At 70.3% G+C, this 113,516-nt stretch carries 105 protein-coding genes, 1 tRNA gene and 2 pseudogenes (2 of these 108 running past the window's edge); 62 read left to right on the top strand and 46 right to left on the bottom strand.

The features are described from left to right. Positions 1-414, top strand: partial view of an SRPBCC family protein gene (locus A6A25_RS08020; protein WP_073887281.1) — the 3' portion only. The gene continues 39 nt to the left of window position 1, outside the view; 414 of the gene's 453 nt are visible here — the last part of the coding sequence; its start codon lies beyond the left edge, outside the window; its stop codon occupies positions 412-414. A gap of 2 nt (positions 415-416) precedes the next feature. Here A6A25_RS08020 and A6A25_RS08015 read toward each other — a convergent pair whose 3' ends face one another. Continuing rightward, positions 417-1,403, bottom strand: a complete 987-nt coding sequence (locus A6A25_RS08015; RefSeq protein WP_073887280.1) for an aminotransferase class I/II-fold pyridoxal phosphate-dependent enzyme — start codon at positions 1,401-1,403, stop codon at positions 417-419. Between the two features lie 37 nt (positions 1,404-1,440). On the opposite strand from A6A25_RS08015, the gene A6A25_RS08010 reads away from it, so the two are divergent. Beyond that, the gene (locus A6A25_RS08010; protein WP_198932603.1) at positions 1,441-2,322 is read left to right on the top strand and encodes a DMT family transporter; all 882 of its coding nucleotides are present in this window, start codon (positions 1,441-1,443) and stop codon (positions 2,320-2,322) included. Between the two features lie 14 nt (positions 2,323-2,336). Here A6A25_RS08010 and A6A25_RS08005 read toward each other — a convergent pair whose 3' ends face one another. The 5 genes from A6A25_RS08005 to A6A25_RS46590 form a co-directional block, all read right to left on the bottom strand. Next, positions 2,337-3,578 (bottom strand): RNA polymerase sigma factor, encoded by a 1,242-nt coding sequence (locus A6A25_RS08005; RefSeq protein ID WP_073887278.1) that lies wholly within the window; start codon positions 3,576-3,578, stop codon positions 2,337-2,339. A gap of 60 nt (positions 3,579-3,638) precedes the next feature. Next, positions 3,639-4,070 (bottom strand): YciI family protein, encoded by a 432-nt coding sequence (locus A6A25_RS08000; RefSeq protein ID WP_073887277.1) that lies wholly within the window; start codon positions 4,068-4,070, stop codon positions 3,639-3,641. 134 nt (positions 4,071-4,204) lie between these two features. Next, entirely contained in the window at positions 4,205-5,044 is an 840-nt protein-coding gene (locus tag A6A25_RS07995; RefSeq protein WP_083668103.1) for an SDR family oxidoreductase, read from the bottom strand. A gap of 95 nt (positions 5,045-5,139) precedes the next feature. Then, positions 5,140-5,580 (bottom strand): DoxX family protein, encoded by a 441-nt coding sequence (locus A6A25_RS07990; protein ID WP_073887275.1) that lies wholly within the window; start codon positions 5,578-5,580, stop codon positions 5,140-5,142. A gap of 35 nt (positions 5,581-5,615) precedes the next feature. Continuing rightward, a complete protein-coding gene (locus A6A25_RS46590) occupies positions 5,616-6,386 on the bottom strand; it encodes an MSMEG_6728 family protein (protein WP_073887274.1) in 771 nt (256 codons plus the stop codon). Between the two features lie 66 nt (positions 6,387-6,452). On the opposite strand from A6A25_RS46590, the gene A6A25_RS07980 reads away from it, so the two are divergent. Together A6A25_RS07980 and A6A25_RS07975 are read left to right on the top strand one after the other, a co-directional pair. Beyond that, entirely contained in the window at positions 6,453-7,094 is a 642-nt protein-coding gene (locus A6A25_RS07980) for a TetR/AcrR family transcriptional regulator (RefSeq protein ID WP_073887273.1), read from the top strand. A 37-nt stretch (positions 7,095-7,131) separates the two neighbouring features. Continuing rightward, positions 7,132-7,764, top strand: coding sequence for a ThuA domain-containing protein (locus A6A25_RS07975; RefSeq protein WP_198932602.1), 633 nt, complete (start codon positions 7,132-7,134; stop codon positions 7,762-7,764). A gap of 75 nt (positions 7,765-7,839) precedes the next feature. Here A6A25_RS07975 and A6A25_RS07970 read toward each other — a convergent pair whose 3' ends face one another. Continuing rightward, positions 7,840-9,111, bottom strand: a complete 1,272-nt coding sequence (locus tag A6A25_RS07970) for an ROK family transcriptional regulator (RefSeq protein WP_073887271.1) — start codon at positions 9,109-9,111, stop codon at positions 7,840-7,842. Positions 9,112-9,267: 156 nt separating this feature from the next. On the opposite strand from A6A25_RS07970, the gene A6A25_RS07965 reads away from it, so the two are divergent. Genes A6A25_RS07965 through A6A25_RS07945 form a run of 5 tightly spaced genes read left to right on the top strand, consistent with a single transcriptional unit; the run spans position 9,268 to position 16,750 of the window. Next, positions 9,268-10,956 (top strand): ABC transporter substrate-binding protein, encoded by a 1,689-nt coding sequence (locus A6A25_RS07965; protein ID WP_083668101.1) that lies wholly within the window; start codon positions 9,268-9,270, stop codon positions 10,954-10,956. A 28-nt stretch (positions 10,957-10,984) separates the two neighbouring features. Next, entirely contained in the window at positions 10,985-11,974 is a 990-nt protein-coding gene (locus tag A6A25_RS07960) for an ABC transporter permease (protein ID WP_073887269.1), read from the top strand. A 17-nt stretch (positions 11,975-11,991) separates the two neighbouring features. Beyond that, positions 11,992-13,818 (top strand): dipeptide/oligopeptide/nickel ABC transporter permease/ATP-binding protein, encoded by a 1,827-nt coding sequence (locus A6A25_RS07955; protein ID WP_073887268.1) that lies wholly within the window; start codon positions 11,992-11,994, stop codon positions 13,816-13,818. Continuing rightward, a complete protein-coding gene (locus tag A6A25_RS07950; protein WP_073887267.1) occupies positions 13,815-14,687 on the top strand; it encodes an ABC transporter ATP-binding protein in 873 nt (290 codons plus the stop codon). Before A6A25_RS07955 ends, A6A25_RS07950 begins: the two co-directional genes overlap by 4 nt. Continuing rightward, the gene (locus A6A25_RS07945) at positions 14,684-16,750 is read left to right on the top strand and encodes a glycoside hydrolase family 36 protein (RefSeq protein WP_073887266.1); all 2,067 of its coding nucleotides are present in this window, start codon (positions 14,684-14,686) and stop codon (positions 16,748-16,750) included. Before A6A25_RS07950 ends, A6A25_RS07945 begins: the two co-directional genes overlap by 4 nt. Before the next feature lie 10 nt (positions 16,751-16,760). Here the strand turns inward: A6A25_RS07945 and A6A25_RS07940 are convergent, their stop codons facing one another. The 3 genes from A6A25_RS07940 to A6A25_RS07930 all read right to left on the bottom strand — a co-directional run bounded on the left by A6A25_RS07940 (position 16,761) and on the right by A6A25_RS07930 (position 18,029). Beyond that, complete coding sequence (locus A6A25_RS07940; RefSeq protein ID WP_073887265.1) at positions 16,761-17,291, bottom strand: DUF3558 domain-containing protein; 531 nt, start codon at positions 17,289-17,291, stop codon at positions 16,761-16,763. A gap of 66 nt (positions 17,292-17,357) precedes the next feature. Beyond that, on the bottom strand, positions 17,358-17,570 hold the full coding sequence (locus tag A6A25_RS07935) for a hypothetical protein (protein ID WP_073887264.1): 213 nt from the start codon (positions 17,568-17,570) through the stop codon (positions 17,358-17,360). Positions 17,571-17,591: 21 nt separating this feature from the next. Then, a complete protein-coding gene (locus A6A25_RS07930) occupies positions 17,592-18,029 on the bottom strand; it encodes a hypothetical protein (protein WP_143193016.1) in 438 nt (145 codons plus the stop codon). Positions 18,030-18,163: 134 nt separating this feature from the next. Between A6A25_RS07930 and A6A25_RS07925 the strand changes: the two genes are divergently transcribed. Together A6A25_RS07925 and A6A25_RS07920 are read left to right on the top strand one after the other, a co-directional pair. Further along, a complete protein-coding gene (locus A6A25_RS07925) occupies positions 18,164-19,003 on the top strand; it encodes a helix-turn-helix domain-containing protein (RefSeq protein ID WP_073887262.1) in 840 nt (279 codons plus the stop codon). Between the two features lie 11 nt (positions 19,004-19,014). Next, positions 19,015-19,215, top strand: coding sequence for a DUF397 domain-containing protein (locus A6A25_RS07920; protein WP_073887261.1), 201 nt, complete (start codon positions 19,015-19,017; stop codon positions 19,213-19,215). 55 nt (positions 19,216-19,270) lie between these two features. Here A6A25_RS07920 and A6A25_RS07915 read toward each other — a convergent pair whose 3' ends face one another. The 4 genes from A6A25_RS07915 to A6A25_RS07900 form a co-directional block, all read right to left on the bottom strand. After that, positions 19,271-20,773, bottom strand: coding sequence for a hypothetical protein (locus A6A25_RS07915; protein WP_143193015.1), 1,503 nt, complete (start codon positions 20,771-20,773; stop codon positions 19,271-19,273). Between the two features lie 23 nt (positions 20,774-20,796). Continuing rightward, positions 20,797-21,297, bottom strand: a complete 501-nt coding sequence (locus tag A6A25_RS07910) for a DUF3558 domain-containing protein (protein ID WP_073887259.1) — start codon at positions 21,295-21,297, stop codon at positions 20,797-20,799. A gap of 60 nt (positions 21,298-21,357) precedes the next feature. Continuing rightward, positions 21,358-21,771, bottom strand: a complete 414-nt coding sequence (locus A6A25_RS07905; protein WP_073887258.1) for a hypothetical protein — start codon at positions 21,769-21,771, stop codon at positions 21,358-21,360. Positions 21,772-21,883: 112 nt separating this feature from the next. Continuing rightward, positions 21,884-22,648: an ESX secretion-associated protein EspG gene (locus A6A25_RS07900; RefSeq protein WP_073887257.1), complete on the bottom strand. Its 765-nt coding sequence runs from the start codon at positions 22,646-22,648 to the stop codon at positions 21,884-21,886. Positions 22,649-22,741: 93 nt separating this feature from the next. Here A6A25_RS07900 and A6A25_RS07895 point away from each other — a divergent pair, with 93 nt between their 5' ends. Then, a complete protein-coding gene (locus tag A6A25_RS07895) occupies positions 22,742-22,999 on the top strand; it encodes a hypothetical protein (protein WP_143193014.1) in 258 nt (85 codons plus the stop codon). A 4-nt stretch (positions 23,000-23,003) separates the two neighbouring features. Here the strand turns inward: A6A25_RS07895 and A6A25_RS07890 are convergent, their stop codons facing one another. The 3 genes from A6A25_RS07890 to A6A25_RS07880 all read right to left on the bottom strand — a co-directional run bounded on the left by A6A25_RS07890 (position 23,004) and on the right by A6A25_RS07880 (position 26,741). Next, on the bottom strand, positions 23,004-23,417 hold the full coding sequence (locus A6A25_RS07890) for a hypothetical protein (RefSeq protein WP_073887255.1): 414 nt from the start codon (positions 23,415-23,417) through the stop codon (positions 23,004-23,006). 20 nt (positions 23,418-23,437) lie between these two features. Continuing rightward, positions 23,438-24,493 carry a WXG100 family type VII secretion target gene (locus A6A25_RS07885; protein WP_143193013.1) on the bottom strand — a complete coding sequence of 352 codons (1,056 nt, stop codon included), beginning with the start codon at positions 24,491-24,493 and terminating at the stop codon, positions 23,438-23,440. Between the two features lie 127 nt (positions 24,494-24,620). After that, on the bottom strand, positions 24,621-26,741 hold the full coding sequence (locus A6A25_RS07880) for an alpha-galactosidase (RefSeq protein WP_073887251.1): 2,121 nt from the start codon (positions 26,739-26,741) through the stop codon (positions 24,621-24,623). Between the two features lie 121 nt (positions 26,742-26,862). Here A6A25_RS07880 and A6A25_RS07875 point away from each other — a divergent pair, with 121 nt between their 5' ends. The 5 genes from A6A25_RS07875 (at position 26,863) to manA (ending at position 33,489) form a co-directional block, all read left to right on the top strand. After that, positions 26,863-29,307, top strand: coding sequence for a glycoside hydrolase family 2 protein (locus tag A6A25_RS07875; RefSeq protein ID WP_073887249.1), 2,445 nt, complete (start codon positions 26,863-26,865; stop codon positions 29,305-29,307). Then, positions 29,304-30,137 carry a LacI family DNA-binding transcriptional regulator gene (locus tag A6A25_RS07870; RefSeq protein ID WP_073887338.1) on the top strand — a complete coding sequence of 278 codons (834 nt, stop codon included), beginning with the start codon at positions 29,304-29,306 and terminating at the stop codon, positions 30,135-30,137. The genes A6A25_RS07875 and A6A25_RS07870 overlap by 4 nt, the downstream gene beginning before the upstream one ends. A gap of 10 nt (positions 30,138-30,147) precedes the next feature. Further along, positions 30,148-31,128 (top strand): L-glyceraldehyde 3-phosphate reductase, encoded by a 981-nt coding sequence (mgrA, locus tag A6A25_RS07865; protein WP_073887248.1) that lies wholly within the window; start codon positions 30,148-30,150, stop codon positions 31,126-31,128. Between the two features lie 302 nt (positions 31,129-31,430). Further along, entirely contained in the window at positions 31,431-32,378 is a 948-nt protein-coding gene (locus tag A6A25_RS07860; protein WP_073887246.1) for an ROK family protein, read from the top strand. 10 nt (positions 32,379-32,388) lie between these two features. After that, on the top strand, positions 32,389-33,489 hold the full coding sequence (gene manA / locus A6A25_RS07855; RefSeq protein WP_073887244.1) for a mannose-6-phosphate isomerase, class I: 1,101 nt from the start codon (positions 32,389-32,391) through the stop codon (positions 33,487-33,489). 46 nt (positions 33,490-33,535) lie between these two features. On the opposite strand, the gene A6A25_RS07850 is transcribed toward manA, so the two are convergent. The 3 genes from A6A25_RS07850 to A6A25_RS07840 all read right to left on the bottom strand — a co-directional run bounded on the left by A6A25_RS07850 (position 33,536) and on the right by A6A25_RS07840 (position 35,640). Beyond that, positions 33,536-34,207, bottom strand: coding sequence for a lytic polysaccharide monooxygenase auxiliary activity family 9 protein (locus A6A25_RS07850; protein WP_073887242.1), 672 nt, complete (start codon positions 34,205-34,207; stop codon positions 33,536-33,538). 168 nt (positions 34,208-34,375) lie between these two features. Further along, on the bottom strand, positions 34,376-34,810 hold the full coding sequence (locus A6A25_RS07845; protein ID WP_073887240.1) for a nucleoside deaminase: 435 nt from the start codon (positions 34,808-34,810) through the stop codon (positions 34,376-34,378). Continuing rightward, complete coding sequence (locus tag A6A25_RS07840) at positions 34,807-35,640, bottom strand: LLM class flavin-dependent oxidoreductase (protein ID WP_073887238.1); 834 nt, start codon at positions 35,638-35,640, stop codon at positions 34,807-34,809. Before A6A25_RS07840 ends, A6A25_RS07845 begins: the two co-directional genes overlap by 4 nt. A gap of 93 nt (positions 35,641-35,733) precedes the next feature. Here A6A25_RS07840 and A6A25_RS07835 point away from each other — a divergent pair, with 93 nt between their 5' ends. Beyond that, positions 35,734-36,180 (top strand): Lrp/AsnC family transcriptional regulator, encoded by a 447-nt coding sequence (locus A6A25_RS07835; protein WP_073887236.1) that lies wholly within the window; start codon positions 35,734-35,736, stop codon positions 36,178-36,180. A 27-nt stretch (positions 36,181-36,207) separates the two neighbouring features. Here the strand turns inward: A6A25_RS07835 and A6A25_RS07830 are convergent, their stop codons facing one another. The 3 genes from A6A25_RS07830 to bdeA all read right to left on the bottom strand — a co-directional run bounded on the left by A6A25_RS07830 (position 36,208) and on the right by bdeA (position 38,898). Beyond that, positions 36,208-37,095: a hypothetical protein gene (locus A6A25_RS07830; protein ID WP_073887234.1), complete on the bottom strand. Its 888-nt coding sequence runs from the start codon at positions 37,093-37,095 to the stop codon at positions 36,208-36,210. After that, positions 37,092-37,688: an RNA polymerase sigma factor gene (locus A6A25_RS07825; RefSeq protein WP_073887231.1), complete on the bottom strand. Its 597-nt coding sequence runs from the start codon at positions 37,686-37,688 to the stop codon at positions 37,092-37,094. The genes A6A25_RS07830 and A6A25_RS07825 overlap by 4 nt, the downstream gene beginning before the upstream one ends. 340 nt (positions 37,689-38,028) lie before the next feature. Next, positions 38,029-38,898, bottom strand: a complete 870-nt coding sequence (gene bdeA, locus A6A25_RS07820) for a bis(hydroxyethyl) terephthalate hydrolase (protein WP_073887229.1) — start codon at positions 38,896-38,898, stop codon at positions 38,029-38,031. A gap of 259 nt (positions 38,899-39,157) precedes the next feature. On the opposite strand from bdeA, the gene A6A25_RS07815 reads away from it, so the two are divergent. Further along, on the top strand, positions 39,158-41,767 hold the full coding sequence (locus A6A25_RS07815) for a glycoside hydrolase family 3 protein (protein WP_073887227.1): 2,610 nt from the start codon (positions 39,158-39,160) through the stop codon (positions 41,765-41,767). A gap of 50 nt (positions 41,768-41,817) precedes the next feature. Here A6A25_RS07815 and A6A25_RS07810 read toward each other — a convergent pair whose 3' ends face one another. Both A6A25_RS07810 and A6A25_RS07805 read right to left on the bottom strand, forming a co-directional pair. After that, a complete protein-coding gene (locus A6A25_RS07810; RefSeq protein WP_241828542.1) occupies positions 41,818-42,399 on the bottom strand; it encodes an NAD(P)-dependent oxidoreductase in 582 nt (193 codons plus the stop codon). Continuing rightward, positions 42,380-43,258 carry an EamA family transporter gene (locus tag A6A25_RS07805; protein WP_380733205.1) on the bottom strand — a complete coding sequence of 293 codons (879 nt, stop codon included), beginning with the start codon at positions 43,256-43,258 and terminating at the stop codon, positions 42,380-42,382. Before A6A25_RS07805 ends, A6A25_RS07810 begins: the two co-directional genes overlap by 20 nt. Before the next feature lie 91 nt (positions 43,259-43,349). Between A6A25_RS07805 and A6A25_RS07800 the strand changes: the two genes are divergently transcribed. Both A6A25_RS07800 and A6A25_RS07795 read left to right on the top strand, forming a co-directional pair. After that, positions 43,350-43,841 (top strand): MarR family winged helix-turn-helix transcriptional regulator, encoded by a 492-nt coding sequence (locus A6A25_RS07800; protein WP_073887221.1) that lies wholly within the window; start codon positions 43,350-43,352, stop codon positions 43,839-43,841. A gap of 142 nt (positions 43,842-43,983) precedes the next feature. Then, positions 43,984-46,032, top strand: coding sequence for a glycosyl hydrolase (locus tag A6A25_RS07795; protein WP_073887219.1), 2,049 nt, complete (start codon positions 43,984-43,986; stop codon positions 46,030-46,032). Positions 46,033-46,180: 148 nt separating this feature from the next. Here A6A25_RS07795 and A6A25_RS07790 read toward each other — a convergent pair whose 3' ends face one another. After that, complete coding sequence (locus tag A6A25_RS07790) at positions 46,181-47,191, bottom strand: alpha/beta hydrolase (protein ID WP_073887217.1); 1,011 nt, start codon at positions 47,189-47,191, stop codon at positions 46,181-46,183. A gap of 21 nt (positions 47,192-47,212) precedes the next feature. Next, positions 47,213-48,529 (bottom strand): cytochrome P450, encoded by a 1,317-nt coding sequence (locus A6A25_RS07785; protein WP_073887215.1) that lies wholly within the window; start codon positions 48,527-48,529, stop codon positions 47,213-47,215. Between the two features lie 166 nt (positions 48,530-48,695). Here A6A25_RS07785 and A6A25_RS07780 point away from each other — a divergent pair, with 166 nt between their 5' ends. The 3 genes from A6A25_RS07780 to A6A25_RS07770 all read left to right on the top strand — a co-directional run bounded on the left by A6A25_RS07780 (position 48,696) and on the right by A6A25_RS07770 (position 52,390). After that, positions 48,696-49,511, top strand: a complete 816-nt coding sequence (locus A6A25_RS07780; protein WP_073887213.1) for an SAM-dependent methyltransferase — start codon at positions 48,696-48,698, stop codon at positions 49,509-49,511. A gap of 118 nt (positions 49,512-49,629) precedes the next feature. Then, on the top strand, positions 49,630-51,759 hold the full coding sequence (locus A6A25_RS07775) for a putative bifunctional diguanylate cyclase/phosphodiesterase (protein WP_073887211.1): 2,130 nt from the start codon (positions 49,630-49,632) through the stop codon (positions 51,757-51,759). Between the two features lie 163 nt (positions 51,760-51,922). After that, positions 51,923-52,390 carry a DUF417 family protein gene (locus A6A25_RS07770; protein WP_158073693.1) on the top strand — a complete coding sequence of 156 codons (468 nt, stop codon included), beginning with the start codon at positions 51,923-51,925 and terminating at the stop codon, positions 52,388-52,390. Positions 52,391-52,431: 41 nt separating this feature from the next. Here the strand turns inward: A6A25_RS07770 and A6A25_RS07765 are convergent, their stop codons facing one another. Next, positions 52,432-53,178, bottom strand: a complete 747-nt coding sequence (locus A6A25_RS07765; protein ID WP_073887209.1) for a TetR/AcrR family transcriptional regulator — start codon at positions 53,176-53,178, stop codon at positions 52,432-52,434. Positions 53,179-53,279: 101 nt separating this feature from the next. On the opposite strand from A6A25_RS07765, the gene A6A25_RS07760 reads away from it, so the two are divergent. Both A6A25_RS07760 and A6A25_RS07755 read left to right on the top strand, forming a co-directional pair. After that, a complete protein-coding gene (locus tag A6A25_RS07760) occupies positions 53,280-54,203 on the top strand; it encodes an ATP-binding cassette domain-containing protein (RefSeq protein WP_073887207.1) in 924 nt (307 codons plus the stop codon). Then, a complete protein-coding gene (locus A6A25_RS07755) occupies positions 54,200-54,958 on the top strand; it encodes an ABC transporter permease (RefSeq protein WP_073887204.1) in 759 nt (252 codons plus the stop codon). Before A6A25_RS07760 ends, A6A25_RS07755 begins: the two co-directional genes overlap by 4 nt. Positions 54,959-55,042: 84 nt before the next feature. Here the strand turns inward: A6A25_RS07755 and A6A25_RS07750 are convergent, their stop codons facing one another. Beyond that, a complete protein-coding gene (locus A6A25_RS07750) occupies positions 55,043-55,405 on the bottom strand; it encodes a MerR family transcriptional regulator (protein ID WP_073887202.1) in 363 nt (120 codons plus the stop codon). A gap of 248 nt (positions 55,406-55,653) precedes the next feature. On the opposite strand from A6A25_RS07750, the gene A6A25_RS44630 reads away from it, so the two are divergent. The 3 genes from A6A25_RS44630 to A6A25_RS07735 all read left to right on the top strand — a co-directional run bounded on the left by A6A25_RS44630 (position 55,654) and on the right by A6A25_RS07735 (position 58,021). After that, on the top strand, positions 55,654-56,040 hold the full coding sequence (locus A6A25_RS44630; protein WP_198932600.1) for a hypothetical protein: 387 nt from the start codon (positions 55,654-55,656) through the stop codon (positions 56,038-56,040). 101 nt (positions 56,041-56,141) lie between these two features. Then, positions 56,142-57,194, top strand: a complete 1,053-nt coding sequence (locus A6A25_RS07740; protein ID WP_073887200.1) for an amidohydrolase family protein — start codon at positions 56,142-56,144, stop codon at positions 57,192-57,194. Between the two features lie 83 nt (positions 57,195-57,277). Beyond that, on the top strand, positions 57,278-58,021 hold the full coding sequence (locus tag A6A25_RS07735) for an SWIM zinc finger family protein (RefSeq protein ID WP_073887198.1): 744 nt from the start codon (positions 57,278-57,280) through the stop codon (positions 58,019-58,021). Positions 58,022-58,062: 41 nt separating this feature from the next. Here A6A25_RS07735 and A6A25_RS45280 read toward each other — a convergent pair whose 3' ends face one another. The 3 genes from A6A25_RS45280 to A6A25_RS42125 all read right to left on the bottom strand — a co-directional run bounded on the left by A6A25_RS45280 (position 58,063) and on the right by A6A25_RS42125 (position 60,711). Continuing rightward, positions 58,063-59,118, bottom strand: coding sequence for a polysaccharide lyase family 7 protein (locus tag A6A25_RS45280; RefSeq protein WP_241828541.1), 1,056 nt, complete (start codon positions 59,116-59,118; stop codon positions 58,063-58,065). A 175-nt stretch (positions 59,119-59,293) separates the two neighbouring features. Then, positions 59,294-60,238 carry an alpha/beta fold hydrolase gene (locus tag A6A25_RS07725; RefSeq protein WP_073887194.1) on the bottom strand — a complete coding sequence of 315 codons (945 nt, stop codon included), beginning with the start codon at positions 60,236-60,238 and terminating at the stop codon, positions 59,294-59,296. A gap of 275 nt (positions 60,239-60,513) precedes the next feature. Beyond that, entirely contained in the window at positions 60,514-60,711 is a 198-nt protein-coding gene (locus tag A6A25_RS42125; RefSeq protein WP_083668089.1) for a hypothetical protein, read from the bottom strand. Between the two features lie 51 nt (positions 60,712-60,762). Here A6A25_RS42125 and A6A25_RS07720 point away from each other — a divergent pair, with 51 nt between their 5' ends. The 3 genes from A6A25_RS07720 (at position 60,763) to A6A25_RS07710 (ending at position 66,692) form a co-directional block, all read left to right on the top strand. Beyond that, complete coding sequence (locus tag A6A25_RS07720; protein ID WP_083668087.1) at positions 60,763-62,220, top strand: DUF2397 domain-containing protein; 1,458 nt, start codon at positions 60,763-60,765, stop codon at positions 62,218-62,220. Beyond that, positions 62,217-63,362: a TIGR02678 family protein gene (locus A6A25_RS07715; protein WP_073887192.1), complete on the top strand. Its 1,146-nt coding sequence runs from the start codon at positions 62,217-62,219 to the stop codon at positions 63,360-63,362. The genes A6A25_RS07720 and A6A25_RS07715 overlap by 4 nt, the downstream gene beginning before the upstream one ends. 309 nt (positions 63,363-63,671) lie before the next feature. Beyond that, positions 63,672-66,692, top strand: coding sequence for a TIGR02680 family protein (locus A6A25_RS07710; RefSeq protein ID WP_158073692.1), 3,021 nt, complete (start codon positions 63,672-63,674; stop codon positions 66,690-66,692). A 307-nt stretch (positions 66,693-66,999) separates the two neighbouring features. Here A6A25_RS07710 and A6A25_RS45275 read toward each other — a convergent pair whose 3' ends face one another. The 4 genes from A6A25_RS45275 to A6A25_RS43860 all read right to left on the bottom strand — a co-directional run bounded on the left by A6A25_RS45275 (position 67,000) and on the right by A6A25_RS43860 (position 70,213). Next, a complete protein-coding gene (locus tag A6A25_RS45275) occupies positions 67,000-68,196 on the bottom strand; it encodes an ATP-binding protein (RefSeq protein ID WP_338013198.1) in 1,197 nt (398 codons plus the stop codon). Continuing rightward, positions 68,193-69,542 carry a hypothetical protein gene (locus A6A25_RS45270; protein WP_241828540.1) on the bottom strand — a complete coding sequence of 450 codons (1,350 nt, stop codon included), beginning with the start codon at positions 69,540-69,542 and terminating at the stop codon, positions 68,193-68,195. Before A6A25_RS45270 ends, A6A25_RS45275 begins: the two co-directional genes overlap by 4 nt. A 273-nt stretch (positions 69,543-69,815) precedes the next feature. Then, positions 69,816-70,073 (bottom strand): hypothetical protein, encoded by a 258-nt coding sequence (locus A6A25_RS45265; protein ID WP_083668083.1) that lies wholly within the window; start codon positions 70,071-70,073, stop codon positions 69,816-69,818. Further along, a complete protein-coding gene (locus tag A6A25_RS43860) occupies positions 70,070-70,213 on the bottom strand; it encodes a hypothetical protein (RefSeq protein ID WP_158073691.1) in 144 nt (47 codons plus the stop codon). The genes A6A25_RS45265 and A6A25_RS43860 overlap by 4 nt, the downstream gene beginning before the upstream one ends. Before the next feature lie 106 nt (positions 70,214-70,319). Between A6A25_RS43860 and A6A25_RS07700 the strand changes: the two genes are divergently transcribed. From A6A25_RS07700 to A6A25_RS45255, 3 genes and pseudogenes are all read left to right on the top strand, one after another. Next, positions 70,320-71,789, top strand: a complete 1,470-nt coding sequence (locus tag A6A25_RS07700; RefSeq protein ID WP_158073690.1) for a hypothetical protein — start codon at positions 70,320-70,322, stop codon at positions 71,787-71,789. Beyond that, positions 71,693-72,451, top strand: a pseudogene (locus A6A25_RS45260) (DUF6119 family protein); the annotation flags it as partial. The gene A6A25_RS07700 and the pseudogene A6A25_RS45260, both read left to right, overlap by 97 nt. Before the next feature lie 110 nt (positions 72,452-72,561). Further along, positions 72,562-72,711, top strand: a pseudogene (locus A6A25_RS45255) (IS5/IS1182 family transposase); the annotation flags it as partial. Between the two features lie 292 nt (positions 72,712-73,003). Here the strand turns inward: A6A25_RS45255 and A6A25_RS07685 are convergent. Then, positions 73,004-73,075 (bottom strand) — tRNA-Arg (locus A6A25_RS07685). Positions 73,076-73,205: 130 nt separating this feature from the next. Here A6A25_RS07685 and A6A25_RS07680 point away from each other — a divergent pair. Together A6A25_RS07680 and A6A25_RS07675 are read left to right on the top strand one after the other, a co-directional pair. Beyond that, positions 73,206-73,937, top strand: coding sequence for an alpha/beta fold hydrolase (locus tag A6A25_RS07680; protein ID WP_158073688.1), 732 nt, complete (start codon positions 73,206-73,208; stop codon positions 73,935-73,937). A gap of 70 nt (positions 73,938-74,007) precedes the next feature. Further along, the gene (locus A6A25_RS07675) at positions 74,008-74,916 is read left to right on the top strand and encodes a cation diffusion facilitator family transporter (RefSeq protein ID WP_073887184.1); all 909 of its coding nucleotides are present in this window, start codon (positions 74,008-74,010) and stop codon (positions 74,914-74,916) included. A 7-nt stretch (positions 74,917-74,923) separates the two neighbouring features. On the opposite strand, the gene A6A25_RS07670 is transcribed toward A6A25_RS07675, so the two are convergent. Beyond that, entirely contained in the window at positions 74,924-79,189 is a 4,266-nt protein-coding gene (locus tag A6A25_RS07670) for a GH92 family glycosyl hydrolase (RefSeq protein ID WP_073887182.1), read from the bottom strand. Positions 79,190-79,367: 178 nt separating this feature from the next. Here A6A25_RS07670 and A6A25_RS07665 point away from each other — a divergent pair, with 178 nt between their 5' ends. Beyond that, entirely contained in the window at positions 79,368-80,513 is a 1,146-nt protein-coding gene (locus A6A25_RS07665) for an ROK family transcriptional regulator (RefSeq protein ID WP_073887180.1), read from the top strand. A 240-nt stretch (positions 80,514-80,753) separates the two neighbouring features. Here the strand turns inward: A6A25_RS07665 and A6A25_RS07660 are convergent, their stop codons facing one another. The 3 genes from A6A25_RS07660 to A6A25_RS07650 all read right to left on the bottom strand — a co-directional run bounded on the left by A6A25_RS07660 (position 80,754) and on the right by A6A25_RS07650 (position 84,321). Beyond that, positions 80,754-82,643, bottom strand: a complete 1,890-nt coding sequence (locus tag A6A25_RS07660) for an acyl-CoA dehydrogenase family protein (RefSeq protein ID WP_073887179.1) — start codon at positions 82,641-82,643, stop codon at positions 80,754-80,756. A gap of 180 nt (positions 82,644-82,823) precedes the next feature. Then, positions 82,824-83,516, bottom strand: coding sequence for a DUF305 domain-containing protein (locus tag A6A25_RS07655; protein WP_073887178.1), 693 nt, complete (start codon positions 83,514-83,516; stop codon positions 82,824-82,826). Positions 83,517-83,520: 4 nt separating this feature from the next. After that, entirely contained in the window at positions 83,521-84,321 is an 801-nt protein-coding gene (locus A6A25_RS07650) for a DUF3105 domain-containing protein (protein ID WP_073887177.1), read from the bottom strand. A gap of 170 nt (positions 84,322-84,491) precedes the next feature. Between A6A25_RS07650 and argS the strand changes: the two genes are divergently transcribed. From argS to rho, 6 genes are all read left to right on the top strand, one after another. After that, positions 84,492-86,135 carry an arginine--tRNA ligase gene (argS, locus tag A6A25_RS07645; RefSeq protein WP_073887176.1) on the top strand — a complete coding sequence of 548 codons (1,644 nt, stop codon included), beginning with the start codon at positions 84,492-84,494 and terminating at the stop codon, positions 86,133-86,135. Next, entirely contained in the window at positions 86,135-87,559 is a 1,425-nt protein-coding gene (gene lysA, locus A6A25_RS07640) for a diaminopimelate decarboxylase (protein WP_073887331.1), read from the top strand. The genes argS and lysA overlap by 1 nt, the downstream gene beginning before the upstream one ends. 3 nt (positions 87,560-87,562) lie before the next feature. After that, on the top strand, positions 87,563-88,870 hold the full coding sequence (locus A6A25_RS07635; protein WP_073887175.1) for a homoserine dehydrogenase: 1,308 nt from the start codon (positions 87,563-87,565) through the stop codon (positions 88,868-88,870). Continuing rightward, a complete protein-coding gene (gene thrC, locus A6A25_RS07630) occupies positions 88,867-89,946 on the top strand; it encodes a threonine synthase (RefSeq protein ID WP_073887174.1) in 1,080 nt (359 codons plus the stop codon). Before A6A25_RS07635 ends, thrC begins: the two co-directional genes overlap by 4 nt. Next, complete coding sequence (gene thrB / locus A6A25_RS07625; protein WP_073887173.1) at positions 89,943-90,833, top strand: homoserine kinase; 891 nt, start codon at positions 89,943-89,945, stop codon at positions 90,831-90,833. The genes thrC and thrB overlap by 4 nt, the downstream gene beginning before the upstream one ends. A gap of 344 nt (positions 90,834-91,177) precedes the next feature. After that, the gene (rho, locus tag A6A25_RS07620) at positions 91,178-93,229 is read left to right on the top strand and encodes a transcription termination factor Rho (protein ID WP_073887172.1); all 2,052 of its coding nucleotides are present in this window, start codon (positions 91,178-91,180) and stop codon (positions 93,227-93,229) included. A gap of 78 nt (positions 93,230-93,307) precedes the next feature. Here rho and A6A25_RS07615 read toward each other — a convergent pair whose 3' ends face one another. Continuing rightward, the gene (locus A6A25_RS07615; RefSeq protein WP_143193009.1) at positions 93,308-93,718 is read right to left on the bottom strand and encodes a hypothetical protein; all 411 of its coding nucleotides are present in this window, start codon (positions 93,716-93,718) and stop codon (positions 93,308-93,310) included. 248 nt (positions 93,719-93,966) lie between these two features. On the opposite strand from A6A25_RS07615, the gene rpmE reads away from it, so the two are divergent. From rpmE to prmC, 5 genes are all read left to right on the top strand, one after another. Next, entirely contained in the window at positions 93,967-94,179 is a 213-nt protein-coding gene (rpmE, locus tag A6A25_RS07610) for a 50S ribosomal protein L31 (protein ID WP_073887170.1), read from the top strand. 99 nt (positions 94,180-94,278) lie between these two features. Further along, entirely contained in the window at positions 94,279-95,334 is a 1,056-nt protein-coding gene (prfA, locus tag A6A25_RS07605) for a peptide chain release factor 1 (protein WP_073887169.1), read from the top strand. Positions 95,335-95,357: 23 nt separating this feature from the next. Beyond that, positions 95,358-96,563, top strand: coding sequence for an acyl-CoA thioester hydrolase/BAAT C-terminal domain-containing protein (locus A6A25_RS07600; protein ID WP_073887168.1), 1,206 nt, complete (start codon positions 95,358-95,360; stop codon positions 96,561-96,563). 10 nt (positions 96,564-96,573) lie between these two features. Then, a complete protein-coding gene (lpdA, locus tag A6A25_RS07595) occupies positions 96,574-97,959 on the top strand; it encodes a dihydrolipoyl dehydrogenase (protein WP_073887329.1) in 1,386 nt (461 codons plus the stop codon). A gap of 18 nt (positions 97,960-97,977) precedes the next feature. Next, on the top strand, positions 97,978-98,844 hold the full coding sequence (gene prmC, locus A6A25_RS07590) for a peptide chain release factor N(5)-glutamine methyltransferase (protein WP_073887167.1): 867 nt from the start codon (positions 97,978-97,980) through the stop codon (positions 98,842-98,844). A gap of 3 nt (positions 98,845-98,847) precedes the next feature. Here prmC and A6A25_RS07585 read toward each other — a convergent pair whose 3' ends face one another. After that, positions 98,848-99,498, bottom strand: coding sequence for a hypothetical protein (locus A6A25_RS07585; protein WP_143193008.1), 651 nt, complete (start codon positions 99,496-99,498; stop codon positions 98,848-98,850). Between the two features lie 66 nt (positions 99,499-99,564). Between A6A25_RS07585 and A6A25_RS43855 the strand changes: the two genes are divergently transcribed. From A6A25_RS43855 to atpD, 11 genes are all read left to right on the top strand, one after another. Further along, entirely contained in the window at positions 99,565-100,191 is a 627-nt protein-coding gene (locus tag A6A25_RS43855; protein WP_073887165.1) for a hypothetical protein, read from the top strand. 449 nt (positions 100,192-100,640) lie between these two features. Beyond that, complete coding sequence (locus A6A25_RS07575) at positions 100,641-101,291, top strand: L-threonylcarbamoyladenylate synthase (protein ID WP_073887327.1); 651 nt, start codon at positions 100,641-100,643, stop codon at positions 101,289-101,291. 71 nt (positions 101,292-101,362) lie between these two features. Then, entirely contained in the window at positions 101,363-102,523 is a 1,161-nt protein-coding gene (locus A6A25_RS07570) for a glycosyltransferase family 4 protein (RefSeq protein ID WP_083668077.1), read from the top strand. 66 nt (positions 102,524-102,589) lie between these two features. After that, on the top strand, positions 102,590-103,039 hold the full coding sequence (locus A6A25_RS07565) for a hypothetical protein (RefSeq protein WP_073887164.1): 450 nt from the start codon (positions 102,590-102,592) through the stop codon (positions 103,037-103,039). Positions 103,040-103,191: 152 nt separating this feature from the next. Then, on the top strand, positions 103,192-103,971 hold the full coding sequence (gene atpB / locus A6A25_RS07560; RefSeq protein ID WP_143193006.1) for a F0F1 ATP synthase subunit A: 780 nt from the start codon (positions 103,192-103,194) through the stop codon (positions 103,969-103,971). Positions 103,972-104,032: 61 nt separating this feature from the next. Then, entirely contained in the window at positions 104,033-104,284 is a 252-nt protein-coding gene (locus A6A25_RS07555; RefSeq protein WP_073887163.1) for an ATP F0F1 synthase subunit C, read from the top strand. A 31-nt stretch (positions 104,285-104,315) separates the two neighbouring features. After that, positions 104,316-104,864, top strand: a complete 549-nt coding sequence (locus A6A25_RS07550; RefSeq protein WP_073887162.1) for a F0F1 ATP synthase subunit B — start codon at positions 104,316-104,318, stop codon at positions 104,862-104,864. Positions 104,865-104,874: 10 nt separating this feature from the next. Beyond that, entirely contained in the window at positions 104,875-105,711 is an 837-nt protein-coding gene (locus A6A25_RS07545) for a F0F1 ATP synthase subunit delta (protein WP_073887161.1), read from the top strand. 61 nt (positions 105,712-105,772) lie between these two features. Continuing rightward, positions 105,773-107,419, top strand: coding sequence for a F0F1 ATP synthase subunit alpha (gene atpA, locus A6A25_RS07540; RefSeq protein WP_073887160.1), 1,647 nt, complete (start codon positions 105,773-105,775; stop codon positions 107,417-107,419). 7 nt (positions 107,420-107,426) lie between these two features. Continuing rightward, entirely contained in the window at positions 107,427-108,362 is a 936-nt protein-coding gene (locus tag A6A25_RS07535; RefSeq protein WP_073887159.1) for a F0F1 ATP synthase subunit gamma, read from the top strand. After that, positions 108,355-109,791, top strand: a complete 1,437-nt coding sequence (gene atpD / locus A6A25_RS07530) for a F0F1 ATP synthase subunit beta (RefSeq protein ID WP_206745040.1) — start codon at positions 108,355-108,357, stop codon at positions 109,789-109,791. The genes A6A25_RS07535 and atpD overlap by 8 nt, the downstream gene beginning before the upstream one ends. A 55-nt stretch (positions 109,792-109,846) precedes the next feature. Here atpD and A6A25_RS07525 read toward each other — a convergent pair whose 3' ends face one another. After that, positions 109,847-110,593 (bottom strand): IclR family transcriptional regulator, encoded by a 747-nt coding sequence (locus tag A6A25_RS07525; RefSeq protein ID WP_073887157.1) that lies wholly within the window; start codon positions 110,591-110,593, stop codon positions 109,847-109,849. Positions 110,594-110,745: 152 nt separating this feature from the next. Between A6A25_RS07525 and A6A25_RS07520 the strand changes: the two genes are divergently transcribed. Further along, entirely contained in the window at positions 110,746-111,111 is a 366-nt protein-coding gene (locus tag A6A25_RS07520) for a F0F1 ATP synthase subunit epsilon (protein WP_073887318.1), read from the top strand. A gap of 22 nt (positions 111,112-111,133) precedes the next feature. Then, positions 111,134-111,565, top strand: a complete 432-nt coding sequence (locus tag A6A25_RS07515) for a DUF2550 domain-containing protein (protein WP_073887156.1) — start codon at positions 111,134-111,136, stop codon at positions 111,563-111,565. A 9-nt stretch (positions 111,566-111,574) separates the two neighbouring features. Here the strand turns inward: A6A25_RS07515 and A6A25_RS42815 are convergent, their stop codons facing one another. Together A6A25_RS42815 and A6A25_RS07505 are read right to left on the bottom strand one after the other, a co-directional pair. Then, entirely contained in the window at positions 111,575-113,059 is a 1,485-nt protein-coding gene (locus A6A25_RS42815; protein ID WP_198932599.1) for a PKD domain-containing protein, read from the bottom strand. 135 nt (positions 113,060-113,194) lie between these two features. Then, positions 113,195-113,516, bottom strand: partial view of an NAD(P)-dependent oxidoreductase gene (locus A6A25_RS07505; RefSeq protein WP_073887154.1) — the 3' portion only. Its footprint extends 545 nt past the window's final position; the window shows 322 of its 867 coding nt (coding positions 546-867); its start codon lies beyond the right edge, outside the window; it ends in the stop codon at positions 113,195-113,197.

Below are 113,516 nucleotides of genomic sequence, written 5' to 3'. Positions count from 1 at the left end.
CCGCGGCGGGTCTTCGACGTCTCGCTGGAGGTCGAGGTGCACACCGGCTCCATGGCGGGCTCGGGCGAACGGGCCGTCGGTGGCGTCACGTCCGGCCGGCTCGGTGCCGGGGACACGGTGACCTGGCAGGCCAGGCACTTCGGCGTGAGGTGGCGGATGACGTCCCTGATCAGCGCCTACGACCCGCCGCGGTACTTCGTGGACGAGCAGGTGCGCGGCCCGTTCCGGCGCTGGCGCCACGCGCACCACTTCGAGCCGGACGGGCACGGTGGGACGCTCATGCGCGACGTGGTCGAGTTCGCCGCCCCGTTCGGCCCGCTGGGCGCCGTCGTCGGGTTCGCCCTGCTCAACCGGTACATGCACCGGCTGATCGTGGTGCGCAACGAGCACGTGAAAGCCGTTGCCGAGGCCTGAGCTCACCGGTCCGACGCGCGGGCCAGCGCGCGGCCGATGATCCGGGCGGCGTCGGGGAAGCGGTCGGGGTCCGGGCCGGAGAAGTTCAGCCGGATGAACGAGCCGGACGGCTCGGCCGGGAACCACTCGGCACCGGGCGCGATCACGACGCCCTCGGCTTCGCAGTCGCGGGCGAGCCGGTCCCGGTCGGTCTCGTCGGGCAGCCGGGCCCACAGGTTCAGGCCACCGGGCGGCACGTGCTCCAGGTGCGCGTCCGGCACGTGCTCGGCGAGGCTGTCGACCAGCAGGTCGCGCCGGGCGCGCAGCTCGTGGCGCAGGGCGCGCAGGTGGGTGCGCCACCCGAATTGGGTGACGACGTCGAGCGCCGCGGCCTGCAGCACCCCGCTGACGTACATGGACTCCGCCAGCAGCGGCCGGCCGGCGCCGACCAGGGCCCGGAAGATCGAGCTGAGGCCGCTCTGGCTGCCGGGCAGGACCACGACGTCGCGCGCGGCGGGTGGGGCCACCCCGGTCGGCGTGGCCTGGCCGAGTTCGCCCGCGAACCACGCCCGCAGCTCCGGCAGGCCGGCGGTGTCCGACCTGGCCAGGGCCGTGTCGGCGCGGGCGGCACGGGCGAGCGCGGCGCGCACCAGCCGTTCGGGGAGCAGGGCGCGGTCGGGGTAGCCGGAGTGCAGCCCGATCGCGTCCGGCAGCTGCCCGCGCAGGGGCGTGGCCAGGACGGGGGCTCGCGGTGACCGGAGGGCGCCGGTCTGCCAGCCGTAGTCCGGCGGCCGCACGGTCCGCACGGCGCGGACGAACGTGCCCACGCCGGGGCGGGACTCCACGAGCCCCGCCGAGGCGAGCGCGTGCATCGCCTTCTGGACGGTCACGGGGCCCGCGCCGTACTGCGCCATCAGCGCCCGGTTGGACGGCATCCGCGCGCCCGGCGGAGCTTGCGCGATCCACGCGCGCAGACCGGCCACGATGCGCGCGGTGCTATCGTTGGACATGTTGGCAGACGATAGCGTTACTGTCCGTCCGGCGCCGGTGCTATCGCCTGTGCGCGCGGGCCTGGGGTGGGGCCTGCTCGGCGTGGTGGCGTTCTCGTTCACCGTTCCCCTCACCCGGATCGCGGTCGCGGGACTGTCCCCGCTGTTCATCGGCTCCGCCCGCGCGGTCGTCGCGGCGCTGCTCGCCGGTGCCGCGCTCGCCCTCACCCGGCAGACCCGGCCGACCGGTGCGCAGTGGGCGCGGCTGGCCGTGGTCGCGGGCGGTGTCGTCGCGGGCTTCCCGCTGCTGACCTCCTACGCGCTCACCACCGCGTCGGCCGGGCACAGCGCCGTGGTGATCGCGTTGCTGCCGGCCGCGACCGCGGTCATGGCCGTGGTGCGGGGCAAGGAACGGCCACCGTCGGCGTTCTGGGGCACGGCAGCGGCCGGTGTGGTCGCCGCGCTGGTGTTCGCGTCGCTGTCGGGTGACGGGTTCGGGCCGCCGCGCTGGTCGGACCTGCTGTTGTTCGGCGCGGTCGCCACGGCCGCGGTCGGTTACGCGGAAGGCGGGTTGCTGGCCCGCGAACTCGGCTCCTGGCAGACGGTGTCGTGGGCGCTGGTGCTGTCCTCGCCCGTGATGGTCACGTTGGCCGCGGTCTCGGCGGTCCAGCGGCCACCGACGGGGACGGCCGGGCAGTGGGCGGCGTTCGGCTACCTGGCCGTGGTGAGCATGTTCCTGGGCTTCTTCGCCTGGTACCGCGGCCTGGCCATCGGGCCGATGGCGCGGGTCAGCCAGGTGCAGCTGGTCCAGCCCGTGCTGACCATCGGGTGGGCGGCGCTGCTGCTGCGCGAGCGGCTGACCTGGCCGACCCTGCTGGGCGGTGTCGCCGTGGTCGGGTGCGCGGCCCTCGCGGTGCGCATCCGCCTCGACCGCCGTTGACCTCGGTGGAACCGTCAGCAGCCGGCGGCGCGGTCCAGTAGCAGCTTGCGCTCCCGCTCGTTGCGGGTGAGCCCGGCGGCCCGTTCGAACTCCTCGCGCGCCTCGGCGTGCCTGCCGAGCTTGACCAGCAGGTCGCCGCGCACGCTCGGCAGCAGGTGGTAGCCCTTCAACGCGGGCTCGTCCACCAGCTCGTCCACCAGTTCGAGCCCCACCTGCGGGCCGAACGCCATCCCGATCGCCACCGCGTGGTTCAGCTCGATGATCGGTGACGGCGCGACCAGCGACAACGCCTCGTAGAGCCCGGCGATGCGGGTCCAGTCGGTGTCCTCCGGCACGCGGGCCCGCGCGTGGCACACCGCGATCGCCGCCTGCAACGCGTACGGTCCGCCCGCGCCGCCCAGCGACTCGGCCTTCGCCAACGCCGTCAGGCCGCGGCGGATCAGCAGCTGGTCCCACCGGGCCCGGTTCTGGTCCAGCAGCAGCACGGGTTCGCCGTCCGGGCCGACCCGCGCCTTGGCCCGGGACGCCTGGATCTCCAGCAGCGCCACCAGGCCGTGCACCTCGGGTTCGCGCGGCATCAGGCCGGCCAGCACGCGGGCCAGCCGCAACGCGTCCTCGCACAGCGCCGGGCGCATCCAGTCGTCGCCCGCGGTGGCCGAGTAGCCCTCGTTGAAGATCAGGTAGATCACGCCGAGCACGGACGACAGCCGGGCGTCCCGCTCGTCCTCCGCCGGCACCTCGAACGGGACACCGGCCTTGGCCAGCGCCTTCTTGGCCCGCACGATCCGCTGCGCCACGGTCGCCTCGGGCACCAGGTACGCGCGGGCGATCTCCTCGGTGGTCAGGCCGCCGAGCATGCGGAGGGTCAGCGCCACCTGCGCCTCGGTGGACAGCACCGGGTGGCACGCGGTGAACACCAGCCGCAGCAGGTCGTCGTCGATGTCACCGACCTTGGCCGCGGCGTCGGGCGCGTGGTCGTGCTCGGTGTCGCGCCCGATCTGCTCCAGCTTGCGCTGGTAGTTCTGCCTGCGCCGGATCAGGTCGACGGCCCGGTTCTTCGCCGCCGTCATCAGCCACGCGCCCGGGTTGCGCGGCACGCCGTGCTCCGGCCACTGCTCCAGGGCGCTGACCAGCGCGTCCTGGGCCAGTTCCTCGGCCAAGCCGACGTCGCGCACCATCCGCGCCAGGCCGGCGATCAGCCGGGCGGACTCGATCCGCCACACCGCCTCGACCGCACGCCGCGCATCGGTAGCCATCACGACCTGGGATCAGATCAGCTACCGATGCGCGGCGGCAAGCGGAGGTGGGTCGGGAGATCAGCCCTGGGCGCGGGCCTCGTCCTGCTGGGCGCGCAGCTCGCGCTCGCGCTCCTTGAGCTCCTCGGAGGCGTTGACGAAGTCGTCCTCGGTGAAGACCTGCCGGATCTCGATCTGGGACTCCTCGCCCGTCGGGTTCGGCACCCGCTTCACCCACTCGACCGCCTCTTCCAGCGACTTGACCTCGATCAGCCAGAAGCCCGCGATCAGCTCCTTGGTCTCGGTGAACGGGCCGTCGACGACCGTGCGCTGATCGCCGGAGAAGTAGACCCGCGCGCCCTTGGCGCTGGGGTGCAGACCCTCGCCCGCCAGCAGCACGCCCGCCTTGACCAGCTCCTCGTTGAACGCGGCCATCTCGTTGAGCATCTCCGCGCTCGGCTGGGCCCCGGCCTCGGTCTCCTCGGTCGCCTTCACGATCACCATGAAACGCATTGTGGTTCTCCCTGTCGGTTCGTCCGGCCGGTCCATCCTGGCCTCTACTGACGCGACGAACGAAGGGGGTCCTGGTTCGACACGGTCGCCGATTTTTCTTCAAGATTTTTTAGCGGGCCGCTGACCAGCGGTTTTCATGTGATGGGTGAGCCTCCGGTCACGCCGATGACCTCGCCGGTGATGTAACTGGACTCGGCGGAGGCGAGGAAGACGTACAGCGGCGCGAGCTCGGCGGGCTGCCCGGCGCGGCCCATGGGCGCCTGCTCGCCGAAGCTCTCCACCTTCTCCGGCGGCATGGTGGCCGGGATGAGCGGCGTCCACACCGGACCGGGCGCGACCGAGTTGGCCCGGATCTTGCGGTCGACCAGGTTCTGCGCCAGGCCCTTGGTGAAGTTCACGATCGCCGCCTTGCTGGTGGCGTAGTCGAGGAGCTGGAACGACGGCTGGAAGCCCTGGATGGACGACGTGGTGATGATCGAGGAGCCCTCGGGCATGTGCGGCACGGCCGCCTTGCACAGCCAGAACATCGCGTACACGTTGGTCTTCATGACGCGGTCGAACTGCTCGCTGGTGATGTCGAGCAGCCCGCCCTCCTGCGACATCTGGTAGGCGGCGTTGCTGACCAGGACGTCGATCCGGCCGAACTCCTCGACCGCGCGGGCCACGACGGCCGCGCAGTGCGACTCCTCCCGCAGGTCACCGGGCACGGTCACCGCCTTGCGCCCGGCCTCCTCCACCAGCCGCGCGGTGTCGCGGGCGTCCTTCTCCTCGTCGGGCAGGTAGGTGATGAGCACGTCGGCGCCCTCGCGCGCGAACGCCAGCGCGACGGCACGGCCGATGCCGGAGTCGCCGCCGGTGATCATGGTCTTCTTGTCGGTGAGCCGTCCCGTGCCGCGGTAGGTCGCCTCGCCGTGGTCTGGGGTGGGACGGACGTCGTCGGTCAGCCCGGGGTATGCGATGGGGGTCTCGGCCATGTCCGCAGGGTGCCCACGGGCGTGCGGCCTGAACACGCGGCGAGGGCGCACCTCCGGGTGGAGGTGCGCCCTCGGGCGGGTGGTTCTCGCCGAGGTCAGCGGCGCAGCGCGCGCTGGACCGTGAAGGCGCCCGGGCCGAGGACCGCGAGCAGCAGGAACACCCAGCTGTAGACGGCGGCCAGCTCGCCCATGTTGTGCATCGGCAGCAGGGCCTCCGGCTGGTGCACGGTGAAGTAGGCGTAGGCCATCGCGCCGGACAGCACGAACGCCGCCGGGCGTGCGGCCAGGCCGACCAGCACCAGGGTCGCGCCGACGAGCTCGATCACGCTGCCGTACCAGCCCGGCCACGAGCCGAACGCGACCGCGGTGCCCTGGCCGTCGATACCGCCGAGGAAGCCGAGGCCCTGCAGGCCGTGCAGGCCGAACAGGAACGACACGACCACGCGGAAGGCGGCGAGCACCAGGTCGTTGCGCTTGGTGGCGGTGGAGGTGGTGGGCTGGGCGGCGGCGCGGCGGGTGTCGGTCGTGGTGGTCATCTCGGGCTCCCCTGCTCGATGGCTTCTCGCTGCTCTTACTGGGACGACGAACGGGGACCCCGCCGGATCGACACGTCCGCCGCACTTTCTGCCGGACTTTTTTCCGCGAACCTGAGCCGGAGGGTGAAACGGCTGGTCGGAGCTGGTAGGCGTTGGCCGCGGCGGAAGAAGCGGACCTGGCGCGGGTCGGCCGCCTCGGCGCGCACGGCCGCCAGGTCGGCCTCGGTGGGCGCGCGGGCGACCGACGGGCCGGGCCGGTGGTCGAGCGGCGGTGGTGGCCGGTCGTCGGCGGGCAGGGGAGGGCGGTCGACGTGGCACGCGATCAGGCCCTCGGTCTCGGGGACGTCCAGCGGGAGCACGGGCGCGGGCCAGACGTAGTCGAGGTCGTCCGGCACGTCGGGGAACAGCGGTCGGTAGTGGTCGGGGTCCTTGCGCAGGAGCGCGGACCGGTGGCTGCGGTGCAGGTCGTCGTCACCGAGCCAGGGCGGCAGGAGGCCTTCGGCCAGGCACCAGGACCACGTCGGCTCCCGGCCGCCGGTGTAGTCGAGGAGGGCGGCGCGCAGGCCGTCGCGGTGGCCCCAGCGGCGCCACTCGTCGCACACCGCCACGCCGTAGGCGACCAGCGCGGGCGTGAAGCCGCGCCACATCAGCACCGCCGGGTGCCGCTTCCAGCCGTAGGTCGGCCAGACCAGGGCGCGCAGGATCTGCAGCGTTTCGACGCGCTGCTTGCCGAGCCGCCGCGGGTCGAGCACGGCGGCGCTGCCGGCGAAGGTGGCACAGGGCAGGAACGTCTGCACACCGGCCACCTACCCACGGTGGCGGCGGTCAAGCGCGCGGCCGACAACAGACCGGTGGGCTGTTAGCCTGCGGGCGTGGAGTTCCAGCGCGCGAGGCGGCCCGAGCAGGTGGAGCAGCGGCGGCGCACGATCCTCGACACGGCGTGCGCGATGCTGCGGGAGCGGCCCGTCGCGGACATCTCGTTGCGCGAGCTGAGCGACCGGGTCGGCCTCGCGAAGTCGAACGTGCTGCGGTACTTCGACAGCCGGGAGGCGATCTTCCTGGAGGTGCTGGACCAGGAGTGGGGTGCCTGGCTGGACGAGGTGGAGGAGGCGCTGGCGTCGGTCGGCGAGGTCGAGGAGGTCGCGACGGTGGTGGCGACGTCGTTGCTGCGCCGTCGGCTGCTGTGCGAGTTGGTCAGCGGGATGGCGGGGGTGTTGGAGCGCAACATCACGGTGGAGTTCGCGCGCGTGTTCAAGCGGCGGGCGCACGCGCACACGGCCCGGCTGGCGGACCTGGTGCGGGCACGGGTGCCGGTGCTGGACGAGGCCGCGGCGCTGCACTTCGCCCGTGCCGTGCTGGTGATGACGGCAGGCCTGTGGCCTCACGCGAACCCCACGGAGGCGGTCGCGCAGGTGATGCGGGAGCTGGGCGGGCCGACGGCGGTTGAACTGGTGCGCGAGGGCCTGACCGGGGGCCTGGTGAACCAGTTGGTGGGTTTGGTCGCCCGAGCCTGACCCGGGGCTGCCGGTCGCGGCACTAGGGTTCGACACCGTGAAGGCACTCGTGGTTCGCGGTGGCTGGGCCGGGCACTCGCCGGTGGAGGCCACCGATTCGTTCCTGCCGTTCCTGCGGTCGTCGGGCTTCGCGGTCGACGTGTCGGACTCGCTGGACGTCTACGACGACCGCCTCGGTACCTACGACCTGGTCCTCCAGTGCTGGAGCGACGGGGTGCTGACCGACGAGCAGTTCGGCTGCCTGGAAGCGGCGGTGCGGGGTGGGACCGGGTTGGCCGGGTGGCACGGCGGCCTGGTGGACGCGTTCCGCCACTCCCGTGGCTACCTGCAGCTGGTCGGCGGTCAGTTCGTCGCACATCCCGGTGATTTCGTGGACCACCGGGTGGAGATCACGTCCACCCACCCGATCGTGGAGGGCATCGAGGGGTTCGAGCTGCGGACCGAGCAGTACTGGGTGCTGACCGACGGCCTCAACGACGTCCACGCGACCACGACCTTCGCCGCTGTGCCGCCCTGGCACAGTCAGCTGACCGTGCCGGCTGTGTGGACTCGTCGCTGGGGTGCCGGTCGGGTCTTCGCCTGCACGATCGGGCACCAGTTGGCCGACCTCGCCCTGCCGCCCGTCCGTTCGCTGATCGAACGCGGCCTCCTCTGGGCCACCCGCCACTGACTCCGAGAGTCCAACGCTCAGCCCGCGAGAGTCCAACGTTCGGGAGCGGTGAACTCAACGCTCACGGGCCGCCGGTCACTCACCCGAGGCGGGCAGGGCGGCGGGCTCGGAGTCGGCCAGGTTCTCCGGCAGCCTCAGCCCTTCGTGGAGCGGCACGAGTTCGGACTGCAGCACGAGGGCCGCCCCACCGATCGCGGACGCCGTGGCGGCCGAACGGGACAGCCGCACGTCCACGCCGTGCGCCGCCCGAGAGAAGAACGCCCGGTCCAGTTCGTCGCGCACCACGGGCAGGTAGACGGAGCCGGCGATGGCGAAGCTGGGCCCGGTCAGCACCAGCACCTCCAGGTCCATGATGTTGGCCAACGTCCGCGCCGCGACCGCGATGTACCGCGCCGACCGCTCCAGGATCGCCAACGCCGAAGGCTCGCCCCGCCGGGCCGCCCGGCTCACCGCCGCGAAGTCCGACGACACCGACCGCGCCCGCCCGGTCAACCCCGCCGAACCGGCCAGTGCCGCGTCCGCCCGTGCCGCCGCCACCACGGCCGCCGGTCCTGCCAGCACCTCCACGCACCCGCGTGCGCCGCACCAGCACTCCGGCCCGTCGGCGTCCACGCAGATGTGCCCGATCTCCCCGGCGTTGCCGCTGCTGCCCCGGTACGTGATGCCGTTGATGACCAGGCCCGCGCCGATGCCCGTGCCCATGTACAGCGCCGCCGAGATCGCCGTGCCGCCGATACCGCCCGACCAGTGCTCGCCCAACGCCGCCGCGGTGGCGTCGTTGTCCAGTACCACCGGCAGGTTCGTCGCCCGCTCCAGCTCCTGGTCGAGCGGGAAGTCCTCCCACTTGCGCATGGACGGCGGGGTGAGCCCCATGCCGGTGTCCGAGCTGAGCGGCCCGGGGGAGACCAGGCCAAGGCCCAGCACCCGCTTGTGGTCGACGCCGACGCCGTCGATCAGGCCCTTCACCTCGGCCGCCATCCGGGCCACCACGGTCCGCGGTTCCGCCGCGCCCGCGCCCGCCCTCGAAATGCGCGCGACGACCGATCCACCGAGATTGGTCAGCACGTAGGTGATGCCCGCGTGGTCCAGGTGCACGCCGACGGCGTACCGGGAGGAGTGGTTGAGCTGCAGCAGCACCCTGCGCTTGCCACCGGTCGACTCGGCCCGCCCGGTCTCCACGACCAGGCCCTCGTCGATGAGCTTGCGGACGACGGTCGAGATCGTGGCGCCGGTGAAGCCGGTGGCGTTGATCAGGCCGACGCGGCTGATGGTGCCCGCCGCACGGATCACGTCGAGCACGGCCGCCTTGCTGCTCGCGTGTTGCGTCGCCCGCGCCGGTCCGCTCACGTGGTCCCCCGCGTTCGTCTTAGTTCGTTCGACGGACGAAGAGTAGCAACTTGACCGGCAGATGACGCCGAGGTGTTGACTTCGTTTCTTCGATGACTTAACAATCTGCCTCAACGCGGGACCGCGGCCGGTCTCGGGCCACGAGAGGAATCGACGATGTTCCTGAAGGCAAGGCGCTTCTCACGGGCGCGCATGGCGGCGGCCGGGCTGGCCGCGGTCGCCATGCTCGCGACTGCGTGTGGCGGATCGAGCGCGGGCGGTGACGCGAACAAGGACACGCTGATCGTGTACACCGGCCAGTCCGGCGACTGGCAGCTGAACTTCAACCCGTTCTCGCCGACCATGCTCGAAGGCCCCGGCACGATCTTCGAGCCGCTGTTCTTCTTCAACAACATCCGCGACGTCGAGCCGCGCCCCCGCCTGGGCAAGAGCTTCAAGTGGAACGCCGACGGCACCCAGCTCGACATCGAGCTGCGCGACGACGCCAACTGGACCGACGGGCAGAAGTTCACCGCCAAGGACGTCGTCTTCACCCTCGACATGATCACCAAGAACCCGGCCATGAACGGCACGGGCTACAAGGGCGTCGCGACCGCCGTGGACGACACCCACGTGTCGGTCAAGTTCACCGAGCCGTCCTACATGGAGGGCCCGCAAGTCCTCGGCCGGATCTGGATGGTCCCCGAGCACAAGTGGAAGGACATCGCGACCCCGGCGACCGACGTCGTCAAGGAGCCCGTCGGCACCGGCCCGTTCATGCTGGAGGAGTTCAAGGCCCAGGCGTTCACGCTCAAGGCCAACCCCGACTACCACTCCGGCGAGCCCGCCCTGAAGAAGGTCCGCTACCTCGCGCTGTCGGGCAACCAGTCCGGTGAGGCCGCGCTGCGGGCCGGTCAGATCGACTGGCAGACCGGTCCCGTCCCGGACATCGCCAACGTCGAGAAGAACTACCCCGGCTACAAGGCGATCACCATCCCGATGAACCAGGTCGCCCTGTTCACCTGCTCGAACGCCGCCCTCGGCTGCCAGGGACCGCAGACCGACGTGGCCGTGCGCAAGGCGATCTACTACGCCATCAACCGCACCCAGATCAACTCGCTCGCGTTCGAGAACACCGCCAGCGAGGTCTCGCCCGGCGCGGCGCTCCTTGAACGGGACTCCGACCAGATCTCCTCGAAGCTCACCGAGAAGACCGCCCCGATGCAGCCCGACACGGCCAAGGCCACGCAGCTGCTGGAAGCCGCCGGCTACACCAAGGGCGCCGACGGCATCTACGCCAAGGACGGCAAGCCGCTGGCCATGACCCTGAAGGTCGTCGCCGGCTGGACCGACTACATCACCGCCGTCGACACGATGTCCCAGCAGCTGCAGCAGGCCGGCATCAAGGTCACCGCGCAGCAGGTGTCCTGGAACGAGTGGTCCGACGCGCGCGGCCGCGGCGAGTTCGAGCTGCTGATCGACTCCCTGCACCAGGGCCCGGCGCCCGACCCGTTCTACAACGCGTCCTACTTCTTCAGCACCGCGACCACGGCCAAGGTCGGCGAGGTGGCCAACCCGAACTTCTCCCGGTTCTCCAACCCGCAGGTGGACGCCGCGCTCGCCGCGCTGAAGGGCGTCGACCCCGAGGACGACGCCGCCCGCCAGCCGTACTTCGACACCATCCAGACCGAGATCGAGAAGTCGATCCCGTACATCCCGGTCCTGACCGGTGGCACCACCAGCGAGTTCAACGCCAAGAAGTTCACCGGCTGGCCCACCAAGGAAGACCTCTACTCGTTCCCGGCGGTCTGGGCGCGCCCGGAGCACTCCGAGATCTACCTGAAGCTCAAGCCGGCCGGCCAGTGAACGACTGAGTGAGGCGATAGGCGGACCGATGAGGTACTACGCCCGAAAGTTCGCGTTCTACCTGGTCGCCCTCTGGGCGGCGCTGACGCTGAACTTCTTCATCCCGAGGCTCATGCCGGGCAACCCGGTGGACATCCTCATGGCGAAGCTCGCGCAACGCGGCGGAACCGTGGACCCGTCGGCCCGCAGAGCGTACGAACTGCTGCTCGGCACGAACAGCGGCGAGTCGCTCATCCAGCAGTACTTCGCGTACCTGGGCAACATGTTCCGCGGTGACCTGGGCATCTCGGTGAGCTCGTTCCCCACACCGGTGTCCCAGATCATCGCGGAAGCCCTGCCCTGGACCCTGATGCTCGTCGGCATCGCGACGTTCCTGTCGTTCGCCCTCGGCATCGTCCTGGGTACGTTCGTCGGGTGGCGGCGCGGCACGTGGCTGGACAGCCTCGTGCCCGCCACCACCGTGCTGGCCGCCGTGCCGTACTTCTGGCTGGCGCTGATCCTGGTCGCGGTGCTGTCCTCGGCCCTGGGCTGGTTCCCGCTGCAAGGCGGCTACGACGTGGTGCTGTGGCCGGGCTGGAACGCCGAGTTCATCGGCTCGGCGATCTACTACGGCACGCTGCCCGCGCTGACCATCGTGATCTCGTCGGTCGGCGGCTGGCTGCTGGGCATGCGCAACATGATGGTGTCGGCCACCGCCGAGGACTACGTGCTGACCGCCAAGGCCAAGGGCCTGCGCGACTCCCGGATCATGATCAAGTACGCGGCCCGCAACGCGGTGCTGCCGTCCGTGGCCGGGTTCGCGATCTCGCTCGGGTTCGTGGTGGCCGGCTCCATCATCACCGAGCAGGTGTTCTCCTACCCCGGCATCGGCTCCAAGCTCCTGCAGGCCGTGCAGAACAACGACTACGCCCTCATGCAGGGCATCTTCCTGGTCATCACGGTCGCCGTGCTCGGCGCGAACCTCGTGGTCGACCTGCTCTACGCCGTCATCGACCCGCGCACCCGCGTCAGCGGCTGAGAAGGGGAACGGACACCGTGACGAATCTCAGTGCTGTCACCGTCGAGGCTCCGCGCGGGCGGGCCGGCTGGCGGTCGATGCTGCCGCGCTGGTCGCCCAAGCTCGGCGTCGGCCTCGGCCTGATCGGGGTGATCACGTTCATCGGCGTGATCGGCCCGCTGCTCGTCGGCGACCCCAACACGATCCGCGACCTGGGCCTGACCGCCCCCGGCGGCGAGTTCTGGCTCGGCACCACCCAGACCGGCCAGGACATCGTGGCCCAGCTCGCCCACGCCACCCGCGGCTCGCTCTACATCGGCCTGCTGGTCGGCGTGATGGCGACCGCCCTGTCGGCGCTGTTCGGCATCGTCGGCAGCTACATCGGCGGGTACGTCGACGAGGGCTTCTCCCTGTTCTCCAACGTGATGCTGGTGATCCCCGGCCTGCCGCTGGTGATCGTCATCTCCGCGTTCGTGCCCGCCGACCAGCGCGGCTCGTGGACCATCGCGGTGGTGCTGGCGATCACCGGCTGGGCCGCGTCGGCACGGGTGCTGCGCGCCCAGACGCTGTCGCTGCGCAACCGCGACTACGTCGCCGCCGCCAAGGTCTCCGGCGAGAAGCCGTGGCGCGTCATCACCGTCGAGATCCTGCCCAACCTGCTGCCGCTGCTGGCCTCGCAGTTCGTGTTCTCGGTGATCTACGCGATCCTCAGCGAAGCGGGCCTGTCGTTCCTCGGCCTGGGCGCGTCCAACTCGTCCACGCTCGGCACGATGCTCTACTACGCGCAGAACGGCTTCGCGCTGCAACGCGACGCCTGGTGGTGGTTCGTGCCGCCCGGCCTGGTCATCGCCCTGTTCGGCTGCGGCCTGGCGCTGGTCAACTTCAGCATCGACGAGATCATCAACCCCAAGCTCCGCGACATCCCCCGCCGCGACAAGGCGGAGGCGCAGCGCGCGCCCGAGCCCGTGAAGCGCACGGACGACGACGTGGTGCTGACCGTGAACAACCTCTCCGTCGTGTACCAGGTGGAGAAGCCGGTGCACGCGGTCAAGGACGTCTCGATCACGCTGCGGCGCGGCGAGATCCTCGGCCTGGCCGGCGAGTCCGGCTGCGGCAAGACCACCCTGGCCTACGCCGTCAACCGGCTGCACCGGCCACCCGCCGAGGTGACCACCGGCTCGGTCACGTTCCACGACCGCGAGGGCGGCGACATCGACGTGCTCGCGCTGACCCCGGGCGAACTGCGGGCGTTCCGCTGGTCGAAGCTGTCCATGGTGTTCCAGGGCGCGATGAACGCGCTCAACCCCGTCCTCACGGTCCGGGCGCAGCTGGACGACGTGCTCACCACCCACCGCCCGGAGATGACCAAGGCGCAGCGCAAGGCCAAGTGCGAGGAAGTCCTCAAGCTGGTCGGCGTGGACGTGAGGCGGCTCAGCTCCTTCCCGCACGAGCTGTCCGGCGGCATGCGGCAACGCGTCATGATCGCCATGGCCCTGCTGCTCGACCCCCAGGTCATGATCATGGACGAGCCGACGACCGCGCTGGACGTGGTCGTGCAACGCGGCATCCTGCGGGAGATCCTGCGGCTGCGCGACGAGATCGGCTTCGCCGTCCTGTTCATCACCCACGACCTGCCGCTGCTGCTCGAACTCGCCGACCGCATCGCCGTGATGAAGGAGGGCGAGGTGGTCGAGTACGCCACCGCCCAGGACATGTTCGAACAGCCCGCGCACCCCTACACCCGTCGGCTGCTCGACTCGTTCCCCAGCCTGACCGGCGAACGCGGCTCGTTCGTCCGCTCCGGCGAGGAGATGACGCCGGTCGAGAAGTCCGGCGAGCCCACTTCGCCCGGAGGTGTCCGATGACCACGCTGGAAGCTCGCGACCTGGTCAAGGACTTCCACGTCCGGGTCGGCCTGCGCCGGGTCCGGCTGCGCGCGGTGGACAACGTGTCGTTCACCCTCACCCCCGGCCGCACGGTCGCCCTCGTCGGCGAGTCGGGCTCCGGGAAGTCGACCATCGCCAGGATGATCGCCCGGCTGGAGAAGCCCAGCGCCGGCGCCATCACCCTGACCGACCCGGACGGGCGCCGCGTGCCGGACCGGCAGTACCGCGACAACGTCCAGATGGTGTTCCAGGACCCGTTCGCCTCGCTGAACCCGTTCCACACCATCGAGCACCACCTGGCCCGGCCGTTGAAGCTGCACGGCAAGCCGCACGGCTGGGAAGAGGTCGTCCAGCTGCTCGAACGCGTGTCCCTGCCCGGCCGCGACATCGCCGGACGACGGCCGCACGAGCTGTCCGGCGGCCAGCGGCAGCGCGTCGCGATCGCGCGGGCCCTGGCACCGGGCGCGAAGGTCGTGGTCGCCGACGAACCGGTGTCCATGCTGGACGTCTCGATCCGGCTCGGCGTGCTCAACCTCATGGCCCGGCTGCAGCGCGAGGAGAACCTCGCCGTCCTCTACATCACCCACGACCTGGCCACCGCGCGGCACTTCTCCGACGACATCCTCGTGCTCTACAAGGGGCGCGTGGTCGAACGGGGACCAGCCGACGAGGTGATCCTCAACCCGCAGCACCCGTACACCAAGATCCTGGCCTCCGCCGCGCCGAACCCCGAAGCACGCGGCCGTGCCGTCGAGATCGACCCGGCGGACGTGGAACGCGCCGGCGCCGCCGCCGCGTACGACCACGACACCGGGGCGTGGGAGGAAATCGGGGAAGTCGCCAAATGACCGTGACCTGGTCCACGGGCGCGATCCGGCTCGTGTTCGCCCACGCCGAGGACCGGCCGGTCAGCCTGGTCTCGTTGCGGCCCGGCGGCCCGACGGAGGGTGCCGGCGTGCCGCTGGTCGAGGTGCAGGCCCTCGGCCACGGCCGGTTCCCCGGCAGTCACCGCTACGCCGACACCACGATCGGCGCGCGGCTGCGGTACCGCTCGCACGTGGCATCCGTGGACGAGCTGCGGATCGTGCAGCACGACCCGGTGAGCGGGCTCGTGGTGACGTCGGCGTTCCAGGGCGTGGCCGGTGTGCCCGCGGTGCGCACGTGGACCCAGGTCGACGTCGAAGGCGAAGGCTCGGTGTGCCTGCAGGCGGTGACGTCGCTGTCCACCGGGGCGTTCCTGGTGGACGCGGGCCGTTCGGTGGACGAGCTGGACCTCGTGCACGGCGACTCGGACTGGGTCGCCGAGTCGCGCTGGCACCGCACGCCGTTGCGCGAAGCCGGCCTGGTGTCGATGGACCCGACCGTGCACCACCACGCCTCACGCAGCCGGTTCGCGCTGACGTCGCGCAGTTCGTGGTCGACCGGGGAGCACCTGCCGTGCGGCGTGCTGGTCGCGCGGGACGACAGCTGGGCGCTCGCCTGGCAGGTCGAGCACAACGGCGCGTGGCACTGGGAGGTCGGCGAGACGGTCGCGGGCGCGTACGTGGCCGTGCTGGGGCCCGCGGACGCCGAGCACCAGTGGTCGCGGGTGGTGTCGGCGGGGGACGGCTTCACCACCGTGCCCGTCTCGGTGGCCGTCGTCGAGGGTGGCGTGGACGAGGCGTTCGGTGCGTTGACGCGGCAGCGCCGGGCCACGTTGCGCAACCGGCGTGCCCTCGAGCTGCCGGTGATCTTCAACGACTACATGAACACCCTCATGGGCGACCCGACCACGGAGAAGCTGCTGCCGTTGATCGACGCCGCCGCCGAGGTGGGCGCGGACTACTTCTGCGTCGACGCCGGGTGGTACGACGAGGACGGCAAGTGGTGGGACAGCGTCGGCGAGTGGCGGCCGTCGCGGACCAGGTTCCCCGGCGGGTTCGGCGAGGTGACCGACCGGATCCGCGAACGCGGGATGGTGCCGGGCATCTGGCTGGAGCCCGAGGTCGTCGGCGTGCGGTCGGCACTGGCCCGGTCGTTGCCGGGAGAGGCGTTCTTCCAGCGGCAGGGCGCCCGGGTCGGCGAGCACGGCCGGTTCCACCTCGACTTCCGGCACCCCGCGGCGGTGCGCCACGTGGACGAGGTGGTCGACCGGCTGGTCGGGGAGTTCGGCGTCGGGTACATCAAGCTGGACTACAACATCATGCCCGGCGCGGGCACCGACGTCGGCGGCGTGGCGCCCGGTGAGGGCCTGCTCGGGCACAACCGCGCGCACCTGGCGTGGCTGGACGCGGTGCTGGCGCGGCATCCCGACCTGCTGCTGGAGAACTGCGCGTCCGGTGCGATGCGGATGGACTACGCGATGCTGTCGCGGCTGCACCTGCAGTCCACTTCGGACCAGCAGAACCCGTTGCTGTACCCGCCGATCGCCGCCGCCGCGCCCGCTTCGGTGCTGCCGGAGCAGGCCGGGAACTGGGCTTACGCGCAGCCCGGGATGACGCCCTCGGAGGCCGCGTTCACCCTGGCGACCGGCGTGCTGGGCCGCCTGTACCTGGCGGGTCGGGTCGACTTGATGGACGCGGCGCAGCGGGCCCTGGTGCGCGAGGCGGTGACCGTCCACAAGGGACTTCGGCCGGAGATCGCCGCCTCGGTCCCGTTCTGGCCGTTGGGCTTGACCAACCGCACGGGCCCCTGGGTGGCGCAGGGCTTGCGTGCGGCGGCGAACAGCTACCTGACCGTGTGGCGCCTGCCCGACGCGCCACCGTCCGTGGACCTGCCCGTGCCGCACCTGCGGGGGCAGGACGTCACGGTGGCCCCGGTGTTCCCGGCGGGGTCACCCGAGTGGGCGTTCGAGTGGCACGCGGCCGGCGGCGTGCTGCGCGCGACCTACCGCGGGGCACACCCGTCGGCGGTCGTGGTGCGCCTGGCTTGACCCCCGGCCGCTAGGGCAGCCTCGGCTCGACCAGTTCGGCGACCTTCATCGCCGCCGGGCACGGGTCCACGTCGGGGCTGCCCGAGTTCAGCACGACGTCGACCCGGGACGACGCGGCGACCCCGATGAAGATCCCACAGCTGCCGGTCGCACCCACGGCCTGCTTGACCTGGTGACGGCCGATCCGGAACTCCTCAACCAGGTTCCCGTTCGACTGGACCTCCGCCAGCCCCGCCGCGGTCCGGACGCCGACCCCGAGCCGTCCCGTCCCCGGCGAGAAGTTGCACACCCGCGCCGCGCCCACCTGCTCCACCACCGGCTCGGCGGTCTGCGCCCCGGTGACCCGCTCGGCCTCGGCCTTGGTGAGCAGGGTGCACGGGTCGACGCCGTCCAGCGGACCACCCCGGCTGGGGCCGACCGGCGCGACGGTGGTGCTCTGGGAGGTGGCGGCGGTCGGCGTGGTCTCCCCACCGGTTGGGCTGCCGCAGGCGGTGGCGGCCAGTGCGACAGCGGCGCCGATCAGGACGAGTCGAGTGTTCACGGGTTCTTCCTGATCGGTCCAGTGACGCTTCGTGGGTCGACGGTAACCACTCACCCACAACCGCCGCTAGACCGCTTGGCTGTCCAGTTCAGCGAGCGCTTGCGGGAACTTCTTGATGCACTCCTCCAGCGCCGCCCGTGACAGCGTGAGTTCGAACTCCGCCTCCCCGAAGGAGACCAGCACTTCCTGGTCCTTGACCCGTGCGCCGCACCGGATGTCAGCCTTGTCCCACACTCCGACCCACGTCCCCATCGACACGGTCGCTTCTGCCTGGCCCATGATTTTCCTCCGGTTGATCGGTTACTTGTCGGGTAGTGCGCGGAGCACCGCGTCGAAATCCGGAAGCGTCAACAGATCCGGCTCGACGATCCAGCGCACCAGGTGCCGTCCGAACCGGCTCGGCGGCAGGTCCACCGCACGGCCGGAACGGACATGGTCGATATCGGGGTGACGGGACCGCGTACCGATGGGTGACGCATCATGCGGCTTGACGAGCACGACCCATCGCACCGCGTCGTCGTGGGGTGACTCGAAGACCGGCGCGTCGATCCTGTCCAGAAGTCGGGCACCGATCCCTTCGGGCATGTCCAGCGCCTCGACCTGCCGCCCCGTGACCAGCCACACGCCGCTGCCGTAGACGCCGACCTGCCAGCCGTACATGTCCTGATAGGACTGCGCGGCCGCCTCGTACTCGGTCAGCGGCCCTTCGCGGCGGCCGAGGCCATCCATGTCCTCCACCCATCTCTCGATCGCAGCTTACCTGCGGTGACACGCTACAACCTGAAATGCAAATGATGACTCCGAGAAGCGCGGTTGCACTCCATCGAGCGAATTTCCAGCTAAGGCTTTGAAGTTGATGCACACTCGCCGACATGGTCGAACCCGATCCCGGCCCCATCGTGCAGCGAATCCTGCTCGGCGCGGACCTCCGAGATGCGCGGGAAGCTGCCGGGCTCTCCAACGCCGACGCAAGCAAGATGCTCGGCTGGTACACAGGCAAGCTGTCCAAGGTCGAGCAAGGCGACATGAAGGTCAGCGACGGAGACCTGGAGAAGGCTGCCCGTGCCTACAAGATACCGAGGGACCGGGCCACCTCGATGAGGCGACTCGCTGCGGAGTCACGGCGGAAGCTGCCTGCTACTCGCGTCCCCGAGCACGCGGTCAAGTACGTCAACCTTGAGCGTGCCGCACGAGAACTAAGGATCTTCAACGGTGACTGCTTTCCAGGCACCGTCCAGACCACTGACTACGCCCGCGCGATGTTGGGGCGATCGGTCATCGTCTCCCCGGCTGAGGTGGAGCGGATGGCGGGAGATCGGGGCAAGCGGCTGGAGCGGATGAAGGGACCGGGTGGGCCTCGCATGTGGCTGATCGTCGGCGAAGAGGCGTTGTACCGTGAGATCGGCGGTCCCGAGATACTCCGTGCACAGCTCGAACAGATCAAACTACTGGCCAAGTTGCCGCACATCTACGTCCAGATCATTCCGCTCGACGCTGGTGCGCACGCCTCCCACGGCGCCACCTTCACGATCGTCACCTTGATCGAGGGGCGTCCCGGCATCGTCTACGTCGAAGGTCTCACTGCCGCCGACTACCTCGGCCGTGAGCACGTCCGGGTCTACAACTTGGCGTTCGAAACGCTGCTCGGTAGCAGCTTGAGTCGGCATCAGACAATCGAGAGGATCAACCTGCGGATCAAAGAGTTGACCTAGGAGGACGCAGGATGGTCACATCAGATCTCAAGGTCGTACGGTGGCGGACGTCGTCGCGCAGCGGTGGCGGGCAGAATTGCGTGGAGGTGGGGCGGTCGCACAGGTGGGCGGCGGTGCGAGACACCAAGAGCCGTGCGACTGGCACGTTGGTCTTTGCCGATGAGTCGTTTGGTGAGTTCCTCGCGGCGGTCAAGGCCGACCGGCTGGGCTGATAGGCAGGTGGCCGCCCGCGCCGACTGGGGGTTCGTCGCGGGTGGCCACCAAGTCTCATCGACTCCAGTCTCCGATCACCGGAGGGGCGGTCGTCTCGTCGGTGCCGAAGACCTTGTCCGGGTCCGCTTCGAGCAGGTAGGACGGCGACTGGTGCTCGATGTCCTCGTCACCTTGGCCTCGGCCCGCACCCGCACCCGCACCCGGCGCCATCCCGCCCGGTCCGGCGGCGCCTCGTCCACCGGTCGCGCCTGGGGCACCCACACCACTTCGAGCGGCCGTGCCGTCACCGGGCAACATGCCGGTGCTGCCACCAATGCCCTTGGCTGCGGCGGCTCCACCAGGAAGGCCGACGCCACCTCCTGGCAACCCGACGCCAACACCGGGCAAGCGACCGACTCCGCCCGTGCCGCCTCGGCCGGTCCCACTGCTGTTGCCGGTTGGGCCGTTCGGCGGCGAGCCGCCGGGCCGACCGGTGTTCGGGCCTGTGGTGGTGTTGCGGCCAGTGGTCGCGTTCGGGTTCGGCCCCAGCGGGAAGCCGCCGCCGAGCACCGGTCCGCCTCCGGCAGGATTGGTGTTGCCGCCTGTCTGGCCGCCGCCCGGCAGGGGACCGACCACGCCGCTCGGATTGGTCGTGTTCCCACCGGTGGTGGCGGATGGGACCGACCATGAGGTGTCGGTGTTCCCACTGATCGGGGGTGGGGGAGTGTTGTCACGAGCCTTCGGGTCACCGGGGCCCGGCGGATGCACCGGCGTTTCGGGGTTCGGCTGTTGAGGCGGTGCTACCGGAGCAGGAGCGAACGCGGGTTGCGCCGCAGCCGTCTGCGCCACCGTGCGGTCGTAGGTCTCCACCGCTCGTGCGGCTTCCTGGTGGTCCTTCTGCTGCTGCTCGAACGCGGCCTTGTCGGCCGCCGCCTGCCGGATCATCGCGAGCGGGTCGATGATCGTCAGCAGGCGGTCGTTGGCGGCCTGCGTGTTGAAGGGCTCGGCCGGGGGTGGCGGCACGTTCGCCTTGGCGGTGCTCAACGCCCGTGACTGCTGTGCGAACAGCGTGCCGGCCAACTGCGCCGAGGTGCCGGTCTCACCAGCCCGGTTGCCCATGTCGGCCAGTGCCTGCCGGGCACCGTCGCCGGCCTTGCCGACCCAATCCGCCTCGCTGTTGCCGATGGCGGTGACGATGTCGTCGTTGAAGGTCGCGAGCTGGTTGCCGAGCGTGGTCCAGATTTCACCCATCTCGCCGACCGCGCCGGGGTCGACCCCGCTGTTCACGCTCTCGTGAAGCTGCTGGTGCGGGATGCCGAGGTAGTGGACGCCAGGTTCATCGGGAGCCGACCGCGTCTCCACCTGCCCTTTGAGCTTGGCGGCCTGAGCGTCGAGGAGGTCGTCAACCTGGCCGGGTGCCTGGAGCATGCCGACGATCACGCCGAACGGCCCGTACTGTTGCGTCAGCTCCTGGTTGACCCGCTCCCGAACTTGCTCACCGGTCTGCACTTCGGAGTGCCGGTTGAGGCCGTAGCGCGAGTAGACATCCGACGGCTGCCCCGCAGGTCCCTGATTCATCCCTACCCCTCCCTCTGACGCCGCTACGGCAGTCTCGGCTCGATGAACTCGGCGATCTGCCTCGCCAACGGACACGGATCCTTGTCACTGCTGCCCGAGTTCAGTACAACATCGACCCGTGATGAGTCGGTGACGCCTATGTAGATTCCGCAACTACCGGTTGCGCCTAGCAATTGCTTGGCCTGATGACGGCCGACCACGATCTCCTCGATCACCCCGCCGTTCGGCTGAACACCCGCCAATCCCACGTTGGTTCGAATACCGATCCCGAAACTTGCCGATTCTGGTGAGAAGCCACAGACCCTTGCCGAACCGAGCTTCTCCGGAGCCGGGTCCTTGCGCTGTGCACCGGTAAGCTGCTCGGCCTCGCTCTTGGTGAGGAAGCTGCATGGGTCGGTGTCTTCGAGAGAGCCCCCGCTGGTCGGGCTACTCGAAGAGGCGGCGGTGTCACTGGTGGAGCTGGTTTCAGGTGCAGAAGTGGGTTGACCGCTGACCGCAGGGCCACCGCATGCGGTGATGGCCATTATTGTGACCGCGATGATGGCCGGGACTATTCGAGAGTTCACGGGTGCTTCCCTGGTAGGTCAGGCGGTGAGAGTCGGGCCGCCTGCGCGGGTGACGCCTTGCCCGGCGCCCTGGTCGGTGACTTGGTAAGTGGTCATCGCCTGTTCCACCTTGGAGCGAAGTTGGTTGAGGTCATCTTGGAACCTTCGCATCGCTGGGATAAATCCCTGTATGGGATCGGTGGCGATGGTGGCCAAGAACGGCTTGTAGACTTGTGCTGCCGGAGTCGTGCCCAGTGGTGGTTCCTGGCTCAAGAACTCGGCCCTTCGAAGGGCGTCCGTTGCGCCTTCATGCATGTTGTCGATGGCCCTGATCAGGGCCTGGCCGCCCGTTTCGCTGATGGTGAAGCCGGCGGCGGTCGCGGCGCTGAAGGCCGCGACGGCGCCGCTCATGCCGCTGATCCCGGCCAGGAGGCCTCCCGCCATGGTGATCACCCTCCCCTGATGACGGCCATAACCAAGACTGACGCTCTGTGTCCCGACGGTAGCCAACTGTGGTCGCCGTGTCCGGTGAATCCGACGGATCGTGGCCGGCGAGCCGTTCCGCTCATCGTCGTGAATCCACCATTCGGGTCAGTTGGCGGTCGAGAAATGCCTGCTCAGCCGGGGTGTAGGTGGCGGTGAGGCGGCCGTCGTGGTCGGTGCCGGGGATGATCGCGTACCGCCCGGCGTCGGTGTCGAGGTAGTTGAGCGTGCCCAGCTCGGTCTCCCGGTCGTTGCGGCCCCGCGCGGTCACGGTGAAGTACCCCGCGCCGAGCCGGGGACGCCGCAGGATCTCCGCCGCCACCGCCACGGCGGACGGCGCGGCGGGCTTCATCCGGGACGTGAAGCGGAACTCGGAGAAGTCTTCGTCCACCGGATGGGCGGGTGTGGCGGTATCGGACACCGTGACCGAAGCACCCGGGCCGGGGCGCATCGCGGGCAGCAGGCCGACGAGCGCGCGGACGACGGTGTCCGGGTGCGACCGCCGGAACGCGATCGACCGCCCCCGCTGGATCGCGAGCACGCCCACCCGCCCGTCCGTCGAAGCCAGCGCCACCGGATGGGTGTCGCCCGCCGTGCCCACGAGCGCGATCGCGAGATTTCCCCGTGCGAACACGTGCAACGCCTCGACCAACTCCGGCACGAAGTCACGACCGCGGATCAGCCCGCGCGCGACCAGGTCACGATGGGCCGCCGCCACCAGGGCGATCCGCTCCTCGCGCGTCGCGCCGTGGTGTCCCACGGCGAACGGGAACCGTCGTACGTTGAGCCGCAGCGCCTCGCCGACCGCGTCGAGCTCGGCGAGCGAGAAGTCGATCTCCGGGTCCACTTCGCGCCTTTCTCACATCGAATTGGTCGAACTGGCAGTCGCCGGACGAGCACACTGCGTTACGGTACCGCCGTGTTTGAATTCTTATCGGAGGTGTACTCGTTCCTCCCCTCATCACGTCGCGGCTGGGGGTGGTTCCTGATCATCGTCGGCACCTGCCTCGCGGCGATGATGTGGCTGGGGGTCCCCCCGCCTGCTTCCGCCGGTGCGATCGGGGCGGTCGGCGGTTTGACGGGCAGCCTGTTCGGCATCGCCGCGGTGGCCGACCGGCGGCACGGTGTGTGGTGGGCGTGGTGCGGTGTACTGGTTTTCGCCGCCGGTATCGGGCTCTTCGCCTATCTGCGCCCGTGAGCTGTCACCACCGCTGGCCCGGTTGGCCGAGCGGATTGCCGAACGCCGCTTCGTCGTCCACGGGCACGTCACGGGGCGGCGCGCCGGACTCCACGGCCAGTCGGAGAGTTCCGTCAGTCCGGCGCGCGGCGCGCGTCATCGCCTCGTCGTCGACCTGGCCGGCGAACACCTCGTGCCAGGCGACTTCGCCCCGGTCGACCCTCGTCTGGACGTAGTGCATGTCGCGTCCGATCTCCCCGGATCGCGCCGCCTCCTCGAACCGCTCGTTCACCCGGTCATCACGCTCGGCCTGCCGTTGGCGCTCGGCGAGTTCGGCGATCTCCGCCTGGGTCCTCGCGATCGCTGTCTTGGTGTCCTGCAGAGACTTGCCGAGCCGTTGCCGCGCTTGGTCAAGCTGCTTGCCCGTTGCCTCGTCCACGTCGATGCTCCCGTCGCCGATCAGACCGCGTGCGGCACGGCGACGGCGCCGCTCGGTGCCGGAGCGTTGTCGTTGCCCTCATCGATCGCCTTGACCAGCGCATCGACGTAGGCGGTGAACGATTCGACCAAGTCGAAGAGCGCTTTGAGCACCTCGAAGATCTTTTCGGCGGCCGAGGCGGCTTCCTTGAGCTTGGTGATCGCCTTGAGCTGGTTGTAGCCAGGGACGGCCGAAATTTTTCTGGCGGTCAGGACGATGTCGACCACGAGGTTCAACGTGGTCGCGATCATGACGAAGGCCGCTTCGGCGTTCTCCGCGATGTCACGGACGAAAGCCGCCAGGTCGGCGGTCATGACGCGCTCGTTCGACAGGGCGTTCCGCCACTGGTTGAGGTAGCTGTCGAACCGGGCCGCTGCCGGGCCTTGCCAGGTCTGGCCGAGCCTTACCTTGAAGGCGGTCAGGTTGTCCTCGACGCCCTTGGCCGCCGTGCCGAGGTTGTCCCAGCCGTCGGCGATTGACCGCAACCGGCCCCAGTCGCCGCTGATCGGGGTGAACACCTGATCCAGCAGGCTCTCGCCGAAGCACCACCGCCAGATGTCGTCGATCGTGCCGAGCGTGCCGCCGATCTGCTCGATCTGACGGTTCATCCGGTCGTCGTGGCTCCTGGGTGCGATCAGCACACCGTCGACCGCCACCTGATCCTCGTACCCGCCGATCCATGCCGGCTGGGGCATCGTGCCCGGCGACGTCGAGTCATGCACGCCGCCCAGTTGCTGCTCGATGCGCGCCATCGCCACCGCCACATCGCGTTCGGCGGTCAAGTAGGTCTCGCGGGTCGCCTCCACCGCCTCGGCGGTGCGGAACAACTTGTGCCGCATCTCCCGCAGCACCCGGACCTGTGTGCGAGCGGCGGCGTCATAACCGGCGTGGAAGTGCTGCATGAGCGCGCCGAACGAACCGTGCTGCTCGGCCAGTCCTTCGCAGTAATCCGCCATCAGAGCGAGATGGCCGGCGTTGCGGTCGATGCCCGCCCGCGCTCCCGCTAACTCTCCCGTTGCTACCTCGAACCCGTCCACGAACGTCCCTCCATCGGCTTCCCCCAGCCGTCCAACGGGAACCGAAAGTACGCAGCCGGTCGCCGGTCGGCGCCGTGTTCGAGTGGATACGTGGAGTGAGCACTCTCACTGGTGTGGAAGATGCCCGTTAGATCGCCGTCGCCCGTACCAGCACCAATCGCTCCGGGTGCAGCACGGGAGCCTGCACGCCGGCCGTCGTCAGCGCCCGGCCCGGCAGCGTCACGCCCTCGGGCGTCCACCAAGGCAGGAACACGCCCCAGTTGTGCGCGTTGCCGTCCGGCACGTCACCGGGTGCGAGAGGTCGCACGTGGTACGAGAGGTCAGCCGACAGGCCGGGCAAGCGCACCGGCCCCGGCGGGTAGAGCTGGGACGTGGCCAGGGCGACGATGGCGAACACGGCGTCCGAACCGTCCTCCGCCACCACCCCGTGCACCTCGATCGCCGGGTCCGGGTGGTCGCCGTGCACCGACACACCGGTGTGCAGCAGGGGCCGCAGCTCCTTGTACAGCGCCACCCACGACGTCAGCCGCGCGAGGTCCTCCGCCGACGCCGCCGTCAGGTCCCACTCGATGCCGAAGTGCCCGAACAGCGCCGTCCCCGCCCGGAAGTCGATCGGGTGCTGCCGGTGCGTCGTGTGCGACGTCCCCGCGCCCACGTGCGTACCCATCAGCTCCAACGGGACCAGCGCGTTCGTCCACCGCTGCATCGACTGCCGCTCCAACGCGTCGATGCAGTCCGACACCCACACCCGGTCGGTGCGCTCCAAGATTTCCAAGTCCACCCGCCCACCACCGGACGAGCACGACTCGATCTCCACCCGGGGGTGACGCCGCCGCAGCTCGTCCAGCAGCCGGTAGACGGCCAACGTCTGGCCGTGCACGCCCGCCCGCCCCGTCGGCCGGTGCCCGGCGTCGACCAGGTCCCGGTTGTGGTCCCACTTCAGGTACGACACCGGGTACTCGGACAGCAACGCGTCCAGCCGCTCCAGGACGTACTCGAACGCCTCGGGCCGGGCCAGGTCGAGCACCTGCTGGTACCGCGCCGTCCCGGGCAGCCGGTCGCCCGCCGCCATGATCCAATCCGGGTGGGCCCGCGCCAGGTCCGAGTCCGGGTTGACCATCTCGGGCTCGACCCAGATGCCGAACTGCATCCCGAGCCCCGTCACGTGGTCGGTCAGCGGACCGAGGCCCTCCGGCCACACCTCGTCGGACACGTACCAGTCGCCCAGCCCCCGCCGGTCGTCGCGCCGCGACCCGAACCAGCCGTCGTCCAGCACGAACCGCTCGGCACCGACCGACGCGGCGGCGTCCGCCAGTGCCTTGAGCCGGTCCAGGTCGTGGTCGAAGTACACCGCCTCCCACGTGTTCACCACGACCGGGCGCGGCGAGGTGGGGTGCGACGGACGCGACCGCAGGTGCCGGTGGAACCGCCCGGACACCTCGTCCAGCCCCTGCCCGTACGACGCGTACTGCCACGGCGACGCGTACGACTCGCCTGGCTCCAGCACGACTTCGCCGGACAGCAGCAGCTCACCCGACCCCAGCAGCGACACCGAGTGGTAGGTCTTCTCGGCGAACGTCCGGTGGTTGCCCGACCAGGCCGTGTGCACGGCCCAGACCTCGCCGGAGCGGTTGCCGAACCCGGCCGTGCCGGCGGCGAACAGGTACGCCGAGTCGTAACCGGTCCGCCCGGTCCGGTTCTCGCGCACCCGCAGCCCGTGGGTGAACGCGGTCCGCTGCGGGCTGCGTTCGCGCGTCCACCGACCGGTGAAGTCCAGGATCTCGACCGCCTGCGGCGGCACGGGCAAGGTCAGGTTCACCGCGTCGACGCTGAAGTCCGACGTCCCGGTGTTGGTCAGCACGGCCCGCTGCCGCACCAGCCCGGACGGCGTGAGGTCGACGGTCAGCTCCAGCCCGAGCCCGGCGGCCTCGTCCACCGCCCGGATCACCGGACCGTCCACCGACGCCACCCGGAACGCGGTGGAGAAGTCACGCCCACCTCGGTTGCCGATGACGCCGGGCGTGCCCAACCAACCGGCCGACTGCTCGGGCAGCGCGGCCACGTCCACCGCGCCGTCCACCGAGAAACCGATGGGGTGCGGCGCCTGCGCGACCAGTACCGCGTCGAGTTCGTCGGTGGTGAGTTCGCCCAGGTCAGCACCCCAGTGGCGGACCCGGGGAAGGGTGCCTCCGGAGAAGTCGAGCACCAGGCTCACACCCGCTGCGCGCAGGTGGGTCACGTCGGCCACTTGTGGTCTTCCTCTCTGGCGGTGAACCTCGTTGACTTACTTTAGTTGCTGGCGTAAGAATCGCCATACCTTGAACGTCACACGGCAACAACCCACCGCCGCCGCCGGGAAAAGAGGAACGATGATTCGCACGACCTTGCACGACGGGTGGCGTCTGAGCGCGGTGGGTGGGCCGATCCCGGCGGCCGTCGCCGACCGCGAGGTGCCCGCCGTCGTCCCCGGCAGCACGCACCTCGACCTCCTCGCGGCGGGTCTGATCCCCGAGCCCTACCTGGACACGAACGAGACCGAACTGGCGTGGATGCACCGCGCCGACTGGCGCTACGCGCTGACGTTCGAGGCGGAGGCGGCGAAGCCGGGCGAGAAGGTCGAGCTGGCGTTCGACGGCCTCGACACCGTGGCCGCGGTCGAGCTGAACGGCGTCGTGCTCGGCAGCACGGCCAACATGTTCCGCTCCTACCGCTTCGACGTGCGCGAGCACCTCAAGGACGGCGCGAACGACCTCGTCGTCACGTTCTCCTCCGCGCTCGCGTACGCCGAGCGGCAGGAGGAGGCGCTGGGCTGGCGGGACCGCGCCTACCCGCACCCGATGAACGCGGTGCGCAAGATGGCCTGCTCGTTCGGCTGGGACTGGGGCCCCGACCTGCAGACCGCGGGCATCTGGAAGCCGGTGCGGCTGGAGCGCTGGACCGAGGCACGCCTGAAGCAGGTCCGCCCGCTCGTCACGGTGGACGAGGACGGCACGGGCCGGGTCGAGGTGCACGTCGAGGTCGACCGCGCCCGTGACACCGACCTGACCGTGGTGGCGTCCGTGGCCGGTGTCGAGCAGCGGGTCCGGGTCGAGGGCGATTCCGCCGTGGTGACCGTCGAGGTGCCGGACGTCGACCTGTGGTGGCCCGTCGGCTACGGCGACCACCCCCTCTACGACCTCGCTGTCGTGCTGCGGTCCGGTGAGGAGGACGTGGACCGCGCCGACCGTCGCATCGGCTTCCGGACCATCACCGTCGACACCACCCCCGATGAGATCGGCACGCCGTTCACGTTCGTCGTCAACGGCAAGCCGGTGTTCGCCAAGGGCGCCAACTGGATCCCCGACGACCACTTCCTCACCCGCATCACCCGCGACCGCCTGGCCCGCCGGGTCGACCAGGCCGTGGCCGCCAACATGAACATGCTCCGCATCTGGGGCGGCGGCATCTACGAGACCGAGGACTTCTACGACGTGTGCGACGAGCGCGGCGTCCTGGTCTGGCAGGACTTCCTGTTCGCCTGCGCCGCGTACGCGGAGGAGTCGCCGCTGTGGGAGGAAGTCGAGGCCGAGGCGCGCGAGAACGTCGCCCGGCTGACCTCGCACGCCTCCCTGGCGCTGTGGAACGGCAACAACGAGAACCTGTGGGGCTTCGCCGACTGGGGCTGGCAGGAGCAGCTCCAGGGGCGGTCCTGGGGCCTGCGCTACTACACCGAACTGCTGCCCGCGATCGTCGCCGAGCTGGACCCCACCAGGCACTACTCGCCGGGCAGCCCGTACAGCCCCGGCGACCTGCACCCGAACGAGGACACCCACGGCACGCGGCACGAGTGGGAGGTCTGGAACCGGATCGACTACACCCACTACCGCGACTTCACGCCCCGGTTCTGCTCGGAGTTCGGCTTCCAGGGTCCGCCGACCTGGGCGACGCTCACCAAGTGGGTGCACGACGAGCCGATGACGCCGACCTCGCCCGCGTTCCTGCTGCACCAGAAGGCCGAGGACGGCAACGGCAAGCTCGACCGCGGCCTCGCGGCGCACCTGCCCGCGCCCTCGGCGTTCGAGGACTGGCACTGGGCGACGCAGCTCAACCAGGCCCGCGCGGTCGCGTTCGGGATCGAGCACTTCCGCTCGCACTGGCCGCGCACGGCGGGCGCGCTGGTGTGGCAGCTCAACGACTGCTGGCCGGTCACGTCGTGGGCCGCGATCGACGGCGACGAGCGGCTCAAGCCGCTGTACTACGCGCTCGCGCACGCGTTCGCGCCGCGCCTGCTCACCGTCCAGCCGCGTGACGGCGTGGACGCGCTCATCGCGGTCAACGACACCGACGAGGCCTGGACCGGTGAGCTGGCGCTCGAACGCCAGACGTTCGCGGGTGACGTGCTCGCGGCGGCTAAACTCCCGCTCGACGTGCCGGCGAGGTCCGTGGCACGGCTCGACCTGGCGGCCGACTTGGTCACGCCGGGCGATCCGAAGGGGGAGGTGCTGGTGGTGAGCACGGCCGACGCGCGCACCGCGCACCTGTTCCGGGAGGACCTGGAGCTGGCCTACGACCCCGAGCCGCTCACCGCCGAGGTGCGCCGGGTGGACGGCGGTTACCTGGTCGACGTCACCGCGTCGTCCTTCGCCCGAGACATCGCGGTGCTGGCCGACCGGGTCGCCGAGGACGCCGTCGTGGACGACACCCTGGTCACGCTGCCCGCCGGCGGTACGCACTCGTTCCTGGTCCGGACCACGACGGAGCTCGCCGACCCGTCGGCGCTGACCGGCCCGCTGGTGCTGCGATCGGCCAACAGCCTGTGCGCGGTGCGGACGTGACCAGCGGCTCGCCCGGCTCCGTCGGCCTCGTCCTGGCCCGCCCCGCGCGGCTGCTGGGCGCGGAGCCGTTCTTCATGGAGTTCATCGCGGGCATCGAGGAGCGGCTCGCCGAGGGCGACCGGTCCGTGCTGCTGCACATCGTGGGCACCGAGGACGCCGAGATCGCCGCCTACCGCCGGTGGGCGGCGGGCGGTGTGGTCGACGCCGTGGTGGTGGTCAACCGCACCGTGGACGACCACCGCCCGGCGGTGCTGCGCGAGATGAGCCTGCCCGCGCTGTACGTGGGTGAGCCGGACGAGCTGGCCGTGCCCGCGGTGCGCACCGACGACGCGGGCCCGGTGCGCGAGGCGTTGGCGTACCTGCTGGAGCTGGGCCACCGGCGCATCGCCCGGGTCAGCGGGCCGAACACCCTGCTGCACACCAGGGCGCGCACGGCGGCATTGCTGGAAGGGTGCGCGGAGGCGGGCATCGAGCCCGTAGTGGTGGAGGGCGACTACTCGGAGGAGTCGGGCGCGAAGCTCACCACCGCGCTGCTCAACGCCCCCGAGCCGCCCACCGCGATCGTCTACGACAACGACGTGATGGCCGTGGCCGGTCTGAGCGTCGCCAAGGAACTCGGCGTCGCCGTGCCCGACCGGCTCAGCCTGGTCGCGTGGGACGACTCGTCGCTGTGCCGGCTCGCGTCACCCGCGCTGACCACCATGAGCGTGGACGTGCACCAGTTCGGCGTCACCGTCGCCGAGTCGGTGCTGGAGCTGATCGAAGGCGTCGAGGTCGCCGAGCGCTGGTCGCCCAAGCCCACGCTCATCGCGCGGGAGAGCACCCGATAAGAGGATCTTCATGACCTACCACGCCGCCGAGTCGCGGTACGACGCCATGCCCTACCGCCGCTCCGGTCGCAGCGGGCTGAAGCTGCCCGCGGTGTCGCTCGGCCTGTGGCACAACTTCGGCCACGACAAGCACCTGGACGGTCAGCGCGCCATCCTGCGCCGGGCGTTCGACCTGGGCGTGACGCACTTCGACCTGGCGAACAACTACGGTCCGCCGCCCGGGAGCGCCGAGGAGAACTTCGGCAGGGTGATCGCGGCGGACTTCCGGCCGTACCGGGACGAGATCCTGGTGTCGACCAAGGCCGGCTACCACATGTTCGACGGCCCGTACGGTGAGTGGGGCTCGCGGAAGTACCTGGTCAGCTCGTTGGACCGGTCGCTGGCGCGGCTCGGGTTGGACTACGTGGACATCTACTACCACCACCGGCCGGACCCGGACACCCCCATCGAGGAGACGATGGGCGCGCTGGACCACGTGGTGCGCTCGGGCAAGGCGCTGTACGTGGGCATCTCCAACTACTCGGCGGAGCAGACGGCCGAGGCGGCGCGGGTGCTGCGCGAGCTGGGCACGCCGTTGCTGATCCACCAGCCGTCGTACTCGATGTTCAACCGGTGGGTCGAGGACGGGTTGCTCGACGTGCTGGCGGAGGTGGGCGCGGGGAGCATCGCGTTCTCGCCGCTGGCGCAGGGGGTGTTGACCGACCGGTACCTCAACGGCGTGCCGGAGGGTTCGCGGGCGGCCGGCGCTTCGCCGTTCCTGTCGGCGTCCAATTTGGACGATGCGACGTTGGCGAAGGTGCGGGCGTTGAACGAGGTCGCGCAGGGGCGCGGGCAGACATTGGCCCAGTTGGCGATCGCTTGGGTGCTGCGGAACGTGACGTCCGCGTTGATCGGTGCGTCCAGCGTGAAGCAGTTGGAGGACAACGTGGCGGCGACGGGGAACCTGTCGTTCGAGGCGGATGAGTTGGCGGAGATCGAGCGGCACCTGTGATGTTGAGGTGAAGCGGTTCATCCTGTGTGGGGTGGGTAGTCCGTAAGGCTCGGTGGTTGGGGCAGGCTCGATTTGACATGGGGCCCCTTACGGGTACTCCAGGCAGGCCAAAGCCGGGCAGGCCTGGCGGGAAAAGCGTCCGCCAAGCCTGCCCGGCTTCGACCAGCCTAAAGCACCCGAACCCCATGTAAAATCGGGCCTTTTGCGGTTGGGCTGCGGGTCCGATGTGGGCACGACAGTTGAGGGCTCCTGGGGTTGGGTGGGTCTTGACGAAACTTTGATTAACCGCTTAACTAAGTGCCATGGGGCAAGGACTCGACCCGGTTGCGGTCGCCATTGATATCGGCGGCACGAAGCTCGCTGTGGCGTTGGTCGGGTCGGATGGCGCTGTTGTGGCTCGCCGTACTACGCCGACGCCGGCCGGTGATGCCGAAGTGGTCTGGGGTGGGCTCGCGGGGGTGCTCGAAGAGCTGCTTGCGGTGGTTGGGGATCGGGTGGTGGTCGGGGCGGGGATCGCGTCGGCGGCGCCGATGGATCTGCGCAGCGGGACGATCAGTCCGGTGAACATCCCGGGCTGGCGTGACTTTCCGATCACTGGGCGGGTCGGGGAGTTGTTGCCCGGGTTGCCGGTGAGGCTCGGTGGGGACGCGTTGTGCATGGCGTTGGCCGAGTACCACCACGGCAACGGTCGGGGTAGTGAGTGCCTGCTCGGGATGGTGGTGTCAACCGGTATCGGTGGGGGGTTCGTCTTCGGCGGGCGGCCGCACTTCGGGACTACCGGGAATGCGGGCCATGTCGGGCACTTCGTGGTCGATCCGGCGGGGCCGTTGTGCGGTTGTGGTGCGAACGGGTGTTCCGAGGCGATCGCCAGTGGGCCGTCGATGGTGCGCTGGGCGTTGGAGCAGGGTTGGCAGCCGTTGGGTGGCACGGCGGACGGTGTCGCGCTGGCCGCGTCGGCGCGGGCGGGGGATCCGACGGCGGTGGCGGCGTTCCGGCGTTCCGGGGCGGCGGTGGCGCAGGTCATCACGGTTGCCTCGGCGTTGTGCGAGATCGATCGCGTGGTCATCGGCGGTGGGGTGGCGCAGGCCTGGGACCTGCTGGAACCCGCCGTCAGCCGGCCGCTCGCGGACTACGCGGGGCTGGAGTTCATGCGTCGGGTCGAGGTGTGCCCGGCGACGTTGGGCGTCGACTCGGGCCTGATCGGTGCCGCGGCGCTGCTCGCGGGCGACCGGGTGCCCGTGGGAATTTGAGGGAATCACCGTGCGCAAGTTGGAGACCATCGTCCGGGAGTACCACTGGGGTTCGCGGACCGCGCTGGCCGAGATGCGCGGCGAGCCGTCGCCCAGCGCGGTGCCGCAGGCGGAGCTGTGGGTCGGCGCGCACCCGGACGACCCGTCCCGGCTGGCCGGGTGCGACGTGCCGCTGGACGCCTACCTCGCGGCCAACCCGGCGGGGCTGCTCGGTCCGGCGAGCCTGGCCGCGTTCGGGCCGCGCCTGCCGTTCCTGCTCAAGGTGCTGGCCGTGGACGCGCCGCTGTCGTTGCAGGTGCACCCGAACCGGGATCAGGCCGTGGTCGGGTTCGCGGAGCACGGTTACCGCGACGACCGGGCCAAGCCGGAGATCCTGGTCGCGCTGACCGAGTTCGAGACCCTGTCGGGCTTCCGCCGACCGGCTGGGACGGTGGCGTTGCTGGACGAGTTGGACTTGCCGTCGTTGGCGCCGATGCGGACCTCGCTGTCGGTCGGTGACACGTGGGGCGCGTTGCGTTGGGCGTTGCGGGCGGCCGATGCGGGGTTGGTCGCCGAGGTGGCCGAGGCGGCGGGGCGGGTGCCCGCGCTCGCGCACGTGGTCGAGCTGGCCAAGTTCTACCCGGCCGACGCGGGTGTGGTGGCGGCGTTGCTGCTCAACGCGGTGCGGTTGCGGCCGGGCCAGGCGGTCTACGTCGGTGCGGGCGTCCTGCACGCGCACCTGCGCGGCACGGGGGTCGAGCTGATGGTCAACTCGGACAACGTGCTGCGCGCGGGCCTGACCACCAAGCCGGTGGACGTGCACGCGGTGCTGTCGCTGGTCGACCCCAACCCCGGACCGGCGGCCGTGCTCGACGGCGAAGGTGACGGTCCACTGAGGACTTATCGGACGCCGGACCCGGAGTTCCGCCTGCACGCGGTGCGGCCGGGTGCGGTGCTGACCGGTGGTGGTCCCCAGCTCTTGTTGTGCACCAGAGGTTCTGTGGTCGTCGTGCGTGATGGTGGCGAGGTCGTGTTGCGCGGCGGGGAGTCGGTGTTCCTGTCGCACAGCGCGGACGCGGCCGAGGTCGCCGGTGAAGGCGAAGCGTTCTGGGCCACCACGAATCTCGGGTGAGCATCAGGGTGCGGGCGGAGATCCGCCCGCACCCTGATGTCGGCTCTTACTGGAAGTTCACGTCACTGCACAGGTAGTAGGCCTGGTCCATGTGGCTGGCCTGCCAGATCGTGAACACCACGTGGCGGCCGGTGCGGCTGCCCGCGTTCACCTGGGCCTGGTAGAGGCCGGTGGTGCCGTAGCGGCCGGTCGAGGTGACCAGCTCCAGGTCGCTCCAGCGCAGCGGCGTGGTCGCCGTGTTGACGCCCTGGCGGGTGATGTAGATGCGCAGGTAGTCCGCACCGTGCCTGGCCTGGTCCGTGATGGTCAGGGTGAACTGGCGCGGCTTGTTGGTGGTGTTCCACGCGCCGACGGTGTCGAGCGCGCGGTACCGGCCGCTCTCGGCCAGACCGCCGCTGCACAGCTGACCGTTGGGCAGGGCGCCCTGGTGGTTGCCGCCGACACCGTTGCGGTACAGGCCGTTCCAGTTCCACATCGCGTTCGGGTCGGCCTTCCAGGCCTGAGCGCACATGGGGTCGGTCTGACCCATGTTCGGGTTCAGGTGGTCGCTGCCCCAGCGCTGCCAACAGCCGTAGTTGCGCGACGGCGGATCGGTGACCGAACCGTGCGCGCTCGCGACGCCTGATGCGCCCACCAGGACCACGACACTGGCGGCGAGGACCGCCAGGACCGAGCTGAAGACGCCGACTACCGAGCGGATACCGCGTCTGAAGGTCATGTGTGTCCTCCACGTTGAGGATGCCGACTACAGGGCTGGGAGCGCTCCCAGACCTCAAGGTAGCGAACCGAGCACAATCTGTGAACCCCATCCCCGCACGAACCTTTTTCGGTTCAGAAGCCCACCGGACGGCCCAACCCCACCCACCGACCGGACCCAAGCGCACAGCTAGCGGTAGTAGCCGGCCACCGGCACGCTCGCCTCCTCGACCAACGCCGGCCCCTCCTGCGGCACGGGCGCGAATCCACCACCCGGCTTCAACGCGTTCACCTGCTCGGTCGACAACGCGAACACCACCCGCCCCAACCCCGACCGCTCGATCGCACCCACGCACATCCCACACGGCTGGCAACTCGTGAACATCGTCGTCCCCGCCGCCACCTCCGCCGAGAGCGACCGCGCCGCCCACCGCGCCAACTTCAGCTCCGGGTGCGCCGTGATGTCGTCGTCCGTCAAGCTGGTGTTGCGCTCCTCCGCCAACACCAGCCCATCCGGCCCCACCAGCAACGACCCGAACGGCGGATTCCCCGCCGCCCGCGCCTCCGCCGCCAACTCGATCGCCCTGCGCAGGTTCGCCAACCCCGCCGTGCCGCTCAAGCTCATCGGAACTCCTTCCGCACGGTGGCCAACGCCTGCCATGCGACCTCCGGGTGGACTGTCTCCTGTGGATCCCCGACGAACGGGTCCAGCACCACGGCCTCGGCCCCCGAGGCGCGCAACTCCGCCAGGTCACCCACGACCTGCGGGACCGTACCCTCACCCAACCGCCGCTCCGGCCCCGCCTCCTCCGCCGTGATGTGCAACAAGATCCGAGGAGTTAACGCGGGCAACGGTTTCCCTTCCTCCTCCGCGATGACCTCCAACCGCCCCAACGCCTCCCGATATGCCGCAGGCGTGAGGCGCAAGCTGTGCCAGGCATCCCCGAACCGAACGGTCCGCCGCAGCGCCGCGTCGGAGTGCCCGCCGACCCAGATCGGGATCCGCCCGGCCCGGTAGTCCGCCTCGTCCCGCCACGCCGCACGCACCGCCCGCAACCCCTCGTCGGTCAGCCGACCGCGTTCGGCGAATCGCACGCCCAGCGCCTCGTACTCCTGCCGCGCCCACCCGACACCGACGCCGAGCACGAACCGCCCGCCGGACAGTTCGTTGACGTTCGCCGCCATCCGCGCCACCAGCAACGGGTGCCGGTACGGCAGCACGAGCACGGTGGTGCCGAGCCGGATCCGCGACGTCACCCCGGCCAGCCACGCCAGCGCGGTGAACGGCTCGTAGAACGGCGCCGGGTACTGCTCGGCCACGTCCGGCGTCACGGCCACGTGGTCGGACACCATCAGCAGGTCGAAGCCGAGGCCCTCGACCGTCCGCGCCCAGTCCCGCAGCACGTCCGGCGAGGTGCCCGGCCCGAAGTTCGGTACATTCACGCCTATCTGCACCGCGCCAACGCTATGCGGAAAACCAGCCGTCTTGAAGAGCCTTTTCCCGGCAGTTGCCGACTCTCACCGCAAATTCCACGGTAGAATCCAGGAGTGACCGGGAACCTCGACCCGACCGACTGGGCCATCCTCGCCGAGCTGCAACGCGACGGCAGGATCGCGCTCAGCGAGCTGGGCCGCCGGGTCAACCTCAGCGCCTCCGCCACCACCGAACGCGTCCGCAGGCTGGAGTCCACCGGCGTGATCACCGGCTACCGGGCCGACGTCGACCTGGCCAAGACCGGCTACGCCGTGCTCGCCGTCGTCCGCCTGAAGTACCCCGGCAACCGGCACGAGCCGCTGCACGCGCTGCTCGCCGAACGCCCGGAGATCCTGGAGTGCCTGCGCACCACCGGTGACGACTGCTACACGCTCAAGGTCGCCGCCACCTCCATGCCGCACCTGGAACAGGTGGTCAACGAGCTGACCGGCTTCGGCAGCACGACCACGAGCATCGTCTACCGCCAGACCCTGCCGTACCGGGGTGTGTCGCCGACCTGAGTACGCCACACACCCCGGCGACACGGGTCAGTGCCGCCACGACACCGCGGGCAGGCAGGTCGTCGGGTCCGCCTCCTTGTTCCCGAACACGATCACGTACTCGGGGTTCATGTAGCACCGCTCCCGTGACATCGAGTCCAACGTGCCGAGCAGCCGGCCCTGCGCGTCGTACGCCCGGACGTCACCGGTCCCGTGCCCCTCGGGTACCCCCCAGTCCGCCGGGCGCGGGATGCGCGCCACGAACGTGCCGTTGGCGATCGTCGCCTCCGCGGTCTGCCCGCCCTGCGCGTACGTCACCCTGGCCACCTTCGACGACACCCGCCCGGCCACCATTTCGTACCCCAACCTGCCCTCGTACCCGGGCTTGCCGCCGTTGCCGCCGGACGCCGCGCTGATCCCGTCCGCGGCGAACTCGCCGGGCAGCCACTCGACCCGCAGGCCGGCCGTGAACCCCGCGTTGTAGGGCATGGTCGGGCTGTCGACCGTGCAGCTCAGCATGGCGTTCTCGGTGTAGAGCAGCGCGAACGTGCCGATCGAGTCGGTGAGGTACTGGTGCAGCACGGCCCTCCCGCCGATGCCGGTGCTGTCCACGCACCCCTGTTCGATCTCGGCGATCCGCTCCGGCGACAGGTTCGGGATGACGGGCCGTTCGGCGGTCGAGTAGGTCCTCGGCGGTGCGGTCGTCGGGTAGCCGGACCGCGAACTGGGTCCGGCCGCGGTGTCGGCGCCGCCGGGCCGCCACGGCGCGGCGACCGCGACCAGCGCGATGACGGCGGCCGTGGCGACGCCGGCCGCGATCAGGGGCGCGAACCGGACGGCACGGCGACCGCGGCCGACCTCCTGCTCCAGCCGGGCGCGGATCTGGGCCTGGCGGCGGGGCGGCACGTCCCGGGTCGGGGGGAGTGTGTGGTTCATCGGTCCTCCAGGGTGAGCGCGGGGACTGCGACGACCGGTGCCGCGCCCAGCCTGCGGGTCAGCCGGGCCTTCGCCTTGCTGACCCTCGCCCGGACGCTCACCTCGGCGATGCCGAGCACACTGGCGGCGTCGGCGTACGACACGCCGGACCACACGCACAGCGCGAGCGCTTCCCGCTCGTTGCGCGGCAGTTCCGCCACGGCGGCCAGCAGCACCGCCATCCGCCGCTGGTCGTCGACCCGTTCGGCCACCTGGTCGGCGTGGTCGGGCACCGCGGTCTCCACCGGCGCCCTGCGGAACAGCCGCAGCCGGCGCGCGACCGTGCGCCGGTCGCCGCGCACCACGTTCGTGGCCACGGCGAGCAGCCACGGCAGGGCCGAGTCGTGCTCCAGCCGCAGCCGGTCCCGCTTGCGCCAGGCGACCAGGAACGTGTTCTGCAGGTGGTCCTCTGCCGCCGCCCACGACGCGGTCAGCCGGAAGCAGTGGTTGTAGACCGCTTTGGCGTGCCGATCGAACAGCACGCCGAAGGCCGGTCCGCTCCCTGCCGCGGCCTGTGACCACAAGGTGCGGTCGTCAGGGTCATCGGTCGTCATGCCTACCAGTGCCCGCCGGTCGGGTAGGTGTTGCCTCGCGTTTCCGCCGCGAACCCCAGGACGGTCGCACCGAGAAGGGCCGCCGCCGGCAGGGCGATCTCATCGTCGAGACCACCGAGGGCAGGGGCGAGAGCGCTCTCGACCCCGGCCCGACACGCCGGCGACGGCCCCTCGGACCCGACAACGCCGCCGCCGTGCGTTGCGGGACGAACCTGTCTGGGAACGTTCCCAGGAAATCGACCGTAGCGCACCGCGCGCGACTGTGGCAAGCGCTTTCCCGCACGCCGAGGGGTGGGCCGTTCCCGCTGTTCAGAAGCGTGAACGGCCCACCGCGCCCGCATCAGGAGTGCGGGCAGGTGTCGCGGTACTCGGAGATCGCGGTGCCGCGCGGCGCCGGGCAGAGGAACTGCTCGTACCGGGTGTCGTTGTCGATGAACCGCTTGAGCCACGCGATGCTGTACTTGGCGATCGTGGTGTTGGAGCTGTTGGGCGCGTAGTGGCTGGCGCCGTTCAGCTCCAGGTAGGCCTTGTCCAGGGTCGACGGAAGGCTCGTGTAGAACGGCTCGGAGTGCGAGGTCACCGAGGCGACCGAGTCGTTCTCCGCGCCGACGATCAGGGTGGGCGTCTGCACCGAGGACCAGTTCTTGGTCGTGTGCCACGCGGTGAGCGGGACCGAGGCCTGCAGGGACGGCCGGTCCTTGGTGGCCTCCAGCGCGCCGCCACCGCCCATCGAGTGCCCCATCACGCCCAGGCGCGTGGCGTCGATGCGGCCGCGCACCGAGCTGCTGGTGGTGAGGTAGTCCAGCGCGGCCAGCAGCTGGTCGCCGCGCGAGGCCGGCTGGTCGTACCGGGAGTTGGTGTCGATGATGAAGATGACGAAGCCCTGCGAGGCCAGCCGCGGTCCGAGCCAGGACAGGCTGGACTGCGTGGCCGTGTAGCCGGGCGAGACGGCGACCGCGCCGAACGTGCCCTCGGCGGTGCTGGTCGGGTAGTAGATCGTGCCGCCGCCGAAGCCGCGCACGCTCCACGACGACACCGTCGTCTGGCTGGTCGCGAACGGCCCGCGGGTGGCCTCGATGCTCGACGTGGTCGGTGCCGGGCCCCGTTCGTAGGGGTTCTCCGCGGCCTGCGCGACCGCGCCGGAGGTGGTGAGGGCAACCGTCGCGGCGAGGATCACGGCGCGACGGGACAGGGGAGACCTCAAGGACATGGTGTTTTCCCAGCGTGGCAAGGACTTATTGGACAGTCCTGAGTGGACGGGACCTTCCGGCAGCAGTCTGGCCGTTACCTACTCTTGCGTCAAGTAGCTGTCTCGACACGCAGCGTTACATGAATCCGATTCACGCCGTGGTACGGCCGAAACCGGAACCGCTACCTGCGAGGAAGCGCTCCCACGAAGGTCTTGACCGCGGTTCGCCACATCACCAGGATCGGGCGCGACAGAGCCGTCGGACGAACGGAACCGCCGAATGCCCCGCAGACACCTGAGCGCCGCGCTGGCCGCGGTGCTCGCCGCCGGTCTCATCACCGGAGGCGCCGCCGCCTCCCCGGAACCGACCTCGCGCCAGCCGGTCATCGGCGAGCCGCGCACCGAGCACGGTTGTGCCCGGATCGAGCGGGACCTGCCCGAACTCGCCGAGTGGCCGAAGGTCGACAGCCGGGTCAAGTCCACCCCGGCCGACGAGCGGCGGATCGCGAAGATCCTCGCCGGGATGACCCTGGCCGAGAAGGTCGGCCAGATGACCCAGCCCGAGATCGGCGCGATCACCCCGGACGAGGTGCGCGAGTACGGCATCGGCTCGGTCCTCAACGGCGGCGGCTCGTGGCCGAACCGCGACAAGCACGCCGCGCCCGAGGCGTGGCTGGCCCTGGCCGACGCCTATTGGGACGCGTCCAAGGCCAGCCGCACGCAGGTGCCCGTGATCTGGGGCATCGACGCCGTGCACGGCAACAACAACGTCTACGGCGCGACGATCTTCCCGCACAACATCGGCCTCGGCGCGGCGCACGACCCGTGCCTGATCCGGGACATCGGCAAGGCGACCGCCGAGCAGATCCGCGCCACCGGCCAGGACTGGGCGTTCGCGCCGACGCTGGCCGTGCCGCTGGACGACCGGTGGGGCCGCACGTACGAGGGCTACTCCGAGGACCCGCGGATCACCCGCGCGTACGGCTACGAGGCCACCCTGGGCCTGCAGGGCAACAGCAAGCGCCGGGTCGGCGTGCTCGCCACCGCCAAGCACTTCATCGGTGACGGCGGCACGATCGGCGGCAAGGACCAGGGTGTCAACCCGGCGTCCGAAGCCGAGATGATCAACGTGCACGGCCAGGGCTACTACGGCGCGCTGGCGGCGGGCGCCCAGACCGTGATGGTGTCGTTCAACAGCTGGACCAACGAGGAGCTGGGCATCACCGAGGGCAAGCTGCACGGCAGCAAGCTCGCGGTGAACGACATCCTCAAGGGCAAGATGGGCTTCGACGGCCTCGTCGTCTCCGACTGGAACGGCATCGGCCAGGTCGCGGGCTGCACCAACTCGTCCTGCCCGCAGGCGATCAACGCCGGCATCGACGTGGTGATGGTGCCCAACGACTGGAAGGCGTTCATCGCCAACACGATCGCCCAGGTCGAGGGCGGTCAGATCCCGATGGCCCGCATCGACGACGCGGTGACCCGCATCCTGCGCGTCAAGCTCCGCTCGGGCGTGCTGGACGGCGAGAAGCCGTCGCAGCGCGACCACGCCGGTTCGGCGGACGCCCTCGACGCCCGCAAGCTGGCCCGCGAGGCGGTGCGCGAGTCGCAGGTGCTGCTCAAGAACGACAACCGGGTGCTGCCGCTCTCGCCGCGGTCGAAGGTGCTGGTCGTGGGCAAGAGCGCGGACAGCATGCCAGACCAGACCGGAGGCTGGACGCTGACCTGGCAGGGCACCGGCAACACCAACGCCGACTTCCCCCACGGCACCACCATCCTGGGCGGGCTGCGGGAAGCCCTCGGCGAAGAGAACGTGGTGTTCAGCGAGACCGGTGACGTGGACCCGGCCGGGTTCGACGCGGTGGTCGCGGTGATCGGCGAGACCCCGTACGCGGAGGGCGTCGGCGACCTCGGCAAGCGCTCGCTGGAGGCGGCCAAGCTCTACCCGAACGACCTGGCCGTGCTGGACAAGGTCAGCGGCAAGGGCGCGCCGGTCGTCACGGTGTACGTGTCCGGCCGTCCGCTGCACGTCAACAAGGAGCTGAACCGCTCGGACGCGTTCGTGGCGGCGTGGCTGCCCGGCACCGAGGGCGGTGGCGTGGCCGACCTGCTGGTGCGCGGCAAGCACACCTACCCCGGCTTCACCGGCAAGCTGTCGTTCTCGTGGCCGCGCAGCGCCTGCCAGACCCCGCTGAACGGCGACGGCGACCCGCTGTTCAAGCCGGGTTACGGCCTCAGGAGCTGGCAGACCGGCGACGTCGGCCGGCTGGACGAGACCTCGCCCGAGTTCGGCTGCTCCGGCAACGGCGGCGGCGGCACCGCGACCGAGGACCTGGAGCTGCACGTGCGCACCGACATCGCGCCGTACCGCAGCTACATCGGTTCGCCGGACAACTGGGGCGGCACGGAGCTCGGCCCGGACGGCGAGGCGGCGCACAGCTCGATCACCGTCGTGCCCGCGGACGTCAACGTGCAGGGTGACGCGATGAAGACGACGTGGACCGGCACCGGGCCGGGCCAGGTCTACCTGCAGGACCCGGCGGGCGGCAGCGACCTGCGCGGTTACCTCAACGCCAACGCGGCACTGGTGTTCGACGTGATCGTGCACCAGGCGCCCGCCGCGCGGACCGTGGTGAGCACGCACTGCCAGTACCCGTGCTTCGCCGAGGTCAACGCGACCGGCCTGTTCGGCGGCCTGCCGACCGGCGTGAAGTCGACGGTGAAGATCCCGATCTCGTGCTTCGGCAACAGCGGGCTGGACCTGGAGAACGTCAACACGCCGTTCCTGGTCTACACCGAGGGCGCGTTCCAGGCGTCGTTCGCGAACGTCCGCTGGGTGCCCAAGGCGGCGGCCGACCCGGACGCCAAGACGTGCGCCGAACTGTCGTGAGCTGAGTGGAACCGGGGGCGGGCCCAGCACGGGCCCGCCCCCTTCCTCGTTCAGTACCCGACGGTGAACCGGGTCCGCTGGTGCTTCGGCGTCTCGGCCTCGTCCAGCAGCGCCACCGCGAAGTCCTCGAGCGAGATCGTGGTGCCGACCTGGTCGTCCCCGCCGAGGCGGAACACGCCGGTCCGCGCACCCGGCTCCAGCACCGCCGGCGGGCTCAGGTAGGTCCAGTCTGCCACCCGGTCGGCCCGGCACACCGCCAACTGCTCGGCGCACGCCCGCGCGATCGGCTTCAACTCGTCCGGAAAGTCGGGTGCTTCCTCGACCGTGTGACCCCGGGGCGTCACGAGCGTGGCCGCACCGCCGACCACCAGCAGCCGCACGCCGGTCTGCGCCACCCCGGCGAGCAACGCCCGGGTGGCCTCGACCAGCTCACCCTCCCGCCCGTCGACCGGCCGGGTCGCGCTGATCACCAGGTCACGTCCCGCGCTGAGCCGCACGACGTCCGCGACGACCCGCGCGTCACCGACCTCGCCGCCCGCACCCGACCTCCGGCTGACGGCCGTGACCTCGTGGCCCCGCCGCCGAGCCTCGTCGACCACCTGGCGGCCGACGCTACCGAACGCTCCGAACACGGTGATCCACACCGCTGTCCCCCTTCTCCTCGACCTTCCGGACCGTCGTCCGCTGTGCCACCACGAGCGCGCCGAGCACGACCACCGCACCGAGCACCTGCCACGCCGTCAGCCCCTGGTCGAGCACCAGCCAGCCCACGAGCGTCGCGACGACCGGGCTGAGCAGGCCGAGGAACGTGACCTGCGTGGCGGGCAGCACCCGGATCCCGCGGAACCACAGCGCGTACGCCAGCGCACCGCCGATCACGCCCAGGTACAGGAAGCCGCCGACGTTCGCCGCGGTCAGCGCGGGCGGCGGGCCCTCGACCGCGAACGTCACCGGCAGCAGCACCACGCCACCCGCCACGAGCTGCCACCCGGTGACGGCCAGCAGCGGTGCGGGCGTGGTCCAGCGCTTGCTCAGCACGACCCCGGCCGCCATCGCGACCGCGCCGCCCAGCGCCGCCGCCACGCCGACCACGTCCAGCCGTGCGTCGGCCCGCAGCACCAGCAGCGCCACGCCGACGATGCCCGCGATCGCGGCGAGGGCCGTGCGCGTCGTCATCCGCTGCCCGAGCAGCACCACTGCCAGCCCGGCCACCACCAGCGGCTGCACGGCGCCGACCGTCGCCGCGACACCGCCCGGCAGCCGGTAGGCGGCCAGGAACAGCAGCGGCAGGAACACGCCGATGTTCAGCGTGCCCAGCACCAGCGAACGCCACCACCAGTCGCCGCGCGGCAGCTGTCGCGTGACCGCGACCAGCAACAACCCGGCCGGCAACGCCCGCAACAGCCCTGCCAGCAACGGCCGGTCCGGCGGCAGGTACTCCGTGGTCACGAAGTAGGTCGTGCCCCACACGGCGGGGGCGAACGCCGTCACCCATTTGCTTAGCACTAAGACAAAGTAGCTCACCGCTAAGGTATATCCGCCCGTACTCCGGAGTGACTTACCTCACCGCTAAGCTAGTTCGATGGCAGACCACGTCGACCTGGTGCTCGGTCAGTGGCACGCGCAGCGCCCCGACCTCGACGTCTCGCCGATGGCGGTGATCGGCAGGCTCAAGCGGCTGTCGCGGCTCGTGGACGCCGAGCTGGGCAAGACCTTCGCCGCGCACGACCTGGACCGGGCGTCGTTCGACGTCCTCGCCACCCTGCGCCGCAGCGCGCCGCCGCACCGGCTGACCCCGACCGAGCTGATGCGCGCCTCGATGGTCACCTCCGGCGCCGTCACGCAACGACTCGACCGCCTGGAGGCACGCGGTCTCGTCGTCCGCACGCCGAACGAGCGCGACGGCCGGGGCGTCGTCGTCGCCCTCACCGGCGCCGGTCACGAGCTGGTCGAGCGCGTCCTGCCCGATCACCTCGCCACGGAGAACCGCCTGCTCGGCGCGTTGTCCCAGCGGGAGCGGGAGGCGTTGGCGGGCACGTTGAAGCAACTGCTGGAGTCGCTCGGCGACCAGTGAGTCGCCGGGCTTCGCGTCTCGGCGCAAGACTTCATCGAACAAGTTTCTTCACTTACGAAACTTACCGCGCTATCGTGCGTCCCCAGCGGGCCACTCAACCGCTTAAGCGCATGAACCGCTCAACGCCGAGAGGTCGGTAGCCATGAGGAGACGTTCCCCTGCCCGACGCGTGATCACCGCACTCGCCGTCACTGCCCTGATCGGCACGATCACGACGGCCACCACCGCCGGCGCCGCTCCCGACGAGCGCCACCACCGCCCGGAGACGGTCCGGATCTCCGACCCCGACGCCACCCCGCAGACCCGCTCGCTCTTCTCCTACCTGCGCGAACAGCAGGGCAAGGGCGTGCTGTTCGGGCACCAGCAGACGACCGAGTTCGGCGTCACGTGGGACGAGTTCACCGAGACCGACGGGATCAGGTCCGACGTCGCGGCGGGCGTCGGCGACCACCCGGCCGTGTTCGGCTGGGACACCGGCCACCTCGGCTACGGCTCCTCGCCCGGCGACCCGAGCCCCGAGGAGAACTTCCAGGCCACGGTCAAGCTGATCGAGACCGCGCACAACGAGATCGGCGGCATCCACACGCTCGCGTCCCACATGGACAACTTCGTCACCGGCGGCAGCTTCTACGACACCAACGGCGACGTCGTCACCCGCATCCTGCCCGGCGGAGACCACCACGCGCGGTTCAACGCCTACCTCGACCGCGTCGCCCGCCTCGCGCACGAGGTGGACGACCGCGACGGCAACCCGATCCCGATGATCTACCGGCCGTTCCACGAGAACAGCGGCTCGTGGTTCTGGTGGGGCGCGGCGCACGCGTCACCGGCGAAGTACGTCGAGCTGTTCCGGTACACCGTCGAGTACCTGCGTGACGTCAAGGACGTGCACAACTTCCTGTACGCGTACTCGCCGGGTGGCGGCTACGGCGGCGTGGACGACGTGTACATGCGCACGTACCCGGGCGACAACTACATCGACGTGTTCGGCATCGACAGCTACGACGGCAGCAACGGCTCGCGGCAGTGGCTGGACGGGATCGTCGCCGACCTCGGCATGATCGCGCGGATCGCCGAGGAGAAGGGCAAGGTCTCGGCGTTCACCGAGTACGGCGTCAGCGGCGCGTTGAAGCCCAACGGGCAGAACGGGAACCTGAACTGGTTCACCACGATGTTCGACGCCATCAAGGCCGACCCGTGGGCCAACCGCAGCGCGTTCATGCTGACCTGGGTGAACTTCGGCACCGAGCAGTTCTTCCTGCCGTACCCGGCGACCGCGACCGAGCCCGAGCACGAGTTGCTGCCGGACCTGCGGCGACTGCACGCCGACCCGTTCGCGGTGTTCAGCTCGGAACTCGACCTGCGGAACGTGTACGGGCGCAAGGTTCGGGCGCAGGCGCAGGAGCCGTTCCTGCACGTCGTGTCGCCGCCCGACGGCGAGCGGATCACCACCCCGACCACGACCGTCCGCGTGCGGCTGCTCGACGCGCGGCACGCGGTCGTCCACTACACCGTGGGCGACGATCCGACCAGGTTCCCGTTGCGGCTGGACCGCGGCACCGGTTACTACACGGGCACGTGGGACATCGGCGCCGAGAACCTGACCAACAAGGTCACCCGGCTCAAGGTGACCGCCGTGACGGCGCGCGGGACGTTGTCCACCACCAACCGCGTGATCCTGGGCGCGAAGCCGCCGCTCGCCCCCGGCGTGGTGGACGACTTCGAGGGGCACGTGGACGACACCGCGTTGAACGCGGAGTACAGCCCGTACGGGACGAACCGGATCTCGCTGGCGGCGGAGAACGGCGGCCAGGCGCTGAAGCTCGACTACGACTTCGGCTTCCAGACCTACACCGGCGTCGGCAAGCGGATCTCGGGTGACTGGTCGGCCTACACCGGGCTGTCGTTGTGGCTGCGGCCCGACGGGTCGAACCACAAGCTGGTGCTGCAGCTCAACGCCGGCGGGGTGGCCTACGAGGCGTACCCGTCACTGGCGGGCACGTCGGCCGGCGTCGTGACCATCCCGTTCGCGGACTGGCGCCCGGCGCCGTGGGACACGGCCAACGCACACCGGCGGATCACGCCCGAGGACCTGAAGAACCTGTCCCAGTTCAACATCTTCATCAACCAGGTCGAGCACAACCCCGTCCTGACCGGCACCATCCACCTGGACGACATCCGCGCCACCTGACCCCGCGCGTGTCCTACGTCCAGAACGCGCGTGTCCTACGTTCGTGCACCCCATGTTGAACACTCAGCACAAGGCGAGCCTGTGCCGAGCGTTCAACATGGGTGTTCTGAACGTAGGACACGCGCGACGCGAACGTAGGACACGCGGGTTAGAGGGTGGTGGTCCAGGTGGTGACGGCGTGGTGGTAGGTCGGGGCGTTGGGGGCGTAGTTGATCGAGTGGCCGTAGTCCGGCAGGACGTAGGCCTGCAGCCGCGCCGCCGGCGAGAAGAACGGGGACTCCGAGGCGCGCAGGGCGTCCGCCGTGGTGCAGTCGCTGCCCAGCGGCCGGCCGCAGAAGTGGGTGTCGCCCGCGCCGGCCACCACCATCACCGGCACGTCGACCAACCGGGTGAACGGGATGACCACGTTGTGCAACGTCACCGTGTCCACCGACTCCGCCGCCGAGAACACGTCCTTCGTCGCCTCGTCCACCCCGACCGCTTCGGGCACCCGCGGGCCAGGCGCGTGGAACGCCTTGTAACGGGTGCCGGGCGCCGTGGTCAGGTAGCCGAGGTCCAGCCCGCCCCGCCGCAGCCCCGGGTCGAGCACCGCCGGGATCATGCCCGCCAGCACCGGGAGCACGGTCACCAGGTTCATCCGGTGCGTGAAACCGGTGACCAGCACGCCGTCCACGTCGCGGTACGTCCCGGCCTCGATCAACGCCATCGCGGCACCGATCGAGTGCCCGCCGACGACCACCTTCCCGAACCGCGGCCGCACCGCCCGCACGACCTGGTGCACGGCGTGCGCCTGGGTCGACGCCGTCACCAACGCGCTCAACGGCCGCGAGCTGCGCCCGGTGCCGAGCCGGTCCACGGCGAGCGTCGCGATGCCCGCCCGGTTCATCGCCTGCCGGTACGACAGGGTGCCCGGCGAGTACGAGATGTCCCAGTACGAGCTGTTGTACGTGCCGCCGGGGATCAACACCTGCACGGTGGACGCACCCGCCGGCGTGCACAGCCTGCCGTGCATGAAGTGCGGCGTGCCGAGCACCGTCACCGGCACGCGCAAGTCCTCACACGTGACCGGCGCCGCCAGAGCGGGAGCGGGGGCGGGCAGCAAGCCCGCCGCCGCGGTGAGCAGGGCGACCGCGGACGACCGCCAACGCGACCAACGCACGATTCGACAACCTCCGGTGAGTCAACGGGGCACCGCCGTCATCAGCAGACCGCTGGGGTAGGCGGCGGAGGTGAACTTGGTGCGCACGGGCTTGCCGGGCACCGGGACGAGCCGCCACCGCGACAGCACGGTGGCCAGGGTGATCACGATCTCGGTCTGCGCGAACACGTTGCCCAGGCACTGGCGGGAGCCCGCCGAGAACGGGACGTACGCGCCGCGCGGCACGGGGGAGGGAGGGGAGAGCCACCGGTCGGGGTCGAACCGGTGCGGGTCGGGGAAGGACGCCGGGTCGTGGTGCAGGGCGTGCGGACTCACGATGACCTCGGTGCCCTCGGGTAACTCCAGCCCGTCCAGGTCGACCGGCGCGACGGCGCGCCGCATCAGGATCCACACCGGGTACTTTCGCAGCACTTCGCTCACCACGGCCGCCGCGTACCTCAGTCGTGGCACGTCGGCGAACGTCACCGGGCGACCGCCCAGCACCTCGTCGACCTCCGCGACGAGCCGTTCCTCGACGTCCGGCCGCCGCGCGACCTCGTGGAACGCCCACGCCAGCGCCAGCGCCGTGGTCTCGAGGCCCGCGGTGAGCAGGGTCAGCACCTCGTCGTAGGTCTGCTGGTCGGTCATGCCGTCACCGGACTCGTCCTGCGCCAGCAGCAGCATCGACAGCAGGTCGCCGTGGTCGGGCGTGCCCTCGGCCCGCCGGTTCGCGATGACCTCCAGCACGATGGCGCGCATCCGCGCGATGGCCCGGTCGAACTCGCGGTTGCCCGGCAGCGGCAGCTTCTCCACGAACGACGGCGACAGCGCGCGCACCATGCCCTGCTTGATGACCACGAACACGGACCGCCGCACCTCGGCGATCACCCGCTGCCCCAGCTCGGTGGAGAACAGCGCCTCGCCCACGACGGTGACGGCCAGGCCCTGCATGTCGTCCTCGACCACGCGCACCTCGCCGGGCGTCCACGACGCGGCCAGCGCGGCGGCCGCGCGCGTCATCGTCCCGGCGTAGTGGGCGATCCGCTCGCGGTGGAACGCGGGCTGGACCATCCGCCGCTGCCGCAGGTGCCAGGCGCCGTCGGAAAGCACCAGGCCGTTACCCAGGTAAGGGCGGAATTTGTCGAACATCGCGCCTTTGCGGAACTTCGGGCCGTCCGTGACCAGCACTTGGTGCGCGAGTCGAGGACTGGTCACGAAATAGGTTGTCAACGGGCCGAGGTCGACCCTCACCACGTCGCCGTGATCGCGCAGTGATGACGTGAATTCGTGCCGCCTGCGCACCATCTCCACGGAGTGGCCGAGGAATGGCAGGCGGCCAGGCGCCACCGGGACACCCATGTCCGCTCCTGTCGCTGCCGAAAGGGACGGCCCACCATAGGTACCTCTTGGCGGACGCAGGTAGGCCCATTCGGGTGAGGTGACATCGCGCAGTCGGTGGAGTGAGTGGCGGTTTCCGCCCACCCGGTACCGTTGCCGGCCCCGACGTGAAGAGGAGTCCGCGATTATGACGCAGAGCGAATGGATTCCATCCGGTGTGGACATCTCCGTGCCGAGCGCGGCGCGGACCTACGACTACATGCTCGGCGGCGCGCACAACTTCGCCGTCGACCGCGCGCTCGGCGAGCGGATCGAGTCGATGATGCCGGGCCTGCGCAACGCCGCCCGCGTCAACCGGGCGTTCCTCGGCCGCGTCGTGCGGTTCATGGTGGACCAGGGCGTGCGGCAGTTCCTGGACATCGGCTCCGGCATCCCGACCGTCGGCAACGTGCACGAGGTCGCCCAGGCGGCGGCGCAGGGCTGCCGCGTGGTGTACGTCGACCGCGACCCGGTCGCCGTCGCGCACAGCGAGTTGATACTGGTCGGCAACGACGACGCGGCTGTTGTGCAAGCCGACATGCGCGAGCCCGAAGCCATCCTGGGCAGCGACGCCGCGCGGCGGTTGCTCGACTTCGATCAGCCGATCGGGCTGCTGATGCTGCTGATGTTGCACTGGGTGCCCGACGAAGCCGACCCGCACGCCCTCGTCGCCCGGTACCGCGACGTGCTCGCACCCGGCAGCTATCTGGCGATCACCCACGCGACCGGGGACAACCAGGGCGACAACCTGTCCGACGCGACCGATGCGATCAAGCAGAGCAACAGCCCCGATCAGGTGAATCTGCGTTCGCACGCCGAGATCACCCGGATGTTCGACGGATTCGAACTCGTGGCACCTGGCCTGGTCGGATGTGGCGAATGGCGACCCGCGGGTCCCGGTGACATCGCCGCCGAACCGGACATGAACATGCTGGTCTACGCCGGTGTGGGTCGAAAACCCTGAATTGCCCGACGAAAAGTCACCCTGGGTGTGTTCGGGGTTCACACGTCCGGTTGAGTGTTGGCCGGTGGGGGGTGGGTAAACTGCCGCCGATCCTCGCTATCACAACAGGGCAACGGGAATGTCGATCCCCAGTCAGAGAACAGGGGCCACCTCACCACCTGAACGTGGCCGGGAACTCCTCGCGCGGAAGTGGTCGTACCTGCTCAGCGGCGTCGTCGTGGTCGCGCTGGACCGGAACGAACTCGACCGCGAAATGCGCGACCGCCTGGACGAGCTGTGCGCGGCGGTGCATGCCGAGGAGTCTTCCGACCGACCACCGGCCCGGACCGCCGAGCGGATCGGCGGACAACTCGTCGCGCTCGGGTACGTCACCGAGGACGGCTTGCGCGTCACCCTGGACGTGCTCGGCAAAGGGCTGCTCGGGCTGGCGGAGTTCCAACCCGTGGAGCGTTATGCCCAACCGGTCGTGGCGGTGCTCGGCGCGTTGTCGTCCGGGTTCCTGGCGGCGAGCAGGCGCGCGGTCTTCGAGCAGCAGGAGTCCATGCAGCTCTCGCTGCTCAAGGCGGTCCGCGACGCCCAGTGGAACCTCAAGGGGAGCGAGGCGCGGTTCGAGGAGGTCGCCACGTCGTCGGCCAGCGGGATCCTGGTGGTCGACCTGGCCGGGCGGATCGTGCGGGCCAACGCGGCGATCGGCGACATCCTCGGCTACACCGCCGAGGAGCTGACCGGCTTCGCCCTGCTCGACCTCGCGCACCCGGCGTCGGTGCGGGCCCTCGGCGACGCGCTGCGGGCGTTGCTGCGCGGCGAGCAGGAGCGGGTCCGGCAGCCGCAACGCCTGCTGCGCCAGGACGGTGACGTCGCGCGGATCTCGCTGACGGTGTCGGTGGTGCGCGGCGCGGACGGCGAGCCGGGGCACTTCGTCGCGGTGGTCGAGGACGGCACCGAGCTGATGCTGCTGCAGGCGGAGCTGAACCGGCAGGCGCTGCACGACGTGTCGACCGGGCTGCCGAACCGGCAGTACTTCACCACCCACCTGGAGAGCGCGCTGCGGCGGGCGGACCCGGTGCGCGGGCTCAGCCTGTTCCACCTGGACATCGACGCGTTCGGCATGGTGTGCAACAGCCTCGGCCGACCCACCGGCGAACGGCTGCTGGTGCACGTCTCGCAGCGGCTGAAGGCCGTGCTGGCGCGGGAGAAGGCGATGATCGCCCGGTTCGACGGCGACGAGTTCGCCATCCTGGTCGAGAACGCCGCTGCCACGCCGGACGTCGCGACCACCGTGGCCGAGATCAACCGTGAGCTGGCCGAACCGGTGTACTTCGACGACCGCGGGCTGGCCGTGTCGGTCAGCGTCGGCGTGGTGCGCAGACCGCCGCCGGACTGGACGGCCGCGGAGGTGATGCGGGCGGCGGAGCAGGCGTTGTGGCGGGCGAAGGCGGGCGGGCGCGGTCAGTGGGCGTTGTTCCACGACCGGCAGGACGCGGACGAGCGGCGGGCCGACGCGCTCGCGGTCGCCATGCCCGGTGCCTGGGAGCACGGCGAGATAGGCGTGCGCTACGAGCCGGTGGTGCGGTTGGCCGGGCGTGCGCTGGTCGGCGTGGCGGCGAAGCTGCACTGGGACCGCGGTGACGATTCGCTGGACCACGCGGGGTGCGCCGCGTTGGCGGAGCGGACGGGCCTGATCCTGCCGCTGGGCGAGTGGCAGTTGGCCACCGCGTGCGGACAGTTGCGGTGGTGGGGTCAGCGCGCGACGTTCACCGCCGCGTTGCACGTCGGGCTGACCAGGAACCAGTCGCGGGACGGCGACCTGGTCCGGCGGGTGCGCCGGGTGCTGGGCGACACGGGGCTGCCCGCGGCGCGGTTGGTGATCGGGATGCCGGTGTCGGTGCTGGCCGAGTCCGACGCCGTGGAGAACCTGACCGTGCTGGCCGAACTGGGCGTCGGCACGTCGTTGGACGATTTCGGGCTCGGGCCGGACGACCTGGCGGTGGCCGCGGAGCTGCCGGTCAGGTCGGTGCGGGTGGCGCGCCGGCTGGTGGCGCGGCAGGCCGGGGGCGAGGCGGAGTTCCTGGCCGGGCTGGTGCCGTTGGCCCGGCGGACGGGCGTCGAGGTGCTGGTGGACGGGCTGGGGACGCGCGAGCAGGCCGAGTGGTGGCGTGCGGCGGGCGTGGTCGCGGGCACCGGCCCGTTCTTCGGGGAACCGCTGCCCGCGAGCGCGTTCCACGACCCGGTCGAGTGGTACGACTAGCCGCGATCCGAGACGGCTTGGAATCAACACTTCACAGCGCGTTTCCTTACCGTTACAGTTCTGGGAGCGCTCCCAGTCCGGTTCCGGTCAGTGTGGACCACGGAACGGGCCGACCTCCCGCAGGCGGGTCGACGTGGTCCCGCTCGCGAAGGAAGTGATGTGGATGACGGAGTACCAGTCCCGTCCGGATGCGCCCGTGAACGCCTTGCGGGCGTTGAGCATCCCGCTGTTGCGCGGTTCCCTCGGCGTGGTCTTCGTGTGGTTCGGCGCCCTCAAGGTCACCGGCACGACGCCGGTGGCCGACCTGGTCGCGCGGACGGTTCCGTGGCTCGACCCGGGGGTGTTCGTGTTCACCCTCGGCGCCATCGAGGTGGTGCTGGGGATCGCGCTGGTGGTGGGGTTCCGGCTGCGCTGGGTGTCGCTGCTGGTCGTGCTGCACCTGGCAGGCACGTTCTCCACGCTCGTGCTGCAGCCGGCCGTCGCGTTCCAAGCGGGCAACCCGCTGCTGTTGACCATGACCGGTGAGTTCGTGGTCAAGAACCTGGTCCTGATCACCGCGGGCCTTGCGGTCATGTCGGCCGACGCACCCGTGCGGCAGCGGGTGGCGCGGGCCGACGTCGCCCGGCGGTGATCGCGCGGTGCTGCGGGGTCCCGACCGACCCCGCAGCACCATCACCTCCGATCGGCCAGGTAGGCGGCCACGCCGTCGAGGTACAGGTCCAGGCCGAAGACGAACTCGGCGTCCACGTCGCTCTCGTCGTAGAGCTCGTCGTGGTCGAACACGCCCGCGTCGACGACCCTGGCCAGCGCCGGCAGCTTGCGCTGGTCGACGAGCACGCGCAACGCGTGCCCGTACGACCGCCCGAACGCCTCCGGGTTGCCCTGGAAGCCCTCCGCCAGTTCGACGCTGAACCGCAGCTGACCGTGCACGAACGTGATCAGCCCCATCACGATGGTGACCTTCTCGCCCTCCTCCAGCGGGGTGTCGGCGAGCGCGCTCAACGCGCAGTCGAACCACGCCAGGTTGCGCGGTCCGGCGGGCGGCCCGTGCAGCGGGATGCGGGAGTACCACGGGTGCTTGCGCAGGCAGTCGAGCACGCTGTGCGTCCAGAGCGTGAGCCCGGTCCGCCAGTCGCCGTCGGCGGGCAGGTCCGGCGGGTCGTCCAGTGCGGCGTCGGCCATCAGCTTGAGCAGCGAGTCCTTGCTGTCGACGTGCCGGTAGAGCGCCATGGTGGAGTTGCCGAGCTGCTGCGCCACCCTGGCCATGGACACCGCCGCGAGCCCTTCGGCGTCGGCGACCTCGATCGCCGCCTGGGTGATCTCGCCGACCGTGAGGGACGGTTTGCGGCCGCGTCGCGGTGTCTCGCGCAGGCCCCACAGCAGGGCGATTTCCGCTGGTAGGCCGTTCTCCTCGGTCATCTCCACCCTCTCGTAACCGCTGCCGGCCAGTCTAGGGCTACCGCGTTTAACTGCGTATGAGCTACGCTCTTTAGCGTACCTGATACACATAGGGGGCAGTGATGATCGTCGAGGTGACCGGCCTGCGCAAGGCGTACGGGTCGACCGCGGTGCTGGACGGGATAGACCTGGAGGTCGCCGAGGGGTCGGTCTTCGCGTTGCTCGGTCCCAACGGCGCCGGCAAGACGACCACGATCCGGATCCTGTCCACGCTGTCCCGCCCGGACGCCGGCCGGTTGCGGGTGGCCGGGTTCGACGTGGTGCGGGAACCGGCCAAGGTGCGCGGCGCGATCAGCGTCACCGGCCAGTACGCGGCCGTGGACGCCGAGCAGACCGGGCGGGAGAACCTGGTCATGATCGGCAAGCTCATGCACCTGGGCCGGCCGGGGGCCAAGGCCCGGGCCGCCGGGCTGCTGGAGCGGTTCGACCTGGTCGACGCCGCCGACCGCCGGGTCAAAACCTACTCGGGCGGCATGCGGCGGCGGCTCGACCTGGCCATGAGCCTGGTCGCCGCACCGAAGGTGATCTTCCTGGACGAGCCGACCACCGGCCTGGACCCGGCCAGCCGCACGACCATGTGGGACGCCATCCGCGACCTCGTCCGCACCGGCACCACGATCTTCCTCACCACCCAGTACCTGGAGGAGGCCGACCGCCTCGCCGACCGGATCATGGTGCTGGACAAGGGGAAGGTGGCGGCCCAGGGCACCGCGGACGACCTCAAGGCCCGCGTCGGCGGCGACCGGCTGGACCTCCGCTTCACCTCCGCCGCGGCGCTCGACGTCGCGGCCGGGCTGCTCGGCGGCTTCACCGACCACGAACGGCTCGTGCTCAGCGTCCCGTCCGACGGCACGGCCGCGCACCTGCACACCGTGCTGGACGACCTGCGCGCCGCCGCCGTCGTGCCCGCCCAGGTCTCCTCGCACCGCCCGACCCTCGACGACGTCTTCCTCGCCCTGACCGCACGTGAAGGAGTGCCGGCATGAGTCACGCCATCGCCGATTCGATGACCATGATCGGCCGCAGCATCCGGCTCGGCAGGCGCAACGTCGACACGCTGATCATGTCCATCGTCCTGCCGCTGCTGATGATGGCGCTGTTCGTGTACGTCTTCGGCGGCGCGATCAACACCGGCACCGGGTACATCAACTACGTGGTGCCAGGGATCATCCTGCTGTGCACCGGTTACGGCGCGGCGTCCACCGCGATGTCCGTGGCCGACGACATGAACAGCGGCATGGTCGACCGCCTGCGGTCCATGCCGATCCGCAGCTCCGCCGTGCTGACCGGGCACGTCACGGCCAGCATCGTGCGCAACGCCCTGTCCACCACGATCGTGGTCGGCGCGGCGGTCGCGATGGGCTTCCGCCCGTCCGCGTCACCGCTGGAGTGGCTGGCCGCGGCCGGGTTGCTGCTGCTGTACGTGCTGGCGCTGTCGTGGTTGGCAGCGGGGCTGGGCTCAGCGGCGAAGTCGGTCGAGTCGGCCAGCGCGCTGAGCTTCTTCATGCTGTTCCTGCCGTACCTGAGCAGCGCGTTCGTGCCCACCCACACCATGCCGTCGTTCCTGCGGGGCATCAGCGAGCACCAGCCGATCACGCCCGTCATCGAGACCGTGCGCGGCCTGCTCACCGGCACGCCGGTCGGCGACCAGGGCTGGATCGCACTGGCCTGGTCGGTCGGCCTGCTGATCGCGTCGTTCGTCCTGGCGGCCGCCCTCTACCGGCGGCGCGTCAACGACTGAACCCGGATACGACCGCCCCGCGCCGACGCCCGCCGGCGAACTCACCGCGAACGAGTTCGCCGGCCCACCCGGGCCGGGTAGCCGTCAGCGCCCGCCCGACGCCGCGTCGATCACCTCGTCCAGCACGTCCCGCGACCGCATCAGGTCCGTGATCAGCCGGTCGATGCGGGCGCGTTCGGCGGTGAGGTCGTCCACCAGCCGTGGCGTGGCGATCTCGGACGGGCCGCCGTCGGCGTCCCGCATGCACGGCAGCATCAGCGCGATCTTCTTGCTGCTCAGCCCGGCGGCGAAGAGTTCCTGGATGCGGATCACCCGGTCGACCGCGCTCTCGGGGTACTCGCGGTGGCCGCCGGTGGTGCGGTCGGCGGTCAACAGCCCCTGCTGCTCGTAGTACCGCAACGAACGCACGCTCACCCCGGTGCGCTCGGCCAGCTCACCGATCCGCATGTCACACCCCCGCGCCACTGAACCTGACACTGATGTCAACTTCTACCGTAGTCGCATGACGAACACAACGGTCGCCCCCAGCCTCTTCGACCCCGCCCGCCTCGGCCGGCTGCACCTGCCGAACGGCTGGTCATGGCCCCGATGACGCGCAACCGCGCCCAGTCCGACGGCGTGCCGCGACCGATCATGGCCACTTACTACGCCCAGCGCGCGTCCGCGTCCGCATCGACCGGCTGATCACCAACGGCATGCAGGAGGACGACCCCGAAGCCGTGTACCCGGCGCTGATCGCCGCCGTCGCCGACCTCGGCCTCGCCTACCTGCACGTCGTCTTCGCCGATCCCGACCAACCGCTGTTCCGCGCGCTGCGCGCCGCCTGGCCGGGCACGCTGATCGCCAACCCGGCCCTGCCCTGGCCCGGCCCGCTGCCCGCGGACGGCGGCAAGCGGCACGGCGAGCGGCTGCTGGCGGCGGGCGCGGACCTGATCTCCCTGGGCCGCGCGTTCCTGGCCAACCCCGACCTGGTCGAACGCCTGCCCGTCGACGCACCCCTCAACCCGGTGCGGGACAAGCACTTGATGTACGTGGGTGGCGAGGAGGGCTACACCGACTACCCGACACTGGCGCCGGCCTGACCAGGGGGGCGCGGGACCGGTCGGCTTGAAGTTCCTCGCCCTCAAGGCCGCGATGCGCAAAGCTGGACGGCTGAGTCGTCCGTGAACGCGGGGGTGCGCTGGTGGTTGTCCGGATCCGGGGTCGTGCCCTGCCGCACGGCGAGCACGTCGACCTCTACGCCGACGGCGACCGGTGGACCACCGATCCCGTCCCGAACGCCGAGCTGGTGGCCGAGGGCTGGCTGGTGCCCGGCCTGGTCGACGCGCACACCCACCCCGGCGCCGAGGCACCCGGCGATCCGCTCGACCACGGGCTGCTGCGCGACCACCTCCGGCAGCACGTGGACGCCGGGGTGGCGGTGATCCGCGCGCCGGGCCTGGCCGGTGAGCCGCCGCCGTGGTTCGGCACCGACCCTGACACGCCCAGGGCTCGGCACGCCGGGCCGTGGCTCGCGCAGCACGGCCAGTTCTTCGACGGCTGGGGACGTCGGGCCGACCACGCCGAGCTGCCCGCGATCGCCGCGGCGCAGGCGGCGCGCACCGGGTGGGCGAAGGTGATCGGCGACTGGCGCTCGGACGGCGAACCGGTGCCGCTGGAGGTGTTGACCGCCGTGGTGGAGGCGGTCCACGCGGTGGGCGGCCGGGTCGCCGTGCACACCCAGCAGGCCGCGGGCGGTGAGGTGGCGGTGCTGGCAGGTGCGGATTCGGTGGAGCACGGGATGCAGCTGGACGTCGATTTGCTGACGCGGATGGCCGCGCGGGGCACGGCGTTGACACCGACGTTGTCGATCACCGACCGGATGCTGCCCGAAGTGCGCCGCCGCCCGGACAGCCCCGCCAAGCGGTGGTACACCAGCGGCGCGGAGGCGCACGCGGGACTCGTCGCCGCCGCGGCCGAGGCGGGCGTCCGCGTGCTGGCGGGGACGGACTCGGTGCCGCACGGCCGGATCGTCGACGAGGTGCGCGCGCTGGCCGCCGCCGGGATGCGCCCGCACGACGCCCTCGCCGCCGCCTCCTGGGACGCCCGCGCGTACCTCGGGCTGCCGGGCCTGGAGCCGGGCGCGCCCGCCGACGCCGTCGTCTACGCCGAGGACCCGAGAGCGGACCTCGACCAGCTGGCCCACCCGGTCGCCGTGATCCTGCGTGGACGTCCCGTGCGCGTCGGCGGGAAGTGACCACCCGAACCCGCCGGCTCGAACCGCACGGCAGCCGGGTGCGCCCCTCGTCGCGCCGACCGGCACTGGCAGGATGATCGCCCGTGGTCGCGGTCGAAGTGGATGTCGGCACGGTGCGGGGGTTGGCCGACCCGAAGTCGTTCGAGCGGGGCGAGGAGTACCTGGCCGCGGGACGCGTGCGGCGGGTCGCGGTGGACGGCACGAGCGTGACGGCGACGGTCGAGGGCTCCTACGCCTACCGGGTGCGCCTGGACGTCACCCGCCGAGGGTTGAGCGGCCGTTGTTCGTGCCCGCACGGAGCCGACGGCGCATTCTGCAAGCACTGCGTCGCGACGGCGCTGGCGTGGTTGCGGCAGCACGGGTCGGTGGAGCGGGTCGACCGGCCGCGCGGCACACCGCTGTCGGACAAGCGGTTGCGCGCGTTCCTGCTGGGCCGCGACCCCGAGTGGCTGGTGGACCAGCTCCTGGCCGCCGCGAAGGTCGACCGCGTGGTGCGCGCCCGGCTCGACGTCGCCGCCGGTGCCGACCCGGCCGTCGCGTACGACGACCGTGAGCTGCGGGAGCGGCTGGAAGTGACCATCGACATCACCGACTACGTCGACTTCGACGCCGGTGACCGGTACTTCCACCACGTCGGGCGTGCGCTGGACGAGGTGGCCCGGCTGGCCGACAGCGGGTTCGCCGACGCGGCGACCTCGCTGGCGGAGTACGCGAAGGAACTGCTGGAGGACGCGACGGACCGCGTGGAGGACTCGGTGGGGTTGGAGGAGGAGATCGCCCGCGCCGAGGAGATCCACCGCGCCGCCGCACGGCTCTCGAGTCGCTGACGGGCCCGCCCGGAGCCGCGCGGCCCCGGGCGGGCGAGTGGTCAGGCCGGGTGGATCGAGGTCTCGGTGATGCTGGTCCAGTCGTTGCCGGTGTTGCCGTAGCCCACGACGCGCACGTAGCGGGTCGACGTGTCGGGGATGTCGTAGGTCTCCGGCTGGAGCGTGGTGCCGCTGCTGGAGCCGGAGAACCGGGTGGTCCAACTGCTGCCGTCGGACGACGTCTGGATGCGGAAGTCGTGCCGCCGGGTGTCACCCTTGTGCCACGCCAACCCCACCGCGCCCACCGTCCGGGCGGAACCGAGGTCGTACCGGATCCACACCCCGTCGCCCTCGTCCGACCAGCGGGTGGACAGGTCGCGGTCCAGCGTGTTGGCCGGGACGTTCCCGTCGTCACCGCTCGCCGTGACCGCCGTGACGGGCAACGGGGAACCGGGCGGCTGGGGCTGCGGCTGCGGCGCGCTGTCGCCCAACGTCACCGAGTGGATGATCGTCTCGCCGTAGTTGCTCGCGCTGCACGGGCTGGAGTTGCCGCAGTTGGCCTGCGTGTACGCGCCGGCCTTGAAGTACCCGGTGCTGAAGCTCTTGCTCAGCGTCGCCGCGAGGGTGCCGTTGTAGTACGCGTTGATCTTGCCGCCGGAGACGACGAACTTCACCTGGAACCGCGTGTTCAGCCGGAAGTCGTCGGTCACCAGCTTGTAGCGCGCGTCATCGCCGTTGGTGACGTAGAGGTTGCGCCCCTCCACCCGGAACACGGACACGTCGTCGTCCCCGCCGTGGATCTGCCCGACCACCAGGTGCGGCTTGTCGTTCGGCAACCGCGTCACGGTCTGGTCGATGGTCATCGTGTGCGTCCCGGAGTTGGACGACCAAGCCGCGTTGGCCGTCCCGTTCATCTCCCGCAACTCCGAACGGGGGTAGTTCGACCCACTGGTCGTGACCCCGTTCACCGCCGCCCGGAACCGCACCCCGTCACAGGCGTCGTTGGCCACGAACCACGGGTCCACCCGGTAAGTCGCCAACGACGGCTGCTTCACCTCATCCGGATCCTCCTCGCCACCGATCGGCAACTGGATCTTCCAACTCCGCAGGTCCAACACCTGAGCGGGGTAATCGCACGCCGCCGCGACCGCCGCGGTCGGACCCGCGACCACCACACCGGCCACCACTGACCCAGCGGCTAGAGCCGCAAGAACTCGTCCCATGCCGCCATCGTGCTGACCTCAGGCCCGCCCGAACGCGCGCTGTCGCCTTCCTGCCACCACGACACCCGCCCTAGGCGGCGCCCTGCTTCTCCAGCCACGTCAAGATCGCGCGGTTGGTCTCTTCCGGCTTTTCCTGCTGGATCCAGTGACCGCAGTCCAGGGTGACCACTTCGACCTCGGGCACGAACGCCGACAGGTTCTCCGATTTCCGGACCACGTCCCGCTCGCCGTAGATCATGAGGGCGGGCTGGTGGATGATCGGGTCCACGTCCGCCAACAAGTGCCAGTTGCGGTCGACGTTGCGGTACCAGTTGATACCGGCCGTGAACCCCGAGGTTTCGAAAGCGGAGACGAAAACGGCCAGTTCGTCGTCGCTCATCAGGGGTTCACCGCGCGGTGCTTCCGCTCTGGCGAGGTTGATCAACGCCATGCCCGGCTGGGGCTGCGCGGGGGGCTCGTTCTTCCGGTAGATGTTGCGCAGGAACCGGAAGGTGTTGTCCTCGAACACGGCGTCGGCGACGCCCGGCTGCCGGTTGAAGTGGACGAAGTAGTTGTCGCTGCCGAGCGCGTCCTCGATGAACTCGACCCACGGCTTGTCCCCGCGATCGAGGTAGGGCACGCTCAGGTTGATCACCTTGTTCACCCGGTCCGGGTGCAACAAGGTCAATCCCCAGACGACCATCGCACCCCAGTCGTGGCCGACGAAGGTGGCGTCTTCGTAGCCGTAGTGATCGAGCAGCGCGACGAGATCACCCGACAGGTGTTCGATGTCGTAGTCGGTCACCTCGGTCGGCCGGGACGAGTTCCCGTAACCCCGCTGGTTCGGCGCGATGACGTGGTACCCCGCGGCGACCAGTGCGGGCACCTGGTGACGCCAGGAAAAGGCGTGCTCCGGCCAGCCGTGGCAGAGCACGATCGGGTTCCCGACGTTGTGCCGGCCCGCTTCGAAGACTTCGAGCTGCACCCCGTTGACGGGAACGAGGGCGGGTTCGGGGAAGTCGGTCGGATCGACCATCACATTTTCTCCTTGCCTTTTCAAGTGTCGCCACCACCGTAGGAAGAACCGCGGACAAGATCGGTCCTCAATGGCGGTGAACCTGGAGAAAACGCGAAGAAATCCGGTCGAGCCCTGCCGCACCGGAACCCGGACAAACGAAGAGGGCGAGCCGCTCAGCGACTCGCCCACCTGTGGAGTGCCCCCGGCGGGAGCACCAAAGGATGGGAAAAGGGCTGACCAGCGGTTTCAGGGCGGGTGCTTGGTTGTGCAGGCCAGTTTCGTCTTGTAGGGGGTCAGGTGATGCTCGCGTCCGGTGGCGCGCTGTTGCGGTCTTGGTGGTGCCACAGCAGTACGTCGCGGATGACCGCCGCCTGTTGCCTGCCAAGGCGCTCAGCTTCGGCGCCGTCAACGAGGTTGATCTCGAAGTTGAGGTCCGTGGCCTTGTGTTGCTGGCGGCGGCTCCGCTGCGTGGAGTTGGGCGTTGTGGTCACGCTGCGACCTGGGCATCAGCGTGTCTCAAAGCTTGGCGGTCCACCCGGTCCATGCCGCCCCACACGCTGACCTCGCGGTTCGCGGCGCAGTACCGGGTGATCGTCGATGTCCTGTTGGCAGAGCAGGACACGAGCCTGACCGGGTTGTCCTTCGACGAGGTGGCTGCCGGGGTTCGCGCTCGCCTCGCCGCGCAGGTGCCGGCCGAGGTGGTCGACCGCTTGCTGGCTCCCGAGGTCCTGCACCTCGACGCGCGGTTGGAGCGGTTGGTGCAGTGGCGGGTTCTGACCCGCTGGCAGGAACCCGCACGCTCTGGGGAGGACTTCCTGCGTCGGCGTGACCGGTACCAGCTCACCCCGAGAGCAGCCGGTCTGCACGTCTTCTGGTCGTCGGTCGACGACACCGAGGAGGCTGCGGGTGATCTCACGTTGGCGCCGCGTGCCATCCACGAACGGCTGATCGCCTTCGCGGAGTCGATTCGCCAGGCGGTGTACACCGTCGCGGCGACGGAGTTCCAGCAGGTCGGCGCCATGCACCAGGCGATGGCCACTGCGGCTCGCGGGTGGCAGCGCACGTTGGCACACGCCATGTCGGGTGGCCCGGACCAAGCCAAGCAGGACTTGTTGTGGCAGACGCTGCGTTCCTACATCGGCATGTGGGGTGAGCAGGTCGATGTCCACACACCGCGGATCGCGGAGCTGGTGGTCGAGCTGGACCCGCTGTTGACCCCTGACGTGTGGCGGGCGTGCGTTCGCGCCGCGTTGGACACCGATGCGGACGACGAGGTGGTGGCCTCCCAGGCACGCCGCTGGGAGCACACCTGGGAGGCGCTTGGTTCCTGGTTCGGCGGTGCCGACAGCCAGGCCCGGAGGCTGCGGCGCCAGCTGCGTGACCTGGTCGCTCCGTGGGCGCGCAACATGAACCTCCTGTTGGACACCGGTGGCGCGGTCACTCGCCGCGCTGAACTCCTGGCCTTGGCCGTCGCGGTCGAACGCGCTCCCGACGACGAGAGCGCCTGGCGAATCTGGGACACCGCAGTCGGAGCGTTCTCCGCACGCCACCTGCTGCTGGCGCCGGACTCCGCCGACGACAGCGACTTGAGCTGGACCACCGCACCGCCCGCACCGGTCACAGCCCGCTTCCGCGAACAAGGCGCTCGCGCCGCGGTCGGCAGGCGGACGAAAATCCCGGACTACTCGACCGGCAAGAGTGCCGCCCGACGGGCCAGGCTCGCCGCCCAAGCCGCCCGCAGCGGCGCGGAGGCGACGCTGCGCCAACGTTCCGGAACGCACCTGGCCGGCTGGGGCGAGATCACCGACGCCGAACTGAACCTGCTGTTGGAGTTCGTCGGCGTCGTGCGGCGGACGCGGTCGGAGAGCGCGGTGACCGGAGACGGTCGGTGGCGGATCACGCTACGTCGGCCACCGCAGGCGCACGACACCACGAGCCTGCGTGCCGACAGTGGCAGCATGACGACCTTGAACTGGTACTTCGGGATGGAGCCCGCGTGAACCACCAGGCTGCTGGCCGGCAACGGGCGTTCACCGCCCTGCTCCGCTCGCCGGTGCTCGACCGGCGCACCCACCCCGAGATATGGCCGCTGGTGCGGGTACACCGCGCGACGTTGGGCGAGTGGTTCACCCAGCGGCTCGGGTATCGACTGGTGGTGACCGATTCCGCAGCCCGGTTGTTCCGGCTTCCTGTTGACGGTGCCGTCGTCGCGCCCCGACGGTTCAAGCCGCCGACCCGGCGGGTGCTCGTGCTGGCCATCCTGGCCGCGGCTGCGGCCGAGGACGCCGAGGACATCACCACCACCCAGGATCTGTCCGACCGGGTCCGGGTGCTCTCCACGCACGAGGACGTCGAGCTCGCACACTACGACCCCGACCGGTTCGCCGAGCGCACACTGTTCGTCAAAGCTGTCCACCTGCTGGTGTCCGTGGGGGCGCTGCGGCCGACCGCTAGTGACGACGAGGATCAGCGCGAGGGGTGGGCGCACCGCCGTGACGCGATCGGCGGTGCTTACGAAGTCCGCCGTGAGTTGCTGCTGCGACTGGTCGACCCTGCTTCGTTGCGCGCCGCGCTCACCGGAGGACACGATGCAGGAGCGCCCCACGAGGCAGCGGCGCGGATCGGCTTGATGCGCAAGCTGGTCGAACTGCCCGTGGTCCTGCACGAGGACCTTACCGACGCAGAGCGGTTTTACCTGACAGGTCAGCGGCACCGCGTCCTGACCTGGTGCGCTGAGATGACCGGCTGGGTGGTCGAGCAACGCGCGGAAGGGATTGCGCTCATTGCCGCCGATGAGGCGGACACGGATCTGCCGTTCCCGAGGCTGCGTGCCGCCGACTTCGCCGCCTTGATGGTTCTTGACGAGCTGGTGAGGACGTACGGTGCAGATTCGGTCGTCACAGCCGACGAGCTGGGTGCAGCGGCCACCGCGGTCCGGGAGCGGCACTCCAAGGCGATGACCAATGACTTGCGCGTGGGCAACGCCGTGGAATCCACGGCACGGGATCTGCTGGGTGCGCTGGACCTGTTACGTCCGACCGGAGCACCGGACAGATGGTGGTTGACGGCCGCAGCGGCACGCTACCGCGACCCGCGGGTTGTGGCCGTGAACGCGAGGCTTGACGAGGAGGGTGAAGGTTGACCCGACCGGGACCTGACCGCGAGCGGTGGCTGGCGGCAGCGATGACGGGTGGCCTCCCGGAGCCGGGTCTCCACCGCTGGCAGCCCTTGCGCGTGGGCATCATCAACCTGTGGGAGTACGACCAGGCGGAGTTCTGGTTCGCCGACGGCCGTCTGGTGCTGCGCGGCGGCAACGGAGCAGGCAAGACGAAAGTGCTCGAACTGACGACCTTGATGCTGCTGCGCGGGGAGATCGGCGCTTCTGTGCTCGATCCGTTCGGATCCCAGCACCGCACGATGCGCTTCAACTTGTTGCCCACGGGTGAGGATGATGACCCCCCGTCCGCCTTCGGACGCCGGTCTGGGTTATGCCTGGGCCGAGTTCGGCAGGCTCGACGACGACGGCACGGCGCGGTTCTTCGTCTGCGGGCTGGGTGTCAGTGCCCGTCGCGGTAGCGGCACCTCCGCGGTGACCACGTGGCACCTGATCACCCACCTGCGTCCAGGACGCGACCTCAAGCTGTCCACGGCCGACCGGCCGCTCGACCATAAAGAGCTCAAGAAGGTCCCCGGCGTCACGGTGCCCGACAGCGCCGCGCGATATCGCACCAGGGTAGCCTCCGAACTGTTCGGACTGGGCTCCGACGCCTACGACAACCTGACCGAGCTGCTCAAGCAACTGCGCAAGCCCAAGCTGGGAGAACGGCTCAACCCCACCAGTCTCGCAGAGACGCTGCGTGCCGCCCTTCCACCGCTCGCGACCGCGGAGATCACCCAGCTCGCCGACGGGTGGGACAACCTGGAGAAGCTGCGAACGGCCGTGGACCAAACCCGCAGTGCGGCCGTGCGGCTGGCGGCGTTCGTGCGCACGGGTTGGACCCCCTGGGCGCGCACCGTCGTGCGCCACCGCGCCGACGCGCTGACCGCGGCGACCACTGAGTTGGACCGCACCACCAAAGACCGCCGAGCTGCGGAAACCGCGTTGACCACTGCCCGAGGTGAAGCCGACAAGCTGGACAAGGACATCAGCCGGGCGCGAACGCACCGGGGCGACCTCGGCACGGAGTTGCGCGAGTTGCTGGACAGCCAGGCGTTCCAGGATGCCGTGAGCGCGGCGAGCCGCGTCGAAGGGCTTCGTGAACAGCTCGATGCCCTGACCGGGCAACTCGTGGGAGTCGAAGACCGCCACGCAGTGGCGGCTGAGGACATGGTGGAAGTCGCCGAGTCGGAGGCAAACGCCGCCTCCGCCGCCGAGCAGGCCGAAGCGGATGTGGTTCGAGCGTCCGAACGCGTCCAGGCCGCCGGGCGCCCCGCCGGACTGCACCAGTCGGCTGCTCGGCACCTGCCCGCTCGTGACGTGCCCGCGTTGCGCGCCGACCTCTTGGTCCGCCGGGAGCGCTTCACCCGGTTGCAGCGACTGCGTGCGGAGTTCGACCGGGCCGAGTCGAACGCGGCGCGTTCGGCCGACCTGCTGGCCGACCGGGAGTCGGACCTCAACGAGGCTACCGAACAGCGGGAACTGGCGCGTGACGGCGTCGAGACCGCAGTGGACACCCTGCGCAGGCAGCCCCAGGAGTGGAACGCGAGCGTCGTCCTCGCCCAGGCTGACGAACGAACCGTCGAGTCCTGGTGTGATCTGGTGGCGGAGCTGACCGCCGTTGACCCGGCGGGCGCTCCGGCCGAACAGCGCGGTATCTCCCCCGCCGCAGCGGTCGCACGGCACGTCGAGGGGGTTCGCGACACGCTGAGATCGCGGCGCGCGGCACTGGTCCACGAGCACGGTGCTCTCGTGGCGGAACACGAGCAGGTCACAGCGGAACTGGCCGGGGTGCTCGATCAGACGGAGCGCCCACCAACCCCTCCGGGCTCGTGGCGCCGTCGCGATCGGCCGGAGCCCGACAGCAGGCTGGGTGCGCCGTTCTGGCGGTGTGTGCAGCCCGTCGACGAGTTGTCGATGGACAAGGTCGACCTGCTGGAGGCGACTCTGGCCGCCGCGGGCGTGCTCGACGCCTGGCTGAGCGCTGACGGCGAGCTGATCACCCTGGAGGGCGGGGAACAAGCGGACACGGTGGTGCGCGCGGGGGGATCCCGAGTTGACGTGAGCCTGACGCAGATCTTGGAACCTACTCCGGTCGGCGGTGTCACGCAGACCGCCATCCACGCCGTGCTGACCTCGATCGGCTGGCACGACTCCCGCCCCGACGGCGATGCGGCTGGAACCTGGTTGGCGGCGGACGGCACGTGGCGGTGTGCCGCCCTGTCCGGACGCGCCGAGGTCGCCCGACCCGCCTCCTACCTGGGAGCCACTGCCCGCGAGTCCGCAAGGCAGCGGGAGGTCGACCGGCTGCGGACTCGACTGGCAGCGCTCGAGCAATCGACCAGCGCGATAGAAGCCAGGATCGGGGAACTCGACGACGACCTGCGCCGCCTCGCCGAGGAGTCAGGGAGGCTTCCTGGGGAGCGTGTGGTCACCGACGCGGTCACCACCATGCGGGAGAGGGAACGGCAGGCAGCCGACAGCGAACGCAAGGCGGTTTCGGCCAGGAACACCCACCGTGCGAGCGAATCCGCCAGGGACACCGCCTGGGCGGACTTCTCCGCGTATGCGGGCGAGCACGCCTTCCCGCTGGCCGATCTGGCACTCCACGACGTGGCTTTGCGGGACTACCACCAGGCCGTGGACGAAATGGCCCGCCGAAAGGAACTGCTCGATCTGCGCACTGCGACTCTCACACGCGCGCGAACCGACCTGGCCGGCGCTCAGCGCAGGCTCGCCGGCGTCGATGCCGAACTGCACGACCTGCGTGCGCGGAAGCGGAAAGCGGAGGTCCGCCTGCGCACCGCGGAAGAGGCACTCACCAGCGATGTCCACGCGCAGTTGAACCGCCGCGCCGAGCTTGACCGTCTGGTGGAGCAGGTCGACCGGGAACTCGAGGAACTCGGGAAACGGCTCGCGGGCGCGCTGGTCACGGTCACCCGAGCCGAAGAAACTCTCGACCGGCACGAGGAACGCCGCCAGAGTGCGGAACGCAGGCGGGATGCCGCGCTGTCGGTGTGGTGGGAGGTGTACGACGCGGGCCTCGCGCAGCCCCTCGGGCTGGAGGAACCGGAACGCCGAAGCGTGGAGTCCGCGCGCGAGTCGACCCGCGCCGCACGCCGGGAACTACCGGACCCAGGCGACGAGGACCGCGCCTGGCGGCTCTGCTACAGCAAGCTCGAAGCACTGCGACAGGACATGCTGCCCGATCGCGACGCCCGCGTGCAGGAGCCGGAACAGGACGGCGCGATCCAGCGTCCGGTGCGCTGTCGTGGCGTTTCAACGCGCGAACTTATGCTGAGGAGTGCGGCCTGAGCGGTCACCACGACGCCCCCGATGATCTTGCGGCTGCCGTCGCCGGATTACGGGTCGTCTACGACATCGCACGTTCCCCGGTGCACGAGGAGCGGGTGCTCGCCCTGCTGCTGTCAGACCTCGCGGCCGGAGCAAGCCGTGAGGGCCGGTAGGACAGCGACCTGGTCACTCGGTCGACACTGATAACGCAACAGTCCCACCTCGTAGTGGATCCCTCCTGTGGAAGGGAACCGACCCTGCCCAGACGGAGTTGGTGCGCTGTCACCCAAGATCAACCTTCAGAATAGCGCTCTAGGAACCACGCTCGTCATGGATTCCTTCTGGCGGCACGGGCACGCTCGATCACCTTCTCCGGACTGAGCGGCGCGGCGGGGTGGTGCGTCAGGCACAGCGGTGTAGTGATCTTGTGGAAGCCGGATGCCTCACCCGAGATGTAGAATTGCGCGCGTGCCAAGTGGGAGATGTCTTTGACCGGCGTCCCCTTCGCTCGGGCGAGGTCGTTGACCGCCTCGATCTGGACGTTGCTGTTCAGGCGGCCGTAGAACTGGGTCTTTGCGTTCCCCACCACCTGGTTGTGCAAGCCCTTCGGTGCCTGGGTGGCGAAAAGCAGGCCGAGGCCGTACTTGCGAGCCTGGGAGGCCAACACGATCGTGCTGTGGGTGCTGGCGGTTTTCGATCCCGACCCGGCGAAGGACTGGGCCTCGTCCATTACGTACAGGGCGCCGAGGGGGCGGTCGCCCGCCGGGTTGCGTTTGATCCAGGCGAACAGTTCCATCTGCAACTGGTTGACGAAGTTGCGCCGCTGCTCCTCCGCGCGGAGGCCGACGAAACTGATCACCGACACCCTCGCCCGCTTGCCCCGGGACGGAGTGATGAGAACTCCTGGGTCGACCGGTTCACCGGTGCCCGCCAGCAGCGGGTCGTTCACCATCGCCGCCTTGAGGGCCTCGGCTAGATCGGCGCCGATGCGGCGACTGTCGTTGAGGATGCTGGCGTCGTTCGGTAGATCGGACAGAAGCGCGATCAAGCCGGGCAAACCACTCGCACCGCTCGTCGCGTAATAGGTGATCGCCTGACGCAGCACAGCTCGGCGGATGTTCGCGCGCTCCGTGGTGCCCGCGATCCGCAGTTGCGCCGCCAACGTCCCCGCCGCCATCTCGACGGCGACCTCGAACTCGTCGGGGTCGCCGAGGACCTCGGTGAAGTCCGGCAGCGGCCGCAGCGTGAGCTGCCTCCCGGCACTCCAGCCGGGTGTCCAGATCACGACGTCGGTCTCGTCCAGATAGCGTCGTGCCAGGTCGGCGTCGCAGGCGGCCCACGCCGAGGGAGGATCCGGCCAAGCATCGCCGAGCCGCGCAAGGTCGTTGTTGGGGTCCAGCACGATCGCCGACACCCCGCGCAGGGCGCACTCCTCCACGATGCGGCGCAGCAGCACGGTCTTGCCGGAGCCCGAACCGGCGAACACCGCGGCGTGCTGACGCAGCTCGGCCAGCTCAACGGTCACCGCCCGGCCGCCCGCCGCGGTCCCGAGCGGCACCGTGTTCGATAGCGGTGCGCTTCGGTCACCGCCACCACTCTCGACGACGGTGGGCAACACGCTCGACAACAGCTTGGAGCTGCTCGCTGGCTTGCGATCGACCAGCCATGCGAGGAACTCCGTGCTTCCGTCCAGATCTGCGACAGCGCCCAGAACGTCCGCAGATCGTCGTCGGAAATCACGCACCGCGTGCCACCGGCCGCCTCGAACGCCTTAACCTCCGCGGACGTGGTCGGCCCCGGGGACCAGTCGCCGTTGCGGATGATGACCAGGTGGTTGCTGCCGCCCACCTCGAGCCCTGCTGCGGACTTGGCCTTGCGCAGGCGGCTGAGCACGGCGTTGTGATGCGGTGCTGAGATCATCCGGAACGCCCACTGTTCGGTGAGGTCGGACGCCTCGTCCACCGTGTGGATCAGCTGGACGTGCAGGTCACTCCCGTCGGGACCGCGTTCCCATTCCATGCGGTGCCCGCCCAGCTCGGTGACCCACGAACGCAGAGCGGCGGACAGAACCGCGCGGCCCTCGTGGTCCTCGGCGGCCGGGTCGAGCAGCGACTCGACGTCCGCGGCCGACCGAAGCGCCTCGAACTCCTCGTTCAGCTCGTCGAACCGGCCCGGCTCGACCGCCAGGTCCACCGCCGCGTGGTCCCGGTCCGCAGCGCGTGCGTCGTCATCGGCAAAGGTCTTCAGTTCGCTGATCTCGCCTGCCCGCAGGCTCGCGTCGATGTGAGCGCTGAGCCGTTTCCACAGCTCGCGCGGTGTCTGCGGTTCCCAGCCTGTCTCGAAGGCTTCGGCGGCGACCGGCCAAGTCGGGTGCTGCGGGTCGAAGCCCATCGCCTGGTAGGCGACGGACAGGCGCCGTTCAACCAGAGCACGCCCGACTTCGCCGTCGGCGATGCGGTTGAGGATGAGCGACTCGCGGAACCGGTCGCCCACCGTGTCGGATGCCGCGGCGCCGATACGCGACCAGGTGCTGGGCAGGCACATCAGTACGGTCACCGTGCGCCGGGTGATCTCGCGCAACCGCATTAGCCCGTCGGCGATCCTCGCGACCAGGAGGTCCTCGGCTGAACCGGAGTCGCTGCGGTGCCGTCGAGACTGGGCGATCAGGGTGTCGAGCTGGTCCACGCCGATCACCACCGGCCCGGTCAGCGCCAGCAGTCGGGTGATGTCCTGGACCCGGGTCATGGCGGGTTTGGGAGTCGCCCTGATGCCCCAGGGCGCCCGCTCATCGGACTTGACCTCGTCGACCTCGGTCAGGTGGCATTCACCGACGTAGCTTGTTCCGGGGTCGTGCCGCGCGTACAGCACCATCGCCCGCGCGGTGTCGGAACACTCGATCGCGACCTGCCGGTCGAGCGTGCGCAGGCCCGCGAGGAACGTGTCGAGATCCTCCCGCGTCACCGACGACCCGTCGACGATGCGGCCGGCCACATCCGGGTTGACGCGACCGCGCTCGCAGGCACGCCTGAGGAACCGGCTCAGCTGGGTGGTCCCGTCGTCGGAGTCGCGGGAGAGCCCGCGCCGTAGCGACTCGGCGGTGTTCTCCCAGAACGCGTCGCCCGCAGTGAGGTCGTCGAGGAAGAATCAGCCGCCCCGCTCGTGCGCCCGCTGCCGAACTAGGCCCAGCAGGTGCGTCTTCCTCACCCCTTTCTGCCCCTGCAGGACCAGGCCGATCGGGCTGGGACCGATGCTGCCGCGCGCGTCGGCGACGGCGTTGTCGATGGCCGCGACCGCCTCGGCGTGCAGGGCGTCGACGTGCCACGCGGAGTCCTGCCAGACGTCGTCGGGGGTGTTGGCCCAGTTGATCCGCAGCGAGGCCAGAGCCGCACGCCGGTCGGTCATGACGTCTCGATGGAGATCAGGTGGTTGTCCTCACCACCGACTCGGATCGCGGCGGCGTGGTCAGCCTCGGTGAGCGCTTTCCGATCTGATTTCCTCTCCACGCGCAACGTCCTGGTCGTGCTGGACAACGCGCGGTCCACCGACCAGATCGTTCCGCTGCTCCCCACAGGCTCGTCAAGCAGGCTGATCGTGACCAGCCGCCACCACCTCGCCGCGTTGGACGAAGCGATTCGTGTGCCGCTCAGGATGCTCGACGACTCCGACGGGGTCGCCCTGTTCCGCGCAATCTGCGGTGAGCGTCCCTCGGTCGACGACACCGCCGTGGTGCGACTGGTGCAGCAGTGTGGCGGGCTCCCGCTGGCGATCCGGATCGCGGCGTCCAGGTTCGCTACCGGATCGTGGACCGCGACCCGGTTCGCCGCGCTCGTCAACCGCCGCATCGGTCTCCTGACCGCGCTGGACGATGGCGAACGCAGCGTCACGGGCGTGCTCGACCTGTCCTACAGCACTCTCCCGCCCGCGGAGCGCAAGCTCTTGGGCCTGCTCACCATCCATCCCTACGGAACCATCGCGGAATGGTCCATCGAGGCCTGGCTCGACTTGGGTGGTGAACCCGTGGAGGAAGTCCTCGACCGGCTGCACGACGCCAATCTGATCACCCGCGACGAGCACGGTGACATCAGGCTGCACGACCTGGTTCGAGCGTTCACCGTGCGCCGCGCAGTCTCCGACGTGTGCGACCAGGACCGCCAGGCCGCGACGTCGCGGCTCATCGACCTCGCGTTGGGTGCAGCGGCGGCCGCCGATCGCCTGATCGAACCACACCGTTACCTCCCGCGCACACCGCCTCCTCCTGCGCGGCTCCCGTTCCAGGACGCGGACACGGCGAGGAGATGGTTGCGTGCATCGTGGCCCATGCTGACCGGCGTGGTCGAGCTGGCGTCCGGTGACGCACGGTCCTGGCAGCTCGTGCTCGTCCTGCGGGGGTTCTTCTTCGCCGACCGCCTCTTCGAGCCATGGGTGACCACCCACCGCACCGCCCTCGCCACCGCGGATGCCTTGGGCGATCAGGTCGCCCAAGCGATGATCCTGAACAGCCTCGGTATGGCGCACGTGGAAACGGGTGATCTGGCGGCGGCCGCCGAGGCGCACCGACGTGCCCAGATCATCCACGCGGAGACCGGAGACCGGCGCGGGCAGATCGACGCGCGATCCAGCCTCGCCTGGGTGCGGCTGTACGAGGGTCGCGCTGAGGATGCGATCGCCGACCTCGACGCCGCGCTCGACTACTACCGGTCTACCGGCCTGACGCGCAACACCTTGATCGCCCTGCGTGGACTGGCGTTCGCCTCTGCGGCGATGGGCAAGCACGACGTTGCCGCCGAGTACGCCCGCGAGGCGGTAGCCCGGGCACGGCAACCGCTGGAGGCCACCATGGGGACCAACTGCCTGGCCTGGGTCGACTTCCACGCAGGCCGTCTCGACGACGCCTGCCGCCACTACAGCGAAGCCGTCGCACTCGCAGTGCAGGCGGATAGCCGCTACGAGATGACCCGCGCCCTCCTCGGTCTGGGCAACGTCGAGTCCCGCCAGGGCCGCCCGTCCCGTGCCGCAGACCTGTGGCGGCACGCGGAAGCCCAGTCGGTCTGGGTCAACCCCGCCACGGTCGTCGAGGTCACCGCCTACCACGACCTCGACCGCGGAAGCCGGAGGTGACCGCGGTGGAAACCTACGCACCAACCCCGGAGTCGACTCGGACGGCGAACCTCTACCGCCTGCGCCCGGGCGTCGCGTTCGCCGACTGCTGGGCTCGCCCGAAGAACAGCGCCGACGACACCTACGTCGCGACACCTGTCGCTGCGCTCGGCGACGAGGCACTGCTCGTGGCGGGCAGCCCGGAGCCCACCAGGCTCGCATGGGTGGCACTGATCGAGGGTCTGACCGGCACATCGCTCGACTTCCGGGGCGGCCAATCCTCGGTGATCCTGTTCGTCCGCGTCGGTCAGCAGGCCTTCGCCCTCACGTTCGGCGGCGGCTGGCGCATGCTGCGCTCAGGTGCCGTCGACCACGACTTCGGGCTGAACCTGGCCCTGCGGGTGCTCGACTCGGGTGCTGTCCGGACCATCAGCCGGACTCACTTCGGCAGCAAAGCGCGCGTTGACCGGAACACCGTTCCCGGCGGCACTTCGCTCTGGTCGTTCGGCATCCGCGAGCACGCCGAACTGGTGGGTCAGATCGCAGGCAGGATCAGGTCGACGGAGTCCCTGCGGATCAGCCAGGTCCGCAAGTCGGAGCGTCGCATCACGATCGACTGCACCAAACGCGTTCGGCTGCCCATACCGTCGGACCGGGCGAACCTCATCGACGACCTCCGTGAGATCAGCCGCCTGGCACCGTGTGCCGCTACATCCGCGAGGCGGTCGAACTCTTGGCCGTACCGGCACTCGGACTGGCCGACGCGGCGCGATTCACCGCGGACTCCGTGCTGGCAGTCAACCGCTCCCACGCCCGCGCCCTCGGCGAACGAGCGGTATCGATCCTCAAGACCCGACGACTACCGCGCAGACTCCGCTGCTCCACCACCCGCATCACCAACCCGACCGGAGCCGTCCTTGCACTTCATCTCGCTGCAGGATGAGGCTGAAAGGTCTCCATCACTCCTGTGATGGAGATCGAAGTCGGACCAACAACACCTTCAGCCCCACCGGCCAGACGACCAGGGACGTGACTGGCATCTCAAGGGACGGGGTCATCCGCTGCGGATGACCCCGTCCCCCATCGTTGTAAAGCCCCATCAAACGGGCAGCGCGGGCGCCATACCCCATAGGAGACCATCGCGAAAAGGCGTGACCTGAGGGTTCAGCTTCCCCAGTCCACGCTGCCGCCCAGGAGGAACAGGACCGACCTGCAGAGAAGCTTGATCAATTAAGTGCCCCCGGCAGGATTCGAACCTGCGCTCCCGCCTCCGGAGGGCGGTGCTCTATCCCCTGAGCTACGGGGGCCGCAGCTACGGGTGGAAGCTTAGCGTACGGCCGGGGGGTGGTTTCACCCCCTACCCTCTTCGGGGTGGAAGGTGGGCGCAGCTGGGTGGTTCGGAGCGGTGACCTGGGGATTTCGGTGGTGGAGGGAGGCGTGGCGGGCGGGGTGCCGGTGGTGTTGGTGCACGGGTACCCGGACACGTCGGAAGTGTGGGCCGGGGTGGCGGAGAGGTTGGGGCGGCGGTTCCGGGTGGTTCGGTACGACGTGCGAGGGGCTGGGCGGTCGGGAGAGCCCGGTGGGGTGGAGGGGTATCGGGTCGAGCGGTTGGTCGAGGACTTGGTGGCGGTGGTGGGGGAGGTCGGGCAGCCGGTTCACCTCGTGGGGCACGACTGGGGGTCGGTGCAGGGGTGGGCGGCGGTGGTGGCTCGGCCCGAGTTGTTCCGGTCGTTCACCAGTGTTTCCGGGCCCGATTTGGGGCAGTTGGGCGATTGGGTGAGGCGCAATCGCTTGCGGCCGGTGAAGGTGGCCGGTGTGCTGGGGCGGTCGTGGTACATCGCCGGGTTCATGGTGCCCGGTGTGGCCGAAGTGCTGTGGCGGGTGCCGGTCGTCCGGAAGTGGTTGCGGGCGGGGCGGCGGGAGTTGGTCAACGGGTTGGGGCTGTACCGCGCCAACGTGGGGCGCGGGCGCGTTCCGGCGGTGGTGTCGGTGCCCGTTCACCAGATCGAGTTGACCGAGGACCCGTTCGTGGTGAGAGAGCACCTCGAAGCCGCGGAACCCTGGGTGGAGCGGCTGACGAGGAGCAGCGTCCACGCGGGGCACTGGGCGCCGCGGACGCATCCGGAGCAGGTGGCGCGGCACATCGAGGACGCGATCGCCGACCGGTGACACCTCGGCGCGGTGTGGCGCCCCCGACACTCGAGTTGCACTCATGCGCATGTGACTATACGTTCCGCTCATGGGTCACGGACACGGCCACGGCGTGTCGTCGGGGAGCGCCAGGCACCTCGGCCGGCTGTGGGTCGCCTTCGGCATCGGTGCGGCCTTCATGGCGCTGGAGTTCGTCGTCGGCCTCGCCACCGGCTCGCTGGCCCTGATCTCCGACGCCGCCCACATGCTCACCGACGTCCTGGGCATCGGCATGGCGCTGGCCGCGATCATGCTGGCCCGCCGCGCCAGAACGGGTGGCAGCCGCACGTTCGGCCTCTACCGCGCCGAAGTGCTGGCCGCGCTCGCCAACGCCGTGCTGCTGTTCGGCGTGGCCGGCTACGTCGTGTACGAGGCGGTCGGGCGGTTCGGCAACCCGCCGGAGGTGCCCGGTCTGCCGGTGGTGCTGGCCGCGAGCGCGGGCCTGGTGGCCAACGTCGTCGCGTTCTTCCTGCTCCGGGACGGCGCGAAGGACAGCATCAACGTTCGCGGCGCCTATTTGGAGGTCCTCGCGGACCTGATCGGGTCGGTCGGCGTGCTCATCAGCGGCGCCGTCACGCTGATCTTCGGCTGGCGCTACGCCGACCCCGTCATGGGTGTCGCGATCGGCCTGTTCGTCCTCCCGCGCACGTACAAGCTGGCCGCGAACGCCCTGCGCATCCTCTTCCAGCACGCCCCCGAACGCCTGGACGTCGCCGAGATGAAGGCCGACCTGGGCCGCCTGCCCGGCGTGGCCGAGACGCACGACCTGCACGTCTGGACGCTGACGTCGGGCATGGAGGTCGCCTCGGCGCACCTCACCACCCGCGACCGGGTCGACCCGGCCGAGGTGCTGCGCGCGGCACAGGTGCTGCTGGCCGAGCGGTACCACATCGAGCACGCCACGCTGCAGGTCGAACCAGGAGATTCCGCGCAGAGGTGCCGCGAAATCTCCTGGTGACCACCACCTACAGCGACGCGCACTGCCCCGTCTTCGGCCCGTCGGCCGAGTTCACCCAACCGTTGTTCACCGGTTCAGGCGAACTTCCGGTGCACGACAGCGGTCCGGCCACGGTGTTGCCCGCGACGAGCGTGCCGCCCTTGTTGTCGACCAGCCGCACGGGCCCGCCCGCGGTCACCCGTTCCAGCGACAACTCGCCGGACGTCCCGCTGATGTCCACCGGCCCGCCGACCGACGTCTCCACCAGCACGACCGCCGCGGCACCGGTCGCCCGCACGGGGCCGTCCACCGTCCCGCCGAACACGTACAGCGACGCGCCCGCCGCCACCGTCACCGGACCGGTCACCGAAGCGCCGTCCACGCACGTCACGCCCGACTCCACGCGCAGCGGACCGGCGTGCTCACCGGTCACCGTGGCCGAGCACGTCACGAACGGCTTGGCCAGCAGCTCGAACTCGGCCACCGTCGCCGAGCCCGGGAACTCCAGCCGGTAGTGCTGGTAGTGACCCGGTCGGGCGATCTTGAACGCCCGCGTCTGCTGCCGCCACGGGAACGCCTCACCGGACCGCTCGTCCACGACCGCCCAGGTCTTCCCGTCGTAGGAACCCTTCAGCACCCACGACGACGGGTCGCCCGAGTCCTTGCCCGAGGTGAGCGTGTAGAACGTGGCGCTCTCCTTCTTCGACGGCAGGTCCACCTGCAACCACGACAGCGCACCGGACGTCTGCGAGGTGTTGTCCACCACCGCCGCCGGCGCACCGCTCACCGTCCCGAGCAGCGTCACGTCCCGCAACGGCGTGGGAGCCGAGGTACCCGTGGTCAACGACGGCGGCGCGGCGTCCGGACCGGTGGCCCACCGGGACGGCGACGACCCCATGTCGAAGTCCAGCACACCGCCGTTCGCGATCTCCGCGTGCGGCAGGTACGCCTTGTCCCACTTCTTGCCGTTGACCGTCAACGACTGCACGTAGATGTTCTGCGCCGAGTTGGCCGGTGCGTTGATGACGAGCGTGCGCCCGTTGTCGAGGTGCACGGTCATCTTCTTGAACAGCGGCGACCCGATCGCGTAGGACGAGTTGCCCATCTGCAGCGGGTAGAAGCCCATGGCGCTGAACAGCCACCACGCCGACTGCTCGCCGTTGTCCTCGTCACCGGGGTAGCCCTGGCCGATCTCGCTGCCCAGGTAGAGCCGGGACAGGATCTCGCGCACCTTCTCCTGCGTCTTCCACGGCTGACCGGCGTAGTCGTACATGTACGTGATGTGGTGCGACACCTGGTTGGAGTGCCCGAGCTGTCCCATCCGCACGTCGCGCGCCTCGGTCATCTCGTGGATCACGCCGCCGTACGAGCCGGGGAACTTCGCGGTCTCCGGCGTGGCGAAGAACTCGTCCAGCTTCTTCGCCAGCCCGTCGCGCCCGCCGTAGAGGTTGGCCAGGCCCTGCCCGTCGTGCGGCACGGAGAACGCCATGTTCCAGCCGTCGGTCTCGGTGTAGTCGTGGCCCCACTCGCGCGGGTCGTACTCCTCGGTCGGCACGCGCCACGTGCCGTCCGGGTTGCGGCCCTGGAAGAAGCCCGTCGACGGGTCGAACATGTGGATGTAGTTCTGCGCGCGGTTGGCGAAGTACTCGTGCGCCGCCTGGTACTGCGCGTCACCGGTCCGCTCGTGCAGCGCCTTCGCCATGTTCGCGATGCCGTAGTCGTTGACGTAGCCCTCGATCGCCCACGACATGCCCTCGCCGGTGGCGGTGGAGGTGTAGCCGGTGAAGATCGAGGTGTCCAGGCCCTTGCGGCCGACGCCCGCGTTCGGCGGCGCGACCGTCGCGTTCTTCACCGCGGCCTCGTAGGCGGCCGGGGCGTCGGGCAGCGGCACGCCCTTCACGAACGCGTCCGCGAACGCCACGTCGGAGCTGGTGCCGGTCATCAGGTTCGCGTAACCGGGCGAGGACCAGCGCGAGATCCACCCGCCGTCCCGGTACTGCTGCACGAACCCGTCGGCCAGCTCGGCCGCCCGGCCCGGCGTCAGCAGGCTGTACGCGGGCCACGTGGTCCGGTAGGTGTCCCAGAACCCGTTGTTGACGTAGATCTTGCCGTCCACGACCTTCGCGCCGGTCCGCGTGGGCGTGGCCGGCCCGGCGGCCTGCACGGGCGACGCGTACTGGTACTTCGGCGCGTCGGCGGTGCCGGTGTTCTCGAAGCCGGAGTTCGGGTAGAGGTAGAGCCGGTAGAGGTTGGAGTACAGCGTGGTCAGCTGGTCCTCCGACGCGCCCTCGACCTCGACCATGCGCAGCACGCGGTCCCACGCGTCCCGCGCCCGGTCGCGCACCGAGTCGAACGTGTCCGAGCTGGACACCTCCAGCTCCAGGTTCCTTCGAGCCTGGTCCACGCCCAGCAACGAGGTGGCGATCTTCATCGTCACGGTCTTGTCGCCGGAGGTGTCGAACTGGAAGAACCCGGCCACGTCGTCCCGGCCCGCACCGGTCAGCCGACCGCTGGAGACGACCGGCTTGTCCACGACGCCGTACACGAACAGCCGCGTGGCACCGGTCGACAGGCCGCTCTTGACGTCCGAGAAGCCCGTCACCACACCGGACGCCGGGTCCAGCGTCAGCCCGCCGCTGTTGTTGACGTTGTCGAACACCAGGTTCGACGTGCCGTCCACGAACGTGAAACGGAACACCGCGGCGTGGTCGGTAGGCGCGATCTCCGTGCGCATCCCGTTCTCGAACTCCACGCCGTAGTAGTGCGCCTTGGCGGTCTCGTTCTCGTGCCTGAACGGCAGCGCGCGCGCCGCCCGGTCGGCGGTGGGCGTGCCGGTGGACGGCATCACCTGGAACGTCTGCCGGTCACCCATCCACGGGCTGGGCTCGTGGCTCGCGGTGAACGCCTGCAACGTCGGCAGGTTGTCCCGGTTGTTGGTCTTCGCGTACTCGTAGAGCCAGCTGGTCGAGCCCGCGTTGGTCATGGGCGACCAGAAGTTGAAGCCGTGCGGCACCGCGGTGGCCGGGATGTTGTTGCCCCGCGAGAACGAGCCGCTGGAGTTCGTGCCGCGGGTGGTCAGCACCCAGTCCGACGGGCGCGGCCGGTCGACCACGACCGGGGCGGACTTCACCGCGATGTCGTCGACCCAGCCGTTGAACCCGGCCGGTCCCTTCGGGTTGTCGTACGCCACCAGGATCCGCTTGACCGTCTTGCCGGCGGCGACCTGGCCGATCACCGACGCGACCCGGTTCCACTGGTTGGTGTAGAGCGACTTGGCCGCGCCCTGGCCGCGCGGTGACAGCTCGAACCCGTGCTGGTCGCGCGCGCCGAGGTCGCTGAGGTACGTGCCGTCGGCGAACGCGAGGTCCAGCGACACGTACGTGGCCGGGTAGTTGAGGTCGTCCGTGGTGAACGACGGGAAGATCAGGTACGACAGCTCGGTGGTCGCGGTGACCGGGATGTCGACCTCGTAGACCTTGTTGTACGAGTAGCCGCGCCCCTCGGCGACGTGCGTCCCCTGGTACCGCAACGCCTTCACGCCGGTGAACCCGGCGCCCGCCTTCGCGTTGTACCCGCCGTTGGCGCCCTTGCCCACGGTCGTGCGCATGTTCTTCGCCGGCGGGGTGGTGGAGCCGTCGGAGAACTGCACCTCGGCGAGCTGGATGAGGTTCACGCCGCCCGCGGTGGCCGAGATGTCGAGCTGGTAGTGCTTGAACGCCTCGGTGTTGGCGATGTCGTAGGTCTTGGTCTGGAACCGCTCGGTGAACGCCTCACCGGTGCGGGCGTCCAGCGGGGTCCACGTGGTGCCGTCGTTCGAGCCGCGCAGCGTCCAGTCCTTCGGATCGCGCTCGGGCGCGTCGTTGGCCGACGACATCGCGTAGCGCTTGACCGCGACCGGTTCGGCGAAGGTGAACCGCGCCCAGCCGGTCGGCGTGAAGGTGAGCCACTTGGACGACACGTTGCCGTCGACCAGGTTCTCCTTCACCTCGCCCGCGCTCGTGTGCTCGGAGTTGGCCGCCACGTCGACCACGCGGTCGGTGACGTTGCCCGGGATACCGGTGGAGTCCGAGCCGTTGACGCCCGATGTCTTGGGCGTGCCGTCCGGGCCGGTCTCCACGGTGCTGGCCCAGGTCGGCTGCGGCTGCCCGTCCTCGAACGACGTGGCGAAGAGCGTCTCGCTCACGGTTGGCTCCCCCGGTGCGGCGGTCGCGGAAGGCCAGCCTCCCACGCTCCCCACCGCCAGTGCGATGGTCGAGACGACCACCAGCGATCTTCTGCCGCGTTTGTGCCCCATTGCACGCCTTTCGCCCGAACCGACCGCGATCCTTAGCGAAGCAAAGGGCGTACCTGACATCGTTGTCAAGAGTGGTCGCGCAACTTGTCCGCAAGCCTGTCCGGATGCTGCTCCGCCCGATCTACACTCACTCACCGTGACGGCCCGGACCACGCCCCCGGTGGGCACCCCCGCGGGGATGCGCGTGCTCAACCAGCGCGCGGTGCTCGACCGGCTGCGGGTGGGCGGTCCGGCGACCAGGCCGCAGATCGCCAAGGACACCGGCCTGTCCAAGCCGACCGTGGGCCAGGCGCTGCTCGACCTGGAGCAGCACGGCCTGGTCCGCACCACCGGCCGCACGTCAGCCGGTCCGGGCCGGTCGGCGGTGGTCTACGAGCCGAACCCGGCGGCGGGGCACGTGCTGGGCGTGGACATCGGCAGGCAGCGGATCCGGGTCGCGGTGGCGGACCTGTCCGGGTCGGTGATCGCGCGGGTGGACGAGCGCAACCGGTGCCGCTCGGCGACGGCGCTGGTCCGCACGGTGGGCGAGCTGGCCGAGCGCACGGTGTCCGACGCCGGCCTGTCGCCCGCCGACCTGGTGGTGAAGGTGGTCGGCACGCCCGGCGTGCCCGACCCGCGCGACCGGACGTTGCACCACGCGCCGAACCTACCGGGCTGGGAACGGCCCGGCCTGCTGGACGACCTGGAAGCCGAGCTGGGCCCGGACCTGGTGGTGGAGAACGACGCCAACCTGGCGGCCGTCGGCGAGCACGCGCACGGGGCGGCCCGGGACGCCGACGTGTTCGTGTGCGTCACCGTCGGCACCGGGATCGGCATGGGGATCGTGGTGGACGGCCGGTTGTTCCGCGGCGCGCACGGTGCCGCGGGCGAGGTCGGCTACCTGCCCTTCCCCGGTCAGTCCGAAGAGGACGGACGGCAGCGCGGCCAGGTCGAGGCGGCCGCGGCGGCGGAGTCCGTGGTGGCGCTGGCGAAGCAGCGCGGGTTGTCGGCGCGCTCGGCGCGCGAGGTGTTCGCCGCGGCGAGGGCCGGTGACGAGCGGGCGCTGCTCGCGGTGCGCGACGAGGCCGAGCGGCTGGCGTTCGTGGTGGCGTCGGTGGTGGCGGTGGTCGACCCGGAGCTGGTGGTGCTCGGCGGCGGCATCGGCAGCAACACCGACCTGCTGCGGGAACCGCTGGAGGCCGCGTTGCGCCGGATGACGCCGCTCGTGCCGCGGATCGTGGCGGGCGGGCTGGGTGACGGCGCGGTGCTCAGCGGCGCGATCGAGATCGGGTTGCGGTCAGCACGGGAACTGGTGTTCGACCGCCGAGGTGCGGTCACTCCCTGAGAGTAGTCGAGTGGCTCTCACCTGGTGATTCACTCGAAAGTCGCAAGTCTCAACTCACCAGTAATGACGTAGCGTCACTCGTTACCTCCTCCTGGAGGGTGTTGTTCCTTCCGTTGTTAGAAGGGGAGTCGAAAGGGGAGTACGGGGGACGTGGTCCCCTTTCGACCGTGCCACGGGGCAGGTGCCGCGCCCGCAAACACCTGCCCCGTGTACAACGGCGCGCCCCGTGTACAACGGCGCCTACGGCGTCTTCCGGTGCACGTCCCGCGCGGTGGACGCCCGGTGGGTCGAGTCCGCGATCCACGGCCCCGGGCTGGACGGGTCGAGCACGCCCTCTTCGAGCCAGGTGAACCGACCGTCCAGGACCTGCCGCGCCAGCGCCGCGTCCGAGTCGTCCGAGTTGCGCCACAACCGGTCGAACAGCTCGTCGACCCGCACCCTGGCCTGCGCCGCGAACGCGTCCGCCAGCGCCACCGCCCGGTCGCCGTCCGCCACCGCCTTCACGCACGCCGCGCTGATCGCGAACAGCTCCGCGCCGATGTCCACGATCCGCGCCAGGAACCGCTGCTTGAGCTCCATCCGCCCCTGCCAGCGCGACATCGCGTAGAACGTCTGCCTGGCCAGCTTGCGGCTCGCCCGCTCGACGAACCGCAGGTGCCCGGCCAGCGGCCCGAACTCGGCGTAGGCGCGCGGGACCTGGCCCTTGCCGACCACCAGCGTCGGCAGCCACTTCGCGTAGAACCCGCCCGCCCTGGCCAGCGCCTGCGCCTTGCGCTTGGCGTCGGCCTCCGGGTCGATGATGTCCCCGGCGACGGCGAGGTGCGCGTCCACCGCCTCCCGCGCGATCAGCAGGTGCATGATCTCGGTCGAACCCTCGAAGATCCGGTTGATGCGCAGGTCGCGCAGCACCTGCTCGGCGGGCACGCCCCGTTCGCCGCGGGCCGCCAGGGACGCCGCCGTCTCGTAGCCGCGACCGCCGCGCAGCTGCACCAGCTCGTCGGCGACCAGCCAGGCCATCTCCGAGCCGTACAGCTTCGCCAGCGCGGCCTCGATGCGGATGTCGTGCCCGCCCGCGTCGGCCAGCTCGCTGGACAGGTCGAGCACGGCCTCCAGCGCGTAGGCCGTGGCCGCGATGTAGGCGACCTTGCCCGCGATGGCCTCGTGCTTGCCGATCGGCAGGCCCCACTGCACGCGTTCCGACGACCACTCGCGGGCGATCTTCAGGCACCACTTCGCCGCGCCCGCGCACAGGGCGGGCAGCGACAGCCGGCCGGTGTTGAGCGTGGTGAGCGCGATCTTGAGCCCCATGCCCTCCTTGCCGATCAGGTTGGCCCTGGGCACGTGGACCTGGTGGAACCGGGTGACGCCGTTCTCCAGGCCGCGCAGGCCCATGAACTCGTTGCGGTTCTCCACCGTGATGCCGGGCGAGTCGCCCTCGACCACGAACGCGCTGATGCCCTTGCCGGGCACCTGGGCCATCACCACGAGCAGGTCGGCCACCACGCCGTTCGTCGTCCACAGCTTCACGCCGTCGAGCACCCAGCCGTCGTCGGTGGGCGTGGCGGTGGTGCCCAGGCGGGCCGGGTCGCTGCCCACGTCCGGCTCGGTGAGCAGGAACGCGCTGATCGCGCCGGTCGCGCAGCGGGGCAGGTACTCGCGCTTCTGCTCGTCGGTGCCGAACATCGCCAGCGGCTGCGGCACGCCGATCGACTGGTGCGCGGAGAGCATCGCGCCCAGTGCCGGGCTGACCGAGCCGACCATCATCAGCGCCCGGTTGTAGTAGACCTGGGACAGGCCCAGGCCGCCGTACTCCTCCTTGATCTTCATGCCGAACGCGCCGAGCTGCTTGAGGCCGGTCAGCACGTGGTCGGGGATGCGGGCATCCCGCTCGATGACCGCGCCGTCCACGGAGTGCTCGCAGAACTCGCGCAGGGCGGCGAGGAACGTCTCGCCGCGCTCCCGGTCCTCGGCCGAGCCGCCGGGGTGCGGGTGGATCAGGTCGAGGCGGAAGTGGCCGAGGAAGAGCTCACGGCCGAAGCTGGGGTGGCGCCACCGGGTCTCGCGGGCCTGTTCGGCGACCTTGCGTGCGGTGCGCTCGTCGACGTGCCGGTCGGGATCCACTGCGGTCATCGCTGACCTCCGTGTTGGATTGCCGCTCCGCAGACGGCGGGCTCGGTCGCCTGGAAGACGATCGACGCGACCTCGCGGACGGGGTCTCCCACGTTACTACCGGCGGGTAGCGCCGACCGGGTGACAGGAAACCGCAGGAGGCGCGCGTATCCGGCCGGGACAGCGGGTGCCCCGAGTCGGTCACCGCGCGAGTGGCTGTGCTCCGCGTTCGGCGATGAGCCGCTGCATCAACTCGCTCTCGCTGCTCTGCGACTTGAGCATGCTTTCCGCGAGGGTGCGCACGGCGTGCTGGCCGGCGTGGTCGACCGCGTACTGCACCATGGCGGTGCCGCCCTGGTGGTGCCGGAGCATCAGCTGCAGGAAGTAGACGTCGAACTCGACGCCGGACAGCGAGCGCAGCCTGGCCAGCTCCTCGGAGGACGCCATGCCCGGCATCGGGTTGCCGGAGGGCGTCGCCGCCCCGGTCGCGTCGTGCCCGTGGGCCCCGTCCTCGGTCATCCACGCCATGTGCCGCCCGGCCATGGGCTGCTCGGGCTGCCCCCACAGCATGAGCCAGCCCTTCATGCGGCCCACCTGCTCCAGTTGCGTGCTGGAGACGTCGAACGCGAACGACCGGATCTTGTCGTCGGCCGATCGGTCACGGGCGATGTTGGCCATCTGCACCGCTTGGAGGTGGTGCATGGCCATGTCCTGGGAGAACCCGACGTCAACGGAGTCCGCGCCGGGTGCGGCGGGTGAGGAGTCCGAGCCGGGGATCTTGATCAACAAGCCGACCGCCGCGCCGAGCAGCAGGATCGCGAGCACGGCCGTGGTCGAGACCACCGCCCAGGCGAGGTTGCTCCGCCTGGGCGTGGTCCCGGATGGATCGGTCACGTGCTCAGCTGCCCGCCGACGGCGCGGTGGAGGAGGGCGCGGCGGAGTTGCGCGCGCTCTCGGCCTCGTCGCCCATCGGCTCGGCGTCCGCACCGGGCGCCTCGGCCACGAACGGCGCCGGGTTGTCCACGAAGGCGGCGTTGTCGCAGGGCGACCCCACCTCGGGGTAGGTGTACTGGTTGCGCCGCAGCGACTGGATGAACTGGTCGATGCGCTCGTCGTCGGCGCTCTCCAGCTTCAGCTGGTGGCCCCACGTCTGCAGCGCGATCGGCTTGTCCAGGCCGGGGTAGGGCGACATCATCGAGAACGGCTGGCCGTCGACCCTGCTCTTGAGCTTGTCCAAGGCCTCGCCGGTCACCTGGTCGGGGTTGTACGCCAGCCAGAACGCGCCGTGCTCCATCGCGTGGACCATGTTCTCGGTGCGCACGGCGGTGGGGTAGACCACGCCGTTGCAGTCCGCCCACTGGTTGTCGTGCGGCCCGCCGAACGGCGGCGAGAAGTCGTAGGCGACCCGCCTCGGCGCGTCCACGTGCTTGCCGGGCTTGTACTCGCGCTTGGTCACGCCCGGGATCTGGTCCGAGGGGTCCTTGTTCTCCTCGGACGGGTTCCACTTGGCGAGTGCGGCCTCTTTCGCGTTCTGGTCCGCGATCTGGGAGTACGCGTAACCGAACACGGTGCCGGCCAGTGCCAGCACGGCCACCACCGCGAGGATGGTGCCCCAGGGCTTCGGCTTCTTGGCCACCACCGAGGAGCGCGCCGCCGCAACGCTGGAGCGCGCGGCCTTCGTCTTCTTGCCGCTGGTCATGTCCGCCTCAGTCTCGTCATACGCCCATGCCGCGGGCCAGTGTAGGGATACGGTGTCTGATCACCGTCAACTGCCCGTCACGCGGGGTGGTCGTCAACAGTTGCCATTCCCACTTCGCGGGACGCCCATCCCGGTCGAGACCAGCGGGAACGCTTCCCTAGACTTGCCGGGTGACTCCCGCTGCGCTCGCTGAACTGGTCCGTGCGACGGCCGTGGACGTGCTGTCCACCCGCGGCCTCGATACCGCCGCCCTGCCCACAGCGGTCACGATCGAACGTCCCCGCAACCCCGAGCACGGCGACTACGCCACGAACCTGGCCCTGCAGACCGCCAAGAAGGTCGGCGTGACGTCCCGCGACCTGGCCGGCTGGCTCGCCGACGCGCTGACCGGCACCGATGCCATCTCCTCGGTCGAGGTCGCCGGTCCGGGCTTCTTGAACCTGCGGCTCGCCGCGGACGCCCAGGGCGCCATCGTGCGCGACGTGCTGAAGGCCGGCGAGGCCTACGGCCGCGGCGACCAGCTCGCCGGTACCCGGATCAACCTGGAGTTCGTCTCGGCGAACCCGACCGGCCCGATCCACTTGGGCGGCACCCGCTGGGCCGCGGTCGGCGACGCGCTCGGCCGGATCCTGACCGCCAACGGCGGTGAAGTCACCCGCGAGTACTACTTCAACGACGCGGGCGCGCAGATCGACCGGTTCGTCCGGTCCCTGATCGCCGCCGCGAAGGGCGAGCCCGCGCCGGAGGACGGCTACGCGGGCGGTTACATCAGCGACATCGCCGCCGAGGTGCTGCGGCAGGAGCCCAGCGCGTTGACCGCCGAGGACTCGCACGAGGTGTTCCGCCGCATCGGCGTCGGCCTCATGTTCGAGGAGATCAAGAAGGACCTGCACGACTTCGGCACGGACTTCGACGTCTTCTTCCACGAGGACTCGCTGCACAAGTCGGGCGCGGTCACCAAGGCCGTCGAGCAGCTCAAGGGCTCCGACGCGCTGTACTTCGAGAACGGCGCGTGGTGGCTGCGGTCCACCGAGTTCGGTGACGATAAGGACCGCGTGGTCATCAAGAGCGACGGTGACCCCGCGTACATCGCCGGTGACATCGCGTACCTGGTGGACAAGCGGTCGCGCGGCTTCGACCTGTGCATCTACATGCTCGGCGCGGACCACCACGGCTACATCGGCAGGCTCAAGGCCGCCGCGTCCGCGCTGGGCGACGACCCGGCGTCGGTCGAGGTGCTGATCGGCCAGATGGTGAACCTGGTCAGCGAGGGCAAGCCGGTGCGGATGAGCAAGCGCGCGGGCACCGTGATCACCATGCAGGACCTGGTGGACGCGGTCGGCGTGGACGCCGCCCGGTACGCCATGAGCCGGTCGTCGGTCGACTCCTCCCTGGACATCGACCTGGACCTGCTGCGCAAGCGCAGCAACGACAACCCGGTGTTCTACGTGCAGTACGCGCACGCCCGGCTGTCGTCGGTACTGCGCAACGCCGCCGACCTGGGCGTCACGCCCGGTGACGCGGTCGAGGAGCTCACGCACGACCGCGAGGGCGACCTGGTCCGCACCGTCGGCGAGTTCCCGCGCGTCGTCGCCACCGCCGGTGAGCTGCGCGAACCGCACCGCGTGGCGCGGTACCTGGAGGAGCTGGCCGGCACCTACCACCGGTTCTACGAGGCCTGTCGGGTGTTGCCGAGGGGCGACGAGGAGACCGCCGAGCTGCACCGGGCCCGGTTGAGCCTGTGCGCGGCGACGCGCCAGGTGTTCGCCAACGGCCTCGCGCTGCTGGGCGTGACCGCGCCGGAGCGTATGTGATGCGCGCGCACCCGGCCGGTCCCCGGCACGCCGACGTCCTCATCCCCTCCAACACGGCGGGCAACCGACCGTCCTCCGCGGAGCAGCTCGACGCGCTGCACCCGCAGGTCTGGCCGCGCACCGCCGAACGCGGCGACGACGGCACGGTGCGCCTGGCCGGTGTCGACGTGCGGCAGCTCGCCCAGGACCACGGCACCCCGCTGTTCGTGATGGACGAGGCCGACTTCCGCGCCCGCTGCCGCGAGCACGCCGAGGCGTTCGGCGACCCGACCCGCGTGCACTACGCGTCCAAGGCGTTCCTGTCCGTCGCGGTGGCCCGGTGGGTCGCCGAGGAGGGCCTGAGCATCGACGTGGCCAGCGGCGGCGAGCTGGCCGTGGCGCTGCGCGCGGAGTTCCCGCCGGAGCGGATCGCGCTGCACGGCAACAACAAGTCCGTCGCCGAGCTGACCGCCGCGGTCGAGGCGGGTGTCGGCGCGGTCGTGCTCGACTCGTTCTACGAGATCGCCCGGCTCGACCAGGTCGCCCGCGAACGCGGCCGGGTGCAGCCGGTGATGATCCGGGTCACGGTCGGCGTCGAGGCGCACACGCACGAGTTCATCGCCACCGCGCACGAGGACCAGAAGTTCGGCTTCTCGCTGTCCTCCGGTGACGCGGCCGAGGCCGCCCGCCGGGTGCTGAAGTCCGACGGGCTGCGGCTGATCGGCCTGCACAGCCACATCGGCTCGCAGATCTTCGACGCCAGCGGTTTCGAGGTCGCCGCGCGCCGGGTCATCGGGCTGCTCGCCGAGCTGCGCGACGAGCACGGCGCCGACATCCTCGACCACGTCACGACCGTCGACCTGGGCGGTGGCCTGGGCATCGCCTACACCCCGGACGACGACCCGCCGCCGCCCGCCGAGCTGGCCAGGCAGCTGCACAACATCGTGGCCAAGGAGTGCGAGCACGCCGAGCTGCCCGCGCCGAAGATCGCGGTCGAGCCGGGCCGCGCCATCGTCGGCCCCGGCACGGTGACGCTGTACGAGGTGGGCACCATCAAGGACGTCCAGCTCGACGCGGGCGTGGTCCGCCGGTACGTCAGCGTCGACGGCGGCATGAGTGACAACATCCGCACCGCCCTCTACGACGCCGTCTACGACTGCAAGCTGGTCTCGCGCGCCGCGGGCGAGGACGCCCAGCCCGTGCTGTGCCGCGTCGTGGGCAAGCACTGCGAGTCCGGTGACGTGGTCGTGCGCGACTGCTGGCTGCCCGACGACCTCGCGCCCGGTGACCTCATCGCGGTCGCCGCGACCGGCGCGTACTGCTACTCGATGGCCAGCGGCTACAACCGACTGCCCCGGCCCGCGCTCGCCGCGGTCGCGGACGGCCAGGCCCGGTTGCTGCTGCGCCGGGAGACCGAGGAAGACCTGTTCCGCCTGGAGGTATGAGAAGTGGCAAGCCACGAGGGCAAACCGATCCGGGTCGCGCTGCTGGGTTGCGGCACCGTCGGCACCGAGGTGGTCCGGCTGCTCACCGACCAGGCGGCCGACCTCACCGCGCGGGTCGGCGCACCGGTCGAGGTGGCCGGCATCGCCGTGCGCAGGCCGAACAAGCACCGAGAGGTGCCCGCCGAGCTGCTGACGACCGACGCCGAGAGCCTGGTCACCGCCGACGACGTGGACGTGGTCGTCGAGGTCATCGGCGGCATCGAGCCCGCCCGCACGCTGCTGCTGGCCGCGCTGCGCGCGGGCAAGTCCGTGGTGACCGCGAACAAGGCGCTGCTCGCGGAGTACTCGGGCGAGCTGTTCGAGGCCTCCGACGCCTCGGGTGCCGACCTGTACTTCGAGGCGGCCGTGGCGGGCGCGATCCCGCTGCTGCGCCCGCTGCGCGAGTCGCTGGCCGGTGACCGCATCACCCGGGTGATGGGCATCGTCAACGGCACCACGAACTTCATCCTCTCCGGCATGGACTCCACCGGGGCGAGCTACGCCGAGACCCTGGAGGAGGCGACCCGGCTCGGGTACGCCGAGGCGGACCCGACGGCCGACGTGGACGGGTTCGACGCCGCGTCCAAGGCCGCGATCCTGGCGTCGCTGGCCTTCCACAGCCGGGTCACGGCCGCCGACGTGCACCGCGAGGGCATCGCGTCGGTCAGCGCCGCCGACATCGCCGCCGCCAAGGCGCTGGGCCGCACGGTGAAGCTGCTCGCCATCTGCGAGCGTGTCACGCAAGAGGACGGCGAGGGCATCTCGGTGCGCGTGCACCCGGCGATGATCCCCACCTCGCACCCGCTGGCCAGCGTGCACGGCGCGTTCAACGCGGTGTTCGTGGAGGCCGACGCGGCGGGCGAGATGATGTTCTACGGCCAGGGCGCGGGTGGCGCCCCGACCGCCAGCGCGGTGCTCGGCGACCTCGTCGCGGTGGCCCGCAACCGGGTGCACCGCGGGCGCGGCCCGCGTGAGTCGGCCTACGCGGCGCTGCCCGTGCGGCCGATGGGCCAGACGCCCACGCGGTATCACATCAGCCTCGACGTCGCCGACCGGGCGGGCGTGTTGTCGCAGGTGGCGGCGGTGTTCGCGGAACACGACGTGAGCATCGCGGCGGTGCGGCAGGAGGGGCGGGTCGACGACGCCAGCCTGGTGATCGTCACCCACGCCGCGACCGACGCGGCACTGCGGTCGACCGTCGACAAAATCGGCGGGCTGCCCGTGGTTCGGGAAGTGGTCAGCGTGATGCGGGTGGAAGGCGAAGAGACATGACGATCCAAGCAGCAGGCGTGCGACCGGGGTGGCCCGGCATCATCCACGCCTACGCGGACCGGATCGGACTCCCCGAGGGCGCCAAGGTCGTCACCCTCCACGAAGGCGGCACGCCGTTGGTGGCCGCCGAGCACCTGTCGGAGCTGACCGGCTGCCAGGTCTACATCAAGGTCGAGGGCGCGAACCCCACCGGCTCGTTCAAGGACCGCGGCATGACCGTGGCCATGACGCACGCCCTGGCCAGCGGCATCCGCGCGGTGATCTGCGCGTCGACCGGCAACACCTCGGCCAGCGCGGCGGCGTACGCGGCCAAGGCCGGGCTCACCGCCGCGGTGCTCGTGCCGCGCGGCAAGATCGCGCTGGGCAAGCTCGCCCAGGCCGTGGCGCACGGCGCGAAGATCCTGCAGATCGACGGCAACTTCGACGACTGCCTCGAGCTGGCCTCCAAGACGTCGATCGAGTACCCGATCACGCTGGTCAACTCGGTCAACCCGGTGCGGCTGATCGGCCAGAAGACCGCCGCGTGGGAGATCTGCGACGTGCTCGGCCGCGCGCCCGACGTCCACTGCCTGCCGGTCGGCAACGCGGGCAACATCACCGCGTACTGGCGCGGTTACTCCGACTACCGCAAAGACGGCGTCACCTCTTCGACGCCCCGCATGTTCGGGTTCCAGGCCGCGGGTTCGGCACCGCTCGTGCTCGGGCAGCCGGTGGCGAACCCGGAGACCATCGCGACCGCCATCCGGGTGGGCAGCCCGGCGTCGTGGACCGGCGCGGTGGCGGCCAAGGAGGAGTCCGGCGGCCTGTTCGAGGCCGTGACGGACGAGAAGATCCTGGAGGCCTACCGGCTGCTCGCCTCGACCGAGGGCATCTTCGTCGAGCCCGCGTCCGCGACCAGCGTGGCGGGCCTGCTGGCCACGGCCGCCGACGGCAGGCTGCCCAAGGGCTCCACGGTCGTCTGCACGGTCACCGGTCACGGGCTGAAGGACCCGGACACCGCCCTGCTGGGCATGCCCGAGGTCGAGCCGGTGCCGGTGGACCCCGGTGCCGTGGCGACCGCGCTGGAGCTGGCGTGACGGCCCTGGCCGTCCGCGGTGTCCGCGTCACCGTGCCGGCGTCCACGGCGAACCTCGGCTCGGGGTTCGACGCGCTCGGGATGGCGCTGGGCGTGCACGACGAGCTGGAGTTCGCGGTGACCGGCGGCGGGCTGGAGGTGGAGGTGTCCGGCGAGGGCGCCTCCGCCGTGCCGACCGACGAGCGGCACCTGGTCGTGCGGGCGTTCCGGGCGGCGTGCGAGCTGGTCGGCGTCGAGGTGCCGGGGCTGCGGCTCACGTGCCGCAACGCCATCCCTCACGCGCGAGGCCTCGGCTCGTCGGCGGCGGCGATCGTGGCGGGCGTGGCGGCCGGTTTCGCCTTCGCCGGTCGCGAGTCGGACACGAGCGCGTTGCAACTCGCCGCGGAGTTCGAGGGCCACGCCGACAACGCGGCGGCGGCCATGTTCGGCGGCGTGGCGATCGCGTGGACGCAGGGTGACCGCTTCCGCGCGGTGCGTGTGGAACCGCACCCCGGCGTGACGCCGGTCGTGCTGGTGCCGGCGGAGGAATCGTCGACCCACACGACCCGCGGCCTGCTGCCGTCGAAGGTGCCGCACGAGGACGCGGCGTTCGCGGCGGGGCGGTCCGCGCTGGCCGTGCACGCGCTCTCCGCGGACCCCTCGCTGCTGCTCGACGCGTTGGACGACCGGCTGCACGAGCCGTACCGCGAACCCGCCTGGCCTGCGACGACCCGCCTGGTGCGGTCGCTGCGGGCGGCGGGGGTGGCGGCGGCGGTGTCGGGAGCGGGACCCACGGTCCTCGCCCTGCCACCCGATGGCGTTCTGCCGCCCCAGGTGGACGCCGAAGGGTTCCAGGTGAGGCGGGTACCCGTCGACCTGGGCGGAGTCCGGGTTGCGCCACTCGGCTGAGTGAAGCGACGCGCCGTGCCCCGGTTGTTGCACCCGGCCGGACCGGCGTCTACCCTCGGGGCCATCAGTCACCGCGCGCACGGGCGCCGGTGTGGTGCCCGGACGTTCGTTCCGGATCGCATTCCTCCAGTGACTTGGCTCTGTGCCGTACGGACGGGGTCGACGCTGGAAGGCACCCGCTCGCCGTGTGACCGAAGTCCCGTACCGGAGGACTCCGCTTTCGTGCGCGTTCCGCGCCGTCGCCAGGTCCGCCTGAACCGGGACGAAACTGCCGCGCCGCATTCCGTCGGACGGCAGGTCCGCTGGAACGCGTAGGAGGCGCGTTCCGGTCAGGAAGGACATGTGTGACCAACACCGAAGTACTGAGCAGCCAAGCTCCTGCTGCTCCCGCCGCTGCCAGTTCCGGAGCCGAGGAGAACGCTCTGACCACCCCTTCGAACGGCAGTGCCACGCCGCGCAAGCGCGCGGGCCTCTCTGGAATGGTGCTGGCCGAACTCCGTGAACTCGCAGGTCAGCTGGGTATCACCGGCGTGGCCGGCCTCCGCAAGGGCGACCTGATCGCCGCCATCAAGGAGCGGCAGGGCGGCACCTCCGGTCGGGGCAGTGCCGCGACGCCGCCCAAGGCCGAGAAGAAGGCCGAGGCGCCCAAGGCGGCCGTCGAGCCCGCGCCCGCGGTGGCGAAGGCCGTCGAGGCCCCCGCCGTGGACAAGCCGACCCAGCAGCAGCTCGACGTGGCCGAGCGGCCCGCCGCGGAGGAGGAGGGTGGCCGCCGCGGCAACCGCCGCCGCCGTTCCGCCAACCGCCCCGCGGGCAGCCCCGAGGCCCCGGCCGCGGAGGACCGGCAGGCGGCGCCGCAGGCCGACCGGCCCGCTCAGGCCGACCGCGTCCAGGCCGACCGCCAGCAGGGTGAGGGCCGCCAGGCCGAGCGCCCCGAGCGGCAGGAACGCGCGGAGCGGTCCGACCGGGGCGACCGGTCCGATCGAGGTGACCGCCAGGACCGCTCCGAGCAGCGCGAACAGCGCCAGGACCGGGGCGAGCGCGGCAACCGCGGCGACCGGCAGGACCGGGGCGGTCGGGACGACCGAGGCGACCGGGGTGGCCGCGACCGCGACCAGAACCGCAACCGCCAGCAGAGCGGCTCCGACGGCGACGACGAGGACGGTGGCCGTCGCGGTCGCCGCTTCCGCGACCGCCGCCGCCGCGGTGGCCGTGGCGAGGACGGCGGCCAGGCCACCGACACGGAGGTGCGCGAGGACGACGTCCTGCTGCCCGTGGCGGGCATCCTCGACGTGCTGGAGAACTACGCGTTCGTCCGCACCTCGGGCTACCTGGCCGGGCCGAACGACGTGTACGTGTCGTTGTCGCTGGTCCGCAAGTACGGGCTGCGCCGCGGCGACGCGCTGATCGGCGCCGTGCGGCAGCCGCGCGACGGCGAGCAGCAGCGCCAGAAGTTCAACCCCCTGGTGCGGGTCGACAAGATCAACGGCCTCGACCCGGAGGAGTCCCGCAACCGGCCGGACTTCACCAAGCTGACGCCGCTGTACCCGAACGAGCGCCTGCGCCTCGAGACGGAACCGCACATCCTCACCACGCGCGTCATCGACCTGGTGATGCCGATCGGCAAGGGCCAGCGCGCCCTGGTCGTGTCGCCGCCGAAGGCGGGCAAGACCTCGGTGCTCCAGTCGATCGCCAACGCGATCACCAAGAACAACCCCGAGTGCCACCTGATGGTGGTGCTGGTGGACGAGCGCCCGGAAGAGGTCACCGACATGCAGCGGTCGGTGAAGGGCGAGGTCATCGCCTCCACCTTCGACCGTCCGCCGTCGGACCACACCACGATCTCGGAGCTGGCCATCGAGCGGGCGAAGCGCCTGGTCGAGATGGGTCACGACGTGGTCGTGCTGCTGGACTCGATCACCCGCCTGGGTCGCGCCTACAACCTCGCGGCCCCCGCGAGCGGCCGGATCCTGTCCGGTGGTGTCGACTCGACCGCCCTGTACCCGCCGAAGCGGTTCTTGGGCGCGGCCCGCAACATCGAGGGCGGCGGCTCGCTGACCGTCATCGCGACGGCCCTGGTCGAGACCGGGTCCGCCGGTGACAGCGTGATCTTCGAGGAGTTCAAGGGCACCGGCAACGCCGAGCTCAAGCTCGACCGGAAGATCGCGGACAAGCGGACCTTCCCGGCGGTGGACGTCGACTCGTCCGGTACCCGCAAGGAAGACCTGCTGCTCTCGCCGGACGAGCTGGCGGTCATGCACAAGCTGCGCCGGGTGCTGCACGCCCTGGACAGCCAGCAGGCCATCGACCTGCTGCTCGACCGGTTGCGCAAGAGCCGCACCAACATCGAGTTCCTGATGCAGGTGGCCAAGACCACCCCGGGCGCGGACAACGACTGACCGCGTGCAACGACCGAAGGCCCGCCCGGCGTGACTGCCGGACGGGCCTTCGGGCGTTGGTGGGGTCGGTCCCGGAGGTCAGCAGGGCGGGGAGGGCGACGCCAGACCCGCCTCGGCCAGCGCGGCGGTGCGGCGGCGTTCGTGGAAGTACTGGGCGACCAGCAGCGCGGTGACCGGCACACCCAGCCCGACCACGGCCACCACGGGCACGCGCACGCCGTCCAGGAGCACGCCGACCGCCAGCACGGCGGCCAGGTACGGCCAGCGCAGCCACACCCGCTGCCACCGCGCGGCCCACTGGACGTTGCCGGAGGTGGCCAAGCCGACCGCGACACCCGCGCCGAAGACCGGGCTCGACAGGGCCAGGTACGCCGGCGCGCCCAGCAGCAGGCCGCCCAATCCGGTGAGACCCAGTACGGCGATGCTGAACAGGAAGGGCATAGCCAGCCACGCGGTCAGCGGCAGGGGACGCCCGACAGTGCACAACACGCCGCCAGTGTGGCGTCCACGCAACGTCATCTGCTGCACTGTGTAGTCCAGCGGTTACCTCGTGCGCCGAATGGTCGACCACCATCGGCGAGCGGTTGTGACGCTCCCCACCGGGAACAAGCCCGCCGTGCCCGGCGTTGCAGTCGGTGACAGCCGATCTGGCACACTGTCGGGTCGAGTCCGGCTCCGGTTCACCTCGAAGAATCCCCAACGAGGACCCGGCGGCCACTTAGGAAAGGGACAAGACGTTGAAGACCGGCATTCACCCCGAGTACGTGACGACTGAGGTCACCTGCGGTTGCGGCAACACCTTCACCACCCGCAGCACCCAGAAGTCCGGCGCCATCCACGTCGAGATCTGCTCCAACTGCCACCCGTTCTACACGGGCAAGCAGAAGATCATGGACACCGGTGGTCGGGTCGCGCGCTTCGAGGCCCGCTACGGCAAGCGCGCCAAGTAGCTGCCACAACGGCGTCCACCCCGAGTGCGCGGGTGGGCGCCGTTGTCGTCTCCCCACCCAGAAGCACCTCTCGCCAGACGCTGAGACCGGAGCAAGAACGTGACGCTGGACGCCCTGCTGGCCGAGCACGCCGAGCTGGAAGCCAAGCTCGCCGACCCCTCGGTGCACGCCGACCAGGCGGGCGCGCGGAAACTCGGCAAGCGCTACGCCGAGCTGACCCCGATCGTGAAGACCGCTCGCGAGCTGGAGCAGGCGAAGTCCGACCTGGAGACGGCCCGTGAGCTGGGCGCCGAGGACCCGGCGTTCGCCGAGGAGGCCGAGGAGCTGGCCAAGGCCGTCCCGGCGCTGGAGTCGAAGCTGACCGAGCTGCTCCTGCCGCGCGACCCGCACGACGGCGCGGACGTCGTGCTGGAGATCAAGTCCGGTGAGGGCGGCGAGGAGTCGGCCCTGTTCGCGGGCGACCTGCTGCGCATGTACCTGCGGTACGCCGAACGCCACGGGTGGAAAGCCGAAGTCCTCGACGGCACGGATTCCGACCTGGGCGGCTACAAGGACGTCACGGTGGCCATCAAGAGCCGCACCGACACCCCGGACGGCGTGTGGTCGCGGCTGAAGTACGAGGGCGGCGTGCACCGCGTGCAGCGGGTGCCGGTGACCGAGTCGCAGGGCCGCATCCACACCTCCGCCGCCGGCGTCCTGGTGTTCCCGGAGCTGGACGAGGTCGAGGTCGAGATCGACGAGAACGACCTGCGCGTCGACGTGTTCCGCTCGTCGGGCAAGGGCGGGCAGAGCGTCAACACGACCGACTCGGCGGTGCGCATCACGCACCTGCCGACCGGCATCGTGGTGTCCTGCCAGAACGAGCGCAGCCAGCTGCAGAACAAGGCGCGCGCGATGCAGGTGCTGCAGGCCCGGCTGACCGCGTTGGCCGAGGAGAAGCAGCAGCAGGAGGCGTCGGACGCCCGCCGCACCCAGATCCGCACGGTGGACCGCTCGGAGCGGGTGCGGACCTACAACTTCCCGGAATCGCGCATCTCCGATCACCGGGTTGGGTACAAAGCCCATAACCTGGATCAGGTGCTCGACGGCGACCTGGACGCGGTGCTGGACGCGTTGGCGGCAGCGGACCGCGCGGAGCGGCTCGCCGGCGGGTGAGGCGACGATGAGGGGGCGGCGCGATGGCGGAAATCCTGGTGACACCGCGGAGCGCTCCCCTCGACGCGGTGCTGGAGGTCCGGGTCCTCGACCTGCCACCGGACGAACGGGTCACGGTGAGCGCGTCCACGGGCGACTGGTCGTCCTCGGCGGTGTTCGTGGCCGACGAGCGCGGCGTGGTGGACCTGACCAGGCACGCGCCGGTCGAGGGCGACTACTCGGGCGTTGACCCGATGGGGTTGTTCTGGTCCATGACTCGGACGGGTGAGTCGGCCGGGCCCGCGCTGGTCGAGGTCGTCGGGGTCGGCAAGGTGGAGCTGGACCGGCGGACCGTGCCCGAGGGTGTGCGGCGGACCGAGGTGCGTGAGAACGGCCTGGTCGGGGTGCTGTTCGAACCCGAGGGCGAGGGCGTGCACCCCGGCGTGCTGGTCCTGGGCGGGTCCGAGGGCGGGCTGCACGAGCTGGACGCGGCGCTGCTCGCCGGGCACGGGTTCGCGGCGCTCGCGCTGGCCTACTTCGGTGTGCCCGGTGTCGCGGAGGACCTGGTCGAGGTCCCGCTGGAGTACCTCGGGACCGCGTTGGAGTGGCTCGGCGCGCGGGCGGGGGAGCTCGGCGTCGTCGGCGGGTCGCGCGGCGGTGAGCTGGCGTTGCTGGTCGGTGCGACGTTCCCGCAGATCAAGGCCGTGGTGAGCGTGGTCGGCAGCGGTGTCGTGACGCAGTGCGTCGGACCGGGTTCCAGGTTGCTGCAGAAGCTGGAGCACGAGGCTGCGTCGTGGACCTGGCAGGGCAGGCCGCTGCCGTACCTGCCGTACGCGATCCCGGCGGAACTGCGCCGCGCGGTGGTCGACGGCGAGCCGGCGTCGTTGCGGTCGGCGTTCGACCTCACCGACGGCATCCCGGAGGACGCCGAGATCCCCGTCGAGCGGATCGAAGGCGGTGTGTTGCTGCTCTCATCCGGGCAGGACGAGTCGTGGCCGTGCGCGGAGCTGAGCGAGGTCGCCTTCCGCAGGCTGCAGGAGCACGGGCACCCGCACCGGCACGAGCGCGTCGTGTACCCCGAGGCAGGACACCTGATCGCGGGCCCACCGCACCGGCCGACCACCGACGTGGTGGTCCCGGGTCCGGGCGTGAGGTTCTCGATGGGCGGCACGCCCGCCGCCACGGCCGCCGCTCGCGCGGACGCGTGGCGTCGGACCGTCGAGTTCTTCTCGGACCAATTGGGCACCTAATGTGTCGCTCATGAGCGCACACTTTGACGTCGTGGTCCTCGGTGCGGGGCCAGGCGGGTACGTCGCCGCGATCCGGGCCGCCCAGCTGGGGCTGAAGACGGCGATCATCGAGGAGCGTTACTGGGGCGGGGTCTGCCTGAACGTGGGCTGCATCCCGTCGAAGGCGCTCCTGCGCAACGCGGAGCTCGCGCACCTGTTCACCCACGAGCAGAAGACCTACGGCATCCAGGTCGACGGCACGGTGAAGTTCGACTACGGCGTCGCCTACGAGCGCAGCCGCAAGGTCGCGGACGGGCGCGTCAAGGGCGTGCACTTCCTGATGAAGAAGAACGGCATCACCGAGTACAACGGCTACGGCACGTTCCGCGACGCCAACACCATCGAGGTGAACGGCGAGACCGTCACGTTCGACCACGCCATCATCGCGGCGGGCGCGAAGACCCGGCTGCTGCCCGGCACGGAGCTGTCCGACCGGGTGGTGACCTACGAGGAGCAGATCCTGTCCAAGGAGCTGCCCGGGAGTATCGTCATCGCCGGTGCGGGCGCCATCGGCGTCGAGTTCGGCTACGTGCTGCACAACTACGGCGTGAAGGTCACCATCGTCGAGTTCCTCGACCGGGTGGTACCGCTGGAGGACGCGGAGGTGTCCGCCGAGCTGGCCAAGCGCTACAAGCGCATGGGCATCGACGTGCGCACGTCCACCCGCGTGGAGTCCATCGACGACAGCGGCGACAAGGTCCGCGTCACCGTGTCGAAGGACGGGCAGCAGGAGGTCCTGGAGGCCGACAAGGTCATGCAGGCGATCGGCTTCCAGCCGCGGGTGGAGGGCTACGGCCTGGAGAACACCGGCGTCGGGCTGACCGAGCGCGGCGCGATCGCGGTCGACGGGCGCGGGCGCACCACCGTGCCGCACATCTTCGCCATCGGCGACGTGACCGCGAAGCTGATGCTGGCGCACGCGGCCGAGTCCATGGGCATCGTCGCGGCCGAGACCATCGCGGGCGCCGAGACCATGGAGCTGGACTTCCCGATGATTCCGCGCGCGACGTTCTGCCAGCCGCAGATCGCGTCGTTCGGCTGGACCGAGGCGCAGGCGCGGGAGAAGGGCTACGACGTCCAGGTGGCGAAGTTCCCGTTCACCGCGAACGGCAAGGCCCACGGCCTGGCCGACCCGAACGGCTTCGTCAAGCTGATCAGCGACGCGAAGTACGGCGAGCTGCTCGGCGCGCACATGATCGGGCCGGACGTGACCGAGCTGCTGCCGGAGCTGACCCTGGCCCAGCAGTGGGACCTGACCGTGCACGAGGTGGCGCGCAACGTGCACGCGCACCCGACGCTGAGCGAGGCGGTCAAGGAGGCCGTCCACGGCCTGGCCGGACACATGATCAACTTCTGAGCGGCTTAGGCTGGGTCCATGACCCGACACCCGTTGCGGCTGGCCATCAACGAAGCGGAACGCCTGCTGGCCGCGGCGGGTGTCGACAGCCCTCGCGTGGACGCGGAGCTGCTGGCCGCGCACGTGCTCGGGGTGGAGCGGTCGCGGTTGCCGCTGATCCCGCTGGTCGACCCGCCGGTGGTGGACGCGCTGCACAAGGTCGTGCGGCAGCGCGCGACGCGCGTGCCGTTGCAGCACATCACCGGGCGGGCGTGGCTGGGTGACGTGGACCTGGAGGTCGGTCCGGGCGTGTTCATCCCGCGCCCGGAGACCGAGCTGGTGCTGGCGTGGGGCCTGTCCACTGTGGAGATGGACGACCCGGTGGTAGTGGATCTGTGCACGGGGTCCGGCGCGCTGGCGTTGGCGGTGGCCCACCGGTTGCCGCGCGCGTCCGTGCACGCGGTGGAGCGTGATCCCTCGGCGCTGGCGTGGGCGCGTCGCAACGCGGAGGCACGTGCGGCGGCCGGCGACACGCCGATCACGCTGCACGCCGGTGACGTGACGGAGCCCGAGGTGCTGGCTGACCTCGACGGGCAGGTCGACCTGGTGCTGTGCAACCCGCCGTACGTGCCCGACGGGGTCGAGGTGCAGCCGGAGGTGGCGGACCACGACCCGCGGCACGCCGTGTTCGGCGGGGTGGACGGGCTCGACGTGATCCGGCACGTCGTCGGGTTGGCGGCCCGGCTGCTCAAACCCGGCGGGCACGTGGCGATCGAGCACGACGACACGCACGGGGGTGCGGTGCCGGCCCTGCTGGAGACGCGTCGGGTGTTGACCGAGGTCGAGGACCACCGCGACCTGGCGGGGAGGCCGCGGTTCGCCACGGCGCGTCGGGTCGGGGCGTAGGGGTCAGGGCTTGGCCGCGTCGACCATCAGGGTGAGGCGGGCGCGGGTCACGTCCCACTCGTCGGGTGGACCTGCGGAGTAGAGGACGTACTCGACGCCGTCGACTTCCCAGAACGCGGTGGCCACCCGTTTGGGGCCCGTCGGGGTGTGCTCGGTGAAGTCCCAGGTGACGGCCGGGTGGTCGCGGATCGTGGTGGCGGTGAGCGCCACCCTTCGGTGGCCGGGTTCGCGTTCGCGGTCGGTGGCGGCCCGGGTGATGCGGTCGAGGAGCGTTTTCGCCGGGTCGGTGACGGGTGCGCCGCCGAGTCGGACTTCACGTTCGGGCGATGTCGGGTCGGTGGCGACGAGGGTCGTGGCGACGGTGCCGGTGGTGACGTTCCAGTTGGCCGGGATGGTGGTGGTGAGGCCGCCCGGTGCCCGGAGCTGACGCTGGTCGGGGGTCGGGTTGGTGGGCGTGGTGGTTGTCGTGGTTGTGGTCGGGGTGGTTGTGGTCGTGGTGGGGATTGTCGGAAGGGAAGGTGCGGCGGCGAGGGTGGTCGGTGCGGGTTGGCGTGCGTGGAAAGTCAGATAGCCCGCGGTTCCGGCGGTGGCCAGGTACACGGCGGTGAAGGTCAGCGCCAGTGGGAGGGCGCCGATCGGGTTTTTCGCATTCACCGGGCGCCTCGCCATCGGGGATGATCTGGACGGTAACGCTCCGCCGAGTAAATCGGAGAACCCGCGATGGCTGTCAATAAGCCGAACGAGTGGAGCGAACTGCGGGAATGGCTCGCGGCGAGGATCGTCTACGCGGACCTGACCGATTTCGCCGAGGCCGATCGTCGGCGGTTGGCGCGTGCTCTCACGGCGGTGATGTCGGCGTTGGGCGATGGTCCCGATGGCGACAGCGGGGCGGCGGCCGAGGTGGTGCGCGGTGAGTTGGGGCGTGGTGGTGAGGCCAGGGCGGATGACGTGCTGCGCACCCACCTGGCCATCGTGTTGGCGGCCCGGACGGCTGATGTGCGAGGTGTCGGGCCGGGCGGTGAGCTCGTCGTGGCGAACGCCCGGCAGTGGGCCGAGTGCCGGGCGTTGGTGGAGGAGATCATCGCGCTGAGCCCGCACCCGGAGTTGATCGCGTTCGCGACCGGGTTGCGCGGGCGGTTGGTGGAGGCGCAGCGGTGGCGGTGGGTGGAGCCGGATGTGGGGACGGCGGCGGTGGTCGGGTTGGCGGTGCTGGTGTTGCCGTTCGTCGGTGCGGCGGTCGGCAGCGCGGCGGTGACGGTGGCGGGGGTGGTGGTCGGTGGTGCGCTGGTGTTCGGGTTCGTGATGGCTCACCGGAGGCGGGGGTGGGCGGTCGACGCCGGCCGCTGACCGGCGTGTCCTACGTCCAGAACGCGTGTGTCCTACGTCCAGAACGCGCGTGTCCTACGTTCGCGTCGTGCGTGTCCTACGTTCAGGACCCCCGAGTTGAACGCTCGGAACGGCTCGGTGGTTGGGTCAGGCTCGATTTGACATGGGGCCCCTTACGAGCACTCCAGGCAGGCCGAAGCCGGGCAGGCCTGGCGGATAAAGCGCCCGCCAAGCCTGCCCGGCTTCGACCAGCCTAAAGCACCCGAACCCCATGTAAAATCGGGCCTTTTGCGGTCCCGCTGCGGTTGGGTTGCGGGTCCGTTGTGGGCGGTGATGGCGTTTTACCTGCAGGTTTCCTGCTGGGTCTCGGCGGTCGGGGTTGTGCTGTGTGATGGGTGGTCGAGGGGTTCCTGGGGGTCGTGTGTGACCTCGGACGCTGGGGTTCGTGGTGCTGTGCTTGGATCAGCAAGGTGAGCACGGTCTACGATTGTGGCGTTCCGGCTGATCGGGCGGCGGGGCTTGCGGCTGCTGCGGGCGCGGTGCGGTCCGGGCGGTTGGTGGTCCTTCCCACGGACACGGTTTACGGCATCGGGTGCGATGCGTTTGACGCGTCTGCCGTGCGTGCGCTGTTGGAGGCCAAGGGGCGCGGCCCGGACATGCCCGTTCCCGTTCTGGTCGGGTCGTGGACGACGATCGACGGGTTGGTCCTCGGGGTTCCTCGGCAGGCGCGGGCGTTGATCGAGGCGTTCTGGCCCGGTGGGCTGTCGTTGGTGCTGCCGCACGCGCCGTCGTTGGCGTGGGATCTCGGTCACACCAGGGGCACGGTGATGCTGCGGATGCCGTTGCACCCGGTCGCGCTGGAGCTGTTGCGGGACGTCGGGCCGATGGCTGTGTCGAGCGCGAACAAGTCGGGGTTCCCACCGGCGGGTACGGCGCAGGAGGCCTGGGACCAGCTCGGCGAGGAGGTCGGCGTCTACCTGGACGGTGGGCCGGCGGCCGAGAACATCGCGTCCACGATCGTGGACCTGACCGGGCCGGACCCCGTCGTGTTGCGGGAGGGCGCGGTGCCGGTGGCGGCGGTTTCCGAGGCGTTGGGCGTCGAAGTCGAGGTCGCGCGCTAGTGGATCTTCCCGATCGGGGTAGCGTGGTGGTTCCATCGCCCGTCACCCCAGTGCCGAGGGGCTAGCCTGCTGTGGGCCAGTTGCCTGCCGTGTCCAACGTCCTCCCCGTCCGGGAGTACCTGCTCGTCGCGCTGACCGCGGCGGTCGTGACGTTCCTGCTCGTCGGCCTGGTGCGCGTCCTGGCGTTCCGGATCGGCGCGGTCGCCTACCCCCGGCAACGGGACGTGCACGTCAAACCCATGCCCCGGATGGGTGGTCTCGCCATGTACGGCGGGGTGCTCGGCGGCATGCTGCTGGCGCACCAGCTGCCGGTGCTGCGCTCGGCGTTCGACTTCTCCTACGACCCGTACGCGGTGATCGTCGGTGGTGGCGTGATCGTGCTGGTCGGTGTGCTGGACGACCGGTTCGAGCTGGACTCGCTGACGAAACTCGCGGGCCAGGTGACGGCGGCGGGCATCCTGGTGCTGTTCGGCCTGCAGTGGTTGTTGTTCTGGGTGCCGTGGGGCGATGACGGTGAGGGCACCGGGTCGCTGCTGTCGCTGGACCAGAACCAGGGCGCGATCCTGAGCGTGCTGCTGGCCGTGACGATGGTCAACGCGATGAACTTCGTGGACGGCCTGGACGGGCTGGCGGCGGGCATCGGGTTGATCGCGGCGGCGGCCACCTGCGTGTTCTCGATCGGGTTGTTGGCGAACAACGGCGGTGACGTGGGCGCCTACCCGCCCGCGCTGATCGCGGCCACGCTGGCGGGTGCGTGCCTGGGGTTCCTGCCGCACAACTTCAACCCGGCGCGGATCTTCATGGGCGACTCCGGGTCGATGCTGATCGGGCTGATGCTGGCGGCGGCCACGATCTCGGCCTCCGGGAAGATCAACTACGAGTCGGTTCGGGCTACCGACGTGCTCGGCCTGCTGTCGCCGTTGGTGGTGGTCGCGGCGGTGCTGTTCGTGCCGCTGCTGGACCTGCTGATGGCCGTGGTGCGGCGGACGCGGCGCGGGGAGAGCCCGTTCTCCGCGGACAAGATGCACCTGCACCACCGGCTGCTGGAGATCGGCCACTCGCAGCGCCGCGCGGTGCTGTTGATCTACTTGTGGGCCGGTGTGCTGGCCTTCGGCGCGGTCGCGCTGACCCTGTTCGACGTCGTGGTGGTGGTGTGGTGCCTGGCGATCGGACTTGTTCTCGCACTGTTGGTCTCCGCGATACCCAGGCTTCGTGAAGTCCGCCGCACATGACCCCCGATGGGGTGGTGAGAACCAAGGGCTCTTTACACTCGGTCCCGATGGGTGGGAAGAGGTGACATGAGCTCTCCGGAGAAGACGGAGTGGACGCACGAGGCCGTCGTGCGACGACTCGCAGGTGAGATGTACCGCAGCGCGCTGTGGGCGGCACTCGCGACCGTGGTCGCGGGCGCGATCCTCTGGACCGTGCTGGCCGGTGTGCCGGGCCTGGTCGCCGCGCTGATCGGAGGCGCCATCGCGTGCCTGTCCTCGGCCGGGACGCTGCTGCTCATGCACCGCACCGCCGCGATGCCGCTCCAGGTGATCATGGTGGCGGCGTTCGCCGGGTTCATGGGCAAGCTGATCCTGCTGTTCGCGGTGATGCTGCTGCTGCGCCAGTTCCCGGTCCTGCACACCAACGCGCTGGCCTTGACCATGGCCGCGACCATCGTGGTCGCCACGTTCATGGAGGTGCGCGCTTCCAAGCGCAGTCGCAGTCAGATCGTCATCCCGACCCCTGGAAACACCTGATCTACCGGCTGGTACGGTGCGCGCAAGACGGGACACCCAGGTAGGTGGGGTGCCTCTCGCGGGCGCTTGCGGTCCGTAAGGTACGTTAAGTCCCGATCGTGACGATTCCCCCGGCGGAGTGAACGCCGGCCGGGAGAACCGGAAGGAACACAGTGACCACGATGGTGCTGGCTGCGGGTGATGAGTTCGTCGCACCCGGAGTGAAGGACTTCTTCCTCCCACCGATCTTCGGTGAGGTCACCAAGCCCATGGTGCTTCTGGTGCTCTCGATCTTGATCATCGGTGCGTTCTTCATCGCGGCGACCCGCAACCTCAAGCTCGTTCCCGGCAAGTTCCAGTTCGCCGCCGAGTCGCTCTACGACATCGGCCGCAACTCGATCGCGCGCGAGCAGATCGGCGCCAAGGACTTCAAGCCCTTCGTGCCGCTGATCCTCACGGTCTTCACTTTCATCCTGGTGAACAACCTGTTCGGGATCATCCCGGTCGTGCAGTTCCCGACGATGTCGCACATCGGGTTCCCGCTGGCCGTCTCGCTGCTCGTGATCTACCCGGTGTACCACTTCGTCGGATTCAAGCGCCACGGTTTCCTCGGTTACCTGAAGCACCAGACCATGCCGCCCGGCGCGCCGTGGTTCGTGCTCATCCTGCTGATTCCGATCGAGTTCTTCCAGAAGTTCTTCCTGAACCCGCTCACGCTCGCGATCCGAGTTTTCGCGGCCATGTTCGCGGGTCACCTGCTCTTGCTGGTGTTCACCCTGGCCGGTGAGTACCTGCTCTTCGCCGGCGGCATCACCGTCGTGGTCGCGCCCATCGCGTTCGCCTTCGCCATCGCGTTGACGTTCCTGGAAGCGCTGATCATGGTTCTTCAGGCCTACATCTTCGCGCTGCTGTCCGCCAACTACATCGGCGCGGCGCTGGCCGAAGAGCACTGAAAAATCACAAGCCTCCGATCCGCGAGCGTTCGCGGACCGAGTTGGAAAGGGAACAGCACAAGTGAGCGCTATCGTTCTTGCTCAGGAAGCCGCGAACGTCAACCTGAACCAGGGTCTCGCCGCGATCGGCTACGGCCTCGCCGCCATCGGCCCCGGCATCGGCGTGGGTCTGATCTTCTCCTCGGTCATCAACGGCACCGCCCGTCAGCCCGAGGCTCGCGGCGTGCTGCTGAGCCTGGCCTGGACCACGTTCGCCATCGTCGAGGTGCTCGCCCTGCTCGGCTTCGTCGTGTACTTCCTCGCGACGGCCTGAGTACCGGTTCATCGCATCAGAGAGGTTTGTGATGAATACCCTCATCTTGGCTGCGGAGGACGGGGCCATCAACCCCGTCCTGCCGCACACGTCGGAGATCATCCTCGGCCTGATCGCGTTCCTCCTGCTGTTCTTCGTCATCAAGAAGTTCGTGTCGCCGCGCTTCGAGACGTTGTACGCGGAACGTGCCGCCAAGATCGAGGGCGGGATCGAGAAGGCCGAGCAGGCGCAGGCGCAGGCCCAGCAGGCGCTCGAGCAGTACAAGGCGCAGCTGGCCGAGGCCCGTGCCGAGGCGGCCCGCATCCGCGACGACGCCCGCATCGAGGGCGAGCAGATCATCAGCGAGCTGCGCGCCAAGGCTCAGGAGGAGTCCGCGCGGATCGTCGCGCAGGGGCAGACCCAGCTCGAGACGCAGCGCGCGCAGATCGTCGCGGAGCTGCGTGGCGAGTTGGGCCGACTGGCCATCGACCTGGCTGACCGGGTCGTCGGCGAGTCGCTGGAGGACGAGGTGCGCCGTCGGGGCACCGTCGACCGGTTCCTCTCCGAGCTCGACGGCACGTCGGCTCCGGCCGCCAAGTGAGGGAACGCCGATGACGCTGCACGCCGCTAGCCGTGACGCCCTGGCCGCCGCCGAACTGCGGCTGCTGGAGGTCGTCGACGGCACGACCGGCCCCACCGCCAGCGAGTCCCTGGGCAAGCTGGGCGAGGAGCTGTTCGCGGTCGTCAGCCTGCTGTCGGCGCAGCCCGCGCTGCGCCGGGCGCTGGCCGACAACTCCTCGGACCCCGCGTCCCGGGAGCAGCTGCTGCGCGGTCTGCTCGGCGGCAAGGTCGCCGACGTGACCCTGCAGGTGCTGGCCACGGTCGTCACCGCGCGCTGGTCCAGCCCGCGTGAGCTGGTCGACGGCATCGAGTCGCTGGCCCGCACCACGCTGCTGGTGCGGGCGGAGCGGGACGACAAGCTCGACTCCGTCGAGGACGAGCTGTTCCGGCTCGGCCGCATCATCGCGGGCAACCACGAGCTGGAGCTGGCGCTCTCCGACCCGGCGGCCGAGCCCGCGGGCAAGGTCGCGCTGGTCGACAGCCTCGTGGCGGGCAAGGTCGACGACACCACCAAGACCCTGGTGGACCAGCTCGTCCGCGAACCGCGTGGCCAGGGGGTCGTCAGCGGCCTGGGTGAACTCGCGTCGCTCGCGGCCAAGCGCCGGGAACGTTCCGTCGCCTACGTCCGTTCCGCCGTCGAGCTGGACGCGGCGCAGCAGGAGCGCCTCGAAGCCACGCTGACCCGGATCTACTCCAGGCCGATCGCGTTGCACGTGGAGGTCGACCCGACGCTGCGCGGCGGCCTGCTGATCAAGATCGGCGACGAAGTCATCGACGGAAGCGTGGCGGGTCGGTTGGCGTCCCTGCGCCGCGACCTCGCCGGCTGACCGAACCGGAACCGCGGCCCACAAGCCCCTTTCCCGAAAACGAAGTGAGAGCAGGAACGACATGGCGGAGCTGACGATCTCGTCGGACGAGATCCGCAGTGCGATCGAGAAGTACGTCTCGACCTACTCCCCGGAAGTCAGCCGGGAAGAGGTCGGCGTCGTCGCGGAGACCTACGACGGCATCGCCATCGTCGAGGGTCTGCCCGGCACCATGACCAACGAGCTGCTGGAGTTCCCCGGCGGCGTGCTCGGCGTGGCCCTGAACCTGGAAGTCCGCCAGATCGGCGCGGTCATCCTGGGCGACTTCGACAAGATCGAAGAAGGCCAGGAGGTCAAGCGGACCGGCCAGGTGCTCTCCGTGCCGGTCGGCGACGGCTTCCTCGGCCGCGTGGTGAACCCGCTCGGCCAGCCGATCGACGGCCTCGGCGACATCGTGGCCGACGACAACCGCGCGCTGGAGCTGCAGGCCGCGACCGTGCTGCAGCGGCAGCCGGTGAGCGAGCCGATGCAGACCGGCATCAAGGCCATCGACGCGATGACGCCGATCGGCCGCGGCCAGCGCCAGCTGATCATCGGCGACCGCAAGACCGGCAAGACCGCGGTCTGCATCGACACGATCATCAACCAGAAGAAAGCCTGGGAGTCGGGCGACCCGCAGCAGCAGGTCCGCTGCGTGTACGTCGCCATCGGCCAGAAGGGCTCCACCATCGCGGGCGTCAAGGCCGCGCTGGAGGAGGCGGGCGCGCTGGAGTACACCACCATCGTCGCCGCCCCCGCGTCCGACTCGGCCGGCTTCAAGTGGCTCGCGCCCTACACCGGCTCGGCCATCGGCCAGCACTGGATGTACCAGGGCAAGCACGTCCTGATCATCTTCGACGACCTGACCAAGCAGGCGGAGGCCTACCGCGCCATCTCGCTGCTGCTGCGTCGCCCGCCGGGCCGCGAGGCCTACCCCGGCGACGTCTTCTACTTGCACTCGCGCCTGCTGGAGCGCTGCGCGAAGCTGTCCGACGACATGGGCGGCGGCTCGATGACCGGTCTGCCGATCATCGAGACCAAGGCCAACGACGTGTCGGCGTACATCCCGACCAACGTCATCTCGATCACCGACGGCCAGTGCTTCCTGGAGTCCGACCTGTTCAACGCCGGTGTGCGCCCGGCCGTCAACGTGGGTATCTCGGTCTCCCGCGTCGGTGGCGCCGCGCAGACCAAGGCGATGAAGACGGTCTCCGGCTCGCTGCGCCTGGACCTGTCGCAGTTCCGCGAGCTGGAGGCGTTCTCCGCCTTCGCCTCGGACCTCGACGCCGCCTCGCGCGCCCAGCTGGACCGCGGCGCCCGCCTGGTCGAGCTGCTCAAGCAGGGCCAGTACTCGCCGGTCCCGATGGAGGAGCAGGTCGTCTCCATCTACCTCGGCACGAACGGCCACTACGACGACATCCCGGTGGGCGACGTCCGCCGGTTCGAGTCGGAGTTCCTCAACCACGTGCGGCGCAGCCACGAGGTGATCCTGTCCGACATCCGTGAGTCCAAGAAGTTGTCGGACGACACGGAGAAGGGCATCGTGGACGCCGTCAACGCGTTCAAGCAGCAGTTCAGCGCCTCGGGCGGCGCCACGGTGATCAACGAGGCGCCCGCCGACGCGATGGACGCCGACAAGGTCGGGCAGGAGTCGGTGAAGGTCAACCGGCCCGCTCCGACCGAGAAGTGACGTAGGCATGGCGGCACAGATCCGAGAGCTGCGCCAGCGGATCCGCTCGGTCAACTCGACCAAGAAGATCACCAAGGCGTACGAGCTCATCGCCACGTCCCGTCTGGCCAAGGCGCAGACGAGGGTCGCGGCGTCGAAGCCCTACGCGGAGGAGATCACCAACGTGCTCTCCTCGCTGGCGACGGCGTCCGCGAACCTCGACCACCCGCTGCTGACCGAGCGCAAGAACCCCCGCCGTGCCGGTGTCCTGGTCGTGACCAGCGACAAGGGCATGTGCGGCGGCTACAACGCCAACGTGCTGCGTGCCGCCGAGGAGCTGTTCTCGCTGCTGCGGTCCGAGGGCAAGGAGCCGGTGCTCTACGTCGTCGGCCGCAAGGGCGTGGGCTACTACAGGTTCCGCCGCCGCGCGATCGCGGGCGAGTGGACCGGCTTCTCGCAGCTGCCGCACTACGTGAACGCGGTCGAGGCCGGTGACGAGCTGGTCAAGGCGTTCGTCGCGGGCAGCGACGACGAGGGCGACCAGCCCGGCCCGGACGGCGTGCTCGGCGTGGACGAGCTGCACGTGGTCTACACCGAGTTCAAGTCGATGCTGAGCCAGACGCCGGTCGCCAAGCGGATCGCGCCGATGGTGGTCGACTTCGACCCGGCGCCCGCGAAGCTCCAGTCGGTGTACTCGTTCGAGCCGAGTGCCGAGACGCTGCTGGGCGCGCTGCTGCCCAAGTACGTCAAGACCCGGCTCTTCTCGGCACTGCTGGACGCGGCGGCCTCGGAGTCGGCGGCGCGGCGGACCGCGATGAAGGCGGCGACGGACAACGCCACCGAGCTGGTCCGCAACCTCAGCCGCCAGGCGAACGCGGCCCGCCAGGCCCAGATCACCCAGGAGATCAGCGAGATCGTCGGTGGCGCCTCCGCGCTTACCGGTGGCGCAGGAAGTGATGAGTGACATGAGTGCTACTGCCACCACCACCCGCACCGGCCGTGTGGTCCGGGTGATCGGTGCCGTCGTCGACGTGGAGTTCCCGCGTGACGCGGTGCCGGAGCTGTTCAACGCCCTGAGCGTCGAGATCACCTTCGAGGCGGTCGCCAAGACGCTGACCCTGGAGGTCGCCCAGCACCTGGGTGACAACCTGGTCCGCACCATCTCGATGCAGCCGACCGACGGCCTGGTCCGCGGCGCGGCGGTGACCGACACCGGTCGCGCGATCAGCGTGCCCGTCGGCGACGTCGTCAAGGGCCACGTCTTCAACGCGCTGGGCGACTGCCTGGACGAGCCGGGCCTCGGCCGCGACGGCGAGCAGTGGGCCATCCACCGCAAGGCGCCGTCGTTCGACCAGCTCGAGGGCAAGACCGAGATCCTGGAAACGGGCATCAAGGTCATCGACCTGCTGACCCCGTACGTCAAGGGCGGCAAGATCGGCCTGTTCGGCGGCGCGGGCGTGGGCAAGACGGTGCTCATCCAGGAGATGATCACCCGTATCGCCCGCGAGTTCTCCGGCACGTCGGTGTTCGCCGGCGTCGGTGAGCGCACCCGTGAGGGCACCGACCTCCTCCTCGAGATGGAGGAGATGGGCGTGCTCGGCGACACCGCCCTGGTGTTCGGTCAGATGGACGAGCCGCCCGGCACGCGCATGCGCGTCGCGCTCTCGGCGCTGACGATGGCGGAGTACTTCCGCGACGTGCAGAACCAGGACGTGCTGCTGTTCATCGACAACATCTTCCGGTTCACCCAGGCGGGTTCGGAGGTGTCGACCCTGCTGGGCCGCATGCCGTCCGCCGTGGGTTACCAGCCGACGCTGGCGGACGAGATGGGTGAGCTCCAGGAGCGCATCACCTCGACCCGCGGTAAGTCGATCACCTCGCTGCAGGCCATCTACGTGCCCGCGGACGACTACACCGACCCCGCGCCCGCCACCACCTTCGCCCACCTGGACGCGACGACGGAGCTCTCCCGTCCGATCTCCCAGAAGGGCATCTACCCGGCGGTGGACCCGCTGTCCTCGTCCTCCCGGATCCTCGAGCCGTCGATCGTCGGCGAGGAGCACTACCGGGTGGCGCAGGAGGTCAAGCGAATCCTGCAGAAGTACAAGGAACTGCAGGACATCATCGCCATCCTCGGCATGGACGAGCTGTCCGAAGAGGACAAGGTCCTCGTCGGCCGCGCCCGTCGCCTGGAGCGCTTCCTCGGCCAGAACTTCATCGTGGCCGAGAAGTTCACCGGTCAGCCGGGTTCGTTCGTGCCGATCAAGGACACGATCGAGGCGTTCGACCGCGTCTGCAAGGGCGAGTTCGACCACTACCCGGAGCAGGCGTTCTTCTCCTGCGGCGGGTTGGACGACGTCGAGGCCAACGCCAAGAAGCTCGCCGGCAAGTAAGTCGGGCTTCGTTCCGAAGGGCCGTTCCCGGGTGTGGGGACGGCCCTTCGGGCGTTCACGGGGACGCCCAGCCCAGGGCGCGCGAGATGGCCAGCCCGCACGTCCGCACGGCGGGCACGACGGTGTCCGTTCGGGTGCCCGTGGGCACGACGACGGACACCGCGGCGACCACCTCGCCGTCCTGGTCGCGCACGGGTGCGGCGACCGAGTAGGTGATCATCTCGATCTGGCGGTCGCTGATGGCGTAACCGTCGCGGCGCACGCGGGCCAGGGTCTCCCGCAGCTGCGGCGGCGACACGATCGTCTTGGGCGTGAACCGCTTGAGCGGCGCGGCCAGCACGGCCTCCTGCACGGCGACGGGCGCGGCGGCCAGCAGCACCAGGCCGACGCCCGTGCAGTGCAACGGCATCCGGCTGCCCACGCGGGTCACCACGTTCACCGCGTCCCGCGCCGAGATGCGCTCCACGTAGACGACCTCCGTGCCGTCGCGCACGGCCAGCTGCACGTTGTGCCGCGTGACCTCGTACAGGTCCTCCAGGAACGGCAGGGCCCGGTCCCGCAGGTCCAGGCTGCCCGGCGACAACGCGCCCAGCTCAAGCAGCCTCAGGCCCACGCAGTAGCGGCCGTCGGGGGTGCGGTCCAGGGCGCGCAGCTCGACCAGGGACGCCACCAGCCGGTGCGTGGTGCTCAGCGGCAGGCCGGAGTGGCGGCTCAGCTCGGACAGCGTGACCGCCGGCCGCTCCACGGTGAACACCGACAACAGCGAGAACGCGCGTTCCAGCAGCGACTTCGGTGGTGGCACGGGCCCAGTCTCGCAGGGGTCGGGCCTTCCGCTCACCGGGATCGACCCGGCGACGACCCCGGCCGGGTGGCGGTAGGGGTGGCTGGTGCGGCGGGGTGTTCCGGTCACCGTTTAGACTGCGGATGACTCCAGTCGACTTCAGGGAGATGCGCGTGGCCGAGATGACCGTCCAGTTGGTCGCCGTGGAACGCCGCCTGTGGTCCGGCACGGCCACGTCGGTGGTCGCGCAGACGCTCGAAGGCGAGATCGGCATCCTGCCCGGCCACGAGCCGGTGCTCGGGCAGCTGGTCGAGGGCGGCGTGGTCCGGATCCGGACCACCGACAACGAGCTCGTCACGGCGGCCGTGCACGGCGGGTTCCTCTCCGTGACCGGTGAGGGTGTGAGCATCCTCGCCGAGGACGCGGAGCTCTCCCACGAGATCGACGTCGAACAGGCTCGCGCGGACGCGCAGGACGCGGACGACGTGCAGCGGGCCCGGGCCATCGCGCGGCTGCGCGCCGCCGGACACTCGGCCTGACGCGGACGGGCGGACGAACGCCGTGGGGATCGCCGAACTGGTCGGGGTGGTCCTGTTCGGCGCGGTGGTCGTCCTCGTGTACCTCACGTGGCGCCGCGTCCGGCTGTTGCGCGCGGGCGGTGTGCACGTCGCGCTGAGGTCGAGGCTGGACGACTCCGGCCGGGGCTGGCACCTGGGCGTCGGGCACTACCGGGGTGACGAGTTCACCTGGTTCCGCGTGCTGAGCCTGCGGTCCGGCCCGGACATGGTGATCTCCCGCGAGGGTTTCGAGATCGACGACCGGCGTGAGCCCACCGCGCCGGAGGCGTACGCGATGCCCACGGGCGCGGTCGTACTCCGCTGCCGCGGCAACAAGGGCGAAGTCGAGATCGCGATGGGCCCGGACGCGCTGACGGGATTCCTGTCCTGGTTGGAGTCAGCGCCTCCGGGCCGATCCATTCCCTGGGCCTCCTGAAGCCGCCGGTCAGGCGACGTCGAGGCTGTCCGCGGCCTGCCGCGCGGTGGTCGTGGGTTGCTGGACCGCGGTGGTCGCGCTGATCGCCTCGTTGTCCAGCGGCTGGGCGTCCGGGGTGCCCGCCAGGGTGGCCACGGCCCGGAAGTTCACCTTGCCGAGGGCGGCGTCGTCCGGGCGGAACGTGTAGTTGAACGGGAACGCCACCCCGCCCGTCGCGCTCGCCGGCACGTACTGCGTGTAGCGGCCGACCTCGCTCCAGCCCGACGGCGTGGCGCGGTGCAGCGTGACGGTCACGTCCTCGGCGTACCGCGTGGTCCCGACCCGGACGGTGACGCGCTTGGTCTCGCCGACCACCGCGGCGGCGGGTGTGGCGAACCGGGTGATGGCGGCGTCGTGCGTGCGGACCCGGACCACCTGGGACGCGCTGCCCGTGCGGCCGTCCTCGGAGGTGACGGTCAGCGTCACGGTGTAGTCGCCGTCGGCGGCGTAGCGGTGCCGCGGGTCGCCGGTGTCGGCGGTCGTCCTGTCGCCGAAGTCCCACCGCACGGTGACCGGGCCGGGCGTGTCGGGGACCGTGGAGGTGTTGGTGAAGCCGACGTCGGTGAACGTGGACGGCGCGCCCGGGAGGTAGGAGAAGCCGGCGCGGATCGGCCGGGCGGCGGCGATCGAGAAGCTCGCGGACGTGCTGTCGAAGACGTCCGCGACGCGCAGGTAGTAGGTGGTGCCGCCGGTCGCGCGGAACGACACGCCGCCGTTCCAGGCGCAGGTGACCTCGGTGAGGTCCTTGAGCTGCGACCCGGTGTAGACCTCGAACCGCGGGATGCCCCACGTCGGGGCGACGACGACCGGGGTGGTCTCGGGCAGCGTCACGGCGTACCAGAGGGACCTGGTGGACTTCCCGCACCGGCTCTCCGGCTCGCCCGGCTCCTCGGTCGCCCCGGCCAGGGAGGCGTCCGCGGTGTGCGGCAGCGAGGTGACCCGCTCGGCGTGGTCGAACGCGTCGTTGGCGGGCGGTGGCGTGCCCGGCCACCCGGTCACGCCGAAGGTCAGCGACCCGACCGGTCCCCAGGGGTACGCGCTGACCATCAGGTGGTACGTCGTGCCGGCGACGACCGGGACCTCGACGCGGGACTGGAGCGTGCCCTCCTCCCCGTTGTCGTCGCACGCGACCTGCGTGAGCGCGCCGCGGTAGCCGGTGTGCACCGACAGGATCGTGTCGTAGTCGCTGCCCGCGGTGGTGGCGACCAGCACGCCGTCCGCGGGCGCGGTGTAGGTGAACCACACCGACTGGTGGAACCCGTGGCAGTCGGCGGGGTCGTCGTAGGCGGTTGTCGCCTCGACTGCCGACTGGGTGGTGGTGAAGGGCAGGGATGCGATCGACGTCGCCTGGTGGAAGTCGTCGTTCGGGGGTGGCGCGGCGTGCGCCACCCCCGGGACGAGCAGACCGAGCATCGCGGCCACGAAGACCGGTGCGGATCTTCGTGTTCTGCGCACCGCGGAATACCCCCTCGTCGAGTGGACGCCCCCCGGCGTCCGGACTCGACCGAGTGAACACAAAGACGATCAGCCGCGCCGGTTCGTTGATCACGTGGGCACTCGATCGGCCCAGGCGCGTCACTCGAACAGAGGTCAGGCGGGTTGCCTGAGGCTCTCGTAGATCCGGGCGAAGCCCTCCTTGCCGTGCCCGGCGTCGACCTGCCGCCGGATCAGGGCCTGCACCACGCCGACCACCTCGGTGGAGATGCCCTGCGCGGCACTGGCGTCGATCATGTCGCCGAGGTCGGAGAACTCCAGGCTCTGCTGCCCCGGCACGGTGTAGTCGCCGCCGTCGATCACGGTGGCGAAGCCGGCCAGCCCGCCGGTCATCGCGGACAGCCACGGCGCGGCACGCTCGGCGAACTCCGTTGCGGACACCCCGGCGTCCGCGACCATCGCCGCGCCGTGCAGGAAC

Origin of the sequence: Saccharothrix sp. CB00851 (assembly GCF_001905065.1) — a bacterium.
Taxonomy (GTDB): Bacteria; Actinomycetota; Actinomycetes; order Mycobacteriales; family Pseudonocardiaceae; genus Actinosynnema.
This window is presented reverse-complemented; position numbering and strand designations above follow the sequence as displayed.

What these genes read in the sequence shown, in the direction of transcription:
- A6A25_RS07670 (WP_073887182.1), bottom strand. Translation starts at nt 79,189, where the DNA reads ATGGGGCACAAACGCGGCAGAAGATCGCTGGTGGTCGTCTCGACCATC.
- A6A25_RS45265 (WP_083668083.1), bottom strand. Translation starts at nt 70,073, where the DNA reads ATGACCGACCGGCGTGCGGCTCTGGCCTCGCTGCGGATCAACTGGGCC.
- A6A25_RS07750 (WP_073887202.1), bottom strand. Translation starts at nt 55,405, where the DNA reads ATGCGGATCGGTGAGCTGGCCGAGCGCACCGGGGTGAGCGTGCGTTCG.
- A6A25_RS07725 (WP_073887194.1), bottom strand. Translation starts at nt 60,238, where the DNA reads ATGGTCGATCCGACCGACTTCCCCGAACCCGCCCTCGTTCCCGTCAAC.
- A6A25_RS07760 (WP_073887207.1), top strand. Translation starts at nt 53,280, where the DNA reads ATGATCGTCGAGGTGACCGGCCTGCGCAAGGCGTACGGGTCGACCGCG.
- A6A25_RS07665 (WP_073887180.1), top strand. Translation starts at nt 79,368, where the DNA reads ATGCGCGTGCTCAACCAGCGCGCGGTGCTCGACCGGCTGCGGGTGGGC.
- A6A25_RS07770 (WP_158073693.1), top strand. Translation starts at nt 51,923, where the DNA reads ATGACGGAGTACCAGTCCCGTCCGGATGCGCCCGTGAACGCCTTGCGG.
- A6A25_RS07845 (WP_073887240.1), bottom strand. Translation starts at nt 34,810, where the DNA reads ATGAGCTTGAGCGGCACGGCGGGGTTGGCGAACCTGCGCAGGGCGATC.
- A6A25_RS07945 (WP_073887266.1), top strand. Translation starts at nt 14,684, where the DNA reads ATGACCGTGACCTGGTCCACGGGCGCGATCCGGCTCGTGTTCGCCCAC.
- A6A25_RS07650 (WP_073887177.1), bottom strand. Translation starts at nt 84,321, where the DNA reads ATGACCAGCGGCAAGAAGACGAAGGCCGCGCGCTCCAGCGTTGCGGCG.
- A6A25_RS07600 (WP_073887168.1), top strand. Translation starts at nt 95,358, where the DNA reads ATGGCGGAAATCCTGGTGACACCGCGGAGCGCTCCCCTCGACGCGGTG.
- A6A25_RS07785 (WP_073887215.1), bottom strand. Translation starts at nt 48,529, where the DNA reads ATGGGTGTCCCGGTGGCGCCTGGCCGCCTGCCATTCCTCGGCCACTCC.
- A6A25_RS07830 (WP_073887234.1), bottom strand. Translation starts at nt 37,095, where the DNA reads ATGAACCACACACTCCCCCCGACCCGGGACGTGCCGCCCCGCCGCCAG.
- A6A25_RS07915 (WP_143193015.1), bottom strand. Translation starts at nt 20,773, where the DNA reads ATGAATCAGGGACCTGCGGGGCAGCCGTCGGATGTCTACTCGCGCTAC.
- A6A25_RS07960 (WP_073887269.1), top strand. Translation starts at nt 10,985, where the DNA reads ATGAGGTACTACGCCCGAAAGTTCGCGTTCTACCTGGTCGCCCTCTGG.
- A6A25_RS07710 (WP_158073692.1), top strand. Translation starts at nt 63,672, where the DNA reads ATGACCCCCCGTCCGCCTTCGGACGCCGGTCTGGGTTATGCCTGGGCC.
- A6A25_RS08005 (WP_073887278.1), bottom strand. Translation starts at nt 3,578, where the DNA reads ATGGCTACCGATGCGCGGCGTGCGGTCGAGGCGGTGTGGCGGATCGAG.
- A6A25_RS07965 (WP_083668101.1), top strand. Translation starts at nt 9,268, where the DNA reads ATGTTCCTGAAGGCAAGGCGCTTCTCACGGGCGCGCATGGCGGCGGCC.
- atpD (WP_206745040.1), top strand. Translation starts at nt 108,355, where the DNA reads ATGAGTGACATGAGTGCTACTGCCACCACCACCCGCACCGGCCGTGTG.
- A6A25_RS45270 (WP_241828540.1), bottom strand. Translation starts at nt 69,542, where the DNA reads ATGGTGCTGTACGCGCGGCACGACCCCGGAACAAGCTACGTCGGTGAA.
- A6A25_RS07935 (WP_073887264.1), bottom strand. Translation starts at nt 17,570, where the DNA reads ATGGGCCAGGCAGAAGCGACCGTGTCGATGGGGACGTGGGTCGGAGTG.
- lpdA (WP_073887329.1), top strand. Translation starts at nt 96,574, where the DNA reads ATGAGCGCACACTTTGACGTCGTGGTCCTCGGTGCGGGGCCAGGCGGG.
- A6A25_RS07950 (WP_073887267.1), top strand. Translation starts at nt 13,815, where the DNA reads ATGACCACGCTGGAAGCTCGCGACCTGGTCAAGGACTTCCACGTCCGG.
- A6A25_RS07825 (WP_073887231.1), bottom strand. Translation starts at nt 37,688, where the DNA reads ATGACGACCGATGACCCTGACGACCGCACCTTGTGGTCACAGGCCGCG.
- A6A25_RS08000 (WP_073887277.1), bottom strand. Translation starts at nt 4,070, where the DNA reads ATGCGTTTCATGGTGATCGTGAAGGCGACCGAGGAGACCGAGGCCGGG.
- A6A25_RS07850 (WP_073887242.1), bottom strand. Translation starts at nt 34,207, where the DNA reads ATGACCTTCAGACGCGGTATCCGCTCGGTAGTCGGCGTCTTCAGCTCG.
- atpA (WP_073887160.1), top strand. Translation starts at nt 105,773, where the DNA reads ATGGCGGAGCTGACGATCTCGTCGGACGAGATCCGCAGTGCGATCGAG.
- A6A25_RS07755 (WP_073887204.1), top strand. Translation starts at nt 54,200, where the DNA reads ATGAGTCACGCCATCGCCGATTCGATGACCATGATCGGCCGCAGCATC.
- A6A25_RS07800 (WP_073887221.1), top strand. Translation starts at nt 43,350, where the DNA reads ATGGCAGACCACGTCGACCTGGTGCTCGGTCAGTGGCACGCGCAGCGC.
- A6A25_RS07565 (WP_073887164.1), top strand. Translation starts at nt 102,590, where the DNA reads ATGAGCTCTCCGGAGAAGACGGAGTGGACGCACGAGGCCGTCGTGCGA.
- A6A25_RS07535 (WP_073887159.1), top strand. Translation starts at nt 107,427, where the DNA reads ATGGCGGCACAGATCCGAGAGCTGCGCCAGCGGATCCGCTCGGTCAAC.
- mgrA (WP_073887248.1), top strand. Translation starts at nt 30,148, where the DNA reads ATGACCTACCACGCCGCCGAGTCGCGGTACGACGCCATGCCCTACCGC.
- A6A25_RS07995 (WP_083668103.1), bottom strand. Translation starts at nt 5,044, where the DNA reads ATGGCCGAGACCCCCATCGCATACCCCGGGCTGACCGACGACGTCCGT.
- A6A25_RS07875 (WP_073887249.1), top strand. Translation starts at nt 26,863, where the DNA reads ATGATTCGCACGACCTTGCACGACGGGTGGCGTCTGAGCGCGGTGGGT.
- lysA (WP_073887331.1), top strand. Translation starts at nt 86,135, where the DNA reads ATGCGCGCGCACCCGGCCGGTCCCCGGCACGCCGACGTCCTCATCCCC.
- bdeA (WP_073887229.1), bottom strand. Translation starts at nt 38,898, where the DNA reads ATGTCCTTGAGGTCTCCCCTGTCCCGTCGCGCCGTGATCCTCGCCGCG.
- A6A25_RS07795 (WP_073887219.1), top strand. Translation starts at nt 43,984, where the DNA reads ATGAGGAGACGTTCCCCTGCCCGACGCGTGATCACCGCACTCGCCGTC.
- A6A25_RS07765 (WP_073887209.1), bottom strand. Translation starts at nt 53,178, where the DNA reads ATGACCGAGGAGAACGGCCTACCAGCGGAAATCGCCCTGCTGTGGGGC.
- A6A25_RS07815 (WP_073887227.1), top strand. Translation starts at nt 39,158, where the DNA reads ATGCCCCGCAGACACCTGAGCGCCGCGCTGGCCGCGGTGCTCGCCGCC.
- A6A25_RS07990 (WP_073887275.1), bottom strand. Translation starts at nt 5,580, where the DNA reads ATGACCACCACGACCGACACCCGCCGCGCCGCCGCCCAGCCCACCACC.
- A6A25_RS07925 (WP_073887262.1), top strand. Translation starts at nt 18,164, where the DNA reads ATGGTCGAACCCGATCCCGGCCCCATCGTGCAGCGAATCCTGCTCGGC.
- A6A25_RS07545 (WP_073887161.1), top strand. Translation starts at nt 104,875, where the DNA reads ATGACGCTGCACGCCGCTAGCCGTGACGCCCTGGCCGCCGCCGAACTG.
- prmC (WP_073887167.1), top strand. Translation starts at nt 97,978, where the DNA reads ATGACCCGACACCCGTTGCGGCTGGCCATCAACGAAGCGGAACGCCTG.
- A6A25_RS07860 (WP_073887246.1), top strand. Translation starts at nt 31,431, where the DNA reads ATGGGGCAAGGACTCGACCCGGTTGCGGTCGCCATTGATATCGGCGGC.
- A6A25_RS07550 (WP_073887162.1), top strand. Translation starts at nt 104,316, where the DNA reads ATGAATACCCTCATCTTGGCTGCGGAGGACGGGGCCATCAACCCCGTC.
- A6A25_RS07920 (WP_073887261.1), top strand. Translation starts at nt 19,015, where the DNA reads ATGGTCACATCAGATCTCAAGGTCGTACGGTGGCGGACGTCGTCGCGC.
- A6A25_RS07910 (WP_073887259.1), bottom strand. Translation starts at nt 21,297, where the DNA reads ATGGCCATCACCGCATGCGGTGGCCCTGCGGTCAGCGGTCAACCCACT.
- A6A25_RS07775 (WP_073887211.1), top strand. Translation starts at nt 49,630, where the DNA reads ATGTCGATCCCCAGTCAGAGAACAGGGGCCACCTCACCACCTGAACGT.
- A6A25_RS44630 (WP_198932600.1), top strand. Translation starts at nt 55,654, where the DNA reads ATGCAGGAGGACGACCCCGAAGCCGTGTACCCGGCGCTGATCGCCGCC.
- A6A25_RS07780 (WP_073887213.1), top strand. Translation starts at nt 48,696, where the DNA reads ATGACGCAGAGCGAATGGATTCCATCCGGTGTGGACATCTCCGTGCCG.
- A6A25_RS08015 (WP_073887280.1), bottom strand. Translation starts at nt 1,403, where the DNA reads ATGTCCAACGATAGCACCGCGCGCATCGTGGCCGGTCTGCGCGCGTGG.
- A6A25_RS07675 (WP_073887184.1), top strand. Translation starts at nt 74,008, where the DNA reads ATGGGTCACGGACACGGCCACGGCGTGTCGTCGGGGAGCGCCAGGCAC.
- A6A25_RS07720 (WP_083668087.1), top strand. Translation starts at nt 60,763, where the DNA reads ATGCCGCCCCACACGCTGACCTCGCGGTTCGCGGCGCAGTACCGGGTG.
- A6A25_RS07700 (WP_158073690.1), top strand. Translation starts at nt 70,320, where the DNA reads ATGCTCGACGACTCCGACGGGGTCGCCCTGTTCCGCGCAATCTGCGGT.
- thrC (WP_073887174.1), top strand. Translation starts at nt 88,867, where the DNA reads ATGACGATCCAAGCAGCAGGCGTGCGACCGGGGTGGCCCGGCATCATC.
- A6A25_RS43855 (WP_073887165.1), top strand. Translation starts at nt 99,565, where the DNA reads ATGGCTGTCAATAAGCCGAACGAGTGGAGCGAACTGCGGGAATGGCTC.
- A6A25_RS07660 (WP_073887179.1), bottom strand. Translation starts at nt 82,643, where the DNA reads ATGACCGCAGTGGATCCCGACCGGCACGTCGACGAGCGCACCGCACGC.